Below are 101,400 nucleotides of genomic sequence, written 5' to 3'. Positions count from 1 at the left end.
ACGCCTGACACCCGGCCGTTCGTCATGGGGAAGAGCCGCTCGCAAGCCCGGTGGTTCCCCGCCTCCGTTGAGGTCGACGGCCTGCGAGCTGCTCTTCCCCATGACGAACGAGCCGCTGGTCGCGGCGGCGGTCGTACCGCGAAGCGGTTCTCAAGGCGTGCGCCGAGCGTTCCACCCGCCCAGGGAGGAGGCGGTGAGCTCAGGAATCGGTCATACACAGCCTCATCCCTCGCTCGGCGAGCCGTGTTACCTTCTCCGACCACGGGAGACAGGCCGTACCGCACCGGGATCGCCCCACATGGGGCCGGCTCAGGGAGGCACGATGCTGGATGAGTCACTCACCGCCTTGGCCGCCAGTGGCGGTGCCGCCGTCGTCGCTGCGATGGCCACCGATGCCTGGGCGAGCACTCGGGCAGCCGTGGTCCGGCTGTTCCGGAGAACCGGTGAGGAGCAGCAGACGGCCGTCCGCGTGTGTCTGGAGGACGATGCCTCCCTGGTGGCCGGGGCGTCCGACGCCGTCCAGGCGCGCCAAGCTCTGCTGGCCGCATGGCAGTTGCGGCTGGAGACCCTGGTGCGGGAGCACCCTGACGCCGCCGAGGAGCTCCGCGCGCTGATATCCGGGTCGCTGTCCGCGCTACCGCAGCACGAGCGCCACTGGGTCCAGAACAACGTGTCCCGGGACAACGGACAGGTCTTCGCCGCGCTGGGTGGAAACGTCATCGTCCATCAGCCACCGCCGGCGCCCGCCACGCCCGCCCCAGAGCCCCCGGACGCTCCGCCCGCCGACCGGTGACGGCCGGCGGATTCGGCGAGCCGCAGCCGCATGTCGAGCAGCGGGTCACGGCAACCGCGGGATTCGCCTACGGCACGATCGGGGCGGACATCCACGTGTTCGGGGACGGGACGCCCGTCTATCTGCTGGCCAAGTGGCGTCCTTCTCCGGAGGCCGACGCCGAGTGGCTGTCCGAGCTGCCGAGCCGGATGCTCAACGCCCGTTTCTCCGTTGTCCCGTTCACCGGCCGGGAGCCCGAACTGGCCGCACTCCGGCAGTGGCGTGACAACGGTCCGCGCCTTGCCGTGCGGTGGTTGCACGCACCCGGCGGTCAGGGCAAGACACGGCTCGGTGACAGGTTCCTGCGTGAGTCCGCGGAGGCGGGGTGGCAGGTGGTCACCGCCACGCACGGCCCCAGTGCCGTCCAGCCGCCACCAGGCAGCCAGGACCTGAGAACCGGTGACCGCCAGGGCATCGTCCTGCTGGTCGACTATGCCGACCGGTGGCCGCTGACCCACCTGACCTGGCTCCTCAGCAACGCCCTCCTGCACCGGCCCGGCACACGGACGCGAGTTCTCCTGCTGGCGCGGACCGCAGAGTCCTGGCCCGCGCTCCGCGGCGCGCTGGCCAACCACCAGGCGAGCACGTCCATCCAGCAGCTGGGCGAGTTACCGGACGGCTCCGACGAACGCGCGGACATGTACTCAGCCGCCCGCGACGCCTTCGCCTCCCGGTACGGCCTCCCCGTCCCGGCGCGGGCCCTGCCACCGCCCGGCCCGCTCGACCAGCCGGGCTTCGGGCTCACGCTCGCCCTGCACATGGCGGCGCTCGTGGCGGTGGACGCCCATGTCACCGGCCGTCGGCCGCCTTCGGAGATGGCCGGGCTCACCGTCTATCTCCTCGACCGCGAACACCTTCAGTGGGCGCAGCTGTTCAGCGCCGGCGGCCGCCCGGCTCAGCGACCGGCCGGCGCACAGCGGGAGTTCGGGACTCCGCCGCGGGTCATGAACCACGCTGTCTTCGCCGCGGCCCTCACCGGCCCGGTCAGCTCCCGGGCGGGCGTCTCGGTGATGGAGGAGCTCTCCGTCCCCCTGCCGGCTCCGCAGGTGCTCGCCGACCACTCGTACTGCTATCCCCCTCCCGATCCTGACCACGGGACCGTGCTCGAACCCCTCTATCCGGACCTGCTGGCCGAGGACTTCCTCGCGCTCACCCTGCCCGGGCACACAGCCGACTACCCCGCCACGCCCTGGTCCCAGGAGACGGTCACGACGCTGCTGTCCCGGGACGAGCAGGGCACGGCCCCCGTCTGGACTCCCCGCGCGGTCACCTTTCTCGTCGCCGCAGCCCAGCGCTGGCCGCACCTGGGGCCCGGGTACCTCTATCCGCTGCTCGGTGCCGATCCAGCCCTGGCGCTCGTGGCGGGAAGTGCGGCACTCGCTGCCCTCGCCGCGCTCGACGACGTTCCCCCCGAGCTGCTGGCCGCCGTCGAGTCCCACTTCCCGCTGCGCCGCCATGTCGACCTCGACGCGGGCATCGCCTCGGTGGCCTCCCGGCTGGCCCAGTACCGGCTCGCCGACGCGAGCGACGACGACCTCGCCACCCGCGCCGCCGAGTACCGCAGACTCGGCAACCGCCTGTCGAACGCGGGGCTGCACGAACGCGCCCTGGAGGCATTCGAGGAGGCCGTGGCCGCCTACCGACCCCTGGCCGCCCGGGACGCCGCCACCTACGAACCCGAGCTCGCCGCGGCCCTCACACATCTCGGCACCGGCCTGGCTCTGTTGGGCCGAGGTGAGGAGGCACTGGCGGCGACACAGCAAGCGGTGTCGTCCTACCGGCGGCTCGCCGCAGCCCGGCCCGAGACGTACGAGGGGTTGTATGCCGGCACCCTCAGCAACGTGGGGCTGTGGCTGGCCATGCTGGGCCGCGGAGAAGAGGCCTTGGCCGCCTCGGAAGAGAGCGTGGCGGTCTGGCGCCGTCTGGCGGCGGCCGACCCGGTCGGTGAGGAGTTCCTGGCCCAGGCCCTGCACAACCACGGCAACCAGCTCTCCGACATGGGCCGCCCGGCCGACGCCACGGACGCACTGCGGCAGGCGGTCGCGGTCCGGCGCCGGCTCGCCGACCAGGACCCCGCGGCCTACGAGCCCGACCTGGCGGACTCGCTGATCAATCTCGCCAACCATCTGGCGGCGCAGGGGAGACGCCCGGAAGCCCTGAAGACCTCACGGCAGGCGACCGCGCTCTACCGCCGCCTGGCGAAGATCAACCCCGAAGCGCACGAGGGGAATCTGGCGATCGCCCTCACCAGTCTGGGCGTCGACCTGTCCGAGGCCGGGCACTGGGAGGAGGCCATCGGGGTGACGGAAGAATCGGTCGCTCTCCGTCGGCGGCTCGCTGCGGGGAACCTCGCCGCCTACGAACCCCTCCTCTCCATGTCCCTGACGAACCTCGGCTGGTTCCGCCTGTCGGCGAACCGTCCCGTCGAGGCTTTGACGGCGTGTGAGGAGGCCGTGGCGATCCGGGAACGGCTGGCTGCCGCGGAACCCGAGGTGTACCGCGCCGACCTGGCCCAGTCGCTCACCCACCTCGGGCTCTGTCTGGCTGCCAACGGACGGCCTGCCGAGGGCCTGAGGGCGACCATTCGCTCGGCGAAGCTCTACCGTCGCGCCGTGGCCGACAATCCCGCCGTCTACACCCTGGAACTGGCCCGCGCCCTGAACAACATCGGCCGCTTCCTCGCCCTGGCCTCCCGCTGGAAGGAGGCACTCGCCGCGGTCGACGAGGCTCTCACGCTGGCCGACCGGACCGCTTCGGTGAATCCGGTGGCGTACGCGGAACTCGTCGACAAACTACGGGACACCAAAGAGGCCTGTCTGCGGCGGCGGCCCCCGGGAGCGTCGCACGGCTGAGCATCGCGGAACTGCGGCACCACCAGACAAATCCCGTACACCACCACCACGGCCACGCACGTCAGGCAGCCCAGGCGATCACCGGCTGACCCCCGCCCCGCAGTGCCTGTCCCCACGCGCAGTCACGTTCCCCGGTGTGCGCCGCGGCCGTGGCCGTGGCGAGAAGACGAGCGGGGCTCCCGTCCCGTTTCCTGCGGGACGGGGACCGTGCCCGGTGTGCGGTGGTAGGACGGGGCTGTGAACGACCTGCCGACAGCAGGCCGAACAAGGGGATGCGAGAGGGGAGTTGGGCATGGCGGCAGAGAACATCGACGATGTCGTGGGCAGGCTTGCCGGGATCGTGCGGGAGGCCGGCCGCGCCGGTGACCGGGTCGGGTACTTCGCGGCGCTGTACCGGCAGGTGACCGTCGAGGTCCGCACGGCCATTCACGGTGGGCTGTTCGACGACGGCGCCCGCATGGACCGTTTCGACACGCTCTTCGGCAACCGCTACTTCGACGCGTACGACGCCTGGCGTCGTGACAGGAGCGGGCCGCGTTGTTGGCGCGAGACGTTCGGGCTGCTCGACGACGCCGACACCATCATCGTCCAGCACCTGATACTCGGCGTGAACGCGCACATCAACCTCGATCTGGCCATCGCCGCCGCGCGGACCAGCCCGGGCGCGGCCATCCACGGGTTACGGCGCGACTTTCTGCTGATCAACGACATCCTTGGGCGGGTGGTGCTGGCGGTGCAGGACTCGATCGGCGCCCTGTCGCCCCTGATGTCGCTGCTGGATCAGGTCGGAGCCCGCACCGACGAGCGGATCCTCGACTTCAGTGTCCGTCAGTCCCGGGAGGAAGCGTGGTACAATGCCGTCCTGCTTGCCGGCCAGAGCGAAGAGGAGCGCGAGGCCACCATCGAGCGGCTGGACATCCGGGCCGCCGTGCTCGCACGGTTGATAGCGCGACCGGGGGGCCTCGTCCGGCCGGCCCTGCATCTGATCCGGAGCACCGAGAGTGATGACGTGCCGGCCGTCATCACTCATCTGGACAACGCCATGGAGCAATCCTCTGCCCGGCAGGGGACGGGGTGAGGCCCCTCGGATCGACCGTCCGGCATCCGCTGGAGCCCGCGCCGAACACCTGCTCCCCCGGTGTCAGGACGAGCCTTGGCTGTCGCTCGACAGAGCGATTCAGCAGGCCCACGTGAGGACGATTCCCATGCCGACGCTCCCCGAGGCACTGCGGTCCCCCGGGGAGCGTCGGCGGTCACATGCGGGACGGCATACGGATGGCACCGGAGCCGCCCTGCGGCGCGTGTCCGTGGTCAGTGGCTGAGTTGCCGCTCCTTCGGCTCACTCCTTCGGCGGCAGCACCTCCAGCGGGGCGACTGTGCGCCCACCGCGTACCACGGGCAGCCCCCGCAGCATCCGGTCGATCATGTGCCCGTAGCGCAGGCCCGCGTCGGCGAGGTGGAGGTCCTCACCGGAGGCGTCGCCGCCGGCGATGAGAACGTCCGGCACCACGAGGTCGGACAGGCCGGCGTGTGGCTCCGGATCCTCGACGTCCAGGCCACAGCCGTCGAGGTCGACGTAGTCGGGTACCAGGGCCCGGCCGCGTATGCGCCCGCCGACCTCGGGGAGGAACTCGTCCCACATGATCGCCAGCGTGGCACGCAAGTCACCGAGGACGTCGACGTGTTGGTCCGTGGAGTTGCCGATGAAGGTCTCGACCTCGATGTCGCCCTGGACCAGGAGGTACGAGGTGCCGGTGAGGACGAGGTTGGCGGCTTTCAGATCGCCGAGCACGATCAGCGACGGACTGCCGTAGTCCAGGTTGAGGATGTTGCCGTCGACGTGGAGGTCGCCGTCGATGACGTATCCGGAGACCGCGCCGTCGATTCCCTCGTACTCAGGTCGGCCACCGGCCTTGATCCAGGGATTCCGGTGCCGGTACTGGTGGTCGTCCAGCCAGAGCGAGCCGGGCAGTGCCGCGGCCCCCGGGTGCAGGATGTACTCGTCCTCGTCCAGGCTGCCGTAGGACGCCTGCGGGAAGCCGCGTCGCTCGAACAGAGTGACCGTCTCCGCCCATGTCTGGTAGATCGTCTGCATGGTCGGCACAGTAAACGCCTGCGCTGACACCCCGCCTACCCCGGGAGACCTCCACCCGAGAAATACGCAGTCCGTTACGTACTTCCACTGACCATCACCAGCCCCTACTGACAACCACCAGCCCCGTCAGCACCCCCAGAGCCAGTGGGGCGGGGCCAGTTGGGCCGCACCATGGCTGCCCGGTGTGCGCCCGGTTGAAGGCCGGCATCGTCACGCGCGGTCGAGTCGCTGCGGGGGGTGGGGCGGCCAGGGCCCGAGGGCGGGCAGTCCGTGCGCCGGCGCGGGCGAGACCGTGGGCGTGCGCCCGGCCAGCCAGGCCGCCAGGTCACGCACCCGTCCGGTGACCACCGTGCCCGGCCCGCTGTCGACGGACCACTGTCGGGGTACGTCCTCGGCACGCACCCGCGTGCCTGCCGGAAGGCGGCAGAGAAGGAAGTCGATCGCGTGCGCGGCCAGTTCCTCGGGCCAGTCATCCGGCCGGACGCCGAGGTCCAGGTCGACCATGTGGATCCATGCCTCGCGCCAGCGGGCCCAGACCGTTGCGGCAAGGTCCGCATTGCGGAAGGTGACCGGTCGGCCCCAGTCCTCTTCGTCGGCGCGTGCCCACGTCGCCTCCAGTCGGGCCGTGTACCTGGCAAGTTCGGCGCGGTGCTCGGTGGCACTGCGGCCGGCTGTTGCCTCGATGATCGCGTTGCGCTCTTCCACGCCCCCGTCGTAGCCCGCCACGAGTTCTCCGCGCAGGGCATGCTCCGCGAGGCGGGCGAACATCCGTGCGTTGTCGGTGAGATGCGCGAGTACGTGGCCGCGCGACCAGCCCGGAAGGAAGGACGCCCCGGCGACCTGCTGATCGTTCAGTCCGGCGACAAGCCCTGCCAGGGTGCTGTGGGCTTCGATCACTGCTGCGACGGGAGGTTGCATGAGCTGCTGTCTTCCTGTGCGGAGGTCTGGTCGACAAGAGCAGGGCCCTGAGCCGCGAGGTCCTTGAGGGGCTTACCGCTCAGCCAGCAGACTGCCATGCGGCGGGGTGCTCGCCGAACAGCGCCTCACAGAGCTGCTAGAGCCGCAGCAGAAGAGGCGGCTGAGAAGCTGTCCTCATGACGGACAAGGCAGGTGGGCTCGAAGGTCAGACGGTTCGCCCGGGCAAGTACGCACGGGTTGAGCGAGAGAGACGGTTCTTGCTGGCCAACCCGCCGGCGCCGTCGTCGGTGACCGTCAGCCGCGTGATCACCGACCGGTACCTGCTGGGAACCCGCCTGAGACTACGGCGAGCCGAACTCTCCGACGGCCGCCGCGAGCTCAAGCTCACCCAGAAAGTCCCGGTTCCTCAGCCCGGCGCCGTCCAGGGCCTGATCACGAATACGTACCTGTCGCCGGCCGAGTACGACGTGCTCGCCTCGCTGCCGGCCGGGGTGCTGTCCAAGACCCGTTTCAGCATCCCTCCCTTGGGCGTTGACGTCTTCGACGGTCACCTTCAGGGCCTGGTGCTCGCCGAGGCCGAGTTCACCACCGACGAGGAGGCGCAGTCCTTCACGCCTCCTGCCGAGTGTGTGGCGGAGGTCACCGACGACGCCCGCTTCACCGGAGGGCGCCTCGTCCGGACCTCCCGCCAGGAACTGCGCAGTTGGTTGGCCGAGTACGGCATCCACGCCGAGGGGTCCTAGCCGAGAGCAGGAGGCTGCTGCGGGCCGGGCCCTGATCGGCGAGGCCGCCCACAACGACGTCCCGATGATGACCAGGTACCTGCTCACGCCTCGGCTGCCGGACCGGTCGACGCGGCCGCCGCCGACACGGCGGACCGCCTGCTGCCCTTCGTACGGCGCGGTGGGCTCAGGCTGACGTACGCACGACCTCGGTCGTGCCCGAGCCGACCGGCCCGATCCGCAGCACCGTGCCCGTCAGATCGGTGAACGGCCTGGCCGTCACCGCTCCACCCCCGTCGGCCGGGCCCGTCACCCGGTACGCCGCCGGGTCGGCGTCGCCGATCTCCACCTCCAGCACGGCACGGGCGTTCGGCGGCACCGTCACCCGGGTCGTGTGCGCGTCGGCGGAGCGCCGTACGGAGACGGACACCGGGCCCCGCAGGGACGGCACGGTCCCCTCGGCCTCGGACAGGGCACCGGTCCTCGGGCGGATGAGGAACTCCGCGGCACCGGGCTTGCTGACCTGCACGCCCAGGATGTGCCGGGCGACGGCGTTCGCCGGCGCGGAGGCCCAGGCGTGGGAGAGGGTCATGTTGGACTTCAGCGCGGGATCCCAGGCCTCGGTGACGATGGTGGCCTTGAGCGCGTCCAGCATGTGCAGCCAGGAGTTGGTGGCCGTGGAGGTGAGCAGCGCGAGCGCGGCGTCGGAGCGGCCGAGCCGGAAGAGGGCGTCGAGGAGGAACTGCGCCCCGTAGACGCTCACCTTCATGCCGCCCGCCGCGAGGGTGTCGCCGAGCCTGGTCAGCACCTCGTCGGTCAGGCCGTCCGCGACACCCAGCGCCACCGGGAAGGCGGTCGCGTGCTGGGCGCTGTGCGTGGTGCCGACGCCGTCCACGAACCGCCCGGCCGAGCTGTCGAGCAGGGTGGCCCGCATCGCCGAGGCCAGGGTGTCGGCGCGCTTGCCGAGCTGGGCGGCGTCGTCCGTCCTGCCCAGCGCGGCCGCACACTTCGCGAGGGCGTCGAACGCCGCGTACTGGAAGGCGTTGACGACCGTGTTGACCTGGGTGAAGACGTATCCGTCGCGGCTGGCCGCCGGCCAGTCGACCAGGTCGCCGAGATCCTGGCTGGTGGAGCCGGGCGCCTTGCGGACCAGGCCCTGGGAATCCAGGTAGGACGTGAGGTTCTTGGCGGCGAGCAGGTCGTAGTCCTTGGCGAGCTGCCGGTCGTCGCCGGTGGCGAGGTAGTCCTCCCATGCGGAGATCGCGCACATCAGCCGGTACTCGGTGGGCCAGGTGCCCTGGCGGGCCAGGTAGTCGTTGGACCAGCGGGCGAGCGCGTAGGAGCGCTGGACGCCGTACTCCGACAGCTGGTTGATCAGCGCGTCGCCCTCGTACGGGCCGCGTTCGCGGGTCGGGGTGTCCGTGTAGAGGTCGCCGCGTGTGGCCTCGATGGAGTAGCGGCACAGCTCCCACACCCGGTCGAGGGCCGGGTCGGAGCTGCGGAAGGAGGCGTGCGACGCGTCCCAGTCGAGCTTCCAGGCGCGGCCGGTGACGACGGCCTTCGACAGGTCGACGGTGGTGCGCAGTTCGGCCCAGCGGAAGCCGCGGTAGCCCCAGTGTTCGACGCGCTGGTCGCCGTCGCGCAGGGTCCACACCTCGCGGTAGGTGTTGGTGGCGCGCAGCTGGTACCTCACGGTGCCGTCGGCGTTCAGTTCCTCGCCGAGCCGCACCTCGACGGTGTCGCCCGCGCTGCCGGTGACCTCCAGGGCAAGCCCCCCGACGATCTCCCGGCCGAGGTCCACCAGCCAGCGCCCGTCGGCGACCTTGGTGACGGAGGCGGGCGTGACGGAGTGCAGCCGTACCGGCTCGATCGGGGCGGGGACCAGGTCGGTGATGGCGCTGCGGACCGCCGCCGCGGCCCAGTCGCCGTCGTCGAAGCCGGGCTCGGTCCAGCCGACGGGCTCGCGGCGCAGGTCCCAGTACTCCTGCGGGACGGTGAAGTAGCTGCTGCCCGCGCTGCCCTTGGACGGCAGCAGCCCGGCCTGGCGACGCGCCTTCCAGTGGTCCCCCGAGGCGATGGTGGACCGGCTGCCGTCGGTGTACGTGATCTCCAGCTGGGCCAGGAACTTCTGCTGCGAGGTGGTCCAGCACAGGGCGGCGAGCGCGTTGGCCTTCCCGTCGGAGCGCAGGGTGGAGGTGATGTCGAACGCCTGGTAGGCCGTCCCGGTGCCGGAGCGCACGGAGGCGTACCCGACCGGGGTGCCGTTGCTCCACACCTTGGCGACGTACTGACGGGCGGGGCCCGGCGAGGTGGCGGCGACGTAGAGGACGGCGGCGGCCACCTCCTTGCCGGCCGCGGTGCCGTACTCGTGCCGGAGCAGCGCCCAGGTGTCGTCGGCGCCGTAGGAGGAGAGCGAGGAGGCTCCGGTGGGGAAGGTGAGCACACCGCCGGAGACGGTGCCGGCGGAGAAGGTGCCCTTGTCGGAGGTGAAGTCGTCGTCGAGGAGGACGGTGCCGTCGGCGGCGGTGAACGTGATCTGGTCGTAGACCTGGGATTCGGTGAGGCCGTTGCGCAGGCCTGTGTTGCCGGACGCGTAGCGGGTGTCGGTGGTGGTGTCGACGACGGTGCCGTTCACGGTGGTGGTGAAGGTGGAGCCGGTCATGGTGACGGCGAAGTCCAGCCACTCGCCCGCGGTGACCGCGAACGGCAGTCTGACCTCGGCGAGGACGGTGTAGGTGCCGTTGACGCACACGTGCTTGCGGAGCACTCCGGGGCTGCCCGCGCGCAACTGCCACATGTAGTTGTTGGCGGTGTTCGCGGCGCGGAACCACACCCCGGCGGCCACCGCGGTGATCTTCAGCCGGGCGGTGAGGGTCCCGTCGGTCATGACCGGCCCGGCCGGCACCCAGATCGGCGCGGCCTCCCACTCGTTCTCCACCGAGGTCGCCAGCAGGGCCGGCTCCGACCAGGCCGACCGTTGCTTGCCCCAGCTGCTGACCCGCCACCAGTAGGCGGTACGGGGCTGCAGCGCGGGCCCCTCGTACGGTACGGCGGTGGAGTCGCCGGACTGCCGCCTCCCCGAGTCCCAGACCAGCTGGTCGTCCTCGAACCCGCCCGGGGTGGCCGCCAGTTGCAGCTGATAGGCGCGCTGGACGGTAGCCGCGCCGAAGTCGGGCACCTGCCAGCTGAACCGGGGACGCCGCCCCGTGCTCGTCACGAGCGCCTGAGGCAGCAGATCGGCCAGCATCCCGGTCGGCGCGAGGGGCTTCCCGGGGGCGGCGACCGCCGTCCCTGAATCGGGTGCGGCGAAGGCCCTGGTGCCCGACAGAACGACGGAGGCGGTCGCGGCACCGCCGAGCTGGAGAAGTCTTCGACGCGACAGGTCCCAGGACATGGTGCACCCTCGGTTCGGTTGGTGAAAGGTTTCAAGGCGATTGCCCGGAGGTTAGGGTTCCGCACCAAAGATGGTCAATGGGTCGGAGGTGATTGGGGGCGCAGCGAGTGAAACGATTTAAACGGCCCCCTCGGCGTCCAGCCACAGGAAGTGGCCTACGTCGGAGACACGTACACCCTCGACGCCGAAGGCGCCCAGGGCGTGGGGGTGCACGCCTACTGGCTCGACCGCGCGAACACCAGCCCCAGCCAGGCCGTCGAGAACGGCGTCGCGCTCGCTTCGGGGATCGCCCTCTTCAAGATCGCCCTCTTCGCGATCGGCAGAGGACGGGCGTCGTCCAGGAGCTGGCGTCCGGCCGCTGTCAGCGTCACCCCGGTCGGGCGGGTGGGCGAGCCGCGGGATGTCGCCGAGGCGTACCTGTATCTCATGCGCGGCGGCTACAGCACGGGGTCGGTGGTGGTCACGGACGGCGGCGGCCTGCTGGTCTGACGACGCCGGCGTGGTGGCCTGTCGGCGGTGGCCCGGCGACGCGGCGGCGGCCCGCTGCCGCCGGGCCCGACCGTGGTGCACTGTCAGCGGTGCTTGACGCCGGCCTGCGCGCCCGGGGCGAGGGTCGGTTCGGTGACGGGGACGTCGCCGAGAGCCTGGTCGATCGCGGTCAGCAGGTCGTCGGACAGCTCGACGTCGGAGGCGGCGGCGTTGGCATGGACCTGTTCGGGGCGGGAGGCGCCGGTGATCGCGGAGGCGACCTCGCCGCGGCGCAGAACCCAGGCGAGCGCCAGGGTGGCCATGCTCATCCCCGCCTCCTCGGCGATCGGGACCAGGCGCTGGACCGCTTCGAGGGTGGCGTCGCTGTAGACGAGGTCCTGGGACACCGCCATCTCCGCGGAGGCGAACCGGCTTCCCTCGGGGACGGGTTGCCCGGGCTTGTACTTGCCGGTGAGCACGCCCTGGGCCAGCGGCGACCAGACGATCTGGGAGATGCCGTTGGCCGCGCAGAGGCCGAAGACCTCGGCCTCGGGGGCCTGCCACAGCATGGAGTACTGCGGCTGGGAGGAGACGAACAGATCGGGGCCGGCGACGTCGATCGCGGCCCGGATCTGCTCCGGGGTCCACTCGCTGAAGCCGACGTAGCGGGCCTTGCCCTGCTCGACGACCTTCTGGAACGCCTCGACGGTGTCCTCGATCGGCACGGACGGGTCGAAGCGATGCGCCTGGTAGAGATCGACGTAGTCGGTCTGCAGGCGGGTGAGGGAGGCGTCGATCTGCTGGGCGATCTGCGCCGGGGACAGGCCCTGGTCGGCCGGGTCGTCCGACGTCGGGAAGTAGACCTTGGTGGCCAGGATGTACGAGTCGCGTGGGCGAGCCGAGAGGATGTCTCCCCACGCCGACTCGGCGGCTCCCCGCCCGTAGACGTTGGCGGTGTCGAAGAAGGTGACGCCCGCGTCGAACGCCGCCTCGGTGCAGGCGCGCGTCGCGTCCGCCTCGATGCCGCCGGAGTAGGTGAGCCAGGAGCCGAGGGAGATCTCGGAGACCTCCAGGTCCGAGCTGCCGAGTTTGCGGTACCGCATGGTTGCTCCTTCCGGTGAACGGGTGACGGGTACCCGGTCAGCGCCGGCGGGCCGCCGGCTCCAGGGCGGGGTTGACGAAGCTGGTGTCGGCCGGGTTGATGACCGTGCCGGGGGCGACGATCTCGTCGATGCGGTCCAGGACCGCCGGGTCCAGGGTCACATCGGCTGCGGGCAGCTGCGTCTCCAGGTGCTCCAGGGTGCGCGGGCCGATGAGGGTGGAGACGACCGCGGGATGGTTGAGCGCGAACGCGATGGCCATCTCGATCAGCGTCATCCCGTGGTCCTCGGCGAGGTGGGCGAGGGCTTCGGTGGCCTCCAGCTTGCGCTGGTTGACCGGCAGGGACATGTCGAAACGGTCGGCCAGCCGCTGCCGGGCCGGGGAGGGAGTGGGCAGGTCGGCGTCCTGGCGCCAGCGGCCGGAGAGCCAGCCGCCGGCGAGCGGACTGTAGGTGATCACGCCCATGCCGTGCCGGGCCGCGGTGGGCAGCACGTCGGCCTCGATGCCGCGGACCAGCATCGAGTACGGCGCCTGCTCGCACACGAACCGCTCCAGGCGCCGGTCGTGGGCGGCCCACTGGGCCTCGACGATCTGGCTGCCGGGGAAGGTGGAGGAGCCGACGTAGCGGACCTTGCCCTGGTGCACCAGGTCCGACAGGGCGCCCAGGGTCTCCTGGATGTCGGTGTCGGGCGAGGGCCGGTGCACCTGGTACAGGTCGATGTGGTCGGTGTGCAGTCGGCGCAGCGAGTCCTCGACGGCACGCATGATCCAGCGGCGGGAGTTGCCGCGCTGGTTGGGGTCCTCCCCCATCGGGTTGTGGAACTTGGTGGCCAGGACGATGTCGTCACGGCGGCCCTTGATCGCCTGTCCGACGATCTCCTCGGACTCGCCGTTGGAGTAGACGTCGGCGGTGTCGATGAAGTTGATGCCGGCGTCCAGGGCGCGGTGGATCGTTCGCGTGGCCTCGTCGTGGTCGGGGTTGCCCCAGGGGCCGAACATCATCGCACCGAGGCACAGCTTGCTGACGGACAGGCCGGTACGGCCGAGCAGTCGGTGTTCCACAAGAGTCTCCAGGGGTCGGGGCAGGTCGGCAGACGGTGCGGCGCTTCGTGCTCGCCGCGGGGGTGCTTCGTCAGCCGTTCACTGCCTGCTGGGCCAGGACGCTGTCGGCGGCCTGGTACATCCGGGTGGGCCTGCCGTCTCGGACCGTCCAGTCGCACACGCCTGGGTGTGGAGATGGTTGCCCTGGCGGCCCTCGAGAACATGCAACCGGTGTCGGCCGGGGGGCGGGAGTCCCTGTCGTGAGGGGTACTGGCAGGGACCCCCATCCGCGACAGATGCTGCCTACTCTGGCCGTATGGACAACCGGGACGAAGTCAGCGCGTTCCTCCGCTCCCGGCGGGACAGGATCACCCCCGAGCAGGCGGGTCTGCCGGTGTACGGCCACCGGCGGGTTTCCGGGCTGCGCCGGGGCGAGGTCGCGATGCTCGCCGGGGTGAGCGTCGAGTACTACACCCGCCTGGAGCGCGGCAACCTCGGCGGGGTCTCCGACAGTGTCCTGGACGCGCTCGCTCAGGCGCTCCGGCTGGACGACACCGAGCGGGATCACCTGTACGCCCTGGCACGCGCGGCCGGCACCAGCCCGGCCCGCGTCCGGCGCCGCCCGAAGAGGACCACCGTACGGCCCAGCGTGCTCCGCATCATCGAGGGCCTGCACGACCAGCCGGCATACGTACGCAACAACCGCATGGACATCCTGGCGGCCAATCCGCTCGCCCGTGCCCTGCACTGCCAGGCGTTGCAGCAGGAGCCGGTCAACCCCTGCCGGTTCGTCTTTCTCGACCCGCGGGCGACCTTGTTCTACCGCGACTGGGAGCGCGTGGCCCGCGACGGGGTGGGCGTGCTGCGGGTCGAGGTCGCCAAGAACCCCTACGACCGCGAACTGCAGAGCCTGATCGGTGAGTTGTCCACCCGCAGTGACGCCTTCCGCACCCTGTGGGGTGCGCACGACGTGCACGTCTACACCGACGGAACCAAGCGGTTCCGGCACCCTGCGGTGGGCGATCTGGAGCTGGTCCACGAGTCACTTGACCTGCCCGGCGACGAAGGGCTGTCCATCACCGTCTACAGCGCCGAGCCCGGCACTCCCGCTGCGGACGCTCTGACGCTGTTGGCCAGTTGGGCTGCCACCCAGAACCAGGATCAGGACGAGGCCGCGGCGCAGTCCGACGCCGAGCGCTGAGCAGGGGCCGATTTGTCGCCAGGGTCCCGGTGCCTGCGCCGCCGCGGGCGCGGCGTCGGGTCACTGGTCCGGGGTCGGCTGACAGGCGTCCTGGGGAGGCGCCCGCTGCATCTGGTCGGCCGGGCCGCCTCTACACACATCCCGACGGCCCGGTCGGGAACTGAACGACCCCGCACCAAAAACGTGCCATGCCGTCATACGACGGCGGCCAGCAGGCCGGCAGCACGATCTCCAGCACCGCCCGCCCGAGTCCCTTCTCTGGCGCTCGGTGAGCCTCTCGCCACCCGTAACCGCCCGGCTCGCGAAGTATCGATGTATCGAGCCTGCGCCCGGTAACCTCCGCCCGGCGGCAGCCGACCCCCGTGCGGCTGCCCTGCGGCGGAGAGCCGCCTCCTCACCCCTCGTCGCCCCCGGGCCGATGGGGGTGGCGGAACACACGCAGCAGCACGCTGCCGAGCACGCCCGAGCCGGAGAAGTAGCCGATCTGCCGGGAATCGAGGCTCTGATCGGGGTTGTCCCCGAGGAGGACGAGTTTTCCGCTGGGCACTTGCTGTTCCGGCACGCGGGACAGGGCCGGGACGCGGTCTCTCGGCACGGGATCGCCGGGGGTCGCGAGTACCCGCTTGATCAGGAAACCCTCCTCCTCATGCGGGTCGGCGACCACGACCACCCGGTCGCGGAGGGCCGTGGTCCCCCGCGCCACCAGGACGCGGTCCCGGTTGTAGTAGGTGGGTTCCATGCTTCGGCCGCGTACGGTGACCAGGACCAGGTGGCGCCCGAGCAGGCGGGCGAGACAGCCGGTGAGGCGTCCCGGCCGGGATCCGTGCGAGGGCGTCGACGTGGAGGAAGGCCAGGAGGCCGCTAGCGTCTCCAGCTCTTCCCGACTGGGCATCTTCCCGGCCGCCGGTTCGAAGGAAGGGGGGCGATCCGCGTCGGCCGAGCGGGGCGTCACCGGGGTACCGCCACGTCGGAGACGCCCGGCGCGGTTCCCACGGACTGGTCCTGGTAGTCCCTGGCCTGCAGGGTGAACAGCCCGGCGTACGTCCCGCCTGCCGCCAACAGCTCGTCGTGGCCGCCCTGTTCCACGATCCTGCCGTCCCGCAGGACCACGATGACGTCCGCCTCCCGCACTGTTCCGAGCCGGTGGGAGATCAGCACGCTGGTCTTCCCGGAGCGGAAGCGCCGCAGGGATGTGTGGATCTCGTGTTCGGCCTCCGCGTCGAGGCCGGAGGACGGCTCGTCCAGGATCATCAGTTCCCGTTCGTGCCGCATCAGTGCGCGGGCCAGGGCGACCCGCTGCTGCTGGCCCCCGGACAGCAGCACCCCGACGGCAGGATCGGACTCGTCCGGTGTCAGCACGAACTTCCGCGAGAGCAGTGTGTCGTAACCCTGCGGCAGTGCGGCCAGACAGGGGTGGACCCCCGCACGGCGAGCTGCTTCCTGGATACGTGACCGGTCGGTCAGCGCGTCCACGTCACCCAGTCCGATGTTCTCGGCAGCGGTGAGGTCGTAGTGCAGGGAGTCCTGGAAGACCACGCCGATCCGGGACCGCAGCTCCGCCGGGTCGATCTCCCGGATGTCGACCCCGTCCCAGAGGACCGCGCCCCGGGTCGGGTCGTAGAGCCGGCACAGCAGTTTCACCAAGGTCGACTTGCCCGCGCCGTTGAGTCCGACCAGAGCCAGAGCCTGCCCGTGCGGGAGGAAGAGGTTCACCCCGCGCAGGACCCACGGCAACTGGTCCGCGTACCGGAACCACACGTCGCGGAACTCGATCCCACGCCGCAGGGAAGGCAGCGGCCTGGGCCGCTCGGACACGGGCAGATCGGATCCCAGAACCGTGACCGCCCGAAAGCGGTCGAAGAGGAGCAGCGCCTGGGCCGTCGCCGCCGTCTGTGTGGCCAGCGCGGCGAGCGCGCCCTGGACCGCCGTGACGGCGGCGGCGAACAACGCGATGCCGCCGACCGACAGGCTGCCCTGACGTGCGGCGTCCACAGCCCAGAGCAGGCCACCGCCCGAGACCGCCGCGGCCAGGCTCTCCAGGCAGAACTGCACGGACAGTTCTCGGCGGTCCATGCTCCTGCGGGCCGCGTTGTTGGCCAGGCGCTCGCGCCGCATGGAGGTCCTGAAGAATCCCCCCAGGCCGAAGATCCGCACCTCCTTCGCGCCCTCGACCGTGCTCAACAGCTGGTTGTAGAAGAACTCCTTGCGTTCCATCGGGCTGATGTCCATGACGAGCTGCGCGCGCCGGCGTGCGAGCAGTCCTTCGGCGATCAAGGTCGGTACGGCGGCTCCGAGGACGATCAGGGCCATGACCGGGTTGAGCACGAAGAGCGAACCGGCGAAGCCGAGGATCGGCAGTACCTGGCCGACGATGTCGAGGCAACCGCTGACGATCTGGAGGGGGGCGCTTCGGCTCGCCGCCTGAGCGAGGCTGAGTTCGTCGAGGAACCGCGGGTCCTCGAAACGGGTGATACCGACGAACCGGTTCACGGCCGCGAACAACTGGTCCATGGCCGCCACCCCCGTCCGGCGGTCCAGTTCGGCATGCAGATACTGCGCCACGAGCGGAATGACAGCCGTCGCGATGCCGACCGCGGCCAGGGCGGCCGCCAGCCCTGCCAGGACGGACAGTCCGGCCCCCTGGACGAGGTCGTCCAGCAGAAGCTTCATCAGCCACGCGGTGGCCAGGGGGAGGGCCCCACGGCAGAGCGTTGCCACGGCGAAGGCGCACAGGTGCCAGGGTGCCGTCCTGCACACCAGCAGCGATGCCCCTCCCCCCAGGCGTACCGTCCGGGAGAGCCCGGCGCGGACCGCCGGCAACGCTTTCCTCCACGACCGTGCACGCACGCGATCGCCCCCCGTCATGCGGCGGCCGCGGTGGGCAGGGCCAGCACCCGGTCGGACGTCACCACGGTCCGGCCGCGGACGGTGCCGACCCGTAGCACCGTGGGGGTGGCGGACGTTCGGAAGGCCGTGCTGACCGTGCCCAACGGCTCCTCGACGACGACATGGGCGACGGGGCGCAGCATCGCCACCAGTTCACCGGAGGCCGAAGCGTCGCCGATCACGACCGCGATCCTGTGGGCCCTGTCGTTCTCGTCGGCTTCCGCCCACCGGATGAACTCCGGCACCAGCGCTTTGCACGGCCGGCAGTCGGGTGCGAAGAAGGCGACGACGCTGTCGTGCGTCAGGGATGCGCGGCCCAGCGGTTCGCCGTCCACGCTGAGCACGTTGAAGTCGCCCACCTCGTCGCCTGTTCGGATACCGGCCTGCTGCCGGATGGGGGCGATGATCTCGGTGTGCTCGCGCAGACGCTTGATCACGCCGACGGTCAGCAGGAGGTTCAGCAGACAGAGCACCGCCATCAGCACGAAGGCGGCCGTCAGGACGTACATCAGGACTCCCGGGGTTCGATCGGGAAACGAGTGGAGGATCCGTCCGCCTCGATGTCCGTGAGGGGCCGGAAGAGCGCGAGGATCTCGTCGAGAGCTGCTGTCACCAGGCCCATGGCCAGCCCCGCGAGTGCCGCCACCGCCGCCTCGCCCGCGCTCGCCGAGCCCGAGACCGGCGCCAGGAGACAACTCAGCGCCACGACGACGAGCAGGGCGTTGCGAGCGATGTGCCGGACGCCCACAGGTGTGGCGGAGGCTCCGAAGCAGCGGCACGTGACAGCGGAGCGCCGCCTGACGGTCCGGGCGATGCCGACCGTGAACGCGGCGAGCAGCGACGTCGCCAGGAGCTGACCCAGTGTCCCGGCTTGTGCTGTCGGCACCGCCAGGAGCGCCCAGACCGCGAACTCCGCGGTCACGACGGCCGGTGCGGCGAGTCCTTGCAGTGCCGGGGGGACCACGCGCATCCGCGCCAAGGAGTGCGCGAAGTCCTGGTACGCCGCGCGGCTGCGCGCTTTGCTCAGGGACGAGATCAGGAAGACCGTGCCGATGAGGCTGCGTGCCGCGATCTCCAGTGAGGTCAATGCCGTTCCCTTCGGCGGCGGTTGCGGCGGCCCGCGGGCCGGGGCGGTCGCCCCCGCCACCAGGAGGTCCGGTGGCGGGGGCGGTGTTCACCTGGGGCCCGCCGGCAGTCAGCCGCAGATGCCGCGCGTGAACCTGGAGCCGTTCCAGTACGCCTCGCAGGGCGCGTTGTAGCCGAAGTGACCCCACGGGCCGTTGTTGCACTGCCAGCACTGGGCGTAGTGGTACCAGCCGGGGGCGGCCGCGGCGTCCGCGGTGACGCTCGGCACGACGCGTTCCAGCAGGGCGGTGCCCAGTGCTTCGATCTTGGCGAGCATGGCTTCTCCTTCTTCTCAGACGCCGCACCGCGGGACGCGGAGCCGGTCGTTGAGTGCCACCGTGCCGGTGCGGCCGTCGGCAAACCTTCGGAAAGTCTTGAATCAGGCTGGAGCGGCTGATCAGAGGCCGGTAGACCGGTGATCAAGCAGGGGGCAGGAAGGGGCGCCGATGCCGGTCCGATTCGGGATGCTGGGCACCATCGAGGCGTGGTGGGACGGCGTACCCATGGATGTGGGGCACGCGCGCCAGCGGCGGGTTCTCGGCGTCCTGCTCACGGATGCCGGTCGGGTGGTGTCGGCGGACGCGCTGGTGGACCGGGTGTGGGGGGAGAGCGCGCCGCGGCGGGGCCGGGAGGTGCTGTACGGCTATGTGTCCCGGCTGCGGCGCGCGATGGCGGAACCGGGGCTCGACATCGTTCGGGAGCAGGGCGGTTACCGCCTCGCGGTGGAAGCGGGGGCGGTGGACGTCAACCAGTTCCGCAGCCTGGCGGACCGTGCTCGCGGGGCGCACGGGGATGAGCAGGCCGTGGCGTGGTGGGAGGCGGCGCTGGGGCTGTGGCGGGGAGAGGCGTTCGCGGGGGCGGACACCCCGTGGTTCAACACCCTGCGCGACGTGCTGCATGCCGAACGGCTGGCCGCGCAGTTGGACATGGCCGACATCCGGCTGCGTCTGGGTCAGCATCGTCGCGTGCTGAACGAGCTGTCCCCTCTCGCGGAGGCGCATCCCCTGGACGAACGGCTGACCGGCCAACTGGTTCTGGCCCTCTACCGCTGTGGCCGCGCCGCCGATGCCCTCGACGTCTACCACCGCACCCGGCAGCTGCTGGGCGAAGAGCTCGGCCTGGACCCCGGCCCCGTGTTGCAGCAGCTTCATCAGGACATCCTCACCGCCGCCGACCGGCTCGCACCCGCCCCCGAGGTCGCGCCCCGTGGGCCACGGGCACGAGCCGGGGCGCCCCGCGTGGAGCGGCCGCAGCCCCTGGTGGGACGGGTGGAGGAGGTCGCCGTTCTGCGAGCGGTGCTCGACGACCGCACAGCGCGCGAGCCGCGGGTGGTGGAGATCGTCGGGGAACCGGGCATCGGCAAGACCAGGCTGCTGGCCGAGTTCCGTGCGCTCGCGGCGCACAGCGACGTGAGGGTGCTGGCCGGCCGTGGCGCCGAGATCAGCGAGATCCCCTACGGCCTGTTCATCGACGCCTTGGACGGCGCTCTCACGCCGGAGACTCCCGACTGTGCGGGATCGGGCGAAGCCGATGAACGGGATCCGCAGGGCTCGTTGTTCTCCTTGCTGGCCGACCGGCACACGGCTGGGCGGGCTGCGCTGCCCGCCGAGCGCTTCCGCCTGCACAGGGCGGTGCGGGAGCTGCTGGAAGAGGTACACCCTGGTTCGAGGCTGGCGCTGGTCCTGGACGATGTGCACTGGGCGGACGAGAGCAGCATCGAGCTCATCGAGTACCTCGTGCGGCATCCGCCGGGAAGAACGGTGACGGTCGTCCTCGCGTACCGCCCCCGCCAGATACCGCCGAGACTGGCCTCGGCATTGGTCAAGGCCGACGCCGACAGCCGCCTGACCAGGGTTGAACTCGGTCCGCTGTCGGTAGCCGCAGCCGCGGAGTTGTGCGGACCGCGGGTCAGCCGACTGAGGTGCCGTCAGCTGTTCGACGCCACGGCGGGCAACCCTCTGTATCTGCAGGCGCTGCTGCATCGAGCGGAGACCAAGGAACGGCCGGACGACCAGCTGCCGTTGTCCGTGCGTGCCACGCTGCTGGACGAACTGGAAGACCTGCCGCCGGTCGCCCGCGTCGTCGTGCACGCGGCGGCCGTCCTCGACGATCCGTTCGACGCGGAGATGACGGCCGTGGTGGCGCAGGTCGGTGAGAGCGATGTGCTGTCGGCACTGGACGAACTGACGCGTCGGGATCTGGTGCGTCCCGTGGGCGCCGTCCGACGATTCGAGTTCCGGCATCCCCTTGTGCGCAGCGCCGTGTATGACGGGATGGGAGCGGGCTGGCGGCTCGGGGCGCACGCCCGCGCCGCGGCGGGCCTGGCCCGACGCGGAGCACCGCCCGTCGCGCGGGCACCGCACGTGGTGCGCTCGGCGCGTGCCGGGGACGAGGCCGCTGTCGCGCTGTTGACCCGGGCCGCCGACGACCTGATGGTCAGTGCGCCGGCGACGAGTGCGCGTTGGACGCGCGAGACCCTGCGCCTGCTCCGCGCCGACGATCCACGCCGCTGGGAACTGCAGCTGAAGGAGGCGACCGCGCTGGGGACGGCCGGACACCTGCGGGAGAGCCGCGACCTGTTGCGCGAGCTCACTACGTGGGCGCTCGTCCCCTCGCATCCGCTGCGCACGCAGGCTGTCGTCTCCCTGGCGGTGATGGAGCGGCTTCTGGGCAGGTTCGAGGCGGCGACGGCCGTGCTCCGGCGCGAACTGGCGCAGAACACCGAACTCTCGTCGGCGCAGTCCGCCGCACTGGAGGTCCAGGTCGCCGCCGCCGAGCTGCGCAGCGGCGACTTCTCCCAGGCTGTCGACTGGGCCCGGCGCGCGCTGCTCTCGGCCCTGGGGGCGGGCGAACCGGTGCAAGTGGCGGGGGTCCGTGCGCTGCTGGCGCTGGCCCACACCTCCGCCGGGGAGGCGAGCGAGGGAACGAGTTGTCTCGACGCCGCGGTGAAGGTCCTGGACGACACCGAGGACCGGCGCCTCTTGGAGTACCTCGACGCGCTGATGCTGGTCGGCTGGACGGAGATCCTTCACCGCCGTCACAAGGCGGCCCTCCGCCACCTCGACCGTGGCCTGGCCCTGGTCCGCCGGACCGGTCAGAACTACCTGCTGACCGACCTGCTCATCGCGACGGCCTTCGCTCACCTGGGACTGGGAAACCTCGGTGAGGCGGCCGCGTACGCCGACGACGGCTTGGAGGCGGCCCTGCTGCTCGGCACCAACGAGCCCCGTGCGCTGGCCATGGCTGTGGCCGCCGCGGTCTCCCTGTGGCGAGGACATCATCCGGCCGCGCTCAAGATCTGCGAGGAGGCGGTCACCGCGAGGCGGGGGGATGCGCCGGAACGGGGAACGGTCGTCATCGGGGTGCTCAGCCAGGCCCAGCTGCTGTGCGGAGATTCCGCGGGATGCGTGCACACCGTGCTCGACGGCGGGGGCGGCCGGGAACTGCCCCTCGTCGAGGCACCGGAACGGCCGTTGTTGTTTCGTACCCTGGCCCAGGCCGAACTCGCCCGGGGCGACATCGAAGCCGCGCAGACGTGGGTGCGACGAGCCGCCCGAGTGGCGACAGCCGACCAGCCCGCGGCCGTGCGCGCTCTCGTACTGCTGGCCCACGCCGAGGTGGCCCTGCTCCGGGACAACGCGGACGCGGCGCGTGCGGCGCTCGAAGCGGCGGCGGTGTTCAGCGACGCGGCGATGCCGCTGTACGAGGCTTCGGCCCGCACCGTTGCGGCGAGCGCACTGGCCGCGTTGGGCGACCAGCCCGCCGGCATCGATGAGGCAGCCCGTGCCCAGAGGCTGTTCGACGCCTGCCAGTGACGGCCGTATCGGTCACGGCGGCCCCGCTCGCCGACGTACGGCGCGACGTCAGGCGCCGGCCAGTCCCGGGAGGTGTTCGGCCAGATGCATGGCGTGCAGCCGTGCGTACTCGTCGTGCGTACAGCGTCCGTAGGCAGGGTGCGGGGCGTGCTCTGCCGTGTGGCCGGTGAACAGGGCCACCGCGTCCGCGAGGCCGGCCGCGGCCTCCGCCGTGGGCAGGTTCGGGTCGAGCGGCGGTGCTCCGTCGATCTCCGCGCCGAGCGGGTGCTTCATCGCTCCTCGGCGCAGGAAGACGCGTTTGGCCAGGGCGCCTGCCGTGGACCGGAACAGGGCGGGCTTGAGCTTGGGGTATCCGGTCACGGAGTAGCGGACGGTCTGGGCGCAGTGCTGCAGCGTCTGGGACAGGTTCCAGGGACCGCCCGGCGCCAACAGGTCACGCTCGGGGCGACCGAGGTCCTTGTGGAGCCGCTCAGTGAGCTGAGGGAGGGTGAGTGAGGCCACGCCGCGACCATACATCGGTACGAATTTCCTCTACGCGCCGCACCCCACCTCGACCCCGCCCCCGGCCCCCGTCGGCAACCGACAGGTCAGGCGGATGCCGTCGGCGCCGGTGAAACGCAGCTGAGCGCCGGGTGCGGGCGTTCGCTAAGTCGGGTCCACGTCGGCGCGCAGCAGGTGGTGGTCCGAGTACGGGGTCGGATGCACCTGGTGCTCGAGCGGGACGACGCCTCGCAGGAAAACGTAGTCGAACTTGCTCTGCCAGTCGGTGGTCGGCTTGCAGGTGCCGGTGGGCGAGGGATGGCACTGGGGGTCTGTGTCCGCGGCGAGTGCCCACATCCCGGTGAGTTCGGGGGCGTCGGGCACGGCGTTGAAGTCGCCGAGAACGATCGCGCGGTCGTGCCGGGCGACGTCTGCGGCGAGTACGCGGGTCTGGTCCGCTCGGACTGCCTCTTGACGTCGTTCGGCGAGGTGTGTGTTGAAGACCCGGACGGAGCGGCCGCCCACAGTGGTGGTGACTGCCATGTACCCACGGTCTTCGGATCCGCCGTCGGGGTATTCCACGTTGACGGGATCCGTCATCGGTGCCGCCGAGAGGACCGCCTGGCCGTAGGCACCCGGACTCCACGGCACTCCCCCGCAGCGGCCCCAGTTCCGAAGTACCGCCCCGTACTCAACGTGGTAAACGAGTCCATGACGGCGCTTCAGATAGTCCCGGATCCTTTCGACGTCACGCACGCACGCTTCTTGCATACCGATGACCTGGGGCGCAAACGTGGCGATCTCCGCTGCCCGGTCGACGTTGCTTGCCTCGCAGGGGTTGCAGATGTTCCACGTCATGACCCGGTTCGGTACGACATCCCTGACCGCTTCGACGGGCTGTGACCCGGCGGACAGGGCACCGCTCGGCGCACTGGGGCCGACGAGCACCATCCAGGCCACGGTCATGGCACCCGCGAGCAACCACGCGCCCCTTCCGAGCACTATCGCCTCCTCGAAGTGGATGCATATGGCGTCTGTCGCTTCTATGCACGAGGTTATGGCACGGGACTCGGCTGAACGGCCCATCATGCGCATGCTGTCGATTTCGACAGCATGCGCCCAAAGCGCTACCTGCGGGCCGGGGTCATGCCTGGACCGCGTACAGATGGAAGTCGCTGCTGCCGACATAGACCACACTGTTGGCGACCGCCGGCGCGGAGTCCACGATCATGCCGGTGGGGAAGGCCCAGCGCTGCCTTCCGGTGTCCGCGTCCACCGCATACAACGTGTAGTCCCAGCTACCGACGTAGACCACGCCGTTGGCGACGGCCGGCGACGACGTCACGTCGCTGCCGGTGCGGAAGGCCCAGCGCTGCCTTCCGGTGTCCGCGTCCACCGCGTACAACTTGCCGTCGTTGCTGCCGACGTAGACCACGCCGCCGGCGACTGCCGGCGACGAGACGACCATGTCGCCGGTGCGGAAGGACCAGCGCCGCTTTCCGGTGTCCGCGTCCACCGCATACAACGTGTGGTCCCAACCACCGATGTGAACGACGCCGTTGGCGACTGCCGGTGACGCGGCCAGCCCGTTGCCGACGGGAAAGGACCAGCGCCGCTTTCCGGTGCTCGCGTCCACCGCATACAGGTTGCCGTCGTTGCTGCCGACGTAGACCACGCCGCCGGCGACTACCGGCGAGGAGAGCACGATGCTGCCGGTCGGAAAGGACCAGCGCCGCTTTCCGGTGTCCGCGTCCACCGCGTACAACTTGTGATCGTCGCTGCCGACGTAAACGACGCCGTTGGCGACTGCCGGCGAGGAGAGCACTGTGCTGCCGGTGGGGAAGGACCAGCGCTGCTTTCCGGTGCCCGCGTCCACCGCGTACAGCTTGCGGTCGTGACTGCCGACGTAGACCACCCCGTCGACCACGGTCGGCGACGAACGCACCCAGTCGCCGGTGGGAAAGGACCAGCGCTGCTTTCCGGTGCCCGCGTCCACCGCGTACAACTTGTGGTCGCGGCTGCCGACGTAGACCGTCCCGTCGACCACCGTCGGCGACGATTCCACGGAATTGCCGGTGCGAAAGGACCAGATCTGCTCACCGGGCTTTCGGCTGGGACTCGGGGCGGCAGAGGAAGAGGAGCTGCTCTTCCCGGCGGGTTCTCTCGGCGGCGCTGCGTCGGAGGAGCCGTCGTCGAGCTGCTTCCAGGTGACGAGGACGGCCGCGGCGGTGAGAGTGGCGCCGGTCAGGGCGAGCAGGGCGCGGCGCCGGGACACGGGGAGGTGGGGCCCGGAGGGGTGGCCGTGCGAAGGGGGTGGTGTGGGGTCCGCCGGCAGTTCTGCCGCATCCGATGCGCTGGTGCCGGGCGCGGGCGGGACGGGTACCGGTCCGGGCTGTTCGCCGGTCTGAGTGGGTGCTTGGTGTACCTCGGGTATCGGCTCGGCGGCGGCTGGGGGCGCGTACGGTTCGGGGTGGGGCCGCTCGGCGGACGGTGGGAGGGCCGCTTCCGGCGGTGTGTGAGACGAGGAGTCGGGGGCGGCCTGCGTTGCCGTGGGCGGCGGCGCTGGGGGTGTGCCCGGCGGGGGCGGGGTGTGGGGAAGGGGAGCGGCGGTGTGTTCCCGGACGAGCTGGGCGACGGGGTCGGGCATCCAGCCGGGCTCGGTGAGCAGCAGTGTGGCGGCGGCCGTATCGCCGCCTCTGTCCTCGCCGGCGCTGGTCAGCCGGTCGAGGATGTCGGCGACGGTGGGGCGCTCATCGGGCTGTTTGGCCAGGCAGGCGGCCACGACAGGGCGCAGTTCGGGTGGGAGCGGGTCCAGGTCGGGCTGTTCGTACACGGCGCGGAAGTGAAGCGCGTGCGGGGTGCCGGTACCGAACGGGCCGACCCCGGTCGCCGTGTAGGCCAGTAGGGCGCCGAAGGCGAAGACGTCGCTGGCCGGTCCTACCGGCCGACCGGTGAGTTGTTCGGGGGACATGAAGCCGGGAGTACCGATCGTCATGCCGGTGCCGGTGAGCGCGCTGGCCTCGCCGGCGATCGAGATGCCGAAGTCGATCACTCTCGGACCGTCGTTGGCGAGGAGCACGTTGGAGGGTTTGAGGTCGCGGTGGACGACTCCGGCCGCGTGGATGGCCTCCAGGGCCTCGGCCAGTGCGGCGCCGAGGGCGAGTACCGACTGGATCGGCCAGGGACCGTGTCCGGCGATCGCCTCGCCCAGGGAGAAGCCGGGTACGTAGACGGTGGCCAGCCAGGCCGGGGAGCCGTCCGGGTCGGCGTCGACGACGCCGGCGGTGAACGCCCCGTTGACCCGCCGGGCCGCGGTCACCTCGCGGGCGAAGCGGCGCCGGAAGTCGCCGTCCTGGGCCAGCTCGGGGCGCACCACCTTCACCGCGACCGGGCGCCCGCCGGGCGAACGCGCCAGGTACACATGCCCCATGCCGCCGGAGCCGAGCCGCGCCACGATTTTGTAGCGCCCCACCCGCTGCGGGTCCTCCGGCTCCAGGTCCTGTAACGCTCCCACCCGATGCCCCTCCCCCCGCGCCCCTCGTAGGGGCCGCTGTCGAGATGCCCGCATCATTCCGGAGATCCTGCGTTCTGCTCAATCCAAAGACGCAGAGCGGCACGTTCCGCCACAGCGGGGGCCGGACGTGATCAGCGGGAGGAAGCCTGCGCGCAGGCGCACCGGCTGACGCCCAGGGACGGCGATCCGCACGTGCCGCGCCGCGGCTCCGCCGACGACCCGTACCGGCTCTCCCCGGCATGCGCCGCGACTGGACCCGTGCCCTCAGCCGGGCGTTCCGCCCTGTGAGTCGGTGGCGTCGTCGAGGTACCACCCGTACGGACCAGGCCGTGCGCCGACAGCGGATCGGGGCGCGTAATGCTGGTTGTACAGCGCCGCGACGAGCTCGCCCCGGCTGTTGACGCCGGCCTTCGTGTAGATCGCTTTGAGGTGGTCCTGGACGGTGAAGGGTGAGATGGCCAGCCGCGTGGCCATCTGGCGGGTGCTCCGGCCCTGTGCGGCGAGTTCGGTGATCTCACGCTCGCGGGGTGTGAGCCCGTACGCCTGAGTGATCACCTCGCTGATCACCGTGGGGCGGGCGCCCTCGACGATCACGGCGATCTGGTTTCCCGCCGCTGAGCCGTGCAGCACGACCCACCGGCCGTCCCGACCGGGCAGGGCTGCTCGGGCCAGGCCGTCACCGGTGCGGACGGCGGCGGCCACGGCCCGGACCGCACTGGGCAGCCGGTCCCGGTCGTCGAGGGTGTTCAGCCATAGACGGGCGTCGTCGGTCATGGTGACCGTCTCCCCTGTCGGCTGCACCAGCAGAAGACCGGGCGGCGCCGACAGGTCGCCCGGAGCGGCGAGCGCGGCACGGAGCAGGGTGAGGCGGAGCAGGTCCGCGACGGGAGTGACGATGCCGGCAAGGAGCTCCAGGTCGGCTGCCGAGAACGGCGGTGACGGCTGGGCCCGGTACAGAGTGAGCGAGCCCCAGCAGCCTGTCTTCGAGCGCAGCATGACACGGACCTCGTCGCAGATTCCGAAGCGGCTCAGCAGGGGCTCGTAGCGCTCGGCCACCGTGATGTCGCCGCCGGTCGCGGCGTGCAGGCCCGCGACAGGAACGGGAGCGTTGGCCAAGCGTGCGTAGCTGTTGACGTCGGTCCCGCGGAACTCCCCCTCGAAGATGACGGTCTCACGGGCGGCGGAGCCCTCGGCATCGATGCCGCTGACGAAGCAGCTCGTCCACAGGAGAGTCGACGGGTCGACGGTGGAGATGGCGGCGAGATCATAGCCGACCGCCTTGCGCAGCAGCCGGTCCAGCTCGATCCGCACCTGGGTGAGGTCCAGTTCGGAGGCGGCGAGCTGCCGGATGCGTGCGGTGAGGTCCATGCGGCCGAGCATGCCCCACAGGCCATGGCAGGCGGTACCCCCACGATCCCGGGATGGCGCCGCGCCGTCGCGCCCGTCCGGCTTCCCCGACCGCGAGCGCAGCCGCGACGACAGACCCCCATATTCCTGGGATAGGCCCTGCGCCTGCCCCTCACTAGGTTCTGAAGCATGAACACAGCGAGTGAATCCGCGCAGGTGACCGAGGTCGGCGAGCGGAACATGAGGAACATGAGGCGGATCTACGAAGAGGGCTTCGATCAGGGCGCACTCGACGTCCTCGACGAGGTCTTCGCCCCGGACATCGTCAACCACACCGCACCGGAAGGGCATCAGGTGGGGGTCGAGCCGGTGCGCGGGCTGATCCGCATGCTCCGCACCGCCTTCCCCGATGCCCGCGTCGAGATCGAGGACATGGTCGCGGCCGGCGACGTCGTCGTGATGCGCAACTGGTACCAGGGAACCCACCACGGGCCGTTCATGGGCCACGAGGCGTCGGGGCGCTCGTTCCGGTTCCGGCAGATCCACTGGATGCGCTTCGACGCCGAGGGCAAGGTGGTCGAGCACTGGGGCGTCCGTGACGACGTCGCGCATCTCCGGCAACTCGGCCTGATCGGCTGACACACCGGGGCGGCGGCACGGCCGCACGCGAGCGTTCTGCCGCCGTCGCCGGACCCCGCACACCTGGGCTGAAGGGTGCGCAGGCACGATCGGTAAGGGCGGACGATAATCAGGGCATGGGGCGTCGCATCGCCGACGTGAGCACTCCCGCCCGGGTGGCCGCACCGGGCGAGGGCTTGGGGCAGGACGAGCTGGCCCTGGCCGCCCGGAATCACGGCCTGCCCCTGGAGGCCATGCGCTACGACGTCACCCCGCCCGGCCTCCACTACGTCCTGACGCACTACGACATCCCCTATGTCCCGGACGAAGCCGCCTGGCGGCTCACGGTGAGCGGCCGTGTACGGCGCACGCTCAGCCTTTCGCCGACGCAGCTCCGCACGTACCCCGCGATCACCACGCGCGTGACCCTCGAGTGCGCGGGCAACGGCAGAGCCCTGCTGACGCCGAGGCCGGTGAGCCAGCCGTGGCTGGTCGGAGCCGTCGGCACAGCGGAGTGGACGGGAGTGCCGCTGCGTGTCCTCCTCTATGAGGCCGGAACGCGGCCCGACGCCGTCGACGTCGTGTTCACCGGGGCGGACCACGGCGTGGAGCGCGGTGTCGAGCAGGACTACCAGCGGAGCCTTCCGTTCCACGTCGCCACCGGCGACGAACCCGAGGTGCTGGTGGCCTACGCCATGAACGGCGAACCTCTGCCGCCCCAGCACGGCAGCCCGCTCCGCCTCGTGGTGCCCGGTTGGTACGGAATGGCCCAGGTGAAGTGGCTGCGCGACATAACCGTCCTCGACTCGCCCTTCACCGGCTTCCAGCAGTCCGTCGCCTACCGGATCAGGAAGGCGCCCGAGGAGGTGGGCGAACCGGTCACCCTCATCTCTCCCCGGGCGCTCCTGATCCCTCCGGGTTTTCCCGACTTCATGTCCCGGACCCGAGTGGTCGTGCCCGGCGCGGTCACGCTGGAAGGACGGGCATGGTCGGGAGGTGCCCCGGTGACGGCGGTGGAGGTGAGCACGGACGACGGCGTGACGTGGCATCCGGCCGAGCTGGAACCGGATCACGGACACCGGTGGGCCTGGCGCCGGTGGTCCTGCGTGTGGTCGGCAGTCCCCGGCGACCACGTCCTGAGCGCCCGTGCCTACGACGCGGCGGGAAGCACCCAGCCAGTCGAACAGCCCTGGAACCTGGGCGGGTTCGCCAACAACCTCGCCCAGCGAGTTCCGGTGGTGTGCTCTGACACGGCATGACCGCCCGGCCGCCTGGAACCGGTCGGTTCGGCGCGTGTGGAGTCGGTGCCGACGAAGGCTGGAAGCCGAGTCCGGTGCGGGCGGCACCTGCTCGTGGCGACCACGGAGGCCGGCAGCAACGCCACCCGGCGGAGTGCGAACCGGTGTCTGCCGGGGAACCGGCTGCGGACGCGCCTGCCGTGCGCTGACCTTCCGGGGTCAGCAGCAGGAGCCTTGCCGACGGCAGCCGGACCCGTCCTCGTCGGGCTCGTTCTCGGCCAGGCGGATCAGTGCCGGCAGCCGCAGCCGCTGGCGGCCTTCGCGTCGGCGACAGTGGCGGAAGGGTCGGTGGCCTGCTCATTCGGTGTGCAGCAGGCGTTGACGCCGCAGCACTCCCCTACCGTGGCCGAGCCGCTGCTCCGGGTGGCACCAGCCGGCTTGACCGCGCGGACGACGGCGGAGTGCATCCCGTCGGCGACCGGGTGGGTCGGGGTGATCTCGATGCCGGTGAATCCGGCGGCTTCCAGCCCCGCGCGGTACTCGGCGAACGACAGGGCACCGGCGATACAGCCGACGTGGTCGCCGCGTTCAGCCCGCTGCCCGGGGGTGAGGGTGTCGTCGGCGACGACGTCGGAGATGCCGATCCGGCCGCCGGGCTCGAGCACGCGGAAGGTCTCGGCGAACACGGCGGGCTTGTCGGTGGACAGGTTGATCACGCAGTTGGAGATCACCACGTCGATGGTGTTCGCGGGCAACGGGATCGCCTCGATGGTGCCCTTGAGGAACTCCACGTTCGTCGCGCCCGCCTTCGCGGCGTTGGCCAGGGCCAGCGCGAGCATCTCGTCGGTCATGTCCAGCCCGTACGCCTTGCCCGTCGGTCCGACGCGGCGGGCGGAGAGCAGGACGTCGATGCCGCCGCCCGAACCGAGGTCCAGCACACGCTCCCCTTCGCGCAGTTCGGCGACGGCGGTGGGGTTGCCGCAGCCGAGGGAGGCGGCGACGGCTTCGGCGGGCAGGGCGTCGCGTTCGTCGGCGGCGTAGAGGGTGGAGCCGAAGTTCTCGTCGACCTCGACCGGCTCGGGTCCGCAGCAGGCGGTGTCGCCCTCGATGACCTTCACGGCCGCGGCGGCGTAGCGCCGGCGGACGGTTTCGCGGAGGTCGGTGGACTGCTCACGCATGGCTTCGCTCCTGGATGACGGGCATGGCGGCGCCCTGAACGGCTTGTATTGACGTTTGTTGATGCAAGTTCCATCCTGCGCCTTGGATCGAAGAACGTCAACATAGACGCATGTCGAAACAAGAGCTTGTGGTGATCGGCCAGGACGCCGCCTGCTGCCCTGGCCTGTCCGCCGCGCCGCTGGATGAGGGGCAGGCGGTGGAGCTGGCGAAGGTGTTCAAGGCGCTGGGCGGCCCGGTCCGGCTGCGGCTGATGTCGATGATCGCCTCGCGCGGGGAGGGCGGTGAGGTCTGCGTGTGCGAGCTGACCCCGGCCTTCGACCTGTCCCAGCCGACGATCTCCCACCACCTCAAGCTTCTGCGGCAGGCCGGTCTCATCGACTGCGAGCGCCGCGGAACCTGGGTCTACTACTGGGTGCTGCCCGGCGTCCTGGACCGCCTCGCCGCGTTCCTGACCACCCCGCAATCCCCCGGAGCCACCACGTGAACGCACCGCTCGGCCGCCGCGTCGCCGCCGAGGCCATCGGCACCGGACTGCTGGTCGCGGTGGTGGTCGGCTCCGGCATCCAGGCCACCGAGCTGTCACGTGACGTCGGCGTGCAACTGCTCGCCAACTCCCTCGCCACCGTCTTCGGCCTGGGCGTGCTCGTCCTGCTGCTCGGACCGGTCTCCGGCGCGCACTTCAACCCCGCCGTGACCCTCGCCGCCTGGTTCACCGGCCGCCGCACCCCGGGCGGCCTCACCCTGCGGGACGTCGCCGCCTACGTGCCCGCCCAGATCGCGGGGGCGATCAGCGGGGCGGTCCTCGCCGACGCGATGTTCGCGAGGCCGCTGGTGAAGTTCTCCACCCACGACCGGTCCGCCGGCCATCTGTGGCTGGGCGAGGTCGTCGCCACGGCCGGGCTGGTCCTGCTGGTCTTCGGCCTCGGCCGGATCGGACGCGCCTCGCTCGCTCCGGCCGCGGTGGCCTCCTACATCGGGGCCGCCTACTGGTTCACCTCCTCCACGTCGTTCGCGAACCCGGCGGTGACCATCGGCCGTGCCTTCACCGACACCTTCGCCGGCATCGCTCCAGCCTCCGTCGCCCCGTTCATCACGGCCCAAGTGGTGGGAGCCGCGCTCGGCCTGGGAGCCGTATCGGCGCTCTACGGCCGCCCTGCTCCCACCGCTGATGACGTCGTCGTCCCGCACGGCGAACCGGAACTCGCCTCCTCCTGACTGTCCCCTCCCCGAGAAAGCCCCTGCTCATGAGCTCTCCCGCCGCGCGCCCGTCGGTACTGTTCGTCTGCGTCCACAACGCCGGTCGCTCCCAGATGGCCGCCGCCTTCCTCGCCCACCTCGCCGGCGACCGCGTCGAGGTGCGCTCGGCCGGCTCCGCGCCCGCCGACACCGTCAACCCGGCCGTCGTACAGGCGATGGACGAGGTCGGCATCGACATCTCCGCAGAAACCCCGAAGGTGCTCACCACCGAGGCGGTCCGGGCCTCGGACGTCGTCATCACCATGGGCTGCGGGGACACCTGCCCGGTCTTCCCCGGCAAGCGGTACGTGGACTGGCAGTTGGACGACCGGGCCGGGCAGGGCGTTGACGCCGTCCGGCCGATCCGGGACGAGATCAAGACCCGGGTCGAGGACCTGATCGCCGAGATCGCGCCGGTCTGAACGACCGCCCGAGGAGTCGCCGACGGGGAGGCAATCAAAAGGCGTCCTCTTCAACTCCGACCAGCGCATGGGCAAAGCGCCCGCAACGGAATGTCAGCGCCCCGAACACGCCCGTACGGGGTACCGACCTGCACTTACTCAAGGACACGGCGGTCAGGCGGCGGCTCGGAGCCAAAAGTGCAGGTCGGTGGCGTCGGCAGCGGCGGGCTTGCCGTGCGGGTCGGTGACCGCGGTCACGGTGAGGCCGGCGGCTGCCGTCAGTTCCTGGAATCCGTCGCGGGTGTACCAGTGCAAAACCCACGGACGCTCCACAACGCTGCTGTCCGAGCCGTGGTGGCGTTCGTAGCGCAGAAGCGTCGTCTGTGTCCGGGCTGCCTCGTCGCGTTGTTCAGCGGCGACGGACACCCCGAGCGTGGCGCCGTCGGCTGCGGCGGCCGTACGCACGCGGCCGATCTGTTCGGCCGGGATCGGTGTGGGGGTGAACAGGGGCACCAGGGCTGTGCCGTCCTCGGCCAGGTGAGCGCGGATGCCGCGCAGGGCGGCGAGCGCGGTGGCGTCGTCGGGGAGCAGGGTGAAGGTCGGCCCGGCGAGGAAGATCGCCCGGTAGCGGCGGGGCAGGTTCAGGGCCTCCATACGCTGGTGGAACACGGTGGTGGGGATGCCCTGCTCGTCCGCCCGGCGCCGCAGACGCCGCAGCATGTCCGTGGAGGAGTCGACGCCCTCGACCTGCAGACCGCGTCGGCGCAACTCCAGCAGAGGATCACCGTCCCCGCATCCCAACTCCAGTGCCGGCACGCCGGCTTGCTCAATGAAGGCCGCATAGAGCTCGGGGTCCGGGGAGAAGGACTTCAACGGTCCGTAGAGCTCTGCGACGATGCCTGTGTAGAAGTCAGCCGGGTCCACGCCGTCACCCTATGCAGATGGTCCCCTTGCGTTCACTTCAATATCGGGGCGGAGCGATCCTGATGCCCTGGCACCGCCAGAACTCGCCGACCTTCCCGTGGCCCAGAGCAGGCAATCGACGTACTCGCGGGCTTTCGGTACCCAGGCTTTCAGACTCCGGAAGCCTGGCCCGGCTTGCCCTGTGGGGCGCGAAAGCCGCCCGGCTGCCTGGCCGATGCTGCCCCGGACGCCAAAGGTTCTCGCCCTGCACCGGCCCGATGCGCTTCAGGCTGACAGCGGCATCCGGAGCAGTGGTGCCGGCGTCGTCGACGGTGGGGCAGGGGCGGCCCGGATCCCGCCCGAGCGTTGGGTGGTGCGGGAGGGCGAGCGTGCTCATGGCACGGTGACCACCGCCTTGCCGCGGGCGTGACCCTGCTCGACATGGCGAACGCCCGCAGCCGTCTCGCTCAGAGGGTAGGTCCGCTCGACGACCGGGGTGAGCCGGCCGGCCTCGATCAGCGCGGTGACGGCCAGCAGGTGCTCGCGGGCCGGCCCGGCGGGGGCCGCCGGGAGGATCACGCGCAACTGCTGGCGGACGAACACGTTGAGCATGGCCAGATGAAGCATGGAGCCGACCGCGCCGAACACGCGGCCGGGCGAGCCGCCGCCGTTGGCGACCAGGATCCCCGCAGGGGTGAGCGCGCCGCGCAGTCGGCGCAGCGGGCGGTTGCCGACGTTGTCCAGGATCACGTCGTAGCGCACGCGCCCGTCGGTGAAGTCCTCGCGGGCGTAGTCGATGACGTGCGCGGCTCCCAGTGAACGCACCAGCCCGGCGTTGCCGGCGCTGCACACCGCGGTGACCTCGGCATCAAGGGCCGCAGCGATCTGCACGGCGAACGTGCCCACGCCACCGGCGGCCCCGTTGACCAGCACCCGCTGCCCGGCCTGCGTCTGCCCCACCATCTGGATGCCACGCAGGGCGGTCACCGCCGCCACCGGCACCGCTGCGGCCTGCTCGAAGGTCAGGCGCGCGGGCTTGGGCACCAGCAGATCCGCGGTGGTGACCGCGTACTCGGCGAACGAGCCCGGGCAAAAGCCCAGTACCGCATCACCCGGCCGGAGCCCGCGCACGTCGGCGCCGACCTCCTCCACCACCCCGGCCGCGTCAATGCCGGCCACCCGGGACCTGGGCCGGGTCAGCCCCACCGCCGGAGTCAGCCGCGCCACGTACGGGTCGCCACGCATCATGTGCCAGTCGTAGGGGTTGAGCGCAGCAGCACGCACCCGCACCAGCACCTGGCCGGGCCCGACCCCGGGCCGGTCGGTGTCCGCCAACTGCAGGATGTCCGGCGGACCGAACCGGTCCTGAACGATCGCCCTCATCGCCCTCTCCCCCACTTCCTTCGGATCGACTGCCACCCGCCGTCCTCGCCGGGTACGGCACCGGGCGGGCGCCGGTCACACGAAAGGTGTACGGCGTACACCCCACCTTCGACAACGGTAGGTGTACGGCGTACACCCGTCAAGGGGTGAGGAGGGCCGGGTGCGCGACGCGCCGCGCACGAGCGGGGGCCAACGAGGAAGAAACGGATCTGGGGTGGGCAGCGGTGACTGGTCGCCTGCGTCAGGCCGTGCCCTTCAACCGCTCAAGGCCGTCCAGGATCAGATCCAGCGCGAACTCGAACTCGAACTGGTCGTCGCAGCCCGAGCCGACGACGGACGCCTCGTCGTGAGTGACGGCCATGGCCAGTTCGGTGATGTGGGGGTAGCGCGCGGCCATCTCCTCGGGCGGCATCGCCTCCGGATCCGGCTCACGGTCAGGAGCGTCCTCGAACAGCTCCTGGGAGAAGCCCAGCAGGCGACTGCCCATGACGTGCATCGCATGATGGACCAGGTCGACCGAGAAGCCCCCGGCCCGCAGGATCCCGATCATCGAGTCCAGGTACTCCATCACCGCGGGCGTCGGGGTGGCTCTCGCCTTCGTCCGCGACTCGATGACAGCCGGCGCCCACGGGTGGCGCAGCAGCATGCGGCGGGCCGACAGCACCCGCAGGCGGACAGCCCTCTTCCAGTCGGTGTCGGCGGCCGGCGGGTCGATCTCACCGACCAGGACGTCGATCATGCCGTCCAGCAGTTCGTTCTTGTTGGCCACGTGTTTGTACAGAGCCATCGGCACGACGCCCAGCGACTGCGCGATCCTGCGCATGCTGAGCGCCTCGACCCCGCCTTCGTCGGCCAGGGCGACGGCGGTGTCCAGAATCCGCTGCCTGCTCAAGGGCGCGCGCGCCTGGGCGGCGGCACCGGCCTGCCTGGCCATCTCCACCAACCCCTCTCCCACGGGCCACGCCCCCAGCCGGCCACCACCCGCTCCACCGGCGGGTGTACGGCGTCCACCAACCCTACCCAAGCACCCGCCACACGTCGTCTCCGGGAAGAAGCCCGACCATCAGGACGCCGTTGTCCTGGTGAACATCCTGCGGACCGACGCCGAGTGGCGTCGGTCGCTGCCGGACGACCCTGATGCGCGCCCCGACCAACTCTCAGGGCGAGTCTCCGTAGCGGGCGGCGATCGCGGCGGCGCGGTTGCGCAGGGAGGTACGCAACGACCCCGGGGCCAAGGCTTCCGCGTCCGTGCCGAGCTGCCACAGCGCCCACTCGGCGTGTCGTAAGTCCTGGAACGTCACCTCCAGGCGCAGCCAGCCGTCGGGGTCGGGTTCCGCGGCGCGGACGGCTACCGCGGTGCTCAGCAGGTCCTCCCGCCGCTCCGGGTTCACCCGTGTCACCACGGCGACATGACCGCTGGACAGGAACTGCGCACAGCGTTCCCGCCAGATCCGGTCCAGATCGACCTGGTCCGGTCGCTGTGCCGGTTCGGGGAGTTCTTCGGCGGCCAACAGCCGCGACAGCCGGTAGGTGCGGTCCGCGCCGGATCTCGTCGCCAGCAAGTAGCCCCGGTCGCGTACGGTGACCAGGCCGATCGGGTCCACCGTGCGCCACCGTGGTGTCTGGTCCGCGGCCGCGTAGTGGATGCGCAGTCTGTGTCCGGTGAGCACCGCGCGCCGGATCGCGATCATCGTCGTGTCGGGCACGTCCTCGGTGACCAGCCGGCGTGAGAGCAGGTCGGTCTCCGGCTCGACGAGAAATCGCCGGGCCGCGTCGCTCGCGGTGGCCCGATGACTTTCGGGCAGCGCGTCAACCACCTTGCGCATGGCCGAAGCGAGCGCCGAGCCGAGCCCGAACACCTGCTCGCCGCGCCCCGATCCGGCGGTCAGCAGGGCAAGGGCCTCGTCGTGGTTCAGTCCGGTGAGCTCGGTGCGGAAGCCGGGCAACAGCGCGAACCCGCCGTGTCGGCCGCGTTCGGCGTAGACCGGGACGCCGGCCGCGGACAGCGCCTCGATGTCGCGCAGCACGGTACGGGTGGACACCTCCAGCTCACGGGCCAGCGTGTCCGCAGTCAGCCGACCGCGCTGACGCAGCAGCAGCACCAGCGAGACCAGCCGATCGGCGCGCATACGAGAAACCGTATCGAATACATGACCAAGGGTGTCGTGATTTGTTGGAAGGCTCGTGAACACCGACGTCAACGATGGCGGCTACCGCGCCAATGGACGTACGTACTCCCCATGATTCGAACGGAGCTTGATGTGGCAGTGGAACGAACGGCAGTCAACCCGGTGACATGGTCGGTGGAGATGGGGTTCAACCAGGGTGAGCTCGTCTCCGGGCACACCCGGACCCTGTACTGCTCCGGACAGACCGCGATGAGCGGCGACGGCAAGCCCGAGCATGACGGTGACATGGCCGCACAGTTGGCGCTGAGCCTCGACAACCTGGAGGCCGTGCTCGGCGAGGCCGGCATGTCCCTCGCGAACCTCGTCCGGCTCAACGTCTACACCACCGACGTCGATCTGCTGTTCCCGCACTACGGCGTGCTGGCGTCGCGGTTGGGCGCCGCCGGGGTGGCACCGACCACCACGATGCTCGGGGTGACACGGCTGGCGATCCCCGGCCAGATGGTCGAGCTCGAGGGAACCGCCGTCGCCTGACGCGACCTCGCCGTCCGGACCGGGTCCGCCAAGGGGCGGCAGGATCTCATTCCCGCCGCCCCTTCGCCTGTCCTGCCTTCACGTCGGCCGCATACCGATCCACGTACTCCTGGCCCGACAGCTGCAGGATCTCGTACATGATCTCGTCGGTGACGGCCCGCAGTACCGTCTTCTGGTGGACCGTCCCCGCAAAGCGCGAGAAGTCCAGCGGTTCCCCGAAACGGATCGCGACCGGCCGAAGCCTCGGCAGAACACGTCCCGGCGGCAAGATCTCGAAGGTTCCCACCATCGCGCACGGAATCACCGGAACCTGAGCAGTCAGTGCCATCACTGCCACCCCGACCTTGCCCTTGTACAGTCGGCCGTCGGGGGAACGCGTGCCCTCCGGATAGATCGCGAGTACCCCTCCCCTCGCCAGCACCCGCAGCCCCTCCCGTAGAGCTCCCTGCGCCGCTCCCCTGCCCGACCTGTCCACCGAGATCTGCCCGGCACCGCGGAGAACGAGCGCGGTCAGTCGGCCCGCGAGACCCGGCGCCGTGAAGTACTCCGCCTTGGCAAGGAACGAGATGCGCCGTTTCACGACCGCGGGCATGAGGAGGGGGTCCGCGAAGGACAGGTGATTTCCGGCAATGATCGCCGCGCCTTCCGCCGGAACGTGCTCCAGGCCCTCAGTTCGCGGCCGGAACAGCAGCCGGAGCAACGGCCCCAGAAGGACGTACTTGAGCACGTAATAGAACATGGGCGGATCCCCACTGCCGAATCAACCCCTCGGTATGTCTGTGCCGCCGTGGCGGCTCAGATACTCCCCGCCCTGCGGGCGAGCCGCACGATCACCGGCGCGTGGCGACTCGGTGCCGCCGCGCTGCCCCTCCGCTCGAGCTGCCGCCCTGGTCCCCACCCTCGGCCGGTGCCGCTGACTGGAACCCTCCCACCTCACCGTGGCCTGCGCGGTCGCAGTCATGTGCCTCGAGGCCGGCAACATTCCTGTCAGTCCCTTCCGGCGATCCACGTCCGTACGGTCCACGTGCCATGTCACGGGCCGGTGGGCGCCAGGCGCTTTCACGCCCGTCCTGGGGCCCTTCATCCGGCCGCGGCGTCCTCGGCCTCCCAGCGCAGCAGGTCGCCCGGCTGGCACTTGAGCACCTCGCAGAGCGAGGCGAGCGTCGCGAAGCGCACCGCCTTGGCACGGCCGTTCTTGAGTACCGCCAGGTTGGCGGGCGTGATACCGACGCGGTCCGCGAGCTCGCCCACGGACATCTTCCGCTTGGCCAGCATCACGTCGATGTCGACGACGATCGGCATCAGATCACCTCGGCCAGCTCGGCCTGCATCTGCGACGCTTCGATGTCGCGCGCGACGGCCTGGGCGAGCAGCATCCGCAGCACGAGCACGATGAGAGCGACCCCCAGGATGGCCACGCCGACGCCGCCCATGATGACGGTGACGCCCGGGTCGTCCCGCTGGCCCGGCGCATTGATGGCCGTGACCGTGAACCACACGAGGGCGGCCGCCACGATCGCGCCGATCAGGACGTCCACATACCGGAAGGCGGCGGGGGAGAACACGGTTCCGCGTCGCACCATCGTCACCAGCCGCCATACGCAGACCAGCGCGACCTGGACCGACACCATGCCCAGGATCGTGACCACGCGCAGCGGGGTCAGCGGGAGCGAGCCGTCCTCCGGGTCGGTGGCCAACGCCCACACCATCATCGCCTGTACGAACACGGTGCCGGCGAGCACCACCACGAGCACGGCACGCAGCGCACCCACTGTCAGCTTCCCCATGCCCCATCCTTCCATCGAGTCACGATGGGAATCTATCGAATGTCGATAGGCGGTGCAAGGGTTGAGATAAGAAGCAAGGGCTGGGATGGAGGGTGGGCGGCGGCCGCGACCTGAACCTCCGCGCACGCACCCAGCTCGGCGGCCCGAGCATGCTGGTCCGGGACAACGTCCGACTTCACCTGATCCGCCCGTTGCACGAATTCATGCCGCCTCCGCGGAAAGACCGTATGCGCCGGCAGACCGGGTCCTCAGGCTGCCAGGCTTGGACCATGAGTCCCCAGCTCGACGACGCATCCGACCTGTCCTGGCTCGGCAAGCCGATCGACGCTCGCCCCCTGTTCGCGTCTGAGCTGGCGTCACTCCTCGACGTGCTACGGGCCCTGCGGCCTGCCGAGTGGAGCAGGACGGCCGTCCCCGGCTGGAGCGTGCACGATCTCGCCGCCCACATCCTCGGCGACTACCACGGCCGTCTCGGCTGGAGAGCAACCGGCTTCCAGCCGGCTTTCGCGCCCGGCGAGAGGCTGGAAGCGTTCGTCCATCGCGTCAACCAGCATTGGGTCGACCTCCACGCCGATCACAGCCCGGACGCGCTCATCACTGCTCTGGAACAGGCAGGCGCCCAGGTCAGCCGCCATTTCGAGACCGTCGACCTCGAGACGACAGGTCTGGGTGTCTCCTGGGCAGGGGCCGACCCGGCGCCCCAGTGGCTGGACATCGCCCGGGAGTTCACCGAGTACTGGACTCACCGCCAGCAGATCCGCCATGCCACGGACCGGGGCACGGACCCGGAACCCCGGCCCCTGTCCACAGTCCTGGACACCTTCATGCGAGCCCTGCCCCACACACTGCGCGACGTGTCGGCAGCCGTTGGGACACAAGTCCAGGTGGCCGTCGACGGGCCCGGCGGCGGCACCTGGACCGTGACCGCCACCGCAGACCGCTGGTCACTGGCCGACGCACCCAGTGGTCGGCCGACCGCATCAGTGAAGCTGGACCCGGAGACTGCCTGGCGATTGTGCACGCGCGGTATCGACCCGAGCACTGCCCTGACCCTTGCCCGCATCCACGGCGAGCGCCGGCTTGCCCAAGCCGTCTGCCGGATCGTCTCCATCGTCTACTGAGACTCCGGTCCTGTCCTGCGCCCCTCGGCGCGGGCTCAGGGCCTTTCTCTGGTCCATGCATGTCAGCAGGGGCGCAATGTTGTGGAGTGGGAGGCGTGAGCGTCGATGTCGCGCGCTGGGCTGTTCGGGTGATGGCGCGGGCTGACTCTTGTCACCCATTTGGCGTTGCGTCACTTTGAGTGAGTGAAGCGGCGGGTCGCCCATCCAATGCCGCGGGAAATGTGCTGGAGGGCGGCCGCATGTCACGAGCGGAGCCCTTCGCCAGGGAAGACCCTCGGGGCTGTGCTCCTGCAGCCGGGGTCTGAGCTCTCGACGTAATACCCGCTCAGAAAGGCTCGTCGATGTCCCCGCTGACTTCTCCCCGCCCCCTCGCGGCCGCAGCGATGCGGTCCCCGCAGACTGCCGCACTTCTGTCGTCGTCCGATGCCACCATCCCCGTCGGTGATTCTCCGCTGGGGGTGGCCGTGGCCCCGGACGGTGGGCGAGCGTACGTCGCCAACCGGATGTCGAACACCGTCAGCGTGATCGACACCGCGACGGACACCGTGACCGCGACGATCGCCACGAGCGCCGGGCCCTCCATGGTGGCCTTCTCGCCGGACGGCACGCGCGCCTACGTCACCCTGAACAACGACGGCACGGTCGGCGTGATCGACACCACCACACTCACGGTCACCGCGACCGTCCCGGTCGGTGCCGGAGCCGTCGGCGTAGCGGTGACCCCGGACGGCTCCCGCATCTATGTGACCAGCCAGGCGGCCGGCGTCGTCAGCGTCATCAACGCCGCCACGCTCACGGTCGTCGGTACCCTGGCGGCCGCCGCCCCGGTCGGCGTCGCCGTCTCGCCCGACGGCACCCGCGCCTACGTGGCGTGCACCGGCGACGGCACCGTCAGCGTGATCGACACCGCCACCGACACCATCATCTCCAGCATCCTGGTCGGCGACGTGCCCGTGCTGGTCGCCTTCGCCCCGGACGGCGCCCGCGCCTACGTCAGCACCGCCGGCGAGCACGTCGTCCGTGTGATCGACACCGCCACCGACACGGTGACCGCGAGCATCCCCGTCGGCACCGGCCCCCGTGTGGTGGCCGTCAGCCCGGACGGGGCCGCCGCGTACGTGGCCTGCATCGACGACAACGCGGTCACCGTGATCGACACCGCCTCCAACACCGCCACGGGCAGCCTCCCGGTGGGGCAGGACCCGACCGGCGTCGCCCTCTCCCCGGACGGCGCCCGCCTGTACGTCACCAATACCGCCGACGGCACGGTCAGCGTCATCGCCCTGACCCTCGTGCCCGACCAGGGCTCGACCGCCGGCGGCACCGTCGTGATCATCCGGGGCCACGGTCTGGCCGGGGTCACCGCCGTGCGGTTCGGCACCAGGACGGCGACGATCCTGGCCAACACCGCGACGTCGGTGACCGTGCGGGTTCCGGCCGGGGCGGGCGTGGTCCCCGTGACCGTCACCGCCCCCGGAGGCACGGCGGGCTTCGGGACCTTCGTCTACCGGCCCGCCCCCGTCCTGACCGGCATCACCGTCACCAGCAGTCCTTTCGGCGGTGGCGGGCCCCCGATGGGCCCCTACAGCGGCGGAGGCACCGCTGTCATCACCGGATTCAACCTCGCCGGAACCACCTCCGTGCGCTTCGGCAACAGAACCGCCCTCATTCAGTCCGCCACCGACACCGCCGTCACCGTGGAGGTCCCCGGGGTGCCGAGCCCCGGCCCGGCAGCGGTCACCGTCATCACCCCGGGCGGAATCGTCGGCGGCCTGACCTACACCTACCTCGATCTCCCCGCCGTGACCGCCGTCGATCCCACAGCCGGACCGACTTCCGGCGGCACCGAGGTCACCTTCACCGGCACCCAGCTCGCCACCACGCAGACAGTCACCTTCGACAACATCCCTGTCCCCTTCACCGTCATCTCCGACCAACAGATCACGGCCACCGCCCCGCCCCACTCCGCCGGTTCGGGCGTCACCATCACGGTCACCACCCTCGGCGGAATCTCCTCCTGGAACGACTACACCTACGTGACCCCGGCCGCCATCTGATGCCCTCCATGACCGGGCGACGTCACTCGGTCATGGAGTCGAGGCGCGGGCCGCGGCCCGGGGTTCAACCCGCCCGGACCGGCCCGCGCTCCGGGCCACGGCCTGGTCGAACGAACATCGCCTGCCGGCGGACAGGGTCCACGCCGGCCCGCGGCCACCGCGCGATCTTCAGGAGTTCACACAACCCCGTTGATCAGGCGGTGGTCGCGCCCCTTCCCAGGCTTGTCCCCGCGTCGCTTGGGGTGCGGCGCGACGCCGTGTCCTGTGCGGTGCCGGGATCGTCGAGGAAGCGGAGCAGCACCGCGGCCTCCGCGCGGAGCCGCGCGGCCCGGTCGGCGTGCGCGGGCGCGGTCAACCGCGCTGCGACCTCCAGTCGCTCGGCGGCCTCGGCACGCACGACCTCCACCACACCGCGCTCGCTCAGCTCACACCGCGCTGCTTCGGTGGCGCCGACGCCGACCGGCGACTGCTCAAGAGCCAGGCCGCGGAGGTCAGCGTCGCCCACGGGCACCGCCTCAGCGTTGTCCAGCGTGGCAAGCGTCGCGCGCAGGGCGCTCACCGCAGCCTTGTCACGGGCGCGCATCGCTTCCGGCAGTGCTTGACGCATACGAAGACGTAAAGACATGCCGGTGACCTTATGGCGGCGCCCTCGGCCCCACAACGCGATATGCGTGCAGCACCAGACTTCGGGGCGTGGTCCGGGACAGCCTGCGGTCCACTACGAGGAAACCGTGCCCAAACGTCACCCGCATCGGAACCGCCTCAGGATTCGGGTCCAGCCTCGGTGGGTCCATGCCTCTGGCTGCGTCTCCGCATCGGTCCTGTCCTCAGCTCGGTTTGTGCGCAGGCCCAGGTCTCCCTCAAGTCGAAGGCGTCCGCCTGCCAGGTGGTGGAGGTCAGCGTGCCGCGTCCCTTGTAGGCGCGCATGATGGCGACGTGGGGCGGCCAGGCGATGAAGTGATGCAGGGCGGCCGTGTCGTTCCAGACGGCAACGGCGCCGCACCGGCGGGCCGTGGGGATCGTCCACAACCACATCCCCAAAGCTCCCGGAAGCTCGGGCCAGTCGGCCGCCAGCCGACGGGCCTCCCGGTAGACGCCGGGGAGGTCTGTGATCCTGTCCAGCTCGAAGTCGGTGACACTGATCAGTACTGGGCCCGTGTGGTCGTGCGCCTGGCCAGGCGTCCACGAGGACCTCAGCATGTCGTGTCAGGGACGGTCGAGGCCTGGTGCCGGTCGGCTGCCGCCTCCCGAGACGGGTCCCGCCAGCCCGGCGATCGGCCCAGGAGCCTCAGGATCTGCTCCCACGTGCTCGCCCCGTCGTCCGCGGGCAGTGCCGGCCGGAAAGGGCTGTCCCGAGTGAGGCGGAAGCCGCCGTCCGGGACAGCACGGGCGATGGCCAGCGCGGCCGCCTGGAGTTCGGCATCAGGTTCGTACGCGACCCCCAGGCTGCGGGCGACGTCCCAGCTGTGGAGCACGTAGTCGAGGAAGTGGAAGCCGATGGCCCGGGCCGCAGGAAACCGGCCGCCGGACAGTTCCGGAAGAACGAAGGGGCGCTCGCAGGTGGCCACGGTCGCGAAGGCGGCGATGACCTGCTCCGCCGCTTCGCCGTACTCCCCGGCGACGCCCTCGGGAAGGGGACGGACCTCCCAGTGGGCGAGGGCCTCGCCGTACCCGAGCGCGGCCGCGGCGAACCCGCGGTGCTGGGCCGTCATGTGGGCGAGCAGATCGGTCAACGTCCACGCCGAGCAGGGCGTCGGGCGGAGCAGGTCGTCGGATGTCACCTGGCGTACCAGGGACACGCTGTCGCGGACCGCCTGCGCGTCGAGGCGCCGTATGCGGTCCAGGTCCGCAGGAGAATTAGTAAGCATCTGCTTATGGTGTGTGCCTGCGTACGGAGTGTCAACGGGTATTTTCTTGACCATGGCGGACGACGCAGTTCAGGGGGACACCGAGGTGACCCCGTCGGGGAGACGGGCTACCCGTCCCGATCTGGCCGAGATGGTCGTGCCGCTGCTCCGCACCTTGATGGCTGCGGAACAGCCGATCCTCGACGCGCACGGGCTGACGATGTGGGCGTACGCCGTGCTGTTGCATCTCGACGAGACGCCGATTCGCACCCAGGCCGCGCTGGCCCAGGCCATCCGGGCGGACAAGACCCGCATCATCGCGGTCCTCGACGACCTGGAGAACCGCGGACTGATCCGCCGTCGGCCTGATCCCAAGGACCGGCGCGCGCGTCTGCTCTCCCTCACCGTTGAGGGCCGACGGTTGCGGGACACCGTCCAGTCCGCCATCCAGAAGGGTGAGGAACGACTGCTGGCCCAGCTTCCGGCCGCGGACCGTGACGGTTTCCTCAGGAGCCTGCAGTCCCTGTCCGCCCTGTCGGAGCCGCGGAGTATGGACTGACCCCGCCCCAAGGGTCCCGGGACAGCGATGTGATGGCTTGTTACTCCTTGTTCCCCTTCCCGGGCTTCTCCTGGAGCTTTTCGGGCTTGCTGGACTTGGCGGACCGTTCGCCGGGGGCCTGCGCCCCGGTCTTGGCATGCGTTTGCGTATCGGACGCATCCGTGGCCTGACCCGGTGTGCCATCCCCGGCCCGTGACGGTGGGGCTGCTGTGCCGCGTGCGGCTGTCTCGGTGACCGGCTCACTGCTCGGGGCGGCAGAGGCAGGGCCGTTGCTTTGGTCGAGAGCGTCACGGGGCGCTTCGGCGGAGGCATCGGCGGCGGAGGACGTCGGAGCCGCAGGTCCCGCCTCGTTCCTACCGGCGGACGTGCCCGGTGAGTCGGCTTTCGCGGAGGGGCCGCTGGCGGCGCGTGTCGCCTTGTCATCGCCTCCTTGGTGCGCAGAGCCGTCCGAGACAGCGAGCGCGGCGGCCATGACGGCAGCGAGCGCGGCGGCTCCACCAGCGACCAGAGCGCGTCCACGCGCGGGAGTGGCCTTCGGCGCGGTTGCACCCACGGTGTGCGGCGAATGCCGGTGCGTCAGATCGGCGCGCCCCAGTGCCTGCCTGGTGACCATGCTCGTGACGTCAGCCGGGGACGCGGCGGGGCCGGGACCGGCCGTGTCGGCCAGAGCGGTCAGTGTCCGGGCGCAGTCACGTGCCGATGGGCGGGCGAGTGCCTCCAGGGCGGTCATGTCCCGCAGTAGGGCCGCGAGTTGTTCCGGCAGGGAGCCGGGCAGTTCGGGCGGGCGGTGCAGGCGCGCGATCGCGGCCTCCAGGGGACCACCGTCGTATTCGAGCCTGCCCGTGAGGCATTCGAGGAGCACCAGCCCAAGGGCGTAGACATCGGCGGGCGGGCCGACAGACCGGCCGAGCACCTGCTCGGGAGACAGGTAGGCGGCCGTGCCGACGAGTGTGCCGGTAGCGGTGCGCGTAGTGGCGTCGAGAAGCCGGGAGATACCGAAATCCGTCAGGTGGGGGCGACCGGACGCGTCCAGGATGATGTTCGAGGGCTTGACGTCACGGTGAACGACCCCTGCCTCATGCGCGTGAGCCAGAGCCCGGGCCAGGCCGGCACCGAGCGCGGCCGTCTCGCCGGGGGTCATGGAGCCTGCGGCGATGCGGTCCTTCAGCGTGGGGCCGTCGATCAGCTGCATGACCAGGTAGGCGCGGCCGTTGTGCCGTCCGGCATCGTGGACGGTGACCAGGCCCGGGTGCTGCAACCGGGCCAGGACCACCGCTTCGTTGCCGAAATGTTCCTCCATGTCGCCGGCGCCGTCACGGAAGACCTTGACTGCCACCGGTCGTTCCAGGCGCAGGTCGAAGCCACGGTGGACGTCGCCGGCACCACCCGAGCCGATGACCCCGTCCAGGCGATACCGCCCGGCCAGCACCTCCGCGGAACGCCAGGAATGCGCCAAAGCCGACTGACGGAGCCTCATGAAATCTCCCAACGCTTCAACGGGTGCCGTGCGCAGGCGCTCGTTACCAAGAGAGCGCCGGACACGCGTACCCATGAGAAGCGGGAATACCCCCGGGCCTCGGCCGTGAACGAGGCTCAGGCGTGGACGGCGATGCGTACGACGCCGCCGCCCGAGTTCGAGAGGGCACGCGTCGGGACCCGTTCCATGACCTCCATGCCACGGACGACCCTGTCAACAACAGTGACCCCTAGGGATTGCCGTTCTCGGTTCTGTCGGCCTGACACGCCTCAACACCAGGAACTACTGTCGCGAGCATGGTCGAACACGATGCCCTCGCCGTCACCCGCGAGGCCTACGACGCCGCTGCCTCCACCTATGCGCAGCTGTTCCGCGACACGCTGCGTGACAGTCCCCTGGACCGTGCGATCCTGGGTGCCTTCGCCGAGGCCGTACGGGCGAGTGGGGGCGGTCAGGTCGCGGACCTGGGGTGTGGGCCTGGCCATATCACCGCTTACCTGGACGAGCTGGGGCTGACGGCGTTCGGTGTCGATGCCTCTCCTGCGATGATCGAGTTGGCTCGGCAGGCATATCCGGGCCTGCGGTTCGACGTGGGCTCGATGGCCGCGTTGGACATCACTGACGGCGTGCTGGACGGCGTGCTCTCCCGCTGGTCGATCATCCACACTCCGCCGGAGGAACTCCCCGCCATCCTGGCGGAGTTCCATCGCGTGCTGGCACCTGGCGGCCACCTTCTGATCGGCTTTTCGGCGAGCGATGATGCGTCTCACCCGACTCAGGCCTTCGATCACACAGTCGCCCTGGCCTATCGGTGGTCGCCTGATCACCTCGCCGCGATGCTGCGCAAGTCCGGGTTGGCCGAGGTGGCCCGGATGGTGCGCCAGCCTCAGCCCACCGACCGACGGCAGTTCCAGGAGATCCACCTGCTCGTGCGCAAAGCCTAGACAGAGGCTGCCGGGCTCACTGTCCGTTCGAGCTCCGCTTTGGTCGAGCAAGGGGGCTCCGAGGCACTGCTGCGGTCCGTGGGGAGGACCATCCCGTCGTTGTCCCGCAGCGGCGCGTGGCGGCGGCAGGGAGCAGACCGACTCGGGCCGCTGCCTGCGCGTGCCGATGTTCTTCTCGGATCGCCGTGCGGAACGCCTCTGGCGGTGCGGGTCATGCGTGCGCGGGAGAGGGATCCGCGCTTCCGCCGAACAGTCGCGTCCGGCTTGTGCGGTCTTGAGGTGTTTGATGAGGATCGTGTTCTGGCGCTCGTAGCGCCGTGACGGTGTCGGGTACGTCTGCGCGGCGTGTGGCCCCGCCCAGGCCGGTCCCGTTGTCGGACGAGTGAGCAGGAGGCGCCAGTGCGGCCGTGGAGTGGGCTTCTCCTGTCCGGGCCAGGGCCGGTTCCCCGCCTTGTTCCGACGGCGCACGCCGGGCCTGGGGAAGCGGCCGCATCGTTCATGGACCAGGCGCGGGCCGCGTTCGTCGATGTGGCGGATCGGGGGCGGCGCGCGCTGGGCGGCATGATCGCGGGTGTGCCGAGTGGCGTCGCCGACGCGGTGGCCGCGCTGGTGGACGCGGGTGAGGGCCGCTCTCGGCGGCGGGTGTGGACACGGCCGGGCCGGGCGCACATCGAGGTGCGCGGACTGGGCGGGCGCGGGGAGCGGCACGAACGGCTGGCTCTCGAGGTGACGGCCGCGCTGCGGGGTGCGCCGGGTGTGACGTGGGCGGAGGTGAACGCGGCGCTGGGACACGTGGTGGTCGCGACCGCCCGGCACGACCTCGCTGTGGACGCGCTGTTGGAGCTGGTGGAGGGCGTTGAGCTGGCGCACGGCTGCGGAGGTGAACCGTTCGCGGGCGACCGTCCGCATCCGCCGTTCGACACCACACCGGCCGTGCTGGCCGGAGCGTCGCTGGTGGCGGACTGCCTGGGACTGGTCGCGGCCGCGGCTCGCCGGCTGACGCCGCTGCCCGTGTTCCCTCCGGTGCTGCGCGTACCGGTGGTGGTGGCGGAGACCCAGCCTCGGCTACGCCGCCTGCTGGAGGGCCGCCTGGGCCGGGCGCACGCCGAGATGGTGCTGACGGTGGCCCACGCGTTCACCCATGCGATGACGGCGGGGGTCGCACCACTGGTCCTGGACGGGGTGCAGCGCGTGTGGCAGCTGGCGGAGATCCGCGCCCGGCAGGCCGTGTGGCACCGGCTGGAGGCGCAGCTCGTCGGTGTGGCAGGGCAGGGACTGCCCGGGCAGGTCCCCGACCGGCTGCCCCGGCCGGTGCCGCTGCCGGCCGGCCCGGTGGAGAGGTGCGGGGAGCGGACCTCGCTGGCGGCGCTGCTGGGCGCGGCAGGAGCGTGGGCATGGGCCCGCAGCCCCGAGTCCGCCGTACAGGCGATCCTGGCCACGGTGCCGAAAGCCGCGGGCATGGGGCGCGAGGCGTTCTGTGCGCAGCTCGGCCGCGACCTGGCCCGCCACGGCGTGGTCCCGCTGGACGGAGGCGCCCTGCGGCTGCTGGACAGGGTCTCGGCCGTCGTGATCGACTCCGCGGTCCTGTGCACGGCTCGTCCGAGGCTGATGTCGGCGACCGCCATGGACGGCCTGGACGAGACCGCCCTCTGGGCCGCCGCGCAAACGTGTCTGGCGGACCTCCCGCTGCATGCCCTGTGCGGCCCCGGACCGTGGGCCGCCGGGGGCTGGCGGCTGGAACGCCCCGCCGACGCCCTCCGGGCCCGCCCCGACGCCCCCTCGGGGCTGCCGCTGGACCTGCGCGCCCCGGACGGCCGGTGCGCGGGTCGGGTCGTGGTGGGCTGTGACCTCGACCCGCTGGCCGACGCCGTCGTGACCGCGGCCCGCTCCGGCTCCCGCCGCCTGCTTCTCACCGAACACGTGAGCGCCGCCGAACTGCTTCCGTGGGCCGATCAGAGCCTGCCGCCCGCCACGCCCTTGCATCAGCAGGTGCGCCGCCTGCAACAGGACGGTCACGCCGTGCTGTTGGTCAGCTCGGCCGAGGACCGCGCGCTGGCCGCCGCCGACATCGGCGTAGCCGTGCTGCCCGCCCACGGCACCAGCGCTGCCCGGGGCCGCGGGGCGTGGTGGTCGGCGGACCTGGTGTGCGGCGGGCCCGCGCAGATCTGGCGGATCCTGTCCGCGGTCGACGCCGCTCACCGCGTCAGCCTGAAGTCGGCTCACCTGTCGATGGGCGGGTCCGCGCTGGGGGCGCTGATCGCGGCCGCGGGTGCCCGCCGGACGGTGGGCGGCCTGACGACGTCCCCGGTGTACGCGGCTGCCTTCCTCGCCCAGCTCGGGGGCGTCAGGGCCGCCCGCGGCCCGGCCCGCCGCCCGCTGCCCCCGGCCCGTGTCCGCGGTGCCTGGCACGCCCTCGGAGCCCGCGAGACCCTCCGTGTCCTGACGGCCCTCCGCGAGGGCGCGCCCCGGCCGCCCGCGGCTGACGCGGCCACCGGAACAGCCCGTCTGCTGAAGGCCGGGCGCGCCGCGGCCGACGCCCTCGGTCTGGCCGCGCCGACCTGGTGGGCGGGCCAGTTGCTCACCGCGGTGCGGGAAGAACTCCGCGACCCTCTCACACCCGTGCTGGCGCTGGGCGCGGCAGCTTCCGCCGCTGTGGGGTCGAGCATCGATTCCGCACTGGTGGGAGGGGTGATGGCCGGCAACGCCGTCGTCAGCGGCGCACAGCGGCTGCACGCCGAACGCGCCATCGCCGGCCTGGTGCTCACCGAGAACATCCGGGCGCGGCATGTGATGTGGACACCCCCCGCCATGGACGGCCCGCAGGCCGCGGCGGCATCGGACCGGGCGCGGTTCTTCGCCGGGCTGGACACGGCTCCGGTGCGCACAGTCCCCGCGCAGGACCTACGGATCGGGGACGTGATCGCGCTGGGCCCCTCGGACGTCGTCCCCGCGGATGCCCGGCTGCTGATCAGCGACCGGCTGGAGATCGACGAGGCGGCCCTGACCGGGGAGCCCGCCGCTGTCGCCAAGGATCCGGCGGCCACCCCCGGTGCGGAGCTGGCCGAGCGGTCCTGCATGGTCTACCAGGGCTGCGGTGTGCTGGCGGGTGCCGGTTACGCGGTGGTCGTGGCCACCGGAACGCAGTCCGAGGCCGGCCGCGCCGCGGATCTGGCCGGCCACGCCGTCGCCCCGCCCGGCATCGAAGGCCATCTGGCCGCCCTGACCAGAACGGCGCTGCCCGCGGTCGGCGTCGGCGGCGCCGCGGTCACGCTGCTGGGCCTGATCCGGGGCGTGCCGGTGCGGGAGGCTCTGGCCTCCGGCGTGGCCGTAGCGGTCGCCGCCGTTCCGGAGGGCCTGCCACTGGTCGCCACCGTCGCCCAGTCGGCTGCCGCCCGCCGCCTGTCCCGGCACGGCGTCCTGACGCGCTCCGCCCGCGCCCTGGAAGCCCTGGGCCGCGTCGACGCGGTCTGCTTCGACAAGACCGGCACCCTCACCGAAGGCCGCCTGACCGTCACCCGCCTGGCCACACTCGACCACGACGTCCTCGTCGACAGCCCCACCGGGCAACGCCTCCTGCGCACCGCCGCACGGGCCTGCCCCCGGCCCGCGCCCGGACGGCCCCTCGATCACGCCACCGACCAGGCCGTCGTCGACGCCGCCACCGCCCAGTGCCCGCCCGACCACGCCTGGCGACCCGGCGTGGAGCTCCCCTTCGAGGCCGGCCGCGGCTACTCCGCCACCCTCGGCACCGACGCGGGACGGCCCTGCCTGGCCGTCAAAGGCGCGCCCGAGACCGTCCTCGGCCACTGCGCGACCACCCTCGGCGCCACCCAGGAACCCGGCCACGACGGCGTCGTCGCCCTCACACCTGCCCGGCTGCGGGCCGCGCACCGCCTCGTACGGCGCCTCGCGGGCGACGGGCTGCGAGTGCTGGCCGTCGCCCAGGGCACCCCGGCCACCGCGCCGTCTCCCTGCGACGGTCTGGCCGAGCTGGTCGGTGACCTGACGCTGCTGGGCTTTCTCGCGATCGCCGACACTCCCCGGGCCGGGGCCGCCGAGACCGTCAAACGCCTCACCGACATGGGTGTACGCACCATCATGATCACCGGTGATCACCCCGCCACCGCCACCGCCATCGCCCGCGACCTGGGCATCCCCCGCGCCGACATCGTCCTGACCGGTGCGCAGCTGGACGCCCTGCCCGAACCGGACCGCATCCAGGCCGTCGAGAAGGCCGCGGTCTTCGCCCGCGTGTCTCCGGAACACAAGGTCCGCATCGTCCAGGCCATGCAGCACAACGGGCACGTCGTCGCCATGACCGGCGACGGCATCAACGACGCCGCCGCCATCCGCCTCGCCGACGTCGGCATCGGCCTGACCGCACACGGTTCCACCTCGGCCCGAGCCGCCGCCGACCTCGTCCTCACCGACCCCGACCCCACCCGCATCCTCAACGCCGTCCAGGAGGGCCACGCCCTGTGGCGCAGTGTGCGTAACGCCGTCGCGATCCTCCTGGGCGGCAACGCCGGCGAAGTCGCCTTCACCGTGCTCGGCACCGCCCTGTCCGGCCGCGCGCCCCTCGGCACCCGTCAGCTCCTGCTCGTCAACCTCCTCACCGACATGCTGCCCGCCCTCGCCGTCGCGCTCGCTCCCGCCCGATCCGGCGACGACCCCCTCACCGGGCCGGCCCCCGCGCTGCTGGGACCCGATCTCGCACGCCTTCTCGTCATCCGCGGCGCCGCCACCACGCTCGGCGCCCTCAGCGCCTGGCAGACCGGCCGCGTCACCGGCCTGCCACGCCGCGCCGGCACCATGGGCCTGGCCGCACTGGTGACCACCCAACTCGGCCAAACCCTCATCACCGACTGGCGCAGCCCTCTCGTCCTGTCCACGGCGGCCCTGTCCGCCGCTGCTCTGATCACCATCGTCCAGGCCCCCGGGCTCAGCCACTTCTTCGGCTGCACCCCCCTCGGCCCCCTCGCCTGGGCCACCGTCACCATCTGCGCCACCACGGCCACCCTCGCAGCCGCCGTCACCCCCCGCTTCCTGACGCCATCGGACCGCCATGCCGCGAAGCAGCCGCAAAGCGCTCCCCCGGGCCCAGGTAAGTAACCGAGAATTCGGCCCTTTGCGGGTGGCGATATCGGCGGCCTGTCGGCGCCCGAGGCGCCTTCCATACCGGGTGGAGGCCGGGTGCTGCACCTGCCGGGGCGCCGGCGACTGGGCGGCGCCGGCTGGTACAGGGCCAAGGTGCGGTTTTCCGCAGGGCGCCGACCAGGCGTATCCGGTCTTCGAGGCGCCCGGCAAGCCGGTGGGTGAATTCGGTTGCGGCGGGGCCGGTGGGCTCGGTGAGGATACGTGCATGGACGGTGCGACAGATGATGTGAACCAGGCGATCGCGGGCGAGTTGCAGCTCATGGATCCGCGTGTCCGCGCCTCGCGGGAACGCGCCGCGCAGCTGCTTGACCCGGAGTTCGTGGAGGTCGGCGGGTCGGGGCGGCGATGGACGTATGAGGCCATGCTCGCCGAACTGCCCGACCATCCCGGCAGTTCGGTGGATGCTCCCCGTTATGAGCCCTCAGAGATCTCGGGGGTGCTGCTCGCGCCGGGGCTGGTGCATCTGACCTTCGAGACCATGCTCGGCGAGCGCAGGACCAGGCACAGTTCGATCTGGCGCAAGGGCGACGGAGCCGCAGGCTGGCGGATGTACTACCACCAGGCCACACGTGTGCCGCCCGGCGTGGACTAGCCGCACTCGGGAGCGGTTCTTGGAAGGGGTTCTGCGGAGAGGGACGACGTCGGTGGCCCCGCACAGGCCGAACTTCCGGCATCACGCTGGTGATCGCAGTTGTGCGCGCCGCCGCTGGACGCGGGGGCGGTCAACAACCCGTTGGGCGGCGGCAGTCGTCCCGCGCGGCGGGTGTCAGTGGTGGCGCGTACGGTCTGCGCATGACTGATCAGTGGTGGGCAGGAGTACGTCAGCGGGTCGAAGCGGCTGGTGCGGGGCCCGGGGGCGACAAGGTGTTCGGCGCGTCGGGGCACAGGTGGATCGTGGAGGACGCGCTCACCCAGGACGAACTTGCCGAACTCGAGGCTCACATGGGCGTGCGGCTGCCGGAGGAGTACCGGGCCTTCCTGCTGCACGTCGGCGCGGGTGGCGCCGGCCCCGCGTACGGCCTGTTTCCGGTTCGGCGCGTGCAAGGCCGCTGGCGTTGGGAGGGCGACGGCGCGGACCTGGCCGACCTGTCGATGCTTGCGGAGCCGTTCCCCGAGGAGGGGCCGGACCCGAAACTGCTCGACGGCGTTCTTGCCGAACGCCCCGAGGAAGAGGACTTCGACGCCATCGAGGACTTCGACGACGCCATGGAGGCGTGGGACGAGCGGTGGGGGGCCGTCATGTTCGCCCCGGAGCGCACTGCCGGCGCGATCGTGATCTCCCACCTGGGTTGCGCCCAGAGGGAGTGGCTGATCATCAGTGGCAGCCATCGCGGCACCATCTGGTCCGACTGCCGGGTGGACGACGTAGACCTCGCCCCGCTCCTCGGCGACGACGGTACGCCGGTGACGTTCGCCCGCTGGTACACCGACTGGCTGGAGGAAGCCGAGCGCACAGCCCTGTCGGCACCGCAGGTCCGTCGTCGTGGGGGCAGCACCGCCGAGTGAGGCGTCCGGCGCGGCAGTGGGAACGCGGCAGTGGGAACAATGAAGGTCCCGATCTTGGGCAGACGGTAGGAGTGATCTTGCCGTCGGTCCCATGAGGGGGGCATGTCGTGACCGCACCTGCGCGTCGTCAACCGTCTGCGAACCGCCGGCACGGGTTCGACCTTCGCTCGACCGCCCTGTTCTTCGTCTTTCTCGCTGTGGGCGTGAGCGTCCTGGGTTTCGCGGCCCGCATGGTGGCCGGTGCCGTGGAGCGGCGTCCCGTCTGGGTGTTCGTCCTGGTCGTTGTCGGTGTCGCGGGCCTGGTGGGCCTGCGGCGCCGGTTGCACGTGTCTAGAGCGGCACGCCGGGCCGCAGCAGCGCTCGACGAGGCGGCGAGGGAGGCGGCCGACGAGCTGGAGGCTCCCCCGATTCCGCTTCCCCGCCCGGCCGCTGAGGTCCCCGTCGACTACGACGCCCTGACGCCCGAGGAGTTCGAGGAGGCGATCGCCGCCCTCTGCGAACGCGACGGTTGCTCCGCCGTCGACGTCGTGGGAGGCGCCGGGGACCTGGGCGCCGATGTCGTGGCCGTGACCCCCGACGGGCGCCGGGTCGTCGTCCAGTGCAAGCACTACGGCGACTCCCACCGGGTCGGCTCCCAGGATCTTCAGCGCTTCGGCGGCACCTGCTTCACCGTCCACGAGGCCGACGTCGCCGTGCTGGTCACCACGAGCGACTTCACCACGCCCGCGGTGGAGTACGCCGACCAGTGCGGGATCGTGTGCGTGGACCGGGAGACCCTCCAGGCATGGACGGACGGCACCGGTCCCCGGCCCTGGGAGGCCGCCCCGGGAGGCTGGTCAGCGGGATGGGAAAAGACGGCTGCCGAGACCCCGCATTGACGCACGACGAGGTCGGCGGCCTGTGCGGCCTCGGCCGGGGTGGCGGCGCGGGCAGCGAGTCCGGCGACGAGGTCGGTGAGGGTCTCCGGGTCCGCGTGAGGTGCTCAGGACGGCGTCGCGGCCGACGCCGACGGCGGGTCAGCCCGCGAGAGGGGCCCAGCGGCGCCTGGGTCCAGCTGGGCCACCCTGGGCCGGATGACCGGTCCGCCCCGCGCGAATACTGGAGAAATGGAGCGGAACGCTGAGCTGGGAGACTTCCTTCGCACCCGCCGGGCCCGCCTGAGCCCGGACGACGCGGGGGTGATCCCGGGTGGCGGAGTGCGCCGGGTACCGGGCCTGCGCCGCGAGGAGGTCGCCCACCTGGCCGGAGTGAGCACGGACTACTACACCCGCCTCGAACAGGGCCGCCACCCCAACGTCTCCGAGGCCGTCCTGGACGCCGTGGCCCGCGCCCTGCGCCTTGACGACGACGAACGCGGTCACCTGTTCGACCTCGCCCGCCCCCGCACCACCCGCTCACCGCGCCGCCGCCCGGAACGCGTGCAGCGCGTGCGCCCGGACGTCCATCGGATGCTGGACATCCTGGGCGGCGTCACGCCGGCCTTTGTCGTCAACCACCGGCAGGACGTGCTGGCCGCCAACCACCTGGCCCGCGCCCTGATCACCGACTGGGACGCGCTGCCGTACCGGGAACGCAACTTCGCCCGCTACGTCCTCCTCGACCCCGCCGCCCGCGAGCTGTACCGGAACTGGGGCGAGGTCGCGCAGATCGTCGTGGCCAACCTGCGCCTGGAAGCCGGACGCCACCCCGACGACGCCCTGCTCAACGAACTGATCGGCGAGGCCGTCGTCAAGGTGCCGGAGTTCAGTGCCTGGTGGGACAGCCACCGAGTGGCCCAGTGCGTCCACGGAACGCAGCACTTCCACCACCCCGTGGTGGGCGAGTTCACCCTCCACCACGAGACCCTGGCCTTCCCCGCCGACCCGGGCCAGACCATGTGCGTGTACACCGCCGAACCGGGCTCCGCCTCCGCGCAGGCCCTCGCCCTCCTCGCCAGCTGGAGCGCCCCGGACGCCACCCGGGAAAGCGGCCCGTCACGCGCCCCCCGGCCCGGCAGCACGGCACGCCCGGAATGACGTACGCCGCGGGGAGAAGCCGGCCGAGCGGCACAAGCTGACCCCCGCCCGCGTCCGCGGGGAATTCGGAGACCCGCGCGCGACGACCGGTTGCCCAGCAGGTGCACCGAAACTGTCTCACCCCGGGCCCGGGCGGCCGCCGGGCCCCGCTGAGCCTCCCCCTCGAGCTCCAGCTCCGCCGTCCGTATCCCATGTCCATCCCAGCGGTGATCCGTCCTCGCAGGTCACAGGCGTGTGACTGTCCCGGCGTCCCAATCCGGCGGCAAGGGGATCTGCTTCGGGACAACGGCTGCCAGCATGATCGGCGCCGGGGCTCCCGGCCACTCACAAGAGGGGGAACACCAGATGGGACACAGGACGCTTCTGCGGGGTCCGACCCTCGCCGTGGCAGCGGTCCTGCCCCTGTACGGGCCCACGGTGGTGCAGGCGGCGCAGTCCGTCGCAGCCACCGCGGTCGCGGTCTGCGGGCATACGAGCGCACAGCCCACGCTGCAGCGGGGATCGACGGGGGACTCGACGGTCGAGGCGCAGTGCGAGCTCAGTCTGGCGACGAAGCCGAGCCGGTACACGCCGATCGCGGCGGACGGTACGTTCGGGCCGGCGACGGAGACGCGCGTCAAGGACTTCCAGCGGTGTGCCGGGCTGGGCGTGGACGGTGTGCTGGGCCCGCAGACCTGGGCGGCGCTGAACACCTGGGCCGCACAACCGCACACCTGCGCCCACCAGGGCACGTCGAGCACGGCGCAGGCGACCGTGTGCGGGCACACCGACGCGCGCCCGACGCTGCGACGGGGTGCGAAGGGCACTGAGGTCAAGGAGCTGCAGTGCCGTCTGAACCTGGCGATGGAGCCGTTTCACCATCCGCCGTTGACGATCGACGGTGACTTCGGGGGCGGGACCGAGTCCCGGGTCATCGAGCTCCAGCACTGCGCCAACCTCAGCGCCGACGGCGTCGTGGGCCCCAACACCTGGGCGAAACTGGCGGACTGGTCCAGCCGTGACACGTACTGCACGCCACCGCGCCCGGCCGGCTACCCGATCGACGGCCTGGACACAGCCAAGTATCAGCACCCCGGCGGCGCGCCGATCGACTGGAAGGCCGTACGGGCCTCGGGTGTCGAGTTCGCGACGGTCAAGGCCACCCGGGGCCTGAACGTCACCGACGAATACCTCGCCACCGACCTCCAGGGGGCCAGGGCGGCGGGGCTGGCCGTCGCGCCCTACCACTTCTACACGGGCACGGCGCCCGACACGGGTGCGGCGCAGGCCGACCGGTTCGTCGCCGCCGTGCGGGCGACCGGCTACACCGGGCAGCGTGCGGGCGACCTGCCGCCGATCTTCGACCTGGAACGCATGGACGACGGCAGCGGACGCTGCCCCACCCACGGCACGGTGGACGACGCCAAGGCCTGGCTCGACCGGGTGGAGGCGGCCTTCGGCCGCACGCCGGTCATCTACACCCAGAAGTCCTTCCTCGACGACTGCCTGGGTGCGACCACCGCCTTCGCCCGGTATCCGCTGCAACTCGCGGACTACCGCCAGTCGATCACCCAGCCGCCGCTGCCGAACGGCTCGACCACCTGGGCGATGTGGCAGTACACCGACGCCGCGATCTTCCCCGGCATCAAGGCACCGGCGACCGCGGACGTGTTCAACGGCACCCAGGCCGACCTGGACCGTCTGGCCAACCGCTGATCCCGGCCGGAACCAAGGAGAACCCCCATGACCCGATTCGCACGCGCGTCCCTGGTCGCCCTGCTCGTCACCCTGGCCTTCACCGCTCCGACGCCCGCCTCCGCCTCGACCGCCACGGCAGCCACGGCAGCCGCGGCCGCGACGACCTGCTACGGCGGGGCGGTCACGGTGCGCTACGGGGACGTAGTCGATTTCGGCCCCTACTGGACCACGAGCCGCTGTCACGACATCAACATGCGCGTCATCAGCGGAACCGCGGACTACGTGTGGGCCTGCGTGAAGTTCGCGAGGTACGGCACCTGCAACGGCTGGACCAAGGTCGGCCGTAGCTGGACGACGATCGCCACCGACGTCCTGGACGGCAGCAAGTTCACGGTGCCCAACGGAATACCCCTGGAGGGCGACGACGCCGTCGTGCAGATCGCTTTCTGACCACCCTCGTCCGAACGGAGACCACCATGATCCGGAGCAGGGCGTTCGCCACGGCTCTGTTCACCGCGGCCGCGCTGCTGGGGGTGGGCGTCGCGCCGGCCTCGGCGCAGTCCTCGGCCGCCGCCGTCAGCTGCTACGGCGGCGCCAAGACCCTGACGTACCACTACTCCACGTCCCCCGTGTCGTACGGCACCTATACGACGTCCTCGCGGTGCAACGACATCAACATGCGGCTCATCACGGACGAGCCGGGGGTGTTCCTGTACGCCTGTGTGGTGTTCGTCGACCACACCGGCAAGTGCAACCACGACAACACGTACTCCCTCCACGGCACCGAGTGGGCGACCGTCGCCACCGACGTCAGGGACGGCACCCACTTCGTCCTGCGCGTGGGCCCGTACGACGAGGACGCGCAGAACGTCACGTTCCAGATCGCCTACTGACCGCTTCCCGCACCACCGTTCCCCGAAAGGACGACGATGACTTCCTCCTTCCGTCCCGTCAACCGCCGCGCCGTGCTGCGTGGCACGCTGGCCGCCGGCGCCGGTGTCGCGTTCGGTCAGCTGCTGTTCTCGGGCGTCGCACAGGCCTATTCGTGGTCGCGCACCCTGAAGCAGGGCGACAGCGGCGCCGACGTGACCGAGCTGCAGATCAGAGTCGCGGGCTGGGCGGCGGACAGCCCCAGTCACACCCGGGTCAGCGTCGACGGGGACTTCGGCCCCGGCACGGCGGCGGCCGTACGCCGGTTCCAGACGGCGTACGGTCTCACCGCCGACGCCATCGTCGGACCCAACACCCAGGCGAAGCTCAACGCGTTGGAGCAGTCGGACGGCTCCACGGCCCACTTCAACTGGAGCGAGTTCGTCGACCAGTCGAGCGGCACCTTCAACGGCGGCAAGGTGAGCGCGGCGCAGGCGAAGGAGAACGCCCGCCGCTGCATGTACAAGCTGGAGGCGCTGCGCAAGAAGCTGGGCGACAAGCCGATCACGGTCAACTCCGGCTTCCGCAGCATCGCGCACAACGCCGAGATCGGCGGGGCCAGCGACAGCATGCACCTGTACGGCACCGCGGCCGACCTCGACGTGCCCGGCGTGGCCACCAAGACCGTCTACCAGAAGGCGGAGACCTGCGGGTTCTCCGGGCTGGAGAGGTACACCGTCGACCACCAGCACGTCGACAGCAGGGCTGACCTCGGCCGCGACTGGTGGTGGGAGAGCGGCACGATCTGACGCCGCCCCGAGTCATCCGGAGCCGGAGGTCCCGGTCACCGCCGCACGGTGACCGGGACCTGCGGGCTTCAGCTCTTCGGTGTGTCCTTCAGCGCCGCCTCGCAGGAGGGCCAGTCGTGGAAGTCGCGGTGGGCGCTCCACAGCCGGTGGGCCGCCTTGATGTTCCACTCCGGGTCGAACGCGCGCAGCGGTGTGCCGTCCAGCTCCCGCAGGCGGGCGTCGGAGATCTGGAACACGCCCCAGTTCCGGCTGCCGTTGGTGTTGGGCAGCACCCACAGCGGGTCGAGGAACGACGCACAGCGGGCGATGGCCACGGCGGTGTCGGGATCCTCGACGAACACCGCACGGATCCGCTTCGCCACCTGGGTCGGCGACCAGGTCGCCATGCTCACCTTCTGCGCGTAGAGCGCGTTCTTGGTGTCCTCGTCGACCACGCTCCTGGCCGTCACACCCGCCAGCACCTGGAACGCGGTCAGTCTGCGCAGGGTCTCCGGCCCGAAGTCCCCGTCGACGGCGAGCCTCCCCTTCGACCGCACCAACAGGGTCTGGACCTCACGCACGCACTCGTCGTGCTGCCCCATGCTCACCGTCTCGCACGCCGGGGAGAACAGCAGCCTGTCGTCGGCCGCCGGTGAGGCACCGGCGGGGCGCCCGAAGGGCAGCCACACGAAGCCGGCCACCAGCACCACCGCGACCACGGCGGCCAGGATCGCGAAACGGGAGGACAGCTTCTCGGGCACCCGGGACCGTCGTGGCTTCTCGGTCTCGTCGGGGGTGATCTCCGGTGGGGTGGCGTCGTCGGGTCCGGGGTTCGCCTGCGCGGGCACGACAGGGTCCTCGGGCCCGGGACTCGCCTGTGTGAGGGGCAGGGCAGGTGCGTCCGGTTCCGGGTCCGGGTTCTCCTTGGCGGTCACGGCCGGTACGTCCCGGTCGGTGTCCGCCAGCGCCCACAGCCGGTGGAGTTCGCGGAGCTCTTCCGCACTGGCGCCGCACACCTTGGCGAAGGCGTGCACCACCCGGTAGTCCGTCGGAACGCTGAGGCCGGAGCAGTACCGATGCAGACTGGAACCACTGACGCCCGCCTCCTTGCCGAGGCGGTCGTAACCCCGGCCACTGCGGTCCTTCAGCATCCGAAGGCAGGCGGCGAACTTCTCGGTTTGCGGAGAGGCAACCACACATCCACCCTTGCTCAAGCCTCTGCTGACGGGGAGAAGCTACACCGCACAGAAGGAGCGCGTGTGTCCTTTGACTGGCGGAATACGACCGTCAACGCCCTTTTGCAAGACGGTATTTGAGGGACTGTCAACCGGCATCGCCTCCGGACCGAGGTCGGTGCCGCTCACTGCAGCGGGGGGGGCTCACTGCCCAGGTCTGGTCACCCGGATCAGGGTCTGCTGCCCGTTGGCGACCAGCTTTCGCTCGCCGCCGGCCTGGACGCCGTACACCTCCAACTGGCAGACGGTCAGGGTGCGTCCGGACTTCAGGACGGTTCCGACCGCCTCGAGGTGATCGCCGACGGCGGGCGCGAGGAGGTTGAACTTCGGGACTCGCCTGCTCCGGCTGTGTCTGGTCGTCCACGTGCTCTCCTTGGACGGACATCGTGTGTGCGTACGGGGGCGCGGGCGGGCTCGTCAGCCGCCGGGCGAGTGAGGGAGGCCGGACAAGGTACCTCACCGCCGCAACTTGTGTGATGGATCCCTCACCGCGCTCCTTGTGGAAAGGGTCGCTCCACCTCCTCACCAGGGCCGATCGTGGGCGACATGACCGATCAGCGTATGGCCCCCGTCAGCTCTGCCGTCTTCGCCGCCCCCGCTCACGGTCCCGCGGACGGAGCCGGGTCGCGGAGGTCGAGCGCGGCCACCGCGTCCACGAGTGACGAGGCTTGGAGTGAGGAGGCCGGTGAGGTCCGCCGTTTCTGGGGCCGACTCGGTCTTCCCGGGCTGGTCGACGTCCACACCCACTTCATGCCCGAGCGTGTCCTGCACAAGGTCTGGGACTACTTCGACGCCAACGGGCCGCTGATCGGCGGGCTGGAGTGGCCGATCACGTACCGGAAGGAGGAGGCAGAGAGAACGGCTCTTCTGCGGGCGTTCGGGGTCCGGGCCTTCACCTCGATGCTCTACCCCCACAAGCCCGGCATGGCCAGGTGGCTGAACGGCTGGGCGGCCGACTTCGCCCGCCGGACCCCCGACTGCCTGCACACCGCCACCCTCCACCCCGAGCCGGACGTCGAGACATACGTCCGCGAGGCCGTCGAAGCAGGCGCGCGCGTGTTCAAGGCTCATGTACAGGTAGGAGCGTACGATCCGGCCGACGAACGTCTCCAGCAGGCGTGGGGGGTGCTGGCCGAGGCCCGGATCCCCGTGGTGATGCACTGCGGCTCGGGGCCCGCGCCGGGCAAGCACACAGGCCCCGAGCCCGTCGCGCGGGTGCTGGCGCGGCACCCGAAGCTGCGGCTGATCGTCGCGCACATGGGCATGCCCGAGTACGAGGAGTTCCTCGACCTCGCCGAGCGGTACGACCAGGTGCGGCTGGACACGACGATGGCGTTCACCGACTTCACCGAGGGGTTCATGCCGTTCCCGCGCCGGGCCCTGCCGCGGCTCGCCGCACTCGGCGACCGCATCCTGCTCGGCTCCGACTTCCCCAACATCCCCTACTCCTACCTGCACCAGCTCCACGCCCTGGAACGGCTGGGTCTCGGACAGGACTGGCTGCGGGCCGTGTGCCACGACAACGCGGCAAACCTGTTCGGCCTGTGACGCCGTCGAACCGGCCGTCAACCGATGAAGGCTGGTGCCGCCCCCACTGCGAGGCAGCACCGAGGAGCTGGTGATCCGGAAAATGCCCGGGTGAGGTCAGCCGCGCGGGTCGAAGGTGTCGGCGGGGCCGGCCTTGAGGGCTTCGGCGACGGCGGTGGCCAGAGGGGTGGAGGGGCGGCCGATGAGCTGGGGCAGGTCGGTGCTGTCGGTGTACCAGTCGCCTCGGGTGGCGGCGAGGCTGGTGTCGGCGAGCAGGTCGGCGAACGCGCCGGGCAGGCCGGCGTCGGCCAGGGCCTTGGCGTACTGGCCGACCGGGAGGTCCTGGTAGGTGAGGGGTTTGCCGGTCTGCCGGGATACCTCGGCGGCCAGATCGGACATGGTGAAGGCGGTTCCGCCGAGTTCGTAGATCTTTCCTGCCTGGTCGTCACTGGTCAGGATGACGGCGGCGGCCGCTGCGAGGTCCGCGCGGGTGGCCCCGGAGATCTTTCCCTCGCCGAAGGAGCCGATGATGGCGCCGTGTTCCAGGGCGGGGCCGAGGGTGGTGGTGTACATCTCGGTGTACGCGCCGTTGCGGAGGAGGATGTGCGGCAGTCCGGAGGAGCGCAGTTCCTGCTCGGTCTGCTTGTGCTCGTCGCCGAGCCGGAGGGTGCTGGTGTCGGTGTTGACGAAGCTCGCGTAGGCGACCAGGCCGACGCGGGCCTCGACGGCGGCGGCGATCGCTCGCCGCATCTGCGGGTACCGCTGCCCGAACTCGGCGCCCGGTACGAGCAGCAGGGTGGTGGTGCCTGCGAAGGCGGGCACCAGGGTCTCGGGCCGGTCGTAGTCGGCCTCGCGGACCTGCACGCCCCGCTCGGCCAGGTCGGCGGCCTTGGCGGGGTTGCGGACGGCCGCCACGATGCCGCTCGCGGGCACCCCCCGCTTGAGCAGTTCGTCGATGACGAGGCGACCGTAGTGTCCGGTCGCCGCAGTGATGGTGATCACGATGGGTTCCTTGTCGGAGTGTGTGAAATGACGCCCTGAGCGGATGCCGGGCCGCACGGGCGCGATCGGGCAGCCCGGTGCGGGCTGGGTCGGGGGTGCCGCCGCTGTTGCGCGCCGTATGGCGGCAGTCGTGCGGCGGCGGGTGGAGGTACTGGTCGCCTTGGCGGTCCGGGCGCTGTCAGACCGGTCAGGTGCCTGGGGTCATGAGGATCAGACCCTTGCCGTTGATCTTGCGGCCTTTCTCCAGGTCGGTGATCAGGGCGGTGGCGGTGTCCAGCGGGACGGTTTCGCCGATGGACATGCGGATGTCTCCGGCGGCGGCCCGGGTGGCGGCCTCGGTGAGGGTCCGGGGGTCGGGCTCACAGAAGAAGATCTTGTGGCGTCGGAAGAGGGCGGCGTGCGCGAACTTGGCGGGGGTGGCGTTGATGTCGAGGTAGACGCCGGTCTTGTTCAGCAGCCGCATGGCGGTCCTGACGGGGAGGGAGCCGCTGGTGTCGTAGACGACGTCGAACGTGCCCTTCGGTTCTGCCTGGTCGGCGGGGTCGGTGGTGGTGTAGTCGTAGACCGGGTCGACGCCGAGGGCGCGGGCGCGGTCCACCGAGGTGGGGCCGGTGGTGCCGGTGACGGTGGCGCCGAGGGCTCTGGCGAGCTGGACGACGGCTTCGCCGACGCCGCCGGTGGCACCGTTGACGAAGACCCGTTGCCCGGCTCGCAGGCGGGCGCGGTCGATGAGTCCGGCCCAGGCCATGACCGCCGGGGTGGCCAGGGCCGCGGCCTGTTCGAAGGACAGGCCGGCGGGCTTGAGGGCGAGGTGGGACGCGGGGGCGACGACCGCTTGGGCGAAGGCGCCGCTGGGCTTGAGCGGGGCGATTCCGTACACGTGGTCGCCGGGCTTGACGGCGGTGACGCCGGGGCCGACCGCGGTGACGGTGCCGGCGAAGTCCGAGCCCATCGCGCGGGGGAAGGACCGGCCGGTCATCATCCTCAGCGCGCCCTGCCGGACCTTCCAGTCGATCGGGTTGATCGCTGCCGCGGCGACCGTGACCGCGACCTCGCCTTCCTTCGGCGAGGGCAGGACGAAGTCCTCCAGTCGCATCGTGTCGGGGCCGCCGTAGCGGTGGTACTGGATCCTGCGCATGAGACGTGTTCCTTGAAGAAGACCCGTCCTGAAGGACGGGGCGGGGTGGGGCGGTGCTGGGGTGCCGGTGCCGTGTCGACGGTGGCCCGGCCCCGGGCCGTGGATCAGGTCGCGGCGTCGGGCCGGTGGTGTCGGCGGTCATCCGGGTTACTGGCCCGTGCCGCCCCGCAGGGCGGCACGGGCGCGCGACGGCCTCCCCCGGCCGCGGTGCCGCGCCGCGGCAGCCGGCTCGTCAGACGAGGAACTGCGGGGTGAGTTCGAAGTGGCGCCCGACGCGGGCGCCGGCCTCATCGAGCAGGAGGTTGACCTGCCAGATCTCGACGCCGCGCCGCACGGCCCGGGCGACCTGTGCTCCGACCTCCTCGTGGCGGCTGCTGGGGCGGACCTGGAAGCCGGGGTTGTCGTAGAGGAAACAGACCAGGAGGACGGCGCGTTCGTGCGCTTCGAGACTGTCGCCGAGTTCGCCGATGTGCTTCACCAGCCGGTCGGTGGAAGCGAGCGGTGGGCGGGGCCGGGTGCGCACATGGTCGCCGAGGGGCACCTGGAGATGGTCCAGGGGCGTCTTCACCTCGACGTAGGTGTCGTCGTTGACGAGAAAGTCGAGACGCGAGCGGCCCAGGGTCTTCTCCCGCTGGACGCTGCGCACGGTGACGATCTTTCGCAGGAGGTTGCTCTTCAGTGCCTGCTCGACGTAACGGTTGGCGGCCGTCTGGTTGATGCCGATCCAGGCAGGCTTGCGGGTGCCGGGCGCATCGACACTGACGGCTTCCACGGTGTACGGGGTCCTGCGGTTAGGGCTGCGGCTGCGGGAGAGCAGGCAGGGCAGGCCGTCCAGGACGAGGTCGCCGATGCGCCCGGTGGTCGGGCAGTGGCAGGCGACCTCCGTCCCGGCGATGTCCGCGTCGATGATGAACCGGTTGGGGCGCCGGACGACACGAGCCCGGGTCAGGGGCTCGGCGAAGCAGATCCGGTCGCCCCGGGTGGTGAGTGCTGCGGCGGTGTCGGTCATGCTGCCTTCGTTCAGGTGCGGGCGGGCCCGGCCTCGTGAAGGGCCGGCCGCGCGCGGCCGGCGACACCTCACGGGCCGGTGTCCTCAGGGTCCGGCGAACTGCCGGTCAGTGCTGGGGATCCCGGCCGGCCCGGATGCTCGGGGAGAGGTCGAAGACACTGATCACGTGAATGATCTTGCCGTTCTCGACAGTCAGGTAGTCGACGCCGCGGAAGTCCTTCGCAAACGGCGTCTCGGTGGTGTAGACGGTCGCGGCGTGGGTGTCGTCGCCCAGCACGTCGATCACGGTGCTGCTGATGAGGGCGCTGGTGAACGGCTCCAGGAACTGGCGGTAGCGCTCCAGCCCCTCGAAGCGGCCGTTCGGCGCCTCGCACACGACGTCCTCGGACAGGAAGGACATCGCCTTGTCGACGTCGCCGCCGAGCCAGGCACGGACGAACTCGTCGGCGATCTTCTGGGCGGAGCCGGTGATGGCGGTCATGACAGGTGTTTCCCTTTCCTGAAGCACTGCTCCCGTACGGGCCCCGGTACAGCCCGTGTACCGGCGGCCCACCTTGCGGGAGCGGCCGGGCCGCGCCTTTCCGCGACCCGATGACTTCATCCTGACCGCCTTATATGACACCTTGTGTCATATAGGTGAGGGAATTTGGAGCCATGAGATCCGACCGCCTGCTCTCGATCATGCTGCTGCTGCAGACCCACGGACAGCTGCCCGCCTCCGATCTGGCCGACCGCCTGGAAGTCTCGGTCCGCACGATCATGCGAGACGTGGACGCCCTGTCCGCGGCCGGTGTGCCCGTCTACGCCGTCCGCGGCCCTCAGGGCGGCATCGCCCTGCTCCCCGGCTACCGCACCGACGTCACCGGACTCACCGCCGACGAGTCGCGCGCCCTGTTCGTGCTGGTGTCCGGTACCGCCCATGCCGACCTCGGTCTGGGCCAGGCCCTCGGCTCCGCCCTGCGCAAGGTCATGGCCGCCCTGCCCGCCCCGCACCGTCCCGACGCCGACCTGGCCAGCCGCCGGATCCTCATCGACCCCGTCCGCTGGCGCGGCACCCCGGACCCCGACCATTCCGCCCCCGACCTCGCCCCCTTCCAGCAGGCCGCCCTCACCGACCGGCGCCTTCGCCTGCGCTACCGGCACGGACGCGACAACCGCGTACGCACCTACACCCTCGACCCCTACGGCCTCGTCAACAAAGCCGGTGTCTGGTACCTCGTCGCCGACCACGACGGCGAACCTCGCCTCTTCCGCACCGACCGCGCCCTGTCCGCCACCGTCCTCGACCAGCCCGCTCAGCGCCGCGACGGCCTGGAGCTGACCGACGTGTGGCAGACCCTGCGCCGCCGCATCGACGACATTCCCGCCCCGCTCGCCGTCACCACCCGCGTCCGCGACGAGATCCTGGCCAAGTTCCTCCGCATCCACGAAGCAGACCTCGCGACTCCCGCCCCGGCCGAGTCGCCGCCCGAGACGGAGGGTGAGCCGGGCTGGACGAGAGTCGAGCTGCGCTTCCGCTCGCTGCAGGCCGCGGAGACGCTCCTCGCCTTCGGTCCCGACGCCGAAGTCCTCACCCCGGAAGACCTCCGCGAGGCCCTGGCCCGCAAAGCCGCCGCAACCGCTGCGCTCTACGCCCCCTGCCAGGACACCTGACCGGACGGCCCACGGCAGCCACACGACCAGCCCCCTGTGCCGGCGGCGCTTCTTGACCGCGTACCACCGGCCCGGTGGACCATGCGGTCGCAGCCCTGGCGACCGGTGGCTTCCCCGCCGTCCTCGGCGTCCGGGTCCTTCCGGGAGCGCTCCTCGGTTTCGACGCCCTCCAAGGGCTTGCCCGCCGTCGTGCCCTGCTCCGGCTGGTAGCCCTCCTTGGCGCTCGCCGTCCCCGGCACGGATCGCTCCTGCGGCCGGCTCTCCGCGCCCGAGTGCGCCCCGGGCTCGTCGGGGCTGCGCGCCCGGTCGTAGCGGTCCCCGCGCTGATCCTTCTGGCCGGTCATGTCCGTCCCTCCCATCGGGATCGGGTCTTCGCCGGGTTCCCTGGGGCGGAACACCGGAAACGGCCACGCGTCACGTGCCCGGCCCGTCCTCGCCCGGTCTGCGCACCACCGTGAGCAGGTCGACGCGCCCGGCCACGGCCTCCAGGGCCAGCGTGCGGTAACCGGCCTGGTCGAACAGCACCGTGATGCGGTCCTGGTCCTCGCTCAGCACGGTGCCCTCGCCCCATCGCTCGTGCCGTACCTCGGTCCCGAGGGGATAGGAGGCCGCCGCGGGGTGGGCGGGCCGGTCGCCGTGCCCGCTCTCGGGGCGGTCCTCGTCGCAGGTGTCACAGTTGCCGCACGGCGCTTCCAGGTCCTCGCCGAAGTAACCGAGCAGGAAGTGCCGTCTGCAGCCGGTCGTCTCGGCATACGCCCGGGCCATCTCGACCCGCGTCCGGTCGGTCCGGCGATGCGCCTGCGCGGTCTGTTCGGCCCGCTCGGCCGCCCGCCCGGGAGACACGCCGGGGGCCGGTCGTACCTCGCCTTCCTCCCCCGTGACCACGGCGTCGGCCTCCTCCAGCAGGTTCACCGCCGCGGTGACCCGGTTCCTGGACAGACCCGTGTCCTGGCGCAGCTCGTCCAGGCCGACGGGGTCACCGCGGTGGTCGTGGACGGCGTCGGCCACGTCGGACAGGGCGTCGCGGCGTGGGGTGCGGCCGGCGAAGTAGGTCTGCATGCCGGTGTCCTCGGGCCGGTAGAGCAGTACGGCGAGGGCCGGGCGCCCGTCCCTGCCGCAGCGGCCGATCTCCTGGTAGTAGGCGTCCAGGGATCCCGGCAGCGAGGCGTGGAGGACGAACCGTACGTCCTCCTTGTCGATTCCCATGCCGAATGCCGAGGTCGCCACCACGACATCCGCCGCGCCGGACAGGAAGGCGTCGTGGGCCTGGGCCGGGCTCAGGCCATGTCCGAGCCCCGTAGGAGGAGTTGTGCCACAGCCATGCACGCCACGACGATCGCCGCGCGGAACGGCCACCGGCTCCGGACGTCCGCCGGCGCGGCCGTGGCCGCGACCGCGACGCCGCCGGCCGCTGCCGCCAGTACCCAGCCCCAGTCCCCCACGGGTCCGGGCGGCCCGGTGATGAGCACGGCAACGGCCGCCACCATGACGAACGGGGCCAGCCACCGGCAGGTTCCGCGGCCCAGCCGCTGCGGCAGCCCGCGCACGCCGGTCGCGAGATCGTCCTCGATGTCCGGAAGCACGTTGACCAGGTGCGCTCCCACACCGAGCAACGCCCCTGCCGCCACTGCCCACCAGGCGGGCCAGGACGGCGACGGCAGGCCGAGGGTGACGAACGCCGGCAGCGAGCCGAAGGCCACGGCGTAGGGCAGCGGGGAGAGCGCAGTGTGCTTGAACACGAGGTTGTAGGTCCAGCCCGTGGCCACCATGGCCAGATGCGCCGCTCCCGCGGCGGCGCCGCTCAGCAGCGACAGCGCCGCACACAATCCCAGAGCCGTACCGGCCGCGACAGCCACGGTCCGCTGCGGGAGTTCACCGGTGGCCACCGGCTTGTCCCGGCGTCCGCAGGCCGTGTCGCGCCGGGCGTCGACCGCGTCGTTGCACCAGCCCACCGAGAGCTGGCCAGTCAGCACGGCCGCCGCGACCGCCGCCGAACCGGCCGCCCCGCGGCCCGCCGCGACGGCCAGCGCGGTCACCAACAGGGTCACGGCGACCGCCGGCTCCAGGTGGCAGGAGCGCAACAGCAGCGGGACACGGTGTGTCGTGGACGGGAGGACGTCGACCGGGTGTAGAGACACAAAGGCAAGATAAATGGACAAAACAGACAGGGAGGGCTCTATCGACATGCGTGTCCCCGTGAACGTCGACGACGCGCACGCCCCGCCCACCACGCCGTGCCGGGCGTCCGCACTCCCCACGGGGACCACCACGATCACAGCGGTCCACACCGCGCTGCCGCCGCACCGCTACACCCAGGCCGATCTGACCGAGCCGATCGGCGATCTGTGCCTGGCTCCGGGAGCCGACCGCACGGTGCTGCGCCGCCTGCACGCGTCCGCTGGTGTAAGCACCCGTCATCTCGCCCTGCCGATCGAACGGTACGCCGCTCTGGGCGACTTCGGGCAGGCCAACGACGCCTGGATCGCGGCCGGACTCGATCTGGGCGAAGAAGCCCTCACCGGCGCGCTGAAGGACGCGGGACTCGAACCGGCCGACGTCGATCTGCTGATGTGCACCTCCATCACCGGCATCGCCGCCCCGTCGCTCGACGCCCGGCTGGCCGGGCGCGTGGGCCTGCGGTCCGACGTCAAGAGGGTTCCGGTGTTCGGCCTGGGCTGCGTGGGAGGCGCGGCCGGTCTGGCCCGGCTGCACGACTACCTGCGCGGGCACCCCGGTGAAACGGCCGTGCTGCTCACCGTCGAACTCTGCTCGCTGACCCTCCAGCAGCGTGACGACTCGCAGGCCAACCTCGTCGCCGGCGCCCTGTTCGGTGACGGTGCGGCGGCGGTCGTCGCCCGGAACAGCGGTACCGCCGGGGCGGATGCCACCGGGCCCGTGGTGGTCGCCACGCGCAGCCACCTGTTCCCGGACACGGAAGGAATGCTGGGATGGAACATCGGCGCCACCGGGTTCCGCGTCGTGATCGGGGCCGGCATCCCCGGCGTCGTACGGAACCACTTCGGCCCGCACCTGCGCGCGTTCCTGGCCGACCACGGCCTCACCACCGAGGACATCGGCACGTGGATGTGCCATCCGGGTGGGCCCAAGGTGCTCTCCGCGGTCACCGACGCCCTCGGACTGCCCGCAGAGGCCCTGGACACCGCGTGGCGCTCACTCGCGGCCGTGGGGAACATGTCCTCCGTTTCCGTACTGCACATCCTGCAGAGCGCCCGGGAATCCCTTCGGCCCTTGCCCGGCAGCTGGGGCCTGCTTCTGGCGATGGGTCCCGGCTTCTGCTCCGAACTCGTCCTGTTGCGCTGGTGAGCGACCTCATGTCCTGGTACGCACTTCTCCTCCTGGCCGTCGCCGCCGAACGCGTCGCCGAACTGCTCGTGGCCCGGCGCAACGCGTCCTGGACCCTCGCCCGCGCCGGTGTGGAGCACGGCCGCGGTCACTACCCGGTCATGGTCGCGCTGCACACGGGCCTGCTCGTGTGCTGTCTCCTCGAACCCGTGCTCGCCCACCGGCCGTTCCTGCCCGCCCTGGGATGGCCCATGCTCGTCCTCGTGGCACTCGCCCAGGCGCTGCGCTGGTGGTGCATCACCACGCTCGGGCCGTACTGGAACACCCGGGTCATCGTCGTCCCCGGGGCACGTCTGGTGCGCACTGGGCCCTACCGGTTCCTGCGCCACCCCAACTACGTGGCCGTCGTGGTGGAGATCGCCGCCCTGCCGCTGGTGCACTCCGCGTGGGTGACCGCGGCGGTGTTCACCGCGGCCGACGCGGTGCTGCTCACCGTCCGAATCCGCTGTGAGAACGCGGCCCTCGCCCAGGCGGTACCCGTATGAGCGGCGCACCCGACCTGCTGATCGCCGGAGGTGGCCCCGCCGGCCTGGCGACCGCTCTGCACGCCGTGCGCGCCGGTCTCGACGTCGTCGTGGCGGAGCCCCGCCCGGCACCCGTCGACAAGGCGTGCGGCGAGGGCCTGATGCCCGGTGCCGTCCGTGCCCTCACCGCACTCGGCCTGGCGGTCCCCGGCCGGCCGATCACCGGCATCCGCTACGTCCAGGGACCCCGCCGGGCCCAGGCGGAGTTCCGGTGCGGCCCCGGCCTCGGTGCGCGCCGCACCGGACTGCACGGCGCCCTGCACCGGGCCGTCGTCGACGCGGGAGTGCCCGTACTGCCCCTCCGGGTCGGGGAGGTACGGCAGGACGCCACGGGGGTGACCGTGCCGGGTGCCGGCATGCGCGCCCGGTGGCTGGTCGCCGCGGACGGCCTGCACTCGCCGGTGCGCCGTTCGCTCGGCCTGGAGGTGAAGGCCGGCGGGGAACCCAGATACGGGCTGCGCCGTCACTACGCGGTGCCTCCGTGGTCGTCCTACGTCGAGGTGTACTGGGGACCGCACGGGGAGGCGTACGTCACCCCACTCGGCCCCGCGCTCGTCGGCGTCGCGCTGCTGACGGCCCGGCGGGCCCCCTTCGACACCCAGCTGGCCGCCTTTCCCGAGCTGGCGGCGCGTCTGCCCCGGGAAGCGGCCGCCACCGCCGTGCGCGGAGCGGGTCCACTGCGCCAGCGGGCCCGCACCCGCTCCCATGGGCGGGTGCTGTTCGTCGGTGACGCCGCCGGATACATCGACGCTCTGACCGGCGAGGGGATCTCCCTCGCCCTCACCGGTGCCGAAGCGCTGGTCGACAACATCCGCCGAGGCACACCGGACCGCTACGAGACCGACTGGAACCGCGTGACCCGCCGCCACCGGATCTTGACGGAGCTTCTGGTGAGGGCCCGGCAGCGACCCGCGCTCGCCTCGCTCATCATGCCCACGGCGGCGCGTCTGCCGCGCCTCTTCGTGGCAGCGGTGAACGCACTGGCCTGAAACGCCACGCGGGCCGGCCCGCCCCGGCACGGCGTGGGTGCGGGGCGGGCCACTGTGGTTCTGCCGTGCTACTTGACGCGGATCTCGGCGAGTTGGAGGCGGTACTTGCTGCTCTCGTCGGAGGCGGGTGTGCCGAGTCGGGTGGCCTTCAGGCGCAGGTAGCGGCCCGTGGCGGAGGCGAGGGGGTAGGTCTGGGCAGCTCCCGCCGGGTTGGTCTGGCCGGTGACGGTGCGGACGGTGGTGTAGGAGGCGGCCCCGTCGGCCCGGACCTGGAGGCTGAAGTCGACGGGGAAGCCCGCCGTGCCGCCGCCGGCTCCGCCCGTATCGGTGCGCGGGTGGAGGGTGACGGAGGCGATCGCCCGGTCGGCGCCGAGGTCGACCTCGATCCACACGGGCGTGGCGCTGACGTCGGCGGAGGGGAAGTCGATGCTGGTGAAACCCTTGGCGCCGGTCACGCTGGTGAGTGTGCCGTCCAGTACCCGCGTCTTGCCCCAGTCGCTGTTCTCCAGGGTGTAGTTGCCGGTGACGGTGGTCGCAGCGGTGGGGACGGTGAGCTCGGCCAACTGGAGGCGGTACTTGGCGGGTTCGTCGGAGGCCGGGGTGCCGAGTCTGGTGGCCTGCAGGCGCACGTAGCGCGCGGTGGTGGTCCTGAAGCCGTACGTCTGCACCAGCCCGCTCGGGTTGGGCTCGCCGGTGACCGTGCGGACGGTGGTGTAGGAGCCGGCCCCGTCGGCCCGGACCTGAATGCTGAAGTCGACGGGGAAGCCCGCCGTGCCGCCCCCGGCCGCCGGGGTGTCGGTGCGGGGGAAGAGCCGTACTGTGTCGAGGTCGGTGTCGGCGCCGAGGTCGATCTCCACCCAGACGGGGTTGGCGCCGACGTCGGCGGAGGGGAAGTCGTTGCTGGTGTAGCCCTTGGCGCCGGTCACGCCGGTCAGGACACCGTCGGTGAGCCGGGACCTGCCCCAGTTGCTGTTCTCCAGGCTGTTGTTGCTGGTGACCGGCCGGCCCAGGGCGAGGTTGTCGAGACGCCCCGTGCCGGTGGCGGTGAGGGTCCAGGTGCCCGGCTGCACGGTGAAGTAGACGTACGAGGAGTCCCTGCTCGCGTACGTCAGACCGCTGACGCTGCCGGTGGAGGCGCCGCCCGAGTAGACGGTGGTGCCGCCCGCCTTGATGACCGGTGAGGAGCCGCGGTACGTCGGGACACCCACCCGCGCGGTCGTTGCGCTCGGGGAGGTGAGGGTCAGGGTGACCCTGTCACCGTCGCGGTCGACGCCCAGGCGGATGTCGCCCCTGACGGTCGGCGTCACCGTACTGATCTTCGTGAGCGTGCCGGTCTGCGGGATGACGTCGTACGTCTCCCAGCCGGGCTTGGTGGGGCGCACACCGGCGGCGTAGGCGGACAGGGCGTAGAGCGGGCCGCCGTTCCAGGCATGGTTGTCGGTGCCGTCGGCCTTGGTCCACAGCTCCCACAGGGTGTAGCAGGCGGGGTCGGCGACCTGGGCGGCGTACCGGTTGCGCATCCGCTCCTCGGCGACGGTGGCCGCGCCCATGAGGTAGAGCGCCTCCAGGACGTAGAACTCCATGTAGGGGCTGGCGTTGAGGTGGGTGCGCAGCACCTCGGTCACCGCGCGGTGGCGGGAGGCGGGGGCCAGACCGGCCACGACGGCGAGGGCATTGGCCCGGTCGTCGGTGTCGCGGGTGTAGCCGGGTGAGCGGTACTCGTTCCTCGACGAGTTCCACAGCACGCGGTCGAAGTTGGCCTGGATGCTGTCGCGCCTGGCCTTCCATCCGGCGACGTCGCCGGTGTTGCCGCTGAGGTCGGCGAGCTTGGCGGCGGTGTCGAGGGCCAGGTGGTACCAGCAGTTGTCGAGGACGCGGGCGTCGATGTTGGAGCCCCAGTCCTCCCAGTCCCAGTCCCCCGCGCGGTGGGTGACCAGGCCGTCGGCGTCCAGGCTCCACAGGTTCAGGTACGTCTTCACCGCCGGGTAGGCGGCGGTGACGGCGTCGGCGTTGCCGGTGTAGAGGTAGTACGTCCAGAACGACCACACCGAGGCGAGCATCTGTGTGGGCAGTTCGCTGGTCCAGATGGTCGTCGGGACCGGCGAGTAGAGCGCACCGCCGGCCTTCTGCCAGGACGCCAGCTGGGAGATGGCCTTCGCGCCGAGCGCGTGGGAGCGGGCGTCGAAGGTGTAGAAGCCCTCCTTGAGCTGGTTGACCACGTCCCCCCACCACTGGGCGCGCTCGCGGGTGGGGCAGTCCATGTAGTTGTCCCGCATGTTGACGTACATGGTGCGAGCGGCCTTGCCCCACAGCGTGTCGAAGAAGGCGTCGCTGCTGCTGAACGACCCGGCGAAGTCGGTGTCGTAGCCGGACTCCCGGTACTTCAGCTCCAGGATCGTCACGCCCGCCGGAATCGTGTACTTCACCGCCGTGCCGCTCATCCAGGCCGGCGCCTCGAACTCCTGGACCCCGGCGGCGCAGACGTAGGTGGCGCGCATGTTGTAGCCGGTACCGGGCTCGATCCCGGTCAGGTTGGCGCCGTCGTCGTAGTGGTCGGTCTGGATGCCGATCACCGCACCGGCCGGGGCGTCCACCTTCAGGTACGGGGTGATCTGGAGGTTGGACGGCAGGACAGCGGAGACGGCGGTGGCGCCCTGGCCCGTGGACGGGAGTGAGGCCGCGTTGACGTAGGGCTTCAGGCCGGAGTACCGGAACTGCGGGATCGGCCGCTGCACCAGGCCGTTCCAGGGGGCGGCACCGGCGGCGCCGAAGTCGGTGGGCGCGCTCCAGGAGCTGTCGTCGAAGCCGGAGGACTGCCAGCCGGCCATGGCGGTGGCGTTGCGGGCGTCGTAGTAGACGTTGGACTCGGGCAGCCGGAAGTTGACCTGCGTGCCGCTGGTGTTGTTCGCGTAGCCCGGGTGGACGGTGTGCTTCCAGCCGGCGTCGCTGACGAGTCGGGTGGTGGTGGAGCCGGCCTGGATGTCGGACTGGAACAGCAGGCCGCCCTTGCCGCTGCTGTTGTGGGAGAAGCCCTGCTTGCCGAAGTACCAGACCAGCAGCGCCACCGTGTTGGTGCCGCTGGTCAGGTAGGGGGCGAGGTCGATCTCGTCGTAGTAGGTGTCCGTGCGGTTGGGACCGCGCTTGAGCTGGCCGTCGAAGACGACGAGCGTGCCGTTGACCCACAGCCAGTACTTGGAGTCCGCCGCGATCTGCGTCACCGCCTTGGACGGCGCGGAGCCCAGAGTGAACGATCTGCGGAACGCCACCCACTGACTGGTGGTGCTGGTCGGCGCCCAGATCCACCTCGCGGTCCACGTGACCGCGGCGGACGCCGCGGGTGCGAGTCCGGGAAGGGCCAGGGAACCCAGAGTGGGGGCGAGGGCCACTGCTATGGCCGAGCGCAGGGCGGACCGACGCGTGAGGTCGGGCATGGCGGCTCTCCTGTTGTTGAGGGACGGACTGTCGCAGCGGCGGATCCCGGCGTGAGCCGGCACTGCGACGGAAGGAATCTCTTCAAATGGCGGCTGGGGGGGGATGGCTTGGCCTGGTGGTGCGATGGGGACGTCGGGATCGCGCGGGTGTCACGGCGGCCGGCCGGGCAGGCCCGGGTGCTCCTCCGGCCCGCCCGGAGCCCCGCCGGTCGGGGGGTGTGGCTTGGCGCGTCAGACGACCATCCACTGCTGGTTGGCGCCGGAGGTGCAGGTCGACTGGTCCAGGGCCGCGCCGTTGGCGGTCGACGCTCCGGCGACTTCGAGGCACTTGCCGCTGTTGACGTTGGTGAAGGTGACGTAGCCGCCGATCACCGCGGTCCTCGTCCACAGCTGGTGGGAGGCGCCGGTGCAGGTCGACTGGACGGCCACCGCTCCGTCGGCGGAGGAGGCGCCGGAGATCTGCAGGCATTTGCCGCTGTTGACGTTGACGAGCCGGTAGTTGGAGCCGACGGCGGTGGGCACCCACCGCTGGTTGGCTCCGGAGTTGCAGTTGCCGGAGTTGACCGCTGCCCCGTCCGCCGTGCTGAGGGACCAGACGTCCGCGCACTTGGCGCTGTTCCGGTTCAGCAGGTGGTTGTTCGCGGCGCCGAGGGGACTGGCGATGACCGGCCAGCCGCCCGCGAACGTCACCTGCCGGATGTCGAGGGTCTCCTGTCCGGAGTTGTCGCCGTCGTAGTAGTGGTAGGCGAGGAACTTGGACGTGCCGTCGTCGTAGGCGTCGGCGCCGCCGGCGGCCACCTTGGGGTAGGCGCCGGTGAGGACGGTGGTCCCGCCGCCGGAGGCCATGTCGGTGCCGTTCTGGTCGAGGTAGGGTCCGGTGATGCCGGTGGACCGGCCGACCACGGTGTAGTAGGTGCTGTTGACCCCGCTGCAGCAGGTGCCCTTGGAGCCGAAGAGGTAGTAGTAGCCGCCGTTGAGGATGATCGTCGGGTTCTCGATGCCGACGGCGATGTGCCAGAGGTTGTTGTCGGTGGTGGACAGCTTGCCGGTGGACTGGTCCAGAACGTGCATGTAGGTGCCGGAGCCGGTCCAGGAGCCCCAGGAGATGTAGAGCCGGCCGTCGGGGCCCCAGTCGACGTTGGGGTCGATCGGGTAGTTGACGTCCGTGACCATGCCCTGGTCGGTCCAGGGGCCCTCGATGTTCGTGGCGGTGGCCAGACCCATCACCGCGTACCGCGTGCCCCACAGCGAACCGGCGTAGTACAGGTGGTAGGTGCCGTTGAAGTACTTGATGTCGGGGGCCCAGATGTTCGGCGGGGTCGAGCCGAGCTTGCTGGTGATCCAGGACGGGGTCGACTCCCAGACGTTGCCCACCTTCGTCCAGCCGGATGCCGCGGTGCCGCCGCACGTCTTGCGGAGGGTGATGGATCCGCTGGGGTTGAGGGAGTCGTGCTCGAACCCGGTGGAGAAGCCGTAGTAGCAGCTGCCCACCTTGATGACGCTCGGGTCGTGCATGCGCAGGTCACCGCTGAGAGCCTGGGCGGGAGAGGCGGTGACCAGGCCGAGAAGGGTCAGGAAGGCGACCAGGACCGCCGCGAGTGCGGGGCGGCCGTGTCCTGCGCGTGTGCCGGGACGCGGCCCCGGGGTGGTGTGGACGTCCATGCGAGACTCCTTCGTGTCGCTGTGGATGGGGCGGGGCACGAGTCGTCCCCCGCGCGGCGTCGAGCGATCGGCAGTGCCCCGGCGGGCGCGAAGACCTGCACGCGGGCCCCGGCGGGCGCGAAGGCCTGCTGTGCGCGCGGGGCCCCGGCGGTTCTGTCAGCCCTTGACCGCTCCGGCCGTCATGCCCGCCACGATCTGCCGGTTGAAGAACAGGAACATGATCAGCGGCGGGACGGTGATGAGCAGGATGTCCATGAAGAGCAGGTTGTAGCTGGTGCTGTACTGGCTCTGGAAGTTGAACAGCGTCAGCTGGACCGTGGCGTTCTGTTCGCCGGGCAGGAAGTAGAGCGGGTTGGTGAAGTCGTTGAAGACGGCCACCGACTGCACCACGATCACCGTCACGATCACGGACCGCAGCATCGGGAAGACGACCTGGAAGAACAGCCGCAGCGGTGACGCCCCGTCGATGACGGCGGCTTCGTCGAGCTCGCGCGGGATGGTGGCGATGAAGGCGCGGAACAGCAGGATGGAGAAGGACAGGCCGAACGCGATCTCCACGAGGATCAGTCCGGGGAGGGTGCCGAACAGGCCGGCCTTCTGCAGGACCCAGATCGTCGGCACCACCGCCGGCGGGATGATCAGCCCGGACAGGACCAGGAAGTTGATCAGTCCCGTCCAGCGGGTGACTCGCCGTTGCAGCACGAAGGCGACCATCGCGCCGAGGACGACGAGCCCGGCGACACTGGCGACGGTCAGGATCACGCTGTTGATGAAGGCGATGACCAGAATGTAGTCCCGGGCCTGAACCACCTGGACGAAGTTGTCGACGAGCTGGAAGTGACGTGGCCAGGAGAAGTCGAGCCGCGCGGCCTGCTGCGGGTCCTTCACGGCCGTCAGCACGATGAACGCGAACGGGACGACGAAGACGACAAGGCTGACGGCGATCGACAGAGCGCCGAGCCAGGTACGGGTGGAGCTCCTCATCGCTCGACCTCCTTGCGGGCGAGGAAGCGGGCCAGCGGGACGACGATCGCCGTCACGACCAGGAACAGGACGACGTTTCCGGCGGTGGACAGACCGTAGAAGCCGGCCTGGTACTGCTTGTAGATCACGGACGCGACCACGTCGGAGCTGAAGCCCGGCCCGCCGCGCGTCATGGCCCAGATGAGGTCGAAGGACCGCAGGCCGCCGATGAGCGACAGGACGATGACGGTCGACGTTGCCGGCCAGCTCAGCGGAAGGATGACATTGCGGAACAGCTGCCAGGGGCCCGCCCCGTCGATCTTCGCCGCCTCGTAGTAGTCGTTCGGGATGGAGACGATGCCGGCGATGTAGATGACGGTGGCCAGGCCGACGCCCTTCCAGACATCGACGAGGGCCACCGAGAACAGCGCGAGCGACGGGTCCGTCAGCCATCCCGGACCGTCGACACCGACGGCGGCGAGGGCCTTGTTGATCACGCCGTAGGAGGGGTCCATGAAGGCGGTGAAGGTGATGCCGACGCCCACGGTGCTGACCAGCACCGGGAAGAACACCACCGAACGCAGATAGCCGCGGGCCCGGATCTGGCTGGTCAGCAGGATCCCCAGGAGGAGTCCGAGGACCACCTTGAGCCCCGAGGTGACGACCGCGTAGAGGAAGGTGTTGACGAAGCCCTTGACGAGGGCGGGTTCCTGGAAGAACTCGGTGAAGTTGTCCAGCCCGATGAAGGTCGACTTGAAGATGGTCCACCTGGTCAGGCTGAAGTAGAACGACGCGAAGGTCGGGACGAGGAACAGCGTTCCGTAGATCACCGCCGCCGGCAGATAGAACCAGGCGGGATAGGCGCTGCGCGTCCTGGCGGCCCGACGCGTTCCGCTCGCTTCCTTCGCCGGCGTGGCCGTCGGCGGCGTGGCCGGTGCAAGTGTGGTCATGGGTCGACCTCTCTCGGGAGCCTCCCCGCGCCCCTGCCGGAGCCGGGGAGGCACTGCGTTCCGTGTCCTACCAGCCCGACAGCCCGAGCTGCTGAGCCTGCTTCCTGATGTCCCGGTCGTACTGCGCCGCACCGGACTTCGCTCCCGTGATGCCGGATCCGACCTGGACACAGATCTGCTCGAGGTTCGGCCCCTTGACCGGCGAGAGGAACTCCAGGGCCGGGCTCTGCGCGTTCTTCGTGAAGTACGCAGCGACGTCCTTGGTGATCGTCGGAGCGTCCGACGGCAGGGTGCAGCCCTCGACCAGGTACGGGCCGGTCGGCGTCGACGCCTTGCCCTGCGACACGCAGCCGGCCGGGCTCGCCGCGAACGCGAGGAACTTCCTGACCGCCGTGAGCTTGTCCCCGGTGGTGCTCTTCGGGACGTAGAACGCGTTGGGGAACCACGCCGTCAGGCCGTTGGTGGAGGCGTCGTCACCGGGCAGGGCGAAGAAGCCGATGTCGCCCAGCTGGTCCGGGTTGCTCGTCCTGATCGCGCCGATGACGGTGGAGAGCATCGGGTACTGGGCGCCCTTGCCGGTGGCCAGCATCTGCAGGCCCTTGACCAGGGTGGCCGACGCGTAATCGGAGTTCTGCAACTTCAGGTCGTGGATCTGCTCCAGGTGCTCGAAGCCCTTGACCGCGTTCCCGTCGGTGGCGAACTTCGCCTTGTTGGCGGTGTAGTTCTCCGCGAATCCCGGTTCCGCGGCGGCCACGTTGTGGAAGTCGCCCAGGACGAGGAGCTGGGAGGTCCAGGTGTCCTGGTAGGTCTGGATGACCGGGGCGATGCCGGCGGCCTTGATCTTCTTGCTGTTGTCGATGAACTGCGCCCAGGTCGTGGGCACCTTCAGGCCGAGCTCGGCGTAGACCTTCTTGTTGTAGAGCACGCCGCCGCCGAGAGCCGAGCCGAAGGGCACGCCGTACGTCTGGCCGCCGACGGTGACCTGCGGCAGGAACGACTTGCTGAGGTTCTTGACGTACGGGTCCTGGGTGAGCGGCGTGAGGTTCTTCGTCGGGTCGATCTGCTGGAACAGCGAGCCGGTGTTGTAGGTGAAGAGGTCGGCCATGCTGCCCGTCTGCAGCCGCGTCTTGATGAGGTTGTCGCCGTCGGCCCCGCCGGGCCGCGTCTCCACGCCGACCCTGATCTTCGGGTTCTCGGCCTCGAAGTCTTTCACCAGCTGCTTGGCGGCCTGGAGGTTGTCCGGCGCGTTGTCGACGAGCAACTTGATCGTTGTGGCGCTGCCGTCCCCGCTGGACGAGCCGAGGGAGCCGGCGCTGCACGCGCTGAGCAGAAGCGGCAGAACAGCGGCCGCGGCGACGGCCGCCTTCCTCTTCGCGAGAGTGGTTGACCTCATGGACGTTCCTTCACGAGCGGAGGTGAATCGATTCAATACGCTGTGGTGAGACCTGTGGGCAATGTCTTCGGCAGGCTTCGGAGCGCTGAGCCGAACGCAGCACGAGGCCGACGAGGGAAGGGCGTAACGATTGACTCATCACCTCTGGACCCTCTGGTCAGGAGCGACCGCCTCTGGGATTCTGGGCGGCCCGGCCGTGGCACGGCCGCGCCGAGAGACCCGGTGATGCGATCCGCTTTCGTGTAACGTTCCACGAAGGGATGCCCCAAAGGTTGAAGCGAAACGGCCGGAGCCGTCAAGCCATCTGCGAGTAACGTTCCGGAAACGCCGAGCGGGGCAGAGCGGCGCATGACAAACGGAGGTGGGGACCCCCATGGAACCGGCAGGCGGCTCGAAGAGGGTCACCATCACGGACGTCGCGCGCAGCGCCGGCGTGTCCACCTCCGCGGTGTCGAAGGTGCTGCGCAACGCCTACGGGGTGAGCCCCGCGATGCGTGAGCGGGTACAGACGGCCATGGCCGAACTGGGCTACCGTCCGCACGCCGCGGCCCGGGGCATGAGGGGCCGCACCTACACGATCGGCGTCCTGCTCGCGAGCATCCGCAACGCCTTCTACGCCGACCTCCTGGAGGGGGTGGACGCACGGTTGCGGGACACCGAGTACGCGCTGTTCATCGGCTCCAGCGGCTCCTCCGAGATGGCGGACCAGACCAAGCTGATCCACGCCATGGTGGACCGGCGGATGGACGGTCTGATCCTGATCGCCCCGGCCGTTCCCCGCAGCGAGGTGGTACGGATCGGGGCCGAGGTGCCGACGGTGGTGATCGGCCACCACGACCCCTCGCCGGCGTACGACTGCGTCGTCAACCAGGACGGGGTCGGAGTCGACCTGGTCGTGGACCACCTGGTCGGCCTCGGGCACCGGGACATCGCCCACATCTCGCATCCGACGGTGCGCGGCAGCCAGTGGGAGCAGCGGCCCGAGCACCACGTCCGGGCCGCCTACCGCGCGGCGATGGCCCGGCACGGCCTGGCGGACCTGGCCCGGGTGGTGAACTCCGGCTACTCCGACGAGGGCGGCTACCGCGGCGCCATGGAACTGCTCACCTCCCGTCGCCCGCCCACCGCGATCTTCGCCGGCGCCGACGTCGCCGCGACCGGGGTCTTCCGCGCCGCCGCCGAACTCGGCCTGCGCATCCCCGCGGACCTCTCCCTCGCCGGATACAACAACACCTCCGTCGCCGCCCTCGCGCCGGTGAGCCTGACAAGCGTCGACCAGGCGGGCGCCATGATGGGCGAGACCGCGGCCCGGCTGCTGCTGGAGCGGATCGAGAACCGTCGTGACCGCGCTGTCGTCATGGCGTCGACACCGCATCTGGTGACACGCGGCAGCACCGCGCCGCGACGCGTCTGAGCGGCCCTCCCCCGCTCGTGCGCCTCGGATTTCCCGCGCTGCCCTCTTGACGTGAAGGACATCCTGAGCACAGGGTTGAGTCGTTTCAAATGTAGAACGTTACACACTTTCTCTGGAGCGAGGAGCGGGTATGAGCCTGGAACGTCCGGAACCCGACGCCGCCGTGGTGTCGGTCCGCTTCGAGCACCGGGAGGACGCGCTCGGCATCGGCACCCCCGAGCCCCGGCTGTCCTGGCAGGTCCGCACCGACGACCCCGCCTGGCGGCAGACGGCGTACGAGGTGGAACTGGACGGCGCCACCGTCGTACGCGTCGAGTCGTCCGAGCAGGTGCTGGTGCCCTGGCCCTTCGAGCCGCTCCCCTCACGTCGGCGGGTGACCGTCCGGATCCGGGTGGCCTCCGGAGGGCGGTGGAGCGACTGGAGTGCGCCCGCCGCCGCCGAGACGGGGCTGCTGCGCCACGACGACTGGACCGCCCGGTTCATCAGCCCCCGCGACCACGGCGCCCTGGACGCGCCCGCCCCCGAACTCGTTCGGACGTTCGCGCTGCGTGCGGACGCCGTCTCGGCCCGCCTCTACGCCACCGCGCACGGCGTCTGCACCGCCTCCCTGAACGGTGTCCGGGTCGGCGACGAGGTCCTCGCCCCCGGCTGGACCAGCTACCGCCATCGACTCCGCTACCAGACCCACGACGTCACCGCGCTGCTGAGGACGGGCGGGAACACCCTTTCGGTCGTGCTCGGCAACGGCTGGTACCGAGGCCACCTCGGCTGGTGGGGCGCCCGCGCACTGTACGGCGACCGGCTGGCCCTGCTCGCCCAGCTCGAGGTGCGCTACGCCGACGGATCAGTGGAGGTCTTCGGCACCGACGAGCAGTGGCGAGCCCGTGACACCGGGATCCTCGCGGACGACCTCTACCAGGGTCAGCGCACCGACCTGCGGTTCACGCCCGGCGCGGCCGACGGCCCGGTGGACGTGCTCCCCGACGAGGAAGCGGACCTGGCGCGGCTCGTCGCCCCCGAGGGCCCGCCGGTACGCGTCACCGAGGAGCTGCCGGCCCAGAAGGTCTGGCAGTCGCCGTCCGGCCGTACGCTCGTCGACTTCGGGCAGAACGTCGTCGGCTGGGTCCGCCTGCGCCTGCGCGACACCACGGCCGGCGCGGAGGTCACCGTCCGGCACGCCGAGGTCCTGGAGCACGAGGAACTGTGCACCAGGCCGCTGCGCACGGCCGACGCCACCGACACCTACCTCTTGGCGGACGCGGCCGAGGCCGTTCTCGAGCCCTCGCTCACCTTCCACGGTTTCCGGTACGCGGAGGTCACCGGCGTAACCGACTTGGCGGCCGAGGACCTGCACGCCGTGGTGGTGGGCAGCGACCTGCGCCGCACGGGCTGGTTCTCCTGCTCGGACCCGGATCTGGAGCAGTTCCACGAGAACGTCGTCCGGGGCACACGGGGCAACTTCCTGGACGTACCCACGGACTGCCCGCAGCGCGACGAGCGGCTCGGCTGGACCGGCGACATCCAGGTCTTCTCCCCCACCGCCTCCTTCCTCTTCGACACGGCCGGCTTCCTGTCATCCTGGCTCGCCGACCTCGCCGCCGACCAGCACGCCGACGGCGCGGTGCCCTGGGTGATCCCCGACGTCCTGGACACCGAGACGCCGACCGCGGCGGCCTGGGGTGACGCGGCGCCGGTGGTGCCCTGGGTGCTGTACGAGCGCTACGGCGACCTCGGCGTCCTCGAGCGCCAGTTCGCGAGCGCCCGCGCCTGGGTCGACAAGATCGCCTCGCTGACCACCGACGGCTTGTGGAGGGGCGGCTTCCAGTTCGGCGACTGGCTGGACCCGGCCGCGCCGCCGGACGACCCGTTCGCCGCCCGCACGCCCGCGGACGTCGTCGCCACCGCGTGCCTGGCCCGCTGCGCCGACGTCGTCGCCCGCACCGCGGAGGTACTGGGCCGCTCCGAGGAGGCCGCAGAGTACCGTGCGCTCGCCGCCCGGACTCGGGAGGCGTTCGCCCGCGCGTACGTCACCCCGGCGGGCCGGATCCTGGGCGACTCGCCGACCGCGTACGCCATGGCCCTGCAGTGGGAGCTGCTGCCCGGCCCGCGGCAGCGCGAGGCCGCCGGACTCAGGCTCGCCGACCTGGTCCGCACGAGCGGCTTCCGCATCGCGACGGGCTTCGTCGGGACCCCGCTGATGACCGACGCCCTCACCTCCGCCGGCCGCCCGGATCTCGCCCACCGGCTGCTTCTGGAGAGAGGCTGCCCTTCCTGGCTGTATCCCGTGACGATGGGCGCCACCACCGTCTGGGAACGCTGGGACAGCATGCTGCCCGACGGCACGGTCAACCCCGGCCAGATGACCTCCTTCAACCACTACGCGCTCGGAGCCGTCGCCGACTGGATGCACCGCACGGTGGCGGGACTGGCCCCTGCGTCCCCCGGCTACCGTGAGATCACCGTGCGCCCGGTGCCGGACCGGTCGCTCACCCACGCCACGGCCGTGCACCTGACTCCGTACGGCGAGGCCTCGGTGAGCTGGCGGCGCGAGGAGGGCCGCTTCCACCTGAAGGTGGTCGTGCCTGTGGCAACACGAGCCGCCGTCCACCTGCCCGGTTCCGGACTGCCCCCGGTGACCGTGGCCCACGGCACGCACACCTGGACCACCGAGGACCCCTGCCTCGCCGGGACACCGTCGGAGACGGTCACCGTGCGCGACCTGATGGACGAGCCCGGGCTGTGGGGACGCACGGTCGCCGTCCTGACCCGGCACGGGCTGGGCGGGGACGCCGCCCAACTGGCGCGGCGGCTGGGGCCGTTCCTGGACCTGCCGGCCCCGAGTCTGCCCGGGCTGCTGAACAAGGTCCTCTTCGAGGACGGCGGAGCCGACGCCGCCGCCGAACTCGAAGTCCTGCTGGGCGACACGGCGGGCTGACGTCCACGAGACACCGCGCACCGTGTCGCACCGGGAGGACGGTCTGCGGGGAGGCAGTGCCGGTGGGAGGCTGAACGCGGCCCAACCGCCACTGCACAGAAAACGTCCCGGCCCGCGCCGGAGGGGCGCAGGCCGGGACGGGGCGGAGGCTCCCGGGGGTTCCGTCAGTGGTGGGTCGGGGACACGCAGCGGAAGCTGGAGGCGGCAGCCGGGTCGCCGTGGCCGTCGTAGCGGGACACCTGCGGGTAGCTGCACAGGTTGCGGGTGATCTGGTCGCCGGAGGCGTTGCGGAGGGTGGCGGGCAGGGTCTGGGGAGCCTTGCCGTGTTCGACCCAGGTCCTGAGGGCGCCGAGGTCGTCGACGGTGGCGCCGCTGCCGTTGTTGAGGCCGCAGTGCGGCGTGCCCGGGGCGAGGAAGAGGCGGTAGAAGTCGTCGACCTTCTTGACGCCGCCCATCTTCCGCTCGACCTGCCTGCGGTACTCCACGCTGCCCTGGGTGGGAATGTACTCGTCGGCCTGGCCGTGCCAGGTCAGGAGCTTGCCGCCGGCGTCACGGAAGGCGGACAGGTCGGGGTCGTCGGTGCCGATGACACGGTCGTACTCGGCCTCGGACTGCTTGAACAGCTGCGTGAACCGGCTGTAGGTGATGGTGGAGACGTCGAAGGACGGCTGCTTCTGGAGCCACGTGGCGATCCAGGCGGCGGGCACGGGGAACGGCGCGCCCTTGACGTTGCCGTCGGCGTCGGGCGGGGTGGTTCCCGCCAGCCCCGACAGGGCGGCGCCGACCGGGACGCCGGACCACAGCTTCTTGCCCGACGTGGTGCGCGGGCCGTCCCAGATCTTGCGCACCACGGCCGCGTCGGCCGCCGTGACGGTCAACTCCCGGCCCTCGCACGGCACCTTGGCGCCGATCAGGCTGCGCGGGTCGAAGCCGCACCGCTCGGGCGCGTCGACCAGGCCGTCCTCGGCGCCGTCCAGCGGGTCGCAGGCCTTGACGGCGGCGTTCGTGAAGGCGTCCAGCTCGCACGGGGTCGGGTAGGTCTTCTCCTGGTTCATGACCACCTGCGGCCACAGGGTGGCGACCTCGAACTCGTCCCACTGGACGGCGGGCGCGTTGGCCAGGATGCCGTCGTAGTCGTCGGGGTGGCGCTGGGCCTCCATGTAGCCCTGGCGTCCGCCGGTGGAGCAGCCGTTGAAGTACGCGTAGGAGGCGGGCCTGCCGTAGAAGCGGCCGATGACCTCCTTGGCGATCACCGCCGCCTCGTGCTCGGAGCGGTCGGCGAAGTTCTCCAGCAGCTCCGCGTTGACCTGGCCGTCGCTGTTCAGGGCCCAGCTGGTGTCGACGTAGGTGCTGACGCCGGCGTCGGTGGTCGCGGCGGCGTAGCCGTTCTTGACCGCGTTGGCCAGACCCTTGCCGTAGTCGCCGGCGGCGTAGGCGCTGCCGCCGATCGTCTGCAGGCGGCCGTTCCAGCCCCGCAGGGGCAGCCACACCCGCACCTTGGCGTGGTCGCCCGCTCCCGGGTGGGTCAGCGTGACCGTCATGTCGCAGAACGCCGGTACGTCGTCGACGTGGTCCGCGGGCAGCGGCCAGACCTCGGGCACGTCCACGGTGCCCGCCGCGTGCCGTACCGCCGTCACGTTCTCCACCGTCGTGCCGGCCGGGGCCTTCACGGACCGCGGGGAGCAGGTGAGCGGGGATGAGACGGATGCGGTGGCGGTGGCGGGGTCGGGCTGCGGCTGCGCGGACGCGGTCGGCAGGTACACCGCCGCCGTCATCAGCGGTAAGCCGGTCGCGAGGACAGCCAGAAGTCGTCTCATGGTGTTTCCCCAAAGAAGTAGGTGTGTGCCGTTCGAGAAGCAGATGTGTGCCGTGTCGTGTCGGCACGTGTTGCGTTGGATGCCGGAGTGAAAAGGGCCGGCCACCGCGTGAACTCATCGTCACCGGTTTAACCGGTGACGATGCTGGCATGGTCGCAATCGGGCTGTCAACACACGCGCCGGGCCACGGCGGCCTGCGGCGCAGAGGACCAACTGGGCAGGAGGCGCGGGCTGTTAAGTGAGCGTTTGGTTCTCGGTTGTCTGTTTCATTTGGCTTAGGTGTCGCGCCAGTTGGGGGTGGCTTCGTGGGTGAGGCGGCGGGTCATGAGGTTGATGGCGGCCAGTTGGATCATGGCGGCTGATCGGTGGGGGTGGGTTTCGTAGTCGCGGGCGAGGCGGCAGTAGACGGTGGTGCCGCCCGCCTTGATGACCGGTGAGGAGCCGCGGTACGTCGGGACACCCACCCGCGCGGTCGTTGCGCTCGGGGAGGTGAGGGTCAGGGTGACCCTGTCACCGTCGCGGTCGACGCCCAGGCGGATGTCGCCCCTGACGGTCGGCGTCACCGTACTGATCTTCGTGAGCGTGCCGGTCTGCGGGATGACGTCGTACGTCTCCCAGCCGGGCTTGGTGGGGCGCACACCGGCGGCGTAGGCGGACAGGGCGTAGAGCGGGCCGCCGTTCCAGGCATGGTTGTCGGTGCCGTCGGCCTTGGTCCACAGCTCCCACAGGGTGTAGCAGGCGGGGTCGGCGACCTGGGCGGCGTACCGGTTGCGCATCCGCTCCTCGGCGACGGTGGCCGCGCCCATGAGGTAGAGCGCCTCCAGGACGTAGAACTCCATGTAGGGGCTGGCGTTGAGGTGGGTGCGCAGCACCTCGGTCACCGCGCGGTGGCGGGAGGCGGGGGCCAGACCGGCCACGACGGCGAGGGCATTGGCCCGGTCGTCGGTGTCGCGGGTGTAGCCGGGTGAGCGGTACTCGTTCCTCGACGAGTTCCACAGCACGCGGTCGAAGTTGGCCTGGATGCTGTCGCGCCTGGCCTTCCATCCGGCGACGTCGCCGGTGTTGCCGCTGAGGTCGGCGAGCTTGGCGGCGGTGTCGAGGGCCAGGTGGTACCAGCAGTTGTCGAGGACGCGGGCGTCGATGTTGGAGCCCCAGTCCTCCCAGTCCCAGTCCCCCGCGCGGTGGGTGACCAGGCCGTCGGCGTCCAGGCTCCACAGGTTCAGGTACGTCTTCACCGCCGGGTAGGCGGCGGTGACGGCGTCGGCGTTGCCGGTGTAGAGGTAGTACGTCCAGAACGACCACACCGAGGCGAGCATCTGTGTGGGCAGTTCGCTGGTCCAGATGGTCGTCGGGACCGGCGAGTAGAGCGCACCGCCGGCCTTCTGCCAGGACGCCAGCTGGGAGATGGCCTTCGCGCCGAGCGCGTGGGAGCGGGCGTCGAAGGTGTAGAAGCCCTCCTTGAGCTGGTTGACCACGTCCCCCCACCACTGGGCGCGCTCGCGGGTGGGGCAGTCCATGTAGTTGTCCCGCATGTTGACGTACATGGTGCGAGCGGCCTTGCCCCACAGCGTGTCGAAGAAGGCGTCGCTGCTGCTGAACGACCCGGCGAAGTCGGTGTCGTAGCCGGACTCCCGGTACTTCAGCTCCAGGATCGTCACGCCCGCCGGAATCGTGTACTTCACCGCCGTGCCGCTCATCCAGGCCGGCGCCTCGAACTCCTGGACCCCGGCGGCGCAGACGTAGGTGGCGCGCATGTTGTAGCCGGTACCGGGCTCGATCCCGGTCAGGTTGGCGCCGTCGTCGTAGTGGTCGGTCTGGATGCCGATCACCGCACCGGCCGGGGCGTCCACCTTCAGGTACGGGGTGATCTGGAGGTTGGACGGCAGGACAGCGGAGACGGCGGTGGCGCCCTGGCCCGTGGACGGGAGTGAGGCCGCGTTGACGTAGGGCTTCAGGCCGGAGTACCGGAACTGCGGGATCGGCCGCTGCACCAGGCCGTTCCAGGGGGCGGCACCGGCGGCGCCGAAGTCGGTGGGCGCGCTCCAGGAGCTGTCGTCGAAGCCGGAGGACTGCCAGCCGGCCATGGCGGTGGCGTTGCGGGCGTCGTAGTAGACGTTGGACTCGGGCAGCCGGAAGTTGACCTGCGTGCCGCTGGTGTTGTTCGCGTAGCCCGGGTGGACGGTGTGCTTCCAGCCGGCGTCGCTGACGAGTCGGGTGGTGGTGGAGCCGGCCTGGATGTCGGACTGGAACAGCAGGCCGCCCTTGCCGCTGCTGTTGTGGGAGAAGCCCTGCTTGCCGAAGTACCAGACCAGCAGCGCCACCGTGTTGGTGCCGCTGGTCAGGTAGGGGGCGAGGTCGATCTCGTCGTAGTAGGTGTCCGTGCGGTTGGGACCGCGCTTGAGCTGGCCGTCGAAGACGACGAGCGTGCCGTTGACCCACAGCCAGTACTTGGAGTCCGCCGCGATCTGCGTCACCGCCTTGGACGGCGCGGAGCCCAGAGTGAACGATCTGCGGAACGCCACCCACTGACTGGTGGTGCTGGTCGGCGCCCAGATCCACCTCGCGGTCCACGTGACCGCGGCGGACGCCGCGGGTGCGAGTCCGGGAAGGGCCAGGGAACCCAGAGTGGGGGCGAGGGCCACTGCTATGGCCGAGCGCAGGGCGGACCGACGCGTGAGGTCGGGCATGGCGGCTCTCCTGTTGTTGAGGGACGGACTGTCGCAGCGGCGGATCCCGGCGTGAGCCGGCACTGCGACGGAAGGAATCTCTTCAAATGGCGGCTGGGGGGGGATGGCTTGGCCTGGTGGTGCGATGGGGACGTCGGGATCGCGCGGGTGTCACGGCGGCCGGCCGGGCAGGCCCGGGTGCTCCTCCGGCCCGCCCGGAGCCCCGCCGGTCGGGGGGTGTGGCTTGGCGCGTCAGACGACCATCCACTGCTGGTTGGCGCCGGAGGTGCAGGTCGACTGGTCCAGGGCCGCGCCGTTGGCGGTCGACGCTCCGGCGACTTCGAGGCACTTGCCGCTGTTGACGTTGGTGAAGGTGACGTAGCCGCCGATCACCGCGGTCCTCGTCCACAGCTGGTGGGAGGCGCCGGTGCAGGTCGACTGGACGGCCACCGCTCCGTCGGCGGAGGAGGCGCCGGAGATCTGCAGGCATTTGCCGCTGTTGACGTTGACGAGCCGGTAGTTGGAGCCGACGGCGGTGGGCACCCACCGCTGGTTGGCTCCGGAGTTGCAGTTGCCGGAGTTGACCGCTGCCCCGTCCGCCGTGCTGAGGGACCAGACGTCCGCGCACTTGGCGCTGTTCCGGTTCAGCAGGTGGTTGTTCGCGGCGCCGAGGGGACTGGCGATGACCGGCCAGCCGCCCGCGAACGTCACCTGCCGGATGTCGAGGGTCTCCTGTCCGGAGTTGTCGCCGTCGTAGTAGTGGTAGGCGAGGAACTTGGACGTGCCGTCGTCGTAGGCGTCGGCGCCGCCGGCGGCCACCTTGGGGTAGGCGCCGGTGAGGACGGTGGTCCCGCCGCCGGAGGCCATGTCGGTGCCGTTCTGGTCGAGGTAGGGTCCGGTGATGCCGGTGGACCGGCCGACCACGGTGTAGTAGGTGCTGTTGACCCCGCTGCAGCAGGTGCCCTTGGAGCCGAAGAGGTAGTAGTAGCCGCCGTTGAGGATGATCGTCGGGTTCTCGATGCCGACGGCGATGTGCCAGAGGTTGTTGTCGGTGGTGGACAGCTTGCCGGTGGACTGGTCCAGAACGTGCATGTAGGTGCCGGAGCCGGTCCAGGAGCCCCAGGAGATGTAGAGCCGGCCGTCGGGGCCCCAGTCGACGTTGGGGTCGATCGGGTAGTTGACGTCCGTGACCATGCCCTGGTCGGTCCAGGGGCCCTCGATGTTCGTGGCGGTGGCCAGACCCATCACCGCGTACCGCGTGCCCCACAGCGAACCGGCGTAGTACAGGTGGTAGGTGCCGTTGAAGTACTTGATGTCGGGGGCCCAGATGTTCGGCGGGGTCGAGCCGAGCTTGCTGGTGATCCAGGACGGGGTCGACTCCCAGACGTTGCCCACCTTCGTCCAGCCGGATGCCGCGGTGCCGCCGCACGTCTTGCGGAGGGTGATGGATCCGCTGGGGTTGAGGGAGTCGTGCTCGAACCCGGTGGAGAAGCCGTAGTAGCAGCTGCCCACCTTGATGACGCTCGGGTCGTGCATGCGCAGGTCACCGCTGAGAGCCTGGGCGGGAGAGGCGGTGACCAGGCCGAGAAGGGTCAGGAAGGCGACCAGGACCGCCGCGAGTGCGGGGCGGCCGTGTCCTGCGCGTGTGCCGGGACGCGGCCCCGGGGTGGTGTGGACGTCCATGCGAGACTCCTTCGTGTCGCTGTGGATGGGGCGGGGCACGAGTCGTCCCCCGCGCGGCGTCGAGCGATCGGCAGTGCCCCGGCGGGCGCGAAGACCTGCACGCGGGCCCCGGCGGGCGCGAAGGCCTGCTGTGCGCGCGGGGCCCCGGCGGTTCTGTCAGCCCTTGACCGCTCCGGCCGTCATGCCCGCCACGATCTGCCGGTTGAAGAACAGGAACATGATCAGCGGCGGGACGGTGATGAGCAGGATGTCCATGAAGAGCAGGTTGTAGCTGGTGCTGTACTGGCTCTGGAAGTTGAACAGCGTCAGCTGGACCGTGGCGTTCTGTTCGCCGGGCAGGAAGTAGAGCGGGTTGGTGAAGTCGTTGAAGACGGCCACCGACTGCACCACGATCACCGTCACGATCACGGACCGCAGCATCGGGAAGACGACCTGGAAGAACAGCCGCAGCGGTGACGCCCCGTCGATGACGGCGGCTTCGTCGAGCTCGCGCGGGATGGTGGCGATGAAGGCGCGGAACAGCAGGATGGAGAAGGACAGGCCGAACGCGATCTCCACGAGGATCAGTCCGGGGAGGGTGCCGAACAGGCCGGCCTTCTGCAGGACCCAGATCGTCGGCACCACCGCCGGCGGGATGATCAGCCCGGACAGGACCAGGAAGTTGATCAGTCCCGTCCAGCGGGTGACTCGCCGTTGCAGCACGAAGGCGACCATCGCGCCGAGGACGACGAGCCCGGCGACACTGGCGACGGTCAGGATCACGCTGTTGATGAAGGCGATGACCAGAATGTAGTCCCGGGCCTGAACCACCTGGACGAAGTTGTCGACGAGCTGGAAGTGACGTGGCCAGGAGAAGTCGAGCCGCGCGGCCTGCTGCGGGTCCTTCACGGCCGTCAGCACGATGAACGCGAACGGGACGACGAAGACGACAAGGCTGACGGCGATCGACAGAGCGCCGAGCCAGGTACGGGTGGAGCTCCTCATCGCTCGACCTCCTTGCGGGCGAGGAAGCGGGCCAGCGGGACGACGATCGCCGTCACGACCAGGAACAGGACGACGTTTCCGGCGGTGGACAGACCGTAGAAGCCGGCCTGGTACTGCTTGTAGATCACGGACGCGACCACGTCGGAGCTGAAGCCCGGCCCGCCGCGCGTCATGGCCCAGATGAGGTCGAAGGACCGCAGGCCGCCGATGAGCGACAGGACGATGACGGTCGACGTTGCCGGCCAGCTCAGCGGAAGGATGACATTGCGGAACAGCTGCCAGGGGCCCGCCCCGTCGATCTTCGCCGCCTCGTAGTAGTCGTTCGGGATGGAGACGATGCCGGCGATGTAGATGACGGTGGCCAGGCCGACGCCCTTCCAGACATCGACGAGGGCCACCGAGAACAGCGCGAGCGACGGGTCCGTCAGCCATCCCGGACCGTCGACACCGACGGCGGCGAGGGCCTTGTTGATCACGCCGTAGGAGGGGTCCATGAAGGCGGTGAAGGTGATGCCGACGCCCACGGTGCTGACCAGCACCGGGAAGAACACCACCGAACGCAGATAGCCGCGGGCCCGGATCTGGCTGGTCAGCAGGATCCCCAGGAGGAGTCCGAGGACCACCTTGAGCCCCGAGGTGACGACCGCGTAGAGGAAGGTGTTGACGAAGCCCTTGACGAGGGCGGGTTCCTGGAAGAACTCGGTGAAGTTGTCCAGCCCGATGAAGGTCGACTTGAAGATGGTCCACCTGGTCAGGCTGAAGTAGAACGACGCGAAGGTCGGGACGAGGAACAGCGTTCCGTAGATCACCGCCGCCGGCAGATAGAACCAGGCGGGATAGGCGCTGCGCGTCCTGGCGGCCCGACGCGTTCCGCTCGCTTCCTTCGCCGGCGTGGCCGTCGGCGGCGTGGCCGGTGCAAGTGTGGTCATGGGTCGACCTCTCTCGGGAGCCTCCCCGCGCCCCTGCCGGAGCCGGGGAGGCACTGCGTTCCGTGTCCTACCAGCCCGACAGCCCGAGCTGCTGAGCCTGCTTCCTGATGTCCCGGTCGTACTGCGCCGCACCGGACTTCGCTCCCGTGATGCCGGATCCGACCTGGACACAGATCTGCTCGAGGTTCGGCCCCTTGACCGGCGAGAGGAACTCCAGGGCCGGGCTCTGCGCGTTCTTCGTGAAGTACGCAGCGACGTCCTTGGTGATCGTCGGAGCGTCCGACGGCAGGGTGCAGCCCTCGACCAGGTACGGGCCGGTCGGCGTCGACGCCTTGCCCTGCGACACGCAGCCGGCCGGGCTCGCCGCGAACGCGAGGAACTTCCTGACCGCCGTGAGCTTGTCCCCGGTGGTGCTCTTCGGGACGTAGAACGCGTTGGGGAACCACGCCGTCAGGCCGTTGGTGGAGGCGTCGTCACCGGGCAGGGCGAAGAAGCCGATGTCGCCCAGCTGGTCCGGGTTGCTCGTCCTGATCGCGCCGATGACGGTGGAGAGCATCGGGTACTGGGCGCCCTTGCCGGTGGCCAGCATCTGCAGGCCCTTGACCAGGGTGGCCGACGCGTAATCGGAGTTCTGCAACTTCAGGTCGTGGATCTGCTCCAGGTGCTCGAAGCCCTTGACCGCGTTCCCGTCGGTGGCGAACTTCGCCTTGTTGGCGGTGTAGTTCTCCGCGAATCCCGGTTCCGCGGCGGCCACGTTGTGGAAGTCGCCCAGGACGAGGAGCTGGGAGGTCCAGGTGTCCTGGTAGGTCTGGATGACCGGGGCGATGCCGGCGGCCTTGATCTTCTTGCTGTTGTCGATGAACTGCGCCCAGGTCGTGGGCACCTTCAGGCCGAGCTCGGCGTAGACCTTCTTGTTGTAGAGCACGCCGCCGCCGAGAGCCGAGCCGAAGGGCACGCCGTACGTCTGGCCGCCGACGGTGACCTGCGGCAGGAACGACTTGCTGAGGTTCTTGACGTACGGGTCCTGGGTGAGCGGCGTGAGGTTCTTCGTCGGGTCGATCTGCTGGAACAGCGAGCCGGTGTTGTAGGTGAAGAGGTCGGCCATGCTGCCCGTCTGCAGCCGCGTCTTGATGAGGTTGTCGCCGTCGGCCCCGCCGGGCCGCGTCTCCACGCCGACCCTGATCTTCGGGTTCTCGGCCTCGAAGTCTTTCACCAGCTGCTTGGCGGCCTGGAGGTTGTCCGGCGCGTTGTCGACGAGCAACTTGATCGTTGTGGCGCTGCCGTCCCCGCTGGACGAGCCGAGGGAGCCGGCGCTGCACGCGCTGAGCAGAAGCGGCAGAACAGCGGCCGCGGCGACGGCCGCCTTCCTCTTCGCGAGAGTGGTTGACCTCATGGACGTTCCTTCACGAGCGGAGGTGAATCGATTCAATACGCTGTGGTGAGACCTGTGGGCAATGTCTTCGGCAGGCTTCGGAGCGCTGAGCCGAACGCAGCACGAGGCCGACGAGGGAAGGGCGTAACGATTGACTCATCACCTCTGGACCCTCTGGTCAGGAGCGACCGCCTCTGGGATTCTGGGCGGCCCGGCCGTGGCACGGCCGCGCCGAGAGACCCGGTGATGCGATCCGCTTTCGTGTAACGTTCCACGAAGGGATGCCCCAAAGGTTGAAGCGAAACGGCCGGAGCCGTCAAGCCATCTGCGAGTAACGTTCCGGAAACGCCGAGCGGGGCAGAGCGGCGCATGACAAACGGAGGTGGGGACCCCCATGGAACCGGCAGGCGGCTCGAAGAGGGTCACCATCACGGACGTCGCGCGCAGCGCCGGCGTGTCCACCTCCGCGGTGTCGAAGGTGCTGCGCAACGCCTACGGGGTGAGCCCCGCGATGCGTGAGCGGGTACAGACGGCCATGGCCGAACTGGGCTACCGTCCGCACGCCGCGGCCCGGGGCATGAGGGGCCGCACCTACACGATCGGCGTCCTGCTCGCGAGCATCCGCAACGCCTTCTACGCCGACCTCCTGGAGGGGGTGGACGCACGGTTGCGGGACACCGAGTACGCGCTGTTCATCGGCTCCAGCGGCTCCTCCGAGATGGCGGACCAGACCAAGCTGATCCACGCCATGGTGGACCGGCGGATGGACGGTCTGATCCTGATCGCCCCGGCCGTTCCCCGCAGCGAGGTGGTACGGATCGGGGCCGAGGTGCCGACGGTGGTGATCGGCCACCACGACCCCTCGCCGGCGTACGACTGCGTCGTCAACCAGGACGGGGTCGGAGTCGACCTGGTCGTGGACCACCTGGTCGGCCTCGGGCACCGGGACATCGCCCACATCTCGCATCCGACGGTGCGCGGCAGCCAGTGGGAGCAGCGGCCCGAGCACCACGTCCGGGCCGCCTACCGCGCGGCGATGGCCCGGCACGGCCTGGCGGACCTGGCCCGGGTGGTGAACTCCGGCTACTCCGACGAGGGCGGCTACCGCGGCGCCATGGAACTGCTCACCTCCCGTCGCCCGCCCACCGCGATCTTCGCCGGCGCCGACGTCGCCGCGACCGGGGTCTTCCGCGCCGCCGCCGAACTCGGCCTGCGCATCCCCGCGGACCTCTCCCTCGCCGGATACAACAACACCTCCGTCGCCGCCCTCGCGCCGGTGAGCCTGACAAGCGTCGACCAGGCGGGCGCCATGATGGGCGAGACCGCGGCCCGGCTGCTGCTGGAGCGGATCGAGAACCGTCGTGACCGCGCTGTCGTCATGGCGTCGACACCGCATCTGGTGACACGCGGCAGCACCGCGCCGCGACGCGTCTGAGCGGCCCTCCCCCGCTCGTGCGCCTCGGATTTCCCGCGCTGCCCTCTTGACGTGAAGGACATCCTGAGCACAGGGTTGAGTCGTTTCAAATGTAGAACGTTACACACTTTCTCTGGAGCGAGGAGCGGGTATGAGCCTGGAACGTCCGGAACCCGACGCCGCCGTGGTGTCGGTCCGCTTCGAGCACCGGGAGGACGCGCTCGGCATCGGCACCCCCGAGCCCCGGCTGTCCTGGCAGGTCCGCACCGACGACCCCGCCTGGCGGCAGACGGCGTACGAGGTGGAACTGGACGGCGCCACCGTCGTACGCGTCGAGTCGTCCGAGCAGGTGCTGGTGCCCTGGCCCTTCGAGCCGCTCCCCTCACGTCGGCGGGTGACCGTCCGGATCCGGGTGGCCTCCGGAGGGCGGTGGAGCGACTGGAGTGCGCCCGCCGCCGCCGAGACGGGGCTGCTGCGCCACGACGACTGGACCGCCCGGTTCATCAGCCCCCGCGACCACGGCGCCCTGGACGCGCCCGCCCCCGAACTCGTTCGGACGTTCGCGCTGCGTGCGGACGCCGTCTCGGCCCGCCTCTACGCCACCGCGCACGGCGTCTGCACCGCCTCCCTGAACGGTGTCCGGGTCGGCGACGAGGTCCTCGCCCCCGGCTGGACCAGCTACCGCCATCGACTCCGCTACCAGACCCACGACGTCACCGCGCTGCTGAGGACGGGCGGGAACACCCTTTCGGTCGTGCTCGGCAACGGCTGGTACCGAGGCCACCTCGGCTGGTGGGGCGCCCGCGCACTGTACGGCGACCGGCTGGCCCTGCTCGCCCAGCTCGAGGTGCGCTACGCCGACGGATCAGTGGAGGTCTTCGGCACCGACGAGCAGTGGCGAGCCCGTGACACCGGGATCCTCGCGGACGACCTCTACCAGGGTCAGCGCACCGACCTGCGGTTCACGCCCGGCGCGGCCGACGGCCCGGTGGACGTGCTCCCCGACGAGGAAGCGGACCTGGCGCGGCTCGTCGCCCCCGAGGGCCCGCCGGTACGCGTCACCGAGGAGCTGCCGGCCCAGAAGGTCTGGCAGTCGCCGTCCGGCCGTACGCTCGTCGACTTCGGGCAGAACGTCGTCGGCTGGGTCCGCCTGCGCCTGCGCGACACCACGGCCGGCGCGGAGGTCACCGTCCGGCACGCCGAGGTCCTGGAGCACGAGGAACTGTGCACCAGGCCGCTGCGCACGGCCGACGCCACCGACACCTACCTCTTGGCGGACGCGGCCGAGGCCGTTCTCGAGCCCTCGCTCACCTTCCACGGTTTCCGGTACGCGGAGGTCACCGGCGTAACCGACTTGGCGGCCGAGGACCTGCACGCCGTGGTGGTGGGCAGCGACCTGCGCCGCACGGGCTGGTTCTCCTGCTCGGACCCGGATCTGGAGCAGTTCCACGAGAACGTCGTCCGGGGCACACGGGGCAACTTCCTGGACGTACCCACGGACTGCCCGCAGCGCGACGAGCGGCTCGGCTGGACCGGCGACATCCAGGTCTTCTCCCCCACCGCCTCCTTCCTCTTCGACACGGCCGGCTTCCTGTCATCCTGGCTCGCCGACCTCGCCGCCGACCAGCACGCCGACGGCGCGGTGCCCTGGGTGATCCCCGACGTCCTGGACACCGAGACGCCGACCGCGGCGGCCTGGGGTGACGCGGCGCCGGTGGTGCCCTGGGTGCTGTACGAGCGCTACGGCGACCTCGGCGTCCTCGAGCGCCAGTTCGCGAGCGCCCGCGCCTGGGTCGACAAGATCGCCTCGCTGACCACCGACGGCTTGTGGAGGGGCGGCTTCCAGTTCGGCGACTGGCTGGACCCGGCCGCGCCGCCGGACGACCCGTTCGCCGCCCGCACGCCCGCGGACGTCGTCGCCACCGCGTGCCTGGCCCGCTGCGCCGACGTCGTCGCCCGCACCGCGGAGGTACTGGGCCGCTCCGAGGAGGCCGCAGAGTACCGTGCGCTCGCCGCCCGGACTCGGGAGGCGTTCGCCCGCGCGTACGTCACCCCGGCGGGCCGGATCCTGGGCGACTCGCCGACCGCGTACGCCATGGCCCTGCAGTGGGAGCTGCTGCCCGGCCCGCGGCAGCGCGAGGCCGCCGGACTCAGGCTCGCCGACCTGGTCCGCACGAGCGGCTTCCGCATCGCGACGGGCTTCGTCGGGACCCCGCTGATGACCGACGCCCTCACCTCCGCCGGCCGCCCGGATCTCGCCCACCGGCTGCTTCTGGAGAGAGGCTGCCCTTCCTGGCTGTATCCCGTGACGATGGGCGCCACCACCGTCTGGGAACGCTGGGACAGCATGCTGCCCGACGGCACGGTCAACCCCGGCCAGATGACCTCCTTCAACCACTACGCGCTCGGAGCCGTCGCCGACTGGATGCACCGCACGGTGGCGGGACTGGCCCCTGCGTCCCCCGGCTACCGTGAGATCACCGTGCGCCCGGTGCCGGACCGGTCGCTCACCCACGCCACGGCCGTGCACCTGACTCCGTACGGCGAGGCCTCGGTGAGCTGGCGGCGCGAGGAGGGCCGCTTCCACCTGAAGGTGGTCGTGCCTGTGGCAACACGAGCCGCCGTCCACCTGCCCGGTTCCGGACTGCCCCCGGTGACCGTGGCCCACGGCACGCACACCTGGACCACCGAGGACCCCTGCCTCGCCGGGACACCGTCGGAGACGGTCACCGTGCGCGACCTGATGGACGAGCCCGGGCTGTGGGGACGCACGGTCGCCGTCCTGACCCGGCACGGGCTGGGCGGGGACGCCGCCCAACTGGCGCGGCGGCTGGGGCCGTTCCTGGACCTGCCGGCCCCGAGTCTGCCCGGGCTGCTGAACAAGGTCCTCTTCGAGGACGGCGGAGCCGACGCCGCCGCCGAACTCGAAGTCCTGCTGGGCGACACGGCGGGCTGACGTCCACGAGACACCGCGCACCGTGTCGCACCGGGAGGACGGTCTGCGGGGAGGCAGTGCCGGTGGGAGGCTGAACGCGGCCCAACCGCCACTGCACAGAAAACGTCCCGGCCCGCGCCGGAGGGGCGCAGGCCGGGACGGGGCGGAGGCTCCCGGGGGTTCCGTCAGTGGTGGGTCGGGGACACGCAGCGGAAGCTGGAGGCGGCAGCCGGGTCGCCGTGGCCGTCGTAGCGGGACACCTGCGGGTAGCTGCACAGGTTGCGGGTGATCTGGTCGCCGGAGGCGTTGCGGAGGGTGGCGGGCAGGGTCTGGGGAGCCTTGCCGTGTTCGACCCAGGTCCTGAGGGCGCCGAGGTCGTCGACGGTGGCGCCGCTGCCGTTGTTGAGGCCGCAGTGCGGCGTGCCCGGGGCGAGGAAGAGGCGGTAGAAGTCGTCGACCTTCTTGACGCCGCCCATCTTCCGCTCGACCTGCCTGCGGTACTCCACGCTGCCCTGGGTGGGAATGTACTCGTCGGCCTGGCCGTGCCAGGTCAGGAGCTTGCCGCCGGCGTCACGGAAGGCGGACAGGTCGGGGTCGTCGGTGCCGATGACACGGTCGTACTCGGCCTCGGACTGCTTGAACAGCTGCGTGAACCGGCTGTAGGTGATGGTGGAGACGTCGAAGGACGGCTGCTTCTGGAGCCACGTGGCGATCCAGGCGGCGGGCACGGGGAACGGCGCGCCCTTGACGTTGCCGTCGGCGTCGGGCGGGGTGGTTCCCGCCAGCCCCGACAGGGCGGCGCCGACCGGGACGCCGGACCACAGCTTCTTGCCCGACGTGGTGCGCGGGCCGTCCCAGATCTTGCGCACCACGGCCGCGTCGGCCGCCGTGACGGTCAACTCCCGGCCCTCGCACGGCACCTTGGCGCCGATCAGGCTGCGCGGGTCGAAGCCGCACCGCTCGGGCGCGTCGACCAGGCCGTCCTCGGCGCCGTCCAGCGGGTCGCAGGCCTTGACGGCGGCGTTCGTGAAGGCGTCCAGCTCGCACGGGGTCGGGTAGGTCTTCTCCTGGTTCATGACCACCTGCGGCCACAGGGTGGCGACCTCGAACTCGTCCCACTGGACGGCGGGCGCGTTGGCCAGGATGCCGTCGTAGTCGTCGGGGTGGCGCTGGGCCTCCATGTAGCCCTGGCGTCCGCCGGTGGAGCAGCCGTTGAAGTACGCGTAGGAGGCGGGCCTGCCGTAGAAGCGGCCGATGACCTCCTTGGCGATCACCGCCGCCTCGTGCTCGGAGCGGTCGGCGAAGTTCTCCAGCAGCTCCGCGTTGACCTGGCCGTCGCTGTTCAGGGCCCAGCTGGTGTCGACGTAGGTGCTGACGCCGGCGTCGGTGGTCGCGGCGGCGTAGCCGTTCTTGACCGCGTTGGCCAGACCCTTGCCGTAGTCGCCGGCGGCGTAGGCGCTGCCGCCGATCGTCTGCAGGCGGCCGTTCCAGCCCCGCAGGGGCAGCCACACCCGCACCTTGGCGTGGTCGCCCGCTCCCGGGTGGGTCAGCGTGACCGTCATGTCGCAGAACGCCGGTACGTCGTCGACGTGGTCCGCGGGCAGCGGCCAGACCTCGGGCACGTCCACGGTGCCCGCCGCGTGCCGTACCGCCGTCACGTTCTCCACCGTCGTGCCGGCCGGGGCCTTCACGGACCGCGGGGAGCAGGTGAGCGGGGATGAGACGGATGCGGTGGCGGTGGCGGGGTCGGGCTGCGGCTGCGCGGACGCGGTCGGCAGGTACACCGCCGCCGTCATCAGCGGTAAGCCGGTCGCGAGGACAGCCAGAAGTCGTCTCATGGTGTTTCCCCAAAGAAGTAGGTGTGTGCCGTTCGAGAAGCAGATGTGTGCCGTGTCGTGTCGGCACGTGTTGCGTTGGATGCCGGAGTGAAAAGGGCCGGCCACCGCGTGAACTCATCGTCACCGGTTTAACCGGTGACGATGCTGGCATGGTCGCAATCGGGCTGTCAACACACGCGCCGGGCCACGGCGGCCTGCGGCGCAGAGGACCAACTGGGCAGGAGGCGCGGGCTGTTAAGTGAGCGTTTGGTTCTCGGTTGTCTGTTTCATTTGGCTTAGGTGTCGCGCCAGTTGGGGGTGGCTTCGTGGGTGAGGCGGCGGGTCATGAGGTTGATGGCGGCCAGTTGGATCATGGCGGCTGATCGGTGGGGGTGGGTTTCGTAGTCGCGGGCGAGGCGGCGGTGGTGCATGAGCCAGCCGAGGGTGCGTTCGATGACCCAGCGGCGGGGCTGGACGTGGAAGCCGCGGGCGGTGGGGTCGCGTTGGACGATTTCGAGGTCGATGCCGAGGTGGGCTGCGTGTTCGACGGCTTTCGTCTTGTAGCCGTTGTCGGCCCAGGCTTTGGTGATGGTGGGGTGGCGTGCGGCGATGTCGGTGAGGAGCTGGGTGCCGGCGGCGGAGTCGTGGACGCTGGCGGCGGTGACGGCGACGGCCAGGAGGAGGCCGAGTGTGTCGGTGACGATGTGCCGTTTGCGTCCGATGATTTTCTTGGCCGGGTCGACGCCTTGGCTGGTCAGGTGGACGGTGGCGGAGGTTTTGATGCTCTGGCTGTCGATCAGGCAGGCGCTGGGTTCGCTTGAGCGGCCTTCGGCCTGGCGGACTTTGCCGCGTAAGAGGCCGGTGAGCTGGTCGAAGATACCGTCGGCTTCCCAGTGGGCGAAGTAGCCGTAGACGGTCTGGTGGGGCGGGAAGTCGTGGGGCAGGTAGCGCCAGGGGATGCCGGTGCGGTCGACGTAGAGGATGGCGTTCATCAGGGCGCGCAGGTCGTGGGTGGGTTTGCGGATGCCGTTGCGGGCCTGACGCCAGGCTTCGAGGGTGGGCCGGATGAGTTCCCACCGGGCGTCGGACAGGTCGCTGGGGTAGGGCCGTGGGGGCTGCATGATGCTTGCGTATGCGGTGGCAGCTGGTCTGAGCAGGGCGTGTGCGGGGGTGTCGGGTGCATCGGGGCGTGCGTTTTCAATCCCGCGTGAACCGGTAGCTTTCTAAACCAGACAGGAGCTCTCGTAAGGAAACCGGCGCATTGCGGCTTTGCTGATTGCCGCAGAAGCGACTTTCCCGACGGATCGCTTGGTTGGGCGCTCGGCCTGGCCCCTGAAATTCGCCATGAACTATCCGACAAGCGAACCAAACGCTCACT

The 101,400-nt window shown here is 70.8% G+C and carries 80 protein-coding genes and 3 pseudogenes; 35 read left to right on the top strand and 48 right to left on the bottom strand.

Features of this window, described 5'->3' with window-relative positions:
• The first annotated feature begins 322 nt into the window (after positions 1-322).
• The 3 genes from ACPT94_RS18900 to ACPT94_RS18890 all read left to right on the top strand — a co-directional run bounded on the left by ACPT94_RS18900 (position 323) and on the right by ACPT94_RS18890 (position 4,762).
• Entirely contained in the window at positions 323-793 is a 471-nt protein-coding gene (locus tag ACPT94_RS18900) for a hypothetical protein (protein ID WP_360333101.1), read from the top strand.
• Complete coding sequence (locus ACPT94_RS18895; RefSeq protein WP_425246348.1) at positions 790-3,684, top strand: tetratricopeptide repeat protein; 2,895 nt, start codon at positions 790-792, stop codon at positions 3,682-3,684. Before ACPT94_RS18900 ends, ACPT94_RS18895 begins: the two co-directional genes overlap by 4 nt.
• 292 nt (positions 3,685-3,976) lie before the next feature.
• Positions 3,977-4,762 carry a DUF5995 family protein gene (locus tag ACPT94_RS18890; protein WP_425246347.1) on the top strand — a complete coding sequence of 262 codons (786 nt, stop codon included), beginning with the start codon at positions 3,977-3,979 and terminating at the stop codon, positions 4,760-4,762.
• A gap of 261 nt (positions 4,763-5,023) precedes the next feature.
• Here the strand turns inward: ACPT94_RS18890 and ACPT94_RS18885 are convergent, their stop codons facing one another.
• Entirely contained in the window at positions 5,024-5,779 is a 756-nt protein-coding gene (locus ACPT94_RS18885; protein ID WP_425246346.1) for a hypothetical protein, read from the bottom strand.
• A gap of 210 nt (positions 5,780-5,989) precedes the next feature.
• Positions 5,990-6,676: a maleylpyruvate isomerase family mycothiol-dependent enzyme gene (locus ACPT94_RS18880; RefSeq protein ID WP_425246345.1), complete on the bottom strand. Its 687-nt coding sequence runs from the start codon at positions 6,674-6,676 to the stop codon at positions 5,990-5,992.
• Between the two features lie 278 nt (positions 6,677-6,954).
• Between ACPT94_RS18880 and ACPT94_RS18875 the strand changes: the two genes are divergently transcribed.
• Complete coding sequence (locus ACPT94_RS18875; protein ID WP_425246344.1) at positions 6,955-7,440, top strand: CYTH domain-containing protein; 486 nt, start codon at positions 6,955-6,957, stop codon at positions 7,438-7,440.
• A 166-nt stretch (positions 7,441-7,606) separates the two neighbouring features.
• Here ACPT94_RS18875 and ACPT94_RS18870 read toward each other — a convergent pair whose 3' ends face one another.
• Positions 7,607-10,813, bottom strand: coding sequence for a family 78 glycoside hydrolase catalytic domain (locus ACPT94_RS18870; RefSeq protein ID WP_425246343.1), 3,207 nt, complete (start codon positions 10,811-10,813; stop codon positions 7,607-7,609).
• Positions 10,814-10,963: 150 nt separating this feature from the next.
• Here ACPT94_RS18870 and ACPT94_RS18865 point away from each other — a divergent pair, with 150 nt between their 5' ends.
• A complete protein-coding gene (locus ACPT94_RS18865) occupies positions 10,964-11,302 on the top strand; it encodes an HAD family hydrolase (protein ID WP_360333081.1) in 339 nt (112 codons plus the stop codon).
• A gap of 83 nt (positions 11,303-11,385) precedes the next feature.
• Here ACPT94_RS18865 and ACPT94_RS18860 read toward each other — a convergent pair whose 3' ends face one another.
• Together ACPT94_RS18860 and ACPT94_RS18855 are read right to left on the bottom strand one after the other, a co-directional pair.
• Positions 11,386-12,384, bottom strand: a complete 999-nt coding sequence (locus tag ACPT94_RS18860) for an aldo/keto reductase family protein (protein ID WP_360333078.1) — start codon at positions 12,382-12,384, stop codon at positions 11,386-11,388.
• A gap of 37 nt (positions 12,385-12,421) precedes the next feature.
• Positions 12,422-13,444 carry an aldo/keto reductase gene (locus ACPT94_RS18855; RefSeq protein ID WP_360333075.1) on the bottom strand — a complete coding sequence of 341 codons (1,023 nt, stop codon included), beginning with the start codon at positions 13,442-13,444 and terminating at the stop codon, positions 12,422-12,424.
• A 295-nt stretch (positions 13,445-13,739) separates the two neighbouring features.
• Here ACPT94_RS18855 and ACPT94_RS18850 point away from each other — a divergent pair, with 295 nt between their 5' ends.
• Complete coding sequence (locus ACPT94_RS18850) at positions 13,740-14,624, top strand: helix-turn-helix transcriptional regulator (protein ID WP_425246342.1); 885 nt, start codon at positions 13,740-13,742, stop codon at positions 14,622-14,624.
• A gap of 394 nt (positions 14,625-15,018) precedes the next feature.
• Here the strand turns inward: ACPT94_RS18850 and ACPT94_RS18845 are convergent, their stop codons facing one another.
• The 5 genes from ACPT94_RS18845 to ACPT94_RS18825 all read right to left on the bottom strand — a co-directional run bounded on the left by ACPT94_RS18845 (position 15,019) and on the right by ACPT94_RS18825 (position 18,912).
• Complete coding sequence (locus tag ACPT94_RS18845; RefSeq protein ID WP_360333069.1) at positions 15,019-15,516, bottom strand: S26 family signal peptidase; 498 nt, start codon at positions 15,514-15,516, stop codon at positions 15,019-15,021.
• 56 nt (positions 15,517-15,572) lie between these two features.
• Positions 15,573-17,294, bottom strand: a complete 1,722-nt coding sequence (locus ACPT94_RS18840; RefSeq protein WP_425246341.1) for an ABC transporter ATP-binding protein — start codon at positions 17,292-17,294, stop codon at positions 15,573-15,575.
• 191 nt (positions 17,295-17,485) lie between these two features.
• Positions 17,486-18,019 carry a TlpA family protein disulfide reductase gene (locus tag ACPT94_RS18835; RefSeq protein WP_360333063.1) on the bottom strand — a complete coding sequence of 178 codons (534 nt, stop codon included), beginning with the start codon at positions 18,017-18,019 and terminating at the stop codon, positions 17,486-17,488.
• Positions 18,019-18,597 carry a MauE/DoxX family redox-associated membrane protein gene (locus ACPT94_RS18830; protein WP_360333060.1) on the bottom strand — a complete coding sequence of 193 codons (579 nt, stop codon included), beginning with the start codon at positions 18,595-18,597 and terminating at the stop codon, positions 18,019-18,021. Before ACPT94_RS18830 ends, ACPT94_RS18835 begins: the two co-directional genes overlap by 1 nt.
• A gap of 108 nt (positions 18,598-18,705) precedes the next feature.
• On the bottom strand, positions 18,706-18,912 hold the full coding sequence (locus ACPT94_RS18825; protein ID WP_360333058.1) for a hypothetical protein: 207 nt from the start codon (positions 18,910-18,912) through the stop codon (positions 18,706-18,708).
• Between the two features lie 169 nt (positions 18,913-19,081).
• On the opposite strand from ACPT94_RS18825, the gene ACPT94_RS18820 reads away from it, so the two are divergent.
• Positions 19,082-22,450 carry an ATP-binding protein gene (locus tag ACPT94_RS18820; protein ID WP_425246340.1) on the top strand — a complete coding sequence of 1,123 codons (3,369 nt, stop codon included), beginning with the start codon at positions 19,082-19,084 and terminating at the stop codon, positions 22,448-22,450.
• 48 nt (positions 22,451-22,498) lie between these two features.
• Here ACPT94_RS18820 and ACPT94_RS18815 read toward each other — a convergent pair whose 3' ends face one another.
• The 4 genes from ACPT94_RS18815 to ACPT94_RS18800 all read right to left on the bottom strand — a co-directional run bounded on the left by ACPT94_RS18815 (position 22,499) and on the right by ACPT94_RS18800 (position 27,812).
• Positions 22,499-22,951, bottom strand: a complete 453-nt coding sequence (locus ACPT94_RS18815; protein WP_425246339.1) for a DUF1569 domain-containing protein — start codon at positions 22,949-22,951, stop codon at positions 22,499-22,501.
• A 144-nt stretch (positions 22,952-23,095) separates the two neighbouring features.
• A complete protein-coding gene (locus ACPT94_RS18810; RefSeq protein WP_360333398.1) occupies positions 23,096-23,935 on the bottom strand; it encodes an endonuclease/exonuclease/phosphatase family protein in 840 nt (279 codons plus the stop codon).
• 139 nt (positions 23,936-24,074) lie between these two features.
• Complete coding sequence (locus ACPT94_RS18805; protein ID WP_360333050.1) at positions 24,075-26,444, bottom strand: outer membrane protein assembly factor BamB family protein; 2,370 nt, start codon at positions 26,442-26,444, stop codon at positions 24,075-24,077.
• Positions 26,445-26,708: 264 nt separating this feature from the next.
• Positions 26,709-27,812, bottom strand: coding sequence for a helix-turn-helix transcriptional regulator (locus ACPT94_RS18800; RefSeq protein WP_360333047.1), 1,104 nt, complete (start codon positions 27,810-27,812; stop codon positions 26,709-26,711).
• A 168-nt stretch (positions 27,813-27,980) separates the two neighbouring features.
• Between ACPT94_RS18800 and ACPT94_RS18795 the strand changes: the two genes are divergently transcribed.
• Positions 27,981-28,430 carry an ester cyclase gene (locus ACPT94_RS18795; RefSeq protein ID WP_360333044.1) on the top strand — a complete coding sequence of 150 codons (450 nt, stop codon included), beginning with the start codon at positions 27,981-27,983 and terminating at the stop codon, positions 28,428-28,430.
• Between the two features lie 116 nt (positions 28,431-28,546).
• Positions 28,547-29,668 carry a sulfite oxidase gene (locus tag ACPT94_RS18790; protein WP_360333041.1) on the top strand — a complete coding sequence of 374 codons (1,122 nt, stop codon included), beginning with the start codon at positions 28,547-28,549 and terminating at the stop codon, positions 29,666-29,668.
• Positions 29,669-29,934: 266 nt separating this feature from the next.
• Here ACPT94_RS18790 and arsM read toward each other — a convergent pair whose 3' ends face one another.
• Positions 29,935-30,825: an arsenite methyltransferase gene (arsM, locus tag ACPT94_RS18785; protein WP_360333038.1), complete on the bottom strand. Its 891-nt coding sequence runs from the start codon at positions 30,823-30,825 to the stop codon at positions 29,935-29,937.
• A 110-nt stretch (positions 30,826-30,935) separates the two neighbouring features.
• Here arsM and ACPT94_RS18780 point away from each other — a divergent pair, with 110 nt between their 5' ends.
• The 3 genes from ACPT94_RS18780 to ACPT94_RS18770 are packed head-to-tail and all read left to right on the top strand — an operon-like array spanning position 30,936 to position 32,484.
• Positions 30,936-31,310, top strand: a complete 375-nt coding sequence (locus ACPT94_RS18780; protein WP_425246338.1) for an ArsR/SmtB family transcription factor — start codon at positions 30,936-30,938, stop codon at positions 31,308-31,310.
• On the top strand, positions 31,307-32,041 hold the full coding sequence (locus tag ACPT94_RS18775; RefSeq protein WP_425246337.1) for an aquaporin: 735 nt from the start codon (positions 31,307-31,309) through the stop codon (positions 32,039-32,041). Before ACPT94_RS18780 ends, ACPT94_RS18775 begins: the two co-directional genes overlap by 4 nt.
• A 29-nt stretch (positions 32,042-32,070) precedes the next feature.
• On the top strand, positions 32,071-32,484 hold the full coding sequence (locus ACPT94_RS18770) for an arsenate reductase ArsC (protein WP_425246336.1): 414 nt from the start codon (positions 32,071-32,073) through the stop codon (positions 32,482-32,484).
• Positions 32,485-32,637: 153 nt separating this feature from the next.
• Here the strand turns inward: ACPT94_RS18770 and ACPT94_RS18765 are convergent, their stop codons facing one another.
• From ACPT94_RS18765 to ACPT94_RS18750, 4 genes are all read right to left on the bottom strand, one after another.
• Complete coding sequence (locus tag ACPT94_RS18765; RefSeq protein ID WP_425246335.1) at positions 32,638-33,387, bottom strand: class I SAM-dependent methyltransferase; 750 nt, start codon at positions 33,385-33,387, stop codon at positions 32,638-32,640.
• A 372-nt stretch (positions 33,388-33,759) separates the two neighbouring features.
• Positions 33,760-34,749, bottom strand: a complete 990-nt coding sequence (locus ACPT94_RS18760; protein WP_360333030.1) for an NAD(P)-dependent alcohol dehydrogenase — start codon at positions 34,747-34,749, stop codon at positions 33,760-33,762.
• A 241-nt stretch (positions 34,750-34,990) separates the two neighbouring features.
• Positions 34,991-35,683 carry a TetR/AcrR family transcriptional regulator C-terminal domain-containing protein gene (locus ACPT94_RS18755; protein WP_425246334.1) on the bottom strand — a complete coding sequence of 231 codons (693 nt, stop codon included), beginning with the start codon at positions 35,681-35,683 and terminating at the stop codon, positions 34,991-34,993.
• 223 nt (positions 35,684-35,906) lie between these two features.
• Positions 35,907-36,878 carry a helix-turn-helix transcriptional regulator gene (locus ACPT94_RS18750; protein WP_360333025.1) on the bottom strand — a complete coding sequence of 324 codons (972 nt, stop codon included), beginning with the start codon at positions 36,876-36,878 and terminating at the stop codon, positions 35,907-35,909.
• 138 nt (positions 36,879-37,016) lie between these two features.
• Between ACPT94_RS18750 and ACPT94_RS18745 the strand changes: the two genes are divergently transcribed.
• Positions 37,017-37,412: a RidA family protein gene (locus ACPT94_RS18745; RefSeq protein ID WP_360333396.1), complete on the top strand. Its 396-nt coding sequence runs from the start codon at positions 37,017-37,019 to the stop codon at positions 37,410-37,412.
• 46 nt (positions 37,413-37,458) lie between these two features.
• Here the strand turns inward: ACPT94_RS18745 and ACPT94_RS18740 are convergent, their stop codons facing one another.
• From ACPT94_RS18740 to ACPT94_RS18730, 3 genes are all read right to left on the bottom strand, one after another.
• A complete protein-coding gene (locus ACPT94_RS18740; RefSeq protein WP_360333022.1) occupies positions 37,459-38,151 on the bottom strand; it encodes a lysophospholipid acyltransferase family protein in 693 nt (230 codons plus the stop codon).
• 341 nt (positions 38,152-38,492) lie between these two features.
• Positions 38,493-38,714 carry a helix-turn-helix domain-containing protein gene (locus ACPT94_RS18735; RefSeq protein WP_360333019.1) on the bottom strand — a complete coding sequence of 74 codons (222 nt, stop codon included), beginning with the start codon at positions 38,712-38,714 and terminating at the stop codon, positions 38,493-38,495.
• Positions 38,714-39,199 carry a DUF2975 domain-containing protein gene (locus tag ACPT94_RS18730; RefSeq protein ID WP_360333017.1) on the bottom strand — a complete coding sequence of 162 codons (486 nt, stop codon included), beginning with the start codon at positions 39,197-39,199 and terminating at the stop codon, positions 38,714-38,716. The genes ACPT94_RS18735 and ACPT94_RS18730 overlap by 1 nt, the downstream gene beginning before the upstream one ends.
• A 269-nt stretch (positions 39,200-39,468) precedes the next feature.
• Between ACPT94_RS18730 and ACPT94_RS18725 the strand changes: the two genes are divergently transcribed.
• Together ACPT94_RS18725 and ACPT94_RS18720 are read left to right on the top strand one after the other, a co-directional pair.
• Positions 39,469-40,320 (top strand): maleylpyruvate isomerase family mycothiol-dependent enzyme, encoded by an 852-nt coding sequence (locus tag ACPT94_RS18725; RefSeq protein ID WP_425246333.1) that lies wholly within the window; start codon positions 39,469-39,471, stop codon positions 40,318-40,320.
• 341 nt (positions 40,321-40,661) lie between these two features.
• Complete coding sequence (locus tag ACPT94_RS18720; RefSeq protein ID WP_425246332.1) at positions 40,662-42,377, top strand: IPT/TIG domain-containing protein; 1,716 nt, start codon at positions 40,662-40,664, stop codon at positions 42,375-42,377.
• A 193-nt stretch (positions 42,378-42,570) separates the two neighbouring features.
• Here ACPT94_RS18720 and ACPT94_RS18715 read toward each other — a convergent pair whose 3' ends face one another.
• The 3 genes from ACPT94_RS18715 to ACPT94_RS18705 all read right to left on the bottom strand — a co-directional run bounded on the left by ACPT94_RS18715 (position 42,571) and on the right by ACPT94_RS18705 (position 44,245).
• On the bottom strand, positions 42,571-42,960 hold the full coding sequence (locus tag ACPT94_RS18715) for a hypothetical protein (protein ID WP_360333393.1): 390 nt from the start codon (positions 42,958-42,960) through the stop codon (positions 42,571-42,573).
• A gap of 179 nt (positions 42,961-43,139) precedes the next feature.
• Positions 43,140-43,577 (bottom strand): hypothetical protein, encoded by a 438-nt coding sequence (locus ACPT94_RS18710; protein WP_360333008.1) that lies wholly within the window; start codon positions 43,575-43,577, stop codon positions 43,140-43,142.
• The gene (locus ACPT94_RS18705; protein WP_425246331.1) at positions 43,571-44,245 is read right to left on the bottom strand and encodes a TIGR03086 family metal-binding protein; all 675 of its coding nucleotides are present in this window, start codon (positions 44,243-44,245) and stop codon (positions 43,571-43,573) included. The genes ACPT94_RS18710 and ACPT94_RS18705 overlap by 7 nt, the downstream gene beginning before the upstream one ends.
• 52 nt (positions 44,246-44,297) lie before the next feature.
• Here ACPT94_RS18705 and ACPT94_RS18700 point away from each other — a divergent pair, with 52 nt between their 5' ends.
• A complete protein-coding gene (locus ACPT94_RS18700) occupies positions 44,298-44,783 on the top strand; it encodes a MarR family winged helix-turn-helix transcriptional regulator (RefSeq protein ID WP_425246330.1) in 486 nt (161 codons plus the stop codon).
• A gap of 40 nt (positions 44,784-44,823) precedes the next feature.
• Here ACPT94_RS18700 and ACPT94_RS18695 read toward each other — a convergent pair whose 3' ends face one another.
• Entirely contained in the window at positions 44,824-46,335 is a 1,512-nt protein-coding gene (locus ACPT94_RS18695) for a serine/threonine-protein kinase (RefSeq protein ID WP_425246329.1), read from the bottom strand.
• A 221-nt stretch (positions 46,336-46,556) separates the two neighbouring features.
• On the opposite strand from ACPT94_RS18695, the gene ACPT94_RS18690 reads away from it, so the two are divergent.
• The 10 genes from ACPT94_RS18690 (at position 46,557) to ACPT94_RS18645 (ending at position 59,238) form a co-directional block, all read left to right on the top strand.
• The gene (locus tag ACPT94_RS18690) at positions 46,557-47,204 is read left to right on the top strand and encodes a class I SAM-dependent methyltransferase (RefSeq protein ID WP_360332996.1); all 648 of its coding nucleotides are present in this window, start codon (positions 46,557-46,559) and stop codon (positions 47,202-47,204) included.
• A 498-nt stretch (positions 47,205-47,702) separates the two neighbouring features.
• On the top strand, positions 47,703-52,316 hold the full coding sequence (locus ACPT94_RS18685; RefSeq protein ID WP_425246328.1) for a cation-translocating P-type ATPase: 4,614 nt from the start codon (positions 47,703-47,705) through the stop codon (positions 52,314-52,316).
• A gap of 250 nt (positions 52,317-52,566) precedes the next feature.
• Positions 52,567-52,953: a nuclear transport factor 2 family protein gene (locus ACPT94_RS18680; protein WP_360332990.1), complete on the top strand. Its 387-nt coding sequence runs from the start codon at positions 52,567-52,569 to the stop codon at positions 52,951-52,953.
• A 200-nt stretch (positions 52,954-53,153) separates the two neighbouring features.
• Positions 53,154-53,867 carry an SMI1/KNR4 family protein gene (locus tag ACPT94_RS18675; protein WP_425246327.1) on the top strand — a complete coding sequence of 238 codons (714 nt, stop codon included), beginning with the start codon at positions 53,154-53,156 and terminating at the stop codon, positions 53,865-53,867.
• Positions 53,868-53,974: 107 nt separating this feature from the next.
• Positions 53,975-54,745: a restriction endonuclease gene (locus ACPT94_RS18670; protein WP_360332984.1), complete on the top strand. Its 771-nt coding sequence runs from the start codon at positions 53,975-53,977 to the stop codon at positions 54,743-54,745.
• Between the two features lie 228 nt (positions 54,746-54,973).
• Complete coding sequence (locus tag ACPT94_RS18665) at positions 54,974-55,882, top strand: helix-turn-helix transcriptional regulator (RefSeq protein WP_360332981.1); 909 nt, start codon at positions 54,974-54,976, stop codon at positions 55,880-55,882.
• A 345-nt stretch (positions 55,883-56,227) separates the two neighbouring features.
• Positions 56,228-57,577, top strand: coding sequence for a GH25 family lysozyme (locus ACPT94_RS18660; RefSeq protein WP_425246326.1), 1,350 nt, complete (start codon positions 56,228-56,230; stop codon positions 57,575-57,577).
• Positions 57,578-57,604: 27 nt separating this feature from the next.
• Positions 57,605-58,009, top strand: coding sequence for a hypothetical protein (locus tag ACPT94_RS18655; protein ID WP_425246325.1), 405 nt, complete (start codon positions 57,605-57,607; stop codon positions 58,007-58,009).
• A 26-nt stretch (positions 58,010-58,035) separates the two neighbouring features.
• Complete coding sequence (locus tag ACPT94_RS18650; protein ID WP_360332972.1) at positions 58,036-58,452, top strand: hypothetical protein; 417 nt, start codon at positions 58,036-58,038, stop codon at positions 58,450-58,452.
• A 36-nt stretch (positions 58,453-58,488) separates the two neighbouring features.
• On the top strand, positions 58,489-59,238 hold the full coding sequence (locus ACPT94_RS18645; RefSeq protein ID WP_360332969.1) for a D-Ala-D-Ala carboxypeptidase family metallohydrolase: 750 nt from the start codon (positions 58,489-58,491) through the stop codon (positions 59,236-59,238).
• A 68-nt stretch (positions 59,239-59,306) separates the two neighbouring features.
• On the opposite strand, the gene ACPT94_RS18640 is transcribed toward ACPT94_RS18645, so the two are convergent.
• Together ACPT94_RS18640 and ACPT94_RS18635 are read right to left on the bottom strand one after the other, a co-directional pair.
• Positions 59,307-60,413: a helix-turn-helix domain-containing protein gene (locus ACPT94_RS18640; RefSeq protein ID WP_425246324.1), complete on the bottom strand. Its 1,107-nt coding sequence runs from the start codon at positions 60,411-60,413 to the stop codon at positions 59,307-59,309.
• Between the two features lie 183 nt (positions 60,414-60,596).
• Positions 60,597-60,779: pseudogene (locus tag ACPT94_RS18635) on the bottom strand (DUF4442 domain-containing protein); the annotation flags it as partial.
• 219 nt (positions 60,780-60,998) lie between these two features.
• On the opposite strand from ACPT94_RS18635, the gene ACPT94_RS18630 reads away from it, so the two are divergent.
• The gene (locus ACPT94_RS18630) at positions 60,999-62,000 is read left to right on the top strand and encodes an amidohydrolase family protein (protein WP_425246323.1); all 1,002 of its coding nucleotides are present in this window, start codon (positions 60,999-61,001) and stop codon (positions 61,998-62,000) included.
• A 96-nt stretch (positions 62,001-62,096) separates the two neighbouring features.
• Here the strand turns inward: ACPT94_RS18630 and ACPT94_RS18625 are convergent, their stop codons facing one another.
• The 4 genes from ACPT94_RS18625 to ACPT94_RS18610 all read right to left on the bottom strand — a co-directional run bounded on the left by ACPT94_RS18625 (position 62,097) and on the right by ACPT94_RS18610 (position 65,609).
• A complete protein-coding gene (locus ACPT94_RS18625) occupies positions 62,097-62,981 on the bottom strand; it encodes an SDR family oxidoreductase (protein WP_425246322.1) in 885 nt (294 codons plus the stop codon).
• Positions 62,982-63,168: 187 nt separating this feature from the next.
• Positions 63,169-64,119, bottom strand: coding sequence for an NAD(P)-dependent alcohol dehydrogenase (locus tag ACPT94_RS18620; protein ID WP_425246321.1), 951 nt, complete (start codon positions 64,117-64,119; stop codon positions 63,169-63,171).
• Positions 64,120-64,351: 232 nt separating this feature from the next.
• On the bottom strand, positions 64,352-65,128 hold the full coding sequence (locus ACPT94_RS18615; RefSeq protein WP_425246320.1) for a DNA/RNA nuclease SfsA: 777 nt from the start codon (positions 65,126-65,128) through the stop codon (positions 64,352-64,354).
• A gap of 106 nt (positions 65,129-65,234) precedes the next feature.
• The gene (locus ACPT94_RS18610; RefSeq protein ID WP_360332951.1) at positions 65,235-65,609 is read right to left on the bottom strand and encodes a nuclear transport factor 2 family protein; all 375 of its coding nucleotides are present in this window, start codon (positions 65,607-65,609) and stop codon (positions 65,235-65,237) included.
• A gap of 173 nt (positions 65,610-65,782) precedes the next feature.
• Here ACPT94_RS18610 and ACPT94_RS18605 point away from each other — a divergent pair, with 173 nt between their 5' ends.
• A complete protein-coding gene (locus tag ACPT94_RS18605) occupies positions 65,783-66,781 on the top strand; it encodes a helix-turn-helix transcriptional regulator (protein WP_360332948.1) in 999 nt (332 codons plus the stop codon).
• Positions 66,782-67,195: 414 nt separating this feature from the next.
• Here ACPT94_RS18605 and ACPT94_RS18600 read toward each other — a convergent pair whose 3' ends face one another.
• The gene (locus tag ACPT94_RS18600; protein WP_425246319.1) at positions 67,196-68,107 is read right to left on the bottom strand and encodes a RecQ family zinc-binding domain-containing protein; all 912 of its coding nucleotides are present in this window, start codon (positions 68,105-68,107) and stop codon (positions 67,196-67,198) included.
• Positions 68,059-68,919 (bottom strand): UbiA family prenyltransferase, encoded by an 861-nt coding sequence (locus ACPT94_RS18595; protein ID WP_360332939.1) that lies wholly within the window; start codon positions 68,917-68,919, stop codon positions 68,059-68,061. The genes ACPT94_RS18600 and ACPT94_RS18595 overlap by 49 nt, the downstream gene beginning before the upstream one ends.
• A gap of 46 nt (positions 68,920-68,965) precedes the next feature.
• On the opposite strand from ACPT94_RS18595, the gene ACPT94_RS18590 reads away from it, so the two are divergent.
• The 3 genes from ACPT94_RS18590 to ACPT94_RS18580 are packed head-to-tail and all read left to right on the top strand — an operon-like array spanning position 68,966 to position 71,657.
• A complete protein-coding gene (locus ACPT94_RS18590) occupies positions 68,966-70,105 on the top strand; it encodes a type III polyketide synthase (protein ID WP_360332937.1) in 1,140 nt (379 codons plus the stop codon).
• Between the two features lie 8 nt (positions 70,106-70,113).
• The gene (locus tag ACPT94_RS18585; protein WP_360333390.1) at positions 70,114-70,629 is read left to right on the top strand and encodes an isoprenylcysteine carboxyl methyltransferase family protein; all 516 of its coding nucleotides are present in this window, start codon (positions 70,114-70,116) and stop codon (positions 70,627-70,629) included.
• The gene (locus ACPT94_RS18580) at positions 70,626-71,657 is read left to right on the top strand and encodes an NAD(P)/FAD-dependent oxidoreductase (protein ID WP_425246318.1); all 1,032 of its coding nucleotides are present in this window, start codon (positions 70,626-70,628) and stop codon (positions 71,655-71,657) included. The genes ACPT94_RS18585 and ACPT94_RS18580 overlap by 4 nt, the downstream gene beginning before the upstream one ends.
• A 68-nt stretch (positions 71,658-71,725) precedes the next feature.
• Here the strand turns inward: ACPT94_RS18580 and ACPT94_RS18575 are convergent, their stop codons facing one another.
• From ACPT94_RS18575 to ACPT94_RS18555, 5 genes are all read right to left on the bottom strand, one after another.
• Complete coding sequence (locus ACPT94_RS18575; protein ID WP_425246317.1) at positions 71,726-75,088, bottom strand: alpha-L-rhamnosidase-related protein; 3,363 nt, start codon at positions 75,086-75,088, stop codon at positions 71,726-71,728.
• A 231-nt stretch (positions 75,089-75,319) separates the two neighbouring features.
• Complete coding sequence (locus ACPT94_RS18570) at positions 75,320-76,750, bottom strand: RICIN domain-containing protein (protein ID WP_425246316.1); 1,431 nt, start codon at positions 76,748-76,750, stop codon at positions 75,320-75,322.
• 156 nt (positions 76,751-76,906) lie between these two features.
• Complete coding sequence (locus tag ACPT94_RS18565; RefSeq protein WP_360332925.1) at positions 76,907-77,734, bottom strand: carbohydrate ABC transporter permease; 828 nt, start codon at positions 77,732-77,734, stop codon at positions 76,907-76,909.
• The gene (locus tag ACPT94_RS18560) at positions 77,731-78,663 is read right to left on the bottom strand and encodes a carbohydrate ABC transporter permease (RefSeq protein WP_425246314.1); all 933 of its coding nucleotides are present in this window, start codon (positions 78,661-78,663) and stop codon (positions 77,731-77,733) included. Before ACPT94_RS18560 ends, ACPT94_RS18565 begins: the two co-directional genes overlap by 4 nt.
• Before the next feature lie 67 nt (positions 78,664-78,730).
• Positions 78,731-80,056 (bottom strand): ABC transporter substrate-binding protein, encoded by a 1,326-nt coding sequence (locus ACPT94_RS18555; protein WP_360332919.1) that lies wholly within the window; start codon positions 80,054-80,056, stop codon positions 78,731-78,733.
• Between the two features lie 373 nt (positions 80,057-80,429).
• Between ACPT94_RS18555 and ACPT94_RS18550 the strand changes: the two genes are divergently transcribed.
• Both ACPT94_RS18550 and ACPT94_RS18545 read left to right on the top strand, forming a co-directional pair.
• Positions 80,430-81,470 (top strand): LacI family DNA-binding transcriptional regulator, encoded by a 1,041-nt coding sequence (locus ACPT94_RS18550; protein ID WP_425246313.1) that lies wholly within the window; start codon positions 80,430-80,432, stop codon positions 81,468-81,470.
• Between the two features lie 130 nt (positions 81,471-81,600).
• Positions 81,601-84,405 (top strand): family 78 glycoside hydrolase catalytic domain, encoded by a 2,805-nt coding sequence (locus ACPT94_RS18545; protein WP_425246312.1) that lies wholly within the window; start codon positions 81,601-81,603, stop codon positions 84,403-84,405.
• Positions 84,406-84,569: 164 nt separating this feature from the next.
• Here ACPT94_RS18545 and ACPT94_RS18540 read toward each other — a convergent pair whose 3' ends face one another.
• The 7 genes and pseudogenes from ACPT94_RS18540 to ACPT94_RS18510 all read right to left on the bottom strand — a co-directional run bounded on the left by ACPT94_RS18540 (position 84,570) and on the right by ACPT94_RS18510 (position 93,877).
• Entirely contained in the window at positions 84,570-86,222 is a 1,653-nt protein-coding gene (locus ACPT94_RS18540; RefSeq protein WP_425246311.1) for a DUF6351 family protein, read from the bottom strand.
• Positions 86,223-86,497: 275 nt separating this feature from the next.
• Positions 86,498-86,620, bottom strand: a pseudogene (locus tag ACPT94_RS18535) (IS5 family transposase); the annotation flags it as partial.
• A gap of 51 nt (positions 86,621-86,671) precedes the next feature.
• Positions 86,672-88,909, bottom strand: a pseudogene (locus ACPT94_RS18530) (alpha-L-rhamnosidase-related protein); the annotation flags it as partial.
• A gap of 231 nt (positions 88,910-89,140) precedes the next feature.
• Complete coding sequence (locus tag ACPT94_RS18525; RefSeq protein ID WP_425246316.1) at positions 89,141-90,571, bottom strand: RICIN domain-containing protein; 1,431 nt, start codon at positions 90,569-90,571, stop codon at positions 89,141-89,143.
• A 156-nt stretch (positions 90,572-90,727) separates the two neighbouring features.
• Positions 90,728-91,555 (bottom strand): carbohydrate ABC transporter permease, encoded by an 828-nt coding sequence (locus tag ACPT94_RS18520; protein ID WP_360332925.1) that lies wholly within the window; start codon positions 91,553-91,555, stop codon positions 90,728-90,730.
• Positions 91,552-92,484: a carbohydrate ABC transporter permease gene (locus tag ACPT94_RS18515; RefSeq protein ID WP_425246314.1), complete on the bottom strand. Its 933-nt coding sequence runs from the start codon at positions 92,482-92,484 to the stop codon at positions 91,552-91,554. The genes ACPT94_RS18520 and ACPT94_RS18515 overlap by 4 nt, the downstream gene beginning before the upstream one ends.
• A 67-nt stretch (positions 92,485-92,551) precedes the next feature.
• A complete protein-coding gene (locus tag ACPT94_RS18510) occupies positions 92,552-93,877 on the bottom strand; it encodes an ABC transporter substrate-binding protein (RefSeq protein WP_360332919.1) in 1,326 nt (441 codons plus the stop codon).
• 373 nt (positions 93,878-94,250) lie between these two features.
• Between ACPT94_RS18510 and ACPT94_RS18505 the strand changes: the two genes are divergently transcribed.
• The gene (locus ACPT94_RS18505; protein WP_425246313.1) at positions 94,251-95,291 is read left to right on the top strand and encodes a LacI family DNA-binding transcriptional regulator; all 1,041 of its coding nucleotides are present in this window, start codon (positions 94,251-94,253) and stop codon (positions 95,289-95,291) included.
• A 130-nt stretch (positions 95,292-95,421) separates the two neighbouring features.
• The gene (locus tag ACPT94_RS18500) at positions 95,422-98,226 is read left to right on the top strand and encodes a family 78 glycoside hydrolase catalytic domain (protein WP_425246312.1); all 2,805 of its coding nucleotides are present in this window, start codon (positions 95,422-95,424) and stop codon (positions 98,224-98,226) included.
• A 164-nt stretch (positions 98,227-98,390) separates the two neighbouring features.
• Here the strand turns inward: ACPT94_RS18500 and ACPT94_RS18495 are convergent, their stop codons facing one another.
• Together ACPT94_RS18495 and ACPT94_RS18490 are read right to left on the bottom strand one after the other, a co-directional pair.
• Positions 98,391-100,043 (bottom strand): DUF6351 family protein, encoded by a 1,653-nt coding sequence (locus ACPT94_RS18495; protein ID WP_425246311.1) that lies wholly within the window; start codon positions 100,041-100,043, stop codon positions 98,391-98,393.
• 275 nt (positions 100,044-100,318) lie between these two features.
• Positions 100,319-101,143 carry an IS5 family transposase gene (locus ACPT94_RS18490; RefSeq protein ID WP_425246310.1) on the bottom strand — a complete coding sequence of 275 codons (825 nt, stop codon included), beginning with the start codon at positions 101,141-101,143 and terminating at the stop codon, positions 100,319-100,321.
• Positions 101,144-101,400 lie beyond the last annotated feature (257 nt).

This window comes from Streptomyces aurantiaciflavus (assembly GCF_049808595.1).
Lineage (GTDB): Bacteria > Actinomycetota > Actinomycetes > Streptomycetales > Streptomycetaceae > Streptomyces.
Note: the sequence above shows the minus strand (reverse complement) of the source record. Positions and strands in the feature narration are given on the sequence as shown.

Bases quoted from the DNA above. Each gene is read 5' to 3' on its own strand.
- ACPT94_RS18540 (WP_425246311.1), bottom strand. From the start codon at position 86,222: ATGAGACGACTTCTGGCTGTCCTCGCGACCGGCTTACCGCTGATGACG.
- ACPT94_RS18690 (WP_360332996.1), top strand. From the start codon at position 46,557: ATGGTCGAACACGATGCCCTCGCCGTCACCCGCGAGGCCTACGACGCC.
- ACPT94_RS18755 (WP_425246334.1), bottom strand. From the start codon at position 35,683: ATGGCCAGGCAGGCCGGTGCCGCCGCCCAGGCGCGCGCGCCCTTGAGC.
- ACPT94_RS18740 (WP_360333022.1), bottom strand. From the start codon at position 38,151: ATGTTCTATTACGTGCTCAAGTACGTCCTTCTGGGGCCGTTGCTCCGG.
- ACPT94_RS18575 (WP_425246317.1), bottom strand. From the start codon at position 75,088: ATGCCCGACCTCACGCGTCGGTCCGCCCTGCGCTCGGCCATAGCAGTG.
- ACPT94_RS18555 (WP_360332919.1), bottom strand. From the start codon at position 80,056: ATGAGGTCAACCACTCTCGCGAAGAGGAAGGCGGCCGTCGCCGCGGCC.
- ACPT94_RS18700 (WP_425246330.1), top strand. From the start codon at position 44,298: ATGGCGGACGACGCAGTTCAGGGGGACACCGAGGTGACCCCGTCGGGG.
- ACPT94_RS18515 (WP_425246314.1), bottom strand. From the start codon at position 92,484: ATGACCACACTTGCACCGGCCACGCCGCCGACGGCCACGCCGGCGAAG.
- ACPT94_RS18795 (WP_360333044.1), top strand. From the start codon at position 27,981: ATGAACACAGCGAGTGAATCCGCGCAGGTGACCGAGGTCGGCGAGCGG.
- ACPT94_RS18870 (WP_425246343.1), bottom strand. From the start codon at position 10,813: ATGTCCTGGGACCTGTCGCGTCGAAGACTTCTCCAGCTCGGCGGTGCC.
- ACPT94_RS18900 (WP_360333101.1), top strand. From the start codon at position 323: ATGCTGGATGAGTCACTCACCGCCTTGGCCGCCAGTGGCGGTGCCGCC.
- ACPT94_RS18645 (WP_360332969.1), top strand. From the start codon at position 58,489: ATGACTTCCTCCTTCCGTCCCGTCAACCGCCGCGCCGTGCTGCGTGGC.
- arsM (WP_360333038.1), bottom strand. From the start codon at position 30,825: ATGCGTGAGCAGTCCACCGACCTCCGCGAAACCGTCCGCCGGCGCTAC.
- ACPT94_RS18705 (WP_425246331.1), bottom strand. From the start codon at position 44,245: ATGCTTACTAATTCTCCTGCGGACCTGGACCGCATACGGCGCCTCGAC.
- ACPT94_RS18695 (WP_425246329.1), bottom strand. From the start codon at position 46,335: ATGGGTACGCGTGTCCGGCGCTCTCTTGGTAACGAGCGCCTGCGCACG.
- ACPT94_RS18860 (WP_360333078.1), bottom strand. From the start codon at position 12,384: ATGCGGTACCGCAAACTCGGCAGCTCGGACCTGGAGGTCTCCGAGATC.
- ACPT94_RS18840 (WP_425246341.1), bottom strand. From the start codon at position 17,294: ATGAAGCTTCTGCTGGACGACCTCGTCCAGGGGGCCGGACTGTCCGTC.
- ACPT94_RS18510 (WP_360332919.1), bottom strand. From the start codon at position 93,877: ATGAGGTCAACCACTCTCGCGAAGAGGAAGGCGGCCGTCGCCGCGGCC.
- ACPT94_RS18585 (WP_360333390.1), top strand. From the start codon at position 70,114: ATGTCCTGGTACGCACTTCTCCTCCTGGCCGTCGCCGCCGAACGCGTC.
- ACPT94_RS18790 (WP_360333041.1), top strand. From the start codon at position 28,547: ATGGGGCGTCGCATCGCCGACGTGAGCACTCCCGCCCGGGTGGCCGCA.
- ACPT94_RS18835 (WP_360333063.1), bottom strand. From the start codon at position 18,019: ATGTACGTCCTGACGGCCGCCTTCGTGCTGATGGCGGTGCTCTGTCTG.
- ACPT94_RS18800 (WP_360333047.1), bottom strand. From the start codon at position 27,812: ATGGACCTCACCGCACGCATCCGGCAGCTCGCCGCCTCCGAACTGGAC.
- ACPT94_RS18520 (WP_360332925.1), bottom strand. From the start codon at position 91,555: ATGAGGAGCTCCACCCGTACCTGGCTCGGCGCTCTGTCGATCGCCGTC.
- ACPT94_RS18735 (WP_360333019.1), bottom strand. From the start codon at position 38,714: ATGCCGATCGTCGTCGACATCGACGTGATGCTGGCCAAGCGGAAGATG.
- ACPT94_RS18655 (WP_425246325.1), top strand. From the start codon at position 57,605: ATGACCCGATTCGCACGCGCGTCCCTGGTCGCCCTGCTCGTCACCCTG.
- ACPT94_RS18605 (WP_360332948.1), top strand. From the start codon at position 65,783: ATGAGATCCGACCGCCTGCTCTCGATCATGCTGCTGCTGCAGACCCAC.
- ACPT94_RS18665 (WP_360332981.1), top strand. From the start codon at position 54,974: ATGGAGCGGAACGCTGAGCTGGGAGACTTCCTTCGCACCCGCCGGGCC.
- ACPT94_RS18750 (WP_360333025.1), bottom strand. From the start codon at position 36,878: ATGCGCGCCGATCGGCTGGTCTCGCTGGTGCTGCTGCTGCGTCAGCGC.
- ACPT94_RS18730 (WP_360333017.1), bottom strand. From the start codon at position 39,199: ATGGGGAAGCTGACAGTGGGTGCGCTGCGTGCCGTGCTCGTGGTGGTG.
- ACPT94_RS18580 (WP_425246318.1), top strand. From the start codon at position 70,626: ATGAGCGGCGCACCCGACCTGCTGATCGCCGGAGGTGGCCCCGCCGGC.
- ACPT94_RS18825 (WP_360333058.1), bottom strand. From the start codon at position 18,912: ATGCTCGCCAAGATCGAAGCACTGGGCACCGCCCTGCTGGAACGCGTC.
- ACPT94_RS18685 (WP_425246328.1), top strand. From the start codon at position 47,703: ATGGACCAGGCGCGGGCCGCGTTCGTCGATGTGGCGGATCGGGGGCGG.
- ACPT94_RS18770 (WP_425246336.1), top strand. From the start codon at position 32,071: ATGAGCTCTCCCGCCGCGCGCCCGTCGGTACTGTTCGTCTGCGTCCAC.
- ACPT94_RS18590 (WP_360332937.1), top strand. From the start codon at position 68,966: ATGCGTGTCCCCGTGAACGTCGACGACGCGCACGCCCCGCCCACCACG.
- ACPT94_RS18610 (WP_360332951.1), bottom strand. From the start codon at position 65,609: ATGACCGCCATCACCGGCTCCGCCCAGAAGATCGCCGACGAGTTCGTC.
- ACPT94_RS18560 (WP_425246314.1), bottom strand. From the start codon at position 78,663: ATGACCACACTTGCACCGGCCACGCCGCCGACGGCCACGCCGGCGAAG.
- ACPT94_RS18820 (WP_425246340.1), top strand. From the start codon at position 19,082: ATGCCGGTCCGATTCGGGATGCTGGGCACCATCGAGGCGTGGTGGGAC.
- ACPT94_RS18890 (WP_425246347.1), top strand. From the start codon at position 3,977: ATGGCGGCAGAGAACATCGACGATGTCGTGGGCAGGCTTGCCGGGATC.
- ACPT94_RS18630 (WP_425246323.1), top strand. From the start codon at position 60,999: ATGACCGATCAGCGTATGGCCCCCGTCAGCTCTGCCGTCTTCGCCGCC.
- ACPT94_RS18660 (WP_425246326.1), top strand. From the start codon at position 56,228: ATGGGACACAGGACGCTTCTGCGGGGTCCGACCCTCGCCGTGGCAGCG.
- ACPT94_RS18715 (WP_360333393.1), bottom strand. From the start codon at position 42,960: ATGCGCGCCCGTGACAAGGCTGCGGTGAGCGCCCTGCGCGCGACGCTT.
- ACPT94_RS18490 (WP_425246310.1), bottom strand. From the start codon at position 101,143: ATGCAGCCCCCACGGCCCTACCCCAGCGACCTGTCCGACGCCCGGTGG.
- ACPT94_RS18675 (WP_425246327.1), top strand. From the start codon at position 53,154: ATGACTGATCAGTGGTGGGCAGGAGTACGTCAGCGGGTCGAAGCGGCT.
- ACPT94_RS18565 (WP_360332925.1), bottom strand. From the start codon at position 77,734: ATGAGGAGCTCCACCCGTACCTGGCTCGGCGCTCTGTCGATCGCCGTC.
- ACPT94_RS18725 (WP_425246333.1), top strand. From the start codon at position 39,469: ATGAGTCCCCAGCTCGACGACGCATCCGACCTGTCCTGGCTCGGCAAG.
- ACPT94_RS18495 (WP_425246311.1), bottom strand. From the start codon at position 100,043: ATGAGACGACTTCTGGCTGTCCTCGCGACCGGCTTACCGCTGATGACG.
- ACPT94_RS18885 (WP_425246346.1), bottom strand. From the start codon at position 5,779: ATGCAGACGATCTACCAGACATGGGCGGAGACGGTCACTCTGTTCGAG.
- ACPT94_RS18620 (WP_425246321.1), bottom strand. From the start codon at position 64,119: ATGCGCAGGATCCAGTACCACCGCTACGGCGGCCCCGACACGATGCGA.
- ACPT94_RS18550 (WP_425246313.1), top strand. From the start codon at position 80,430: ATGGAACCGGCAGGCGGCTCGAAGAGGGTCACCATCACGGACGTCGCG.
- ACPT94_RS18525 (WP_425246316.1), bottom strand. From the start codon at position 90,571: ATGGACGTCCACACCACCCCGGGGCCGCGTCCCGGCACACGCGCAGGA.
- ACPT94_RS18650 (WP_360332972.1), top strand. From the start codon at position 58,036: ATGATCCGGAGCAGGGCGTTCGCCACGGCTCTGTTCACCGCGGCCGCG.
- ACPT94_RS18680 (WP_360332990.1), top strand. From the start codon at position 52,567: ATGGACGGTGCGACAGATGATGTGAACCAGGCGATCGCGGGCGAGTTG.
- ACPT94_RS18850 (WP_425246342.1), top strand. From the start codon at position 13,740: ATGGACAACCGGGACGAAGTCAGCGCGTTCCTCCGCTCCCGGCGGGAC.
- ACPT94_RS18760 (WP_360333030.1), bottom strand. From the start codon at position 34,749: ATGAGGGCGATCGTTCAGGACCGGTTCGGTCCGCCGGACATCCTGCAG.
- ACPT94_RS18615 (WP_425246320.1), bottom strand. From the start codon at position 65,128: ATGACCGACACCGCCGCAGCACTCACCACCCGGGGCGACCGGATCTGC.
- ACPT94_RS18720 (WP_425246332.1), top strand. From the start codon at position 40,662: ATGTCCCCGCTGACTTCTCCCCGCCCCCTCGCGGCCGCAGCGATGCGG.
- ACPT94_RS18845 (WP_360333069.1), bottom strand. From the start codon at position 15,516: ATGCCCAGTCGGGAAGAGCTGGAGACGCTAGCGGCCTCCTGGCCTTCC.
- ACPT94_RS18570 (WP_425246316.1), bottom strand. From the start codon at position 76,750: ATGGACGTCCACACCACCCCGGGGCCGCGTCCCGGCACACGCGCAGGA.
- ACPT94_RS18500 (WP_425246312.1), top strand. From the start codon at position 95,422: ATGAGCCTGGAACGTCCGGAACCCGACGCCGCCGTGGTGTCGGTCCGC.
- ACPT94_RS18545 (WP_425246312.1), top strand. From the start codon at position 81,601: ATGAGCCTGGAACGTCCGGAACCCGACGCCGCCGTGGTGTCGGTCCGC.
- ACPT94_RS18710 (WP_360333008.1), bottom strand. From the start codon at position 43,577: ATGCTGAGGTCCTCGTGGACGCCTGGCCAGGCGCACGACCACACGGGC.
- ACPT94_RS18505 (WP_425246313.1), top strand. From the start codon at position 94,251: ATGGAACCGGCAGGCGGCTCGAAGAGGGTCACCATCACGGACGTCGCG.
- ACPT94_RS18780 (WP_425246338.1), top strand. From the start codon at position 30,936: ATGTCGAAACAAGAGCTTGTGGTGATCGGCCAGGACGCCGCCTGCTGC.